General features: G+C 45.2%; 97 protein-coding genes and 1 other RNA gene (2 of these 98 cut by a window edge). 10 read left to right on the top strand and 88 right to left on the bottom strand.

The window, feature by feature from the left end; genetic code table 11:
* The 16 genes from AC58U0_RS17845 to AC58U0_RS17770 all read right to left on the bottom strand — a co-directional run.
* Window positions 1–1260 carry the 5' portion of a stage V sporulation protein D gene (locus AC58U0_RS17845; RefSeq protein ID WP_497380322.1) on the bottom strand. 669 nt of this gene lie to the left of the window's left edge, so the window shows 1260 of its 1929 coding nt (coding positions 1–1260); it begins with the start codon at window positions 1258–1260; its stop codon lies off the left edge, out of view.
* An 85-nt stretch (window positions 1261–1345) separates the two neighbouring features.
* Complete coding sequence (locus AC58U0_RS17840) at window positions 1346–3628, bottom strand: penicillin-binding transpeptidase domain-containing protein (RefSeq protein ID WP_497380321.1); 2283 nt, start codon at window positions 3626–3628, stop codon at window positions 1346–1348.
* A 16-nt stretch (window positions 3629–3644) separates the two neighbouring features.
* The gene (locus AC58U0_RS17835; RefSeq protein ID WP_497380320.1) at window positions 3645–4079 is read right to left on the bottom strand and encodes a septum formation initiator family protein; all 435 of its coding nucleotides are present in this window, start codon (window positions 4077–4079) and stop codon (window positions 3645–3647) included.
* Between the two features lie 20 nt (window positions 4080–4099).
* The gene (rsmH, locus tag AC58U0_RS17830; protein ID WP_497380319.1) at window positions 4100–5050 is read right to left on the bottom strand and encodes a 16S rRNA (cytosine(1402)-N(4))-methyltransferase RsmH; all 951 of its coding nucleotides are present in this window, start codon (window positions 5048–5050) and stop codon (window positions 4100–4102) included.
* Between the two features lie 130 nt (window positions 5051–5180).
* Window positions 5181–5618 (bottom strand): division/cell wall cluster transcriptional repressor MraZ, encoded by a 438-nt coding sequence (mraZ, locus tag AC58U0_RS17825; protein ID WP_029196525.1) that lies wholly within the window; start codon window positions 5616–5618, stop codon window positions 5181–5183.
* Between the two features lie 124 nt (window positions 5619–5742).
* Window positions 5743–6912 (bottom strand): DUF4349 domain-containing protein, encoded by a 1170-nt coding sequence (locus tag AC58U0_RS17820; RefSeq protein WP_497380318.1) that lies wholly within the window; start codon window positions 6910–6912, stop codon window positions 5743–5745.
* A 227-nt stretch (window positions 6913–7139) separates the two neighbouring features.
* Window positions 7140–8402: an adenosylhomocysteinase gene (locus tag AC58U0_RS17815; protein WP_497380317.1), complete on the bottom strand. Its 1263-nt coding sequence runs from the start codon at window positions 8400–8402 to the stop codon at window positions 7140–7142.
* A 12-nt stretch (window positions 8403–8414) separates the two neighbouring features.
* Window positions 8415–10049: a bacillithiol biosynthesis cysteine-adding enzyme BshC gene (gene bshC / locus AC58U0_RS17810; protein ID WP_497380316.1), complete on the bottom strand. Its 1635-nt coding sequence runs from the start codon at window positions 10047–10049 to the stop codon at window positions 8415–8417.
* 144 nt (window positions 10050–10193) lie between these two features.
* The gene (locus tag AC58U0_RS17805; RefSeq protein WP_057303059.1) at window positions 10194–11156 is read right to left on the bottom strand and encodes an ABC transporter ATP-binding protein; all 963 of its coding nucleotides are present in this window, start codon (window positions 11154–11156) and stop codon (window positions 10194–10196) included.
* Window positions 11149–12183: an ABC transporter ATP-binding protein gene (locus AC58U0_RS17800; RefSeq protein ID WP_497380315.1), complete on the bottom strand. Its 1035-nt coding sequence runs from the start codon at window positions 12181–12183 to the stop codon at window positions 11149–11151. Before AC58U0_RS17800 ends, AC58U0_RS17805 begins: the two co-directional genes overlap by 8 nt.
* A 16-nt stretch (window positions 12184–12199) precedes the next feature.
* Window positions 12200–13132: an ABC transporter permease gene (locus tag AC58U0_RS17795; protein WP_057303061.1), complete on the bottom strand. Its 933-nt coding sequence runs from the start codon at window positions 13130–13132 to the stop codon at window positions 12200–12202.
* A 3-nt stretch (window positions 13133–13135) separates the two neighbouring features.
* Window positions 13136–14068, bottom strand: coding sequence for an ABC transporter permease (locus tag AC58U0_RS17790; RefSeq protein ID WP_057303062.1), 933 nt, complete (start codon window positions 14066–14068; stop codon window positions 13136–13138).
* Between the two features lie 108 nt (window positions 14069–14176).
* Complete coding sequence (locus AC58U0_RS17785) at window positions 14177–15859, bottom strand: peptide ABC transporter substrate-binding protein (protein WP_497380314.1); 1683 nt, start codon at window positions 15857–15859, stop codon at window positions 14177–14179.
* A 416-nt stretch (window positions 15860–16275) separates the two neighbouring features.
* Window positions 16276–16677 (bottom strand): DUF3397 domain-containing protein, encoded by a 402-nt coding sequence (locus AC58U0_RS17780; RefSeq protein WP_497380313.1) that lies wholly within the window; start codon window positions 16675–16677, stop codon window positions 16276–16278.
* A 15-nt stretch (window positions 16678–16692) separates the two neighbouring features.
* Entirely contained in the window at window positions 16693–17640 is a 948-nt protein-coding gene (locus tag AC58U0_RS17775; RefSeq protein WP_497380312.1) for a ketopantoate reductase family protein, read from the bottom strand.
* 104 nt (window positions 17641–17744) lie between these two features.
* Window positions 17745–18398 carry an RsfA family transcriptional regulator gene (locus AC58U0_RS17770; protein WP_047672335.1) on the bottom strand — a complete coding sequence of 218 codons (654 nt, stop codon included), beginning with the start codon at window positions 18396–18398 and terminating at the stop codon, window positions 17745–17747.
* A 388-nt stretch (window positions 18399–18786) separates the two neighbouring features.
* Here AC58U0_RS17770 and AC58U0_RS17765 point away from each other — a divergent pair, with 388 nt between their 5' ends.
* A complete protein-coding gene (locus AC58U0_RS17765; protein ID WP_029196536.1) occupies window positions 18787–19017 on the top strand; it encodes a DUF2626 domain-containing protein in 231 nt (76 codons plus the stop codon).
* Between the two features lie 45 nt (window positions 19018–19062).
* Here the strand turns inward: AC58U0_RS17765 and AC58U0_RS17760 are convergent, their stop codons facing one another.
* Window positions 19063–20214, bottom strand: coding sequence for a class I SAM-dependent methyltransferase (locus AC58U0_RS17760; protein WP_497380311.1), 1152 nt, complete (start codon window positions 20212–20214; stop codon window positions 19063–19065).
* Between the two features lie 89 nt (window positions 20215–20303).
* Between AC58U0_RS17760 and AC58U0_RS17755 the strand changes: the two genes are divergently transcribed.
* The 3 genes from AC58U0_RS17755 to AC58U0_RS17745 all read left to right on the top strand — a co-directional run bounded on the left by AC58U0_RS17755 (window position 20304) and on the right by AC58U0_RS17745 (window position 22991).
* A complete protein-coding gene (locus AC58U0_RS17755; RefSeq protein ID WP_497380310.1) occupies window positions 20304–21269 on the top strand; it encodes a hypothetical protein in 966 nt (321 codons plus the stop codon).
* Between the two features lie 101 nt (window positions 21270–21370).
* The gene (locus AC58U0_RS17750; RefSeq protein WP_497380309.1) at window positions 21371–22465 is read left to right on the top strand and encodes a coiled-coil domain-containing protein; all 1095 of its coding nucleotides are present in this window, start codon (window positions 21371–21373) and stop codon (window positions 22463–22465) included.
* A 37-nt stretch (window positions 22466–22502) separates the two neighbouring features.
* Window positions 22503–22991, top strand: a complete 489-nt coding sequence (locus AC58U0_RS17745; protein ID WP_497380308.1) for a hypothetical protein — start codon at window positions 22503–22505, stop codon at window positions 22989–22991.
* Between the two features lie 54 nt (window positions 22992–23045).
* On the opposite strand, the gene AC58U0_RS17740 is transcribed toward AC58U0_RS17745, so the two are convergent.
* Complete coding sequence (locus AC58U0_RS17740; protein ID WP_057303070.1) at window positions 23046–24377, bottom strand: PhoH family protein; 1332 nt, start codon at window positions 24375–24377, stop codon at window positions 23046–23048.
* Between the two features lie 113 nt (window positions 24378–24490).
* Between AC58U0_RS17740 and AC58U0_RS17735 the strand changes: the two genes are divergently transcribed.
* Window positions 24491–25036 carry a YhcN/YlaJ family sporulation lipoprotein gene (locus AC58U0_RS17735; protein ID WP_497380307.1) on the top strand — a complete coding sequence of 182 codons (546 nt, stop codon included), beginning with the start codon at window positions 24491–24493 and terminating at the stop codon, window positions 25034–25036.
* A 40-nt stretch (window positions 25037–25076) separates the two neighbouring features.
* Here AC58U0_RS17735 and AC58U0_RS17730 read toward each other — a convergent pair whose 3' ends face one another.
* The 6 genes from AC58U0_RS17730 to AC58U0_RS17705 all read right to left on the bottom strand — a co-directional run bounded on the left by AC58U0_RS17730 (window position 25077) and on the right by AC58U0_RS17705 (window position 29174).
* Window positions 25077–25220: a hypothetical protein gene (locus AC58U0_RS17730; RefSeq protein ID WP_497380306.1), complete on the bottom strand. Its 144-nt coding sequence runs from the start codon at window positions 25218–25220 to the stop codon at window positions 25077–25079.
* Window positions 25221–25399: 179 nt separating this feature from the next.
* On the bottom strand, window positions 25400–25681 hold the full coding sequence (locus AC58U0_RS17725) for a hypothetical protein (RefSeq protein WP_497380305.1): 282 nt from the start codon (window positions 25679–25681) through the stop codon (window positions 25400–25402).
* Between the two features lies 1 nt (window position 25682).
* Entirely contained in the window at window positions 25683–26114 is a 432-nt protein-coding gene (locus AC58U0_RS17720) for a hypothetical protein (protein ID WP_497380304.1), read from the bottom strand.
* A 49-nt stretch (window positions 26115–26163) separates the two neighbouring features.
* Window positions 26164–26439, bottom strand: a complete 276-nt coding sequence (locus tag AC58U0_RS17715; RefSeq protein WP_307556102.1) for a YlaH-like family protein — start codon at window positions 26437–26439, stop codon at window positions 26164–26166.
* 246 nt (window positions 26440–26685) lie between these two features.
* The gene (typA, locus tag AC58U0_RS17710) at window positions 26686–28527 is read right to left on the bottom strand and encodes a translational GTPase TypA (protein WP_464652757.1); all 1842 of its coding nucleotides are present in this window, start codon (window positions 28525–28527) and stop codon (window positions 26686–26688) included.
* Between the two features lie 164 nt (window positions 28528–28691).
* Window positions 28692–29174, bottom strand: a complete 483-nt coding sequence (locus AC58U0_RS17705; protein ID WP_497380303.1) for a hypothetical protein — start codon at window positions 29172–29174, stop codon at window positions 28692–28694.
* Window positions 29175–29777: 603 nt separating this feature from the next.
* Between AC58U0_RS17705 and AC58U0_RS17700 the strand changes: the two genes are divergently transcribed.
* Window positions 29778–30983: an MFS transporter gene (locus tag AC58U0_RS17700; protein WP_497380302.1), complete on the top strand. Its 1206-nt coding sequence runs from the start codon at window positions 29778–29780 to the stop codon at window positions 30981–30983.
* Between the two features lie 102 nt (window positions 30984–31085).
* On the opposite strand, the gene AC58U0_RS17695 is transcribed toward AC58U0_RS17700, so the two are convergent.
* The 9 genes from AC58U0_RS17695 to AC58U0_RS17655 all read right to left on the bottom strand — a co-directional run bounded on the left by AC58U0_RS17695 (window position 31086) and on the right by AC58U0_RS17655 (window position 39263).
* Window positions 31086–31766, bottom strand: a complete 681-nt coding sequence (locus AC58U0_RS17695; protein ID WP_060645265.1) for a TerC family protein — start codon at window positions 31764–31766, stop codon at window positions 31086–31088.
* Window positions 31767–31871: 105 nt separating this feature from the next.
* Window positions 31872–33074, bottom strand: a complete 1203-nt coding sequence (thiI, locus tag AC58U0_RS17690; protein ID WP_497380301.1) for a tRNA uracil 4-sulfurtransferase ThiI — start codon at window positions 33072–33074, stop codon at window positions 31872–31874.
* Window positions 33071–34249: a cysteine desulfurase family protein gene (locus AC58U0_RS17685; protein WP_497380300.1), complete on the bottom strand. Its 1179-nt coding sequence runs from the start codon at window positions 34247–34249 to the stop codon at window positions 33071–33073. Before AC58U0_RS17685 ends, thiI begins: the two co-directional genes overlap by 4 nt.
* Window positions 34250–34409: 160 nt before the next feature.
* On the bottom strand, window positions 34410–35117 hold the full coding sequence (locus AC58U0_RS17680) for a lytic transglycosylase domain-containing protein (protein ID WP_497380299.1): 708 nt from the start codon (window positions 35115–35117) through the stop codon (window positions 34410–34412).
* A gap of 128 nt (window positions 35118–35245) precedes the next feature.
* The gene (locus tag AC58U0_RS17675) at window positions 35246–36538 is read right to left on the bottom strand and encodes a hemolysin family protein (RefSeq protein ID WP_497380424.1); all 1293 of its coding nucleotides are present in this window, start codon (window positions 36536–36538) and stop codon (window positions 35246–35248) included.
* A 336-nt stretch (window positions 36539–36874) separates the two neighbouring features.
* Window positions 36875–37306, bottom strand: coding sequence for a hypothetical protein (locus tag AC58U0_RS17670; protein WP_497380298.1), 432 nt, complete (start codon window positions 37304–37306; stop codon window positions 36875–36877).
* Between the two features lie 21 nt (window positions 37307–37327).
* The gene (locus AC58U0_RS17665) at window positions 37328–37543 is read right to left on the bottom strand and encodes a DUF1540 domain-containing protein (RefSeq protein ID WP_029195901.1); all 216 of its coding nucleotides are present in this window, start codon (window positions 37541–37543) and stop codon (window positions 37328–37330) included.
* A 47-nt stretch (window positions 37544–37590) separates the two neighbouring features.
* Complete coding sequence (locus AC58U0_RS17660; protein WP_497380297.1) at window positions 37591–38685, bottom strand: glycoside hydrolase family 15 protein; 1095 nt, start codon at window positions 38683–38685, stop codon at window positions 37591–37593.
* Between the two features lie 77 nt (window positions 38686–38762).
* The gene (locus AC58U0_RS17655; RefSeq protein WP_029195899.1) at window positions 38763–39263 is read right to left on the bottom strand and encodes a YpuI family protein; all 501 of its coding nucleotides are present in this window, start codon (window positions 39261–39263) and stop codon (window positions 38763–38765) included.
* 173 nt (window positions 39264–39436) lie between these two features.
* Here AC58U0_RS17655 and AC58U0_RS17650 point away from each other — a divergent pair, with 173 nt between their 5' ends.
* Entirely contained in the window at window positions 39437–41353 is a 1917-nt protein-coding gene (locus tag AC58U0_RS17650) for a S8 family peptidase (protein WP_497380296.1), read from the top strand.
* Between the two features lie 795 nt (window positions 41354–42148).
* On the opposite strand, the gene rnpB is transcribed toward AC58U0_RS17650, so the two are convergent.
* The 26 genes from rnpB to rsgA form a co-directional block, all read right to left on the bottom strand.
* Window positions 42149–42566: RNase P RNA component class A (gene rnpB / locus AC58U0_RS17645), an RNA gene on the bottom strand.
* A 134-nt stretch (window positions 42567–42700) separates the two neighbouring features.
* Entirely contained in the window at window positions 42701–43810 is a 1110-nt protein-coding gene (locus AC58U0_RS17640; protein WP_497380295.1) for a Nif3-like dinuclear metal center hexameric protein, read from the bottom strand.
* Window positions 43786–44550, bottom strand: coding sequence for a tRNA (adenine(22)-N(1))-methyltransferase (locus AC58U0_RS17635; RefSeq protein ID WP_497380293.1), 765 nt, complete (start codon window positions 44548–44550; stop codon window positions 43786–43788). The genes AC58U0_RS17640 and AC58U0_RS17635 overlap by 25 nt, the downstream gene beginning before the upstream one ends.
* A 3-nt stretch (window positions 44551–44553) precedes the next feature.
* Window positions 44554–45384 carry a hypothetical protein gene (locus tag AC58U0_RS17630; protein WP_497380292.1) on the bottom strand — a complete coding sequence of 277 codons (831 nt, stop codon included), beginning with the start codon at window positions 45382–45384 and terminating at the stop codon, window positions 44554–44556.
* A gap of 114 nt (window positions 45385–45498) precedes the next feature.
* A complete protein-coding gene (gene rpoD, locus AC58U0_RS17625) occupies window positions 45499–46614 on the bottom strand; it encodes an RNA polymerase sigma factor RpoD (protein WP_028558036.1) in 1116 nt (371 codons plus the stop codon).
* A 37-nt stretch (window positions 46615–46651) separates the two neighbouring features.
* Window positions 46652–48499 carry a DNA primase gene (dnaG, locus tag AC58U0_RS17620; RefSeq protein ID WP_497380291.1) on the bottom strand — a complete coding sequence of 616 codons (1848 nt, stop codon included), beginning with the start codon at window positions 48497–48499 and terminating at the stop codon, window positions 46652–46654.
* A 49-nt stretch (window positions 48500–48548) separates the two neighbouring features.
* Window positions 48549–49013: a YaiI/YqxD family protein gene (locus AC58U0_RS17615; RefSeq protein ID WP_497380290.1), complete on the bottom strand. Its 465-nt coding sequence runs from the start codon at window positions 49011–49013 to the stop codon at window positions 48549–48551.
* A gap of 91 nt (window positions 49014–49104) precedes the next feature.
* Complete coding sequence (locus AC58U0_RS17610; protein ID WP_057303089.1) at window positions 49105–49920, bottom strand: pyruvate, water dikinase regulatory protein; 816 nt, start codon at window positions 49918–49920, stop codon at window positions 49105–49107.
* A gap of 178 nt (window positions 49921–50098) precedes the next feature.
* Window positions 50099–50848, bottom strand: coding sequence for a DNA repair protein RecO (gene recO / locus AC58U0_RS17605; RefSeq protein ID WP_497380289.1), 750 nt, complete (start codon window positions 50846–50848; stop codon window positions 50099–50101).
* 54 nt (window positions 50849–50902) lie between these two features.
* Window positions 50903–51055, bottom strand: a complete 153-nt coding sequence (locus AC58U0_RS17600) for a YqzL family protein (protein ID WP_082562144.1) — start codon at window positions 51053–51055, stop codon at window positions 50903–50905.
* A gap of 96 nt (window positions 51056–51151) precedes the next feature.
* Window positions 51152–52051, bottom strand: coding sequence for a GTPase Era (gene era / locus AC58U0_RS17595; protein WP_057303091.1), 900 nt, complete (start codon window positions 52049–52051; stop codon window positions 51152–51154).
* Between the two features lie 6 nt (window positions 52052–52057).
* Window positions 52058–52471, bottom strand: a complete 414-nt coding sequence (cdd, locus tag AC58U0_RS17590) for a cytidine deaminase (RefSeq protein ID WP_497380288.1) — start codon at window positions 52469–52471, stop codon at window positions 52058–52060.
* Between the two features lie 32 nt (window positions 52472–52503).
* Window positions 52504–53208: a diacylglycerol kinase gene (locus tag AC58U0_RS17585; protein ID WP_497380287.1), complete on the bottom strand. Its 705-nt coding sequence runs from the start codon at window positions 53206–53208 to the stop codon at window positions 52504–52506.
* The gene (ybeY, locus tag AC58U0_RS17580) at window positions 53208–53735 is read right to left on the bottom strand and encodes an rRNA maturation RNase YbeY (protein WP_497380423.1); all 528 of its coding nucleotides are present in this window, start codon (window positions 53733–53735) and stop codon (window positions 53208–53210) included. Before ybeY ends, AC58U0_RS17585 begins: the two co-directional genes overlap by 1 nt.
* Before the next feature lie 43 nt (window positions 53736–53778).
* The gene (locus AC58U0_RS17575; protein ID WP_497380422.1) at window positions 53779–55989 is read right to left on the bottom strand and encodes an HD family phosphohydrolase; all 2211 of its coding nucleotides are present in this window, start codon (window positions 55987–55989) and stop codon (window positions 53779–53781) included.
* 58 nt (window positions 55990–56047) lie between these two features.
* Entirely contained in the window at window positions 56048–57013 is a 966-nt protein-coding gene (locus tag AC58U0_RS17570; protein ID WP_057303093.1) for a PhoH family protein, read from the bottom strand.
* 6 nt (window positions 57014–57019) lie between these two features.
* Entirely contained in the window at window positions 57020–58213 is a 1194-nt protein-coding gene (gene yqfD, locus AC58U0_RS17565) for a sporulation protein YqfD (protein WP_497380286.1), read from the bottom strand.
* Window positions 58214–58247: 34 nt separating this feature from the next.
* The gene (gene yqfC / locus AC58U0_RS17560; RefSeq protein ID WP_047672305.1) at window positions 58248–58526 is read right to left on the bottom strand and encodes a sporulation protein YqfC; all 279 of its coding nucleotides are present in this window, start codon (window positions 58524–58526) and stop codon (window positions 58248–58250) included.
* A gap of 154 nt (window positions 58527–58680) precedes the next feature.
* Window positions 58681–59142, bottom strand: coding sequence for a YqfB family membrane protein (locus AC58U0_RS17555; RefSeq protein WP_497380284.1), 462 nt, complete (start codon window positions 59140–59142; stop codon window positions 58681–58683).
* A gap of 21 nt (window positions 59143–59163) precedes the next feature.
* On the bottom strand, window positions 59164–60153 hold the full coding sequence (gene floA, locus AC58U0_RS17550; protein WP_216625510.1) for a flotillin-like protein FloA: 990 nt from the start codon (window positions 60151–60153) through the stop codon (window positions 59164–59166).
* Between the two features lie 286 nt (window positions 60154–60439).
* Complete coding sequence (locus AC58U0_RS17545) at window positions 60440–61099, bottom strand: NfeD family protein (RefSeq protein ID WP_497380282.1); 660 nt, start codon at window positions 61097–61099, stop codon at window positions 60440–60442.
* Between the two features lie 136 nt (window positions 61100–61235).
* Complete coding sequence (locus AC58U0_RS17540) at window positions 61236–61679, bottom strand: GatB/YqeY domain-containing protein (RefSeq protein WP_171648274.1); 444 nt, start codon at window positions 61677–61679, stop codon at window positions 61236–61238.
* A gap of 8 nt (window positions 61680–61687) precedes the next feature.
* A complete protein-coding gene (gene rpsU, locus AC58U0_RS17535; RefSeq protein ID WP_029195880.1) occupies window positions 61688–61861 on the bottom strand; it encodes a 30S ribosomal protein S21 in 174 nt (57 codons plus the stop codon).
* A gap of 114 nt (window positions 61862–61975) precedes the next feature.
* Window positions 61976–62326, bottom strand: coding sequence for a histidine triad nucleotide-binding protein (locus AC58U0_RS17530; RefSeq protein WP_497380281.1), 351 nt, complete (start codon window positions 62324–62326; stop codon window positions 61976–61978).
* A 161-nt stretch (window positions 62327–62487) separates the two neighbouring features.
* Window positions 62488–62805 (bottom strand): hypothetical protein, encoded by a 318-nt coding sequence (locus tag AC58U0_RS17525; RefSeq protein WP_497380280.1) that lies wholly within the window; start codon window positions 62803–62805, stop codon window positions 62488–62490.
* A gap of 93 nt (window positions 62806–62898) precedes the next feature.
* Window positions 62899–63960, bottom strand: coding sequence for a ribosome small subunit-dependent GTPase A (gene rsgA / locus AC58U0_RS17520; protein ID WP_497380279.1), 1062 nt, complete (start codon window positions 63958–63960; stop codon window positions 62899–62901).
* A gap of 192 nt (window positions 63961–64152) precedes the next feature.
* On the opposite strand from rsgA, the gene AC58U0_RS17515 reads away from it, so the two are divergent.
* Window positions 64153–66075, top strand: a complete 1923-nt coding sequence (locus tag AC58U0_RS17515; RefSeq protein WP_497380278.1) for an FAD-dependent oxidoreductase — start codon at window positions 64153–64155, stop codon at window positions 66073–66075.
* 77 nt (window positions 66076–66152) lie between these two features.
* Here AC58U0_RS17515 and AC58U0_RS17510 read toward each other — a convergent pair whose 3' ends face one another.
* From AC58U0_RS17510 to AC58U0_RS17410, 21 genes are all read right to left on the bottom strand, one after another.
* Window positions 66153–70007 carry a TIM-barrel domain-containing protein gene (locus AC58U0_RS17510; RefSeq protein WP_497380276.1) on the bottom strand — a complete coding sequence of 1285 codons (3855 nt, stop codon included), beginning with the start codon at window positions 70005–70007 and terminating at the stop codon, window positions 66153–66155.
* A gap of 54 nt (window positions 70008–70061) precedes the next feature.
* Entirely contained in the window at window positions 70062–73343 is a 3282-nt protein-coding gene (locus tag AC58U0_RS17505) for a TIM-barrel domain-containing protein (RefSeq protein WP_497380274.1), read from the bottom strand.
* 154 nt (window positions 73344–73497) lie between these two features.
* On the bottom strand, window positions 73498–74124 hold the full coding sequence (locus tag AC58U0_RS17500) for a thioesterase II family protein (RefSeq protein ID WP_497380273.1): 627 nt from the start codon (window positions 74122–74124) through the stop codon (window positions 73498–73500).
* Window positions 74121–77834 (bottom strand): glycoside hydrolase family 31 protein, encoded by a 3714-nt coding sequence (locus tag AC58U0_RS17495; RefSeq protein ID WP_497380272.1) that lies wholly within the window; start codon window positions 77832–77834, stop codon window positions 74121–74123. Before AC58U0_RS17495 ends, AC58U0_RS17500 begins: the two co-directional genes overlap by 4 nt.
* Before the next feature lie 92 nt (window positions 77835–77926).
* Window positions 77927–79270 carry an ABC transporter substrate-binding protein gene (locus tag AC58U0_RS17490; protein ID WP_497380270.1) on the bottom strand — a complete coding sequence of 448 codons (1344 nt, stop codon included), beginning with the start codon at window positions 79268–79270 and terminating at the stop codon, window positions 77927–77929.
* A 99-nt stretch (window positions 79271–79369) separates the two neighbouring features.
* On the bottom strand, window positions 79370–80200 hold the full coding sequence (locus AC58U0_RS17485; RefSeq protein WP_497380269.1) for a carbohydrate ABC transporter permease: 831 nt from the start codon (window positions 80198–80200) through the stop codon (window positions 79370–79372).
* Entirely contained in the window at window positions 80190–81074 is an 885-nt protein-coding gene (locus tag AC58U0_RS17480; protein ID WP_497380268.1) for a carbohydrate ABC transporter permease, read from the bottom strand. The genes AC58U0_RS17485 and AC58U0_RS17480 overlap by 11 nt, the downstream gene beginning before the upstream one ends.
* Before the next feature lie 41 nt (window positions 81075–81115).
* Complete coding sequence (locus tag AC58U0_RS17475; protein WP_497380266.1) at window positions 81116–82141, bottom strand: LacI family DNA-binding transcriptional regulator; 1026 nt, start codon at window positions 82139–82141, stop codon at window positions 81116–81118.
* A 657-nt stretch (window positions 82142–82798) separates the two neighbouring features.
* Entirely contained in the window at window positions 82799–84745 is a 1947-nt protein-coding gene (locus AC58U0_RS17470; protein ID WP_497380265.1) for a stalk domain-containing protein, read from the bottom strand.
* A gap of 153 nt (window positions 84746–84898) precedes the next feature.
* Complete coding sequence (locus AC58U0_RS17465) at window positions 84899–85996, bottom strand: chymotrypsin family serine protease (RefSeq protein ID WP_497380264.1); 1098 nt, start codon at window positions 85994–85996, stop codon at window positions 84899–84901.
* 404 nt (window positions 85997–86400) lie between these two features.
* Window positions 86401–89889 carry an AAA family ATPase gene (locus AC58U0_RS17460; RefSeq protein ID WP_497380262.1) on the bottom strand — a complete coding sequence of 1163 codons (3489 nt, stop codon included), beginning with the start codon at window positions 89887–89889 and terminating at the stop codon, window positions 86401–86403.
* 893 nt (window positions 89890–90782) lie between these two features.
* The gene (locus tag AC58U0_RS17455; protein ID WP_497380261.1) at window positions 90783–91961 is read right to left on the bottom strand and encodes an exonuclease SbcCD subunit D; all 1179 of its coding nucleotides are present in this window, start codon (window positions 91959–91961) and stop codon (window positions 90783–90785) included.
* Between the two features lie 73 nt (window positions 91962–92034).
* Window positions 92035–95988 carry a helicase-exonuclease AddAB subunit AddA gene (gene addA / locus AC58U0_RS17450; RefSeq protein WP_497380260.1) on the bottom strand — a complete coding sequence of 1318 codons (3954 nt, stop codon included), beginning with the start codon at window positions 95986–95988 and terminating at the stop codon, window positions 92035–92037.
* Window positions 95989–96010: 22 nt separating this feature from the next.
* Window positions 96011–99541: a helicase-exonuclease AddAB subunit AddB gene (gene addB, locus AC58U0_RS17445; protein ID WP_497380259.1), complete on the bottom strand. Its 3531-nt coding sequence runs from the start codon at window positions 99539–99541 to the stop codon at window positions 96011–96013.
* A gap of 195 nt (window positions 99542–99736) precedes the next feature.
* Window positions 99737–100219 carry an SRPBCC family protein gene (locus AC58U0_RS17440; RefSeq protein ID WP_497380258.1) on the bottom strand — a complete coding sequence of 161 codons (483 nt, stop codon included), beginning with the start codon at window positions 100217–100219 and terminating at the stop codon, window positions 99737–99739.
* Between the two features lie 5 nt (window positions 100220–100224).
* Window positions 100225–100548 carry an ArsR/SmtB family transcription factor gene (locus AC58U0_RS17435; RefSeq protein WP_497380257.1) on the bottom strand — a complete coding sequence of 108 codons (324 nt, stop codon included), beginning with the start codon at window positions 100546–100548 and terminating at the stop codon, window positions 100225–100227.
* 187 nt (window positions 100549–100735) lie between these two features.
* Window positions 100736–101851 (bottom strand): citrate/2-methylcitrate synthase, encoded by a 1116-nt coding sequence (locus AC58U0_RS17430; protein ID WP_497380256.1) that lies wholly within the window; start codon window positions 101849–101851, stop codon window positions 100736–100738.
* Window positions 101852–102017: 166 nt separating this feature from the next.
* Window positions 102018–102785, bottom strand: a complete 768-nt coding sequence (locus AC58U0_RS17425; protein WP_497380255.1) for a glucose 1-dehydrogenase — start codon at window positions 102783–102785, stop codon at window positions 102018–102020.
* 116 nt (window positions 102786–102901) lie between these two features.
* The gene (locus AC58U0_RS17420) at window positions 102902–103885 is read right to left on the bottom strand and encodes an aldo/keto reductase (protein WP_497380254.1); all 984 of its coding nucleotides are present in this window, start codon (window positions 103883–103885) and stop codon (window positions 102902–102904) included.
* Between the two features lie 53 nt (window positions 103886–103938).
* Window positions 103939–104826: a TolB family protein gene (locus AC58U0_RS17415; RefSeq protein WP_497380253.1), complete on the bottom strand. Its 888-nt coding sequence runs from the start codon at window positions 104824–104826 to the stop codon at window positions 103939–103941.
* Between the two features lie 671 nt (window positions 104827–105497).
* Window positions 105498–106868 carry a class I SAM-dependent rRNA methyltransferase gene (locus AC58U0_RS17410; RefSeq protein WP_497380252.1) on the bottom strand — a complete coding sequence of 457 codons (1371 nt, stop codon included), beginning with the start codon at window positions 106866–106868 and terminating at the stop codon, window positions 105498–105500.
* Window positions 106869–106994: 126 nt separating this feature from the next.
* Here AC58U0_RS17410 and AC58U0_RS17405 point away from each other — a divergent pair, with 126 nt between their 5' ends.
* Window positions 106995–108026: a Na/Pi cotransporter family protein gene (locus AC58U0_RS17405; protein ID WP_497380251.1), complete on the top strand. Its 1032-nt coding sequence runs from the start codon at window positions 106995–106997 to the stop codon at window positions 108024–108026.
* Here AC58U0_RS17405 and deoC read toward each other — a convergent pair.
* The 5 genes from deoC to prmA all read right to left on the bottom strand — a co-directional run bounded on the left by deoC (window position 107989) and on the right by prmA (window position 112683).
* Window positions 107989–108672: a deoxyribose-phosphate aldolase gene (gene deoC / locus AC58U0_RS17400; RefSeq protein WP_497380250.1), complete on the bottom strand. Its 684-nt coding sequence runs from the start codon at window positions 108670–108672 to the stop codon at window positions 107989–107991. The genes AC58U0_RS17405 and deoC overlap by 38 nt on opposite strands.
* A 132-nt stretch (window positions 108673–108804) precedes the next feature.
* Window positions 108805–110145: a tRNA (N(6)-L-threonylcarbamoyladenosine(37)-C(2))-methylthiotransferase MtaB gene (mtaB, locus tag AC58U0_RS17395; protein WP_497380249.1), complete on the bottom strand. Its 1341-nt coding sequence runs from the start codon at window positions 110143–110145 to the stop codon at window positions 108805–108807.
* Window positions 110146–110150: 5 nt separating this feature from the next.
* Window positions 110151–110918 carry a 16S rRNA (uracil(1498)-N(3))-methyltransferase gene (locus AC58U0_RS17390; protein ID WP_497380248.1) on the bottom strand — a complete coding sequence of 256 codons (768 nt, stop codon included), beginning with the start codon at window positions 110916–110918 and terminating at the stop codon, window positions 110151–110153.
* Between the two features lie 108 nt (window positions 110919–111026).
* Window positions 111027–111698: a site-2 protease family protein gene (locus AC58U0_RS17385; RefSeq protein WP_497380246.1), complete on the bottom strand. Its 672-nt coding sequence runs from the start codon at window positions 111696–111698 to the stop codon at window positions 111027–111029.
* A gap of 10 nt (window positions 111699–111708) precedes the next feature.
* On the bottom strand, window positions 111709–112683 hold the full coding sequence (gene prmA, locus AC58U0_RS17380; protein WP_497380245.1) for a 50S ribosomal protein L11 methyltransferase: 975 nt from the start codon (window positions 112681–112683) through the stop codon (window positions 111709–111711).
* A 237-nt stretch (window positions 112684–112920) separates the two neighbouring features.
* On the opposite strand from prmA, the gene AC58U0_RS17375 reads away from it, so the two are divergent.
* Window positions 112921–113727: a glycerophosphodiester phosphodiesterase gene (locus tag AC58U0_RS17375; protein ID WP_497380244.1), complete on the top strand. Its 807-nt coding sequence runs from the start codon at window positions 112921–112923 to the stop codon at window positions 113725–113727.
* Between the two features lie 69 nt (window positions 113728–113796).
* Here the strand turns inward: AC58U0_RS17375 and AC58U0_RS17370 are convergent, their stop codons facing one another.
* The 3 genes from AC58U0_RS17370 to AC58U0_RS17360 form a co-directional block, all read right to left on the bottom strand.
* On the bottom strand, window positions 113797–114168 hold the full coding sequence (locus tag AC58U0_RS17370) for a hypothetical protein (protein ID WP_497380243.1): 372 nt from the start codon (window positions 114166–114168) through the stop codon (window positions 113797–113799).
* Complete coding sequence (locus AC58U0_RS17365; RefSeq protein WP_497380242.1) at window positions 114168–114323, bottom strand: YfhD family protein; 156 nt, start codon at window positions 114321–114323, stop codon at window positions 114168–114170. The genes AC58U0_RS17370 and AC58U0_RS17365 overlap by 1 nt, the downstream gene beginning before the upstream one ends.
* Window positions 114324–114409: 86 nt before the next feature.
* Window positions 114410–115343, bottom strand: partial view of a multicopper oxidase domain-containing protein gene (locus AC58U0_RS17360; protein ID WP_497380241.1) — the 3' portion only. The gene runs 482 nt beyond the window's last position; 934 of the gene's 1416 nt are visible here — the last part of the coding sequence; its start codon lies beyond the right edge, outside the window — the gene reads right to left on this strand; the stop codon is at window positions 114410–114412.

Raw genomic sequence — 115343 nt, 5'->3', positions numbered from 1 at the left:
TGTAATTTGCTGTATCGGAGTGACCGACACCCCTTGACCGAATGCCGTCGTCGCCAGCTCAACAGGACCCACCTGAGACGGCTTAAACATAATACCATTTTCTTCGCCGCCGAGGTCAATTCCCGTCTTCTTCCCAAAGCCAAACTTTGAAATGTAATCAAACAACTTTTCCTTGCCTAAACGCTGTCCCATAACAACGAATCCGGGGTTACAGGAGTTTTGGACGACTTGCAGCATCGTTTCACTGCCATGACCTCCTCGTTTCCAACAGCGGAGTCTAGCCCCTCCAACCTCAATAAATCCAGGATCGTAAAATTGTTCGTTTTTTAAATCAACCTTTTTTTCCTCTAACGCAGCAGCTAGCGTAATAATTTTGAAAGTAGAACCCGGCTCATACGTTTTCCAAATCGGTAAGTTCCTGTTATAGGTTTCAGCCGGAAAATCCTTATAATTGCCTGGTTCATACGTAGGCCTGCTTCCCATAGCAAGGATTTCTCCATTATTGGGATCCATCATGATGGCAATAACATTTTGCGCCTTATACTGTACCATAGCCTGATCCAATTCTCTTTCCAGCACCGATTGCAAGTGACTGTCAATTGTCAGCTTCATATTGAGGCCATCTTTTGGCTTCGTATAAGTATCCGTTGTCCCCTCCAACGTTCTTCCTGCTGCATCAGTCATATAAGATATGCTTCCGGCTATTCCCGTTAATTGGCTGTTATATTTTGCCTCAATGCCTGTCAGCCCTTTATCTAATCCAGCAAAACCAAGAATATGGGCAGCTAACGAGCCAAAAGGATAATATCTTTTGTTATCTTCTGCTACTACAATACCAGGAAGATTTAGATTTCGTACTTCTTGCGCTTTCTCAATCGTTATTTTGCGTCCAGAAGGCTTGATATCGTTTTGGGATGTTTTCTTTGTAATCTGCTTATAAATGTCATCTTCGTTCCCTTGCAGCACTTCGGCAAGTTTGGCCGCAGTGCTTCTAGCGTCTTGAATTTGAACAGGAATAGCCACTATCGTAGGTGTACTCATACTGTATGTCATTGTAATCCCATTGCGATCTTGAATTTCACCTCGCTTGGGCGCAAAGTCTATTTTTCTCCGCCAACTATCCTCTGCTTTATTTGCCAAGTCTTGTCCAATCCATAGCTGGACATAAGCAAGACGGAGAATAAGTGCTGTAAAGATGACAGTGCCAATGATAAGCGCAGTAAACAATCTGCGACGAACGGTAACGTTAGAAACACGCATGAACGTTCAGTCTCCCTTCCCAATAAGTCAAGATCATTCCTAACATGACTATTCGGGACAAACAGGAGTTAGAACAAGCTCTCCATTAAGGTGTCTTTTTGGCCGTAGACCGCTGTGCTTCTGTTTTCGTATTCGACGTTGGCGTTGGTGTCGGTGCAGGTGTTGATGAACTTGCAGTTGAAGATTTATCACTTAATGGTTTGAGCTGCAACGTCACACTTCTGCCCTCGCCTTCCCCCGTAGTGGCCTGATCCGAGACATATCCTTCACCGGAAGTTTGACAATCTACTTTAAAGAAGGAGCAGGCTTCAACGGCATCTCGAAGTGATCTACCAACCAAGTTAGGCAGCGGCATTTCGTCAACAGTTTGCATCGCAACATATATTCGTTGTGTAGATAAGATTTCTGTACCTGCTTTCGGAAATTGATCGACAACCTTGGCTCCCTTACCGAAAACCTCAAGTGACAAACCGCTCTCTTTTGCTGCAGCCTTGGCGCTTTCTGCTGTCACATCTGTAAAATTAGGCACAGTTAGCTTATTCGCTTCTTTCGCCACCATTTTAGTTTGCTTATTCGAAGCTACGCCCATATATTGCAGCGATTCACCAACAATTTCTTTAAAAGCAGGGGCTAATACCTGCCCTCCTAAGTGATAGTTACCGCCAAGATCAGGTTGATCAGCGATTAGCGTAACTAAGATACGAGGATTTTCAACAGGAGCGTACCCAATAAAGGAAATAACCCACGAATCCGTGGAATAGGTCTTTTCACCGGGAAGGACTAAGTTAGCTGTCCCTGTCTTTCCTGCGACGCGGTAGTCCTCCATAAAAGCAAGTTTACCTGTACCAATTTCTTGGTCAGATACAACTTGTTCTAAATATCCGCTTACTAGTTTAGCTGTCTTTTCACTTACGACTTGCCTAACGACTTGTGGCGCAAAAGACTGAATGCTTTTCCCTGTTTTCGGATCGACAATATCCTTAACAATGTGCGGCCACATCAATTTGCCACCGTTGGCCATAGCTGCATAAGCGGCTGTTTGTTGGATGGCTGTAACAACGACCTTCCCTTGTCCATACGTTGCTGTTGCATACTCTGATGGATATTTCATATCGATTAAACCGGAAACTTCATTTGGCATATCAATATTCGTTTTTTGATCGAACCCAAATTTGTTAATGTATTCTTTCAACTTTGGAGAAGTTAATTTCTCGTAACCCAATTTAACGAAGGCCACGTTACTAGAGCGCTTAAGGCCATCTAAGAAAGATATTTTCCCCCACCCAACGCGGTTATGGTCATGAAGCTCTCTGTCTTCAACCTTAATACTACCGGACTGGTACATCTCATTCGGATTAAATAGACCCTCTTCTACTGCAGCAGCTAACGTCACCAGTTTAAAAGTAGAGCCAGGCTCGTAACGAGAAGCTACCGCATTATTTTTGAAATCACTTTGATCTTTAATCGTCCAATACGTATTGGGGTTAAAGGTAGGCGTATTGGCCATGCCCAGAATTTCCATCGTTTGCGGATCAACAGCAATCGCCGTCAGGCTCTTCGGGTGCCACTTGTCATTTACTTTGGCGAGCGCGTTTTCCAAATAAAACTGAATGTTTTTATCAATGGTGAGTCGCACATTGTTCCCGTCTTGCGCTGGCTTGAAATTGATCTTGGAATCAGGAAGTTCAACACCCTTTCCATCCTTTTCATAGCTTAACATCCCAGGAACACCCTTAAGGGTTTGGTCTAATTTAAGTTCTAATCCTAACGCAGCTTCGCCTTCTTTATTCGTATATCCTAGAATGTGAGAGGCTAGCGTTTCGCCTGGATAATAGCGTTTCTTGTCTTCTAAAATATTAATTCCTACGTTAGCTTTTGCGTTTAACTTGAGTTTTGTTTGAAGCTCTGAAATTAACGCACGAACTTGATCTGCCTTCTCTTTCTCAATCTTCCAACCTTCATTTCTAATCTCTGTATAGACAGCAAAATCCGACCCATCCGGCTTCATTTTCGTTGCCCGCTCACGGATTTTATTGACAAGCGTAGGCTTCGTTACATCCGACTCTTTCAAAATTTCCGCTAATCCTTGCGTAACATTCTCAGCGATATGATAGCCATCAATCATTTTGGGATTAAGTGCAATGGTATACGACGTTGCTTCAACGGCAAGTACTTTGTTATTTCTGTCCAGGATACTTCCTCTAACAGGGGTTATCACCTTATCTGTTTCCCATTTCTTCTCGGCTTCCCCTAGCAACCATGAAGCTTCTACCACTTGAATCCAATAGACTTTAGAAATGAGGACAACAAAAAGAAGGGTGAAGAACCCTCCAATTAGCAAAGATCGCAGCTTAATTTTTTTTGTCATATGAAATACCTGCCCATTACGGTTTAGAAACTACTTTATTATTTTTGCTACTGCTTGTATTTGATTTTGTTTTCTCCGGAGTGACTAAACTTACTTTCTTTTCATCTCCTAAATTAAACCCAAGCCGTATAGCCTCACCCTTCATACGTTCAGGACTTTGCAGTTTCTCTACTTCTTGTTTCAAAGCACTGTTCTGAGCTTGCATCTCACGAATTTCACTTTGCATTTTCAAAATATTGGCATTCATCTGATAAATAGCCGCGTAACGCCAGATAATAACGCCCGCCACAATGACACAAAGGATTACTGTGAATAAATATAACATTTTCTCTTGTGTCGGTAACGTTTTATTGCGATAAACAACCTTTGTTGTTTCTTTAATCTTTACTTTAGGTGCTGGAGCCGAACGTTTTGGATCGAGAGCCAAATTGCCTTGGATGTAAGATGGCATATTTTATTTCCTCCTTTGTGTCAAAGCTTTTCAGCGATTCGCAGCTTCGCGGATCTTGCTCTTTGATTAACTTCAAGCTCATGTTCGCTTGGTACAATTGGTTTTCGTGTTACTAATTTTACAACTCCGGTCTTCTCGCAAACGCAATATGGAAGATCCGAAGGACAGGTACATTTTTCAACGTTTTTCACAAAAAATTGTTTGCATATGCGATCTTCCAGTGAATGGAAGGTAATGACTGCAACTCTGCCTTGTGGGGCAAGACAACGGAGTGATTGCTCCAATGCTTCTTCAAAAGCTCCTAACTCATCGTTCACCGCGATACGCAGCGCTTGGAAACTTCGCTTCGCTGGATGACCGCCGGTCCTTCTCGCTGCAGCGGGAATACCTTCTTTGATCAGCTCGACCAGCTCACCTGTGGTTTCAATGGGCTGTTTGCTCCGTGCTTCTACAATGACGCCTGCGATCCGCCTGGAAAACTTCTCTTCGCCATATTCGAACAAAATTCGTGCGATTTGGTCAGCAGGCCACTCATTAACGATCGTTTTGGCAGTTAATTCCGTCGAACGATCCATCCTCATATCAAGCTCTGCATCATGGTTGTAGCTGAAACCGCGATCCCCCTCATCAAGCTGAGGAGATGACACGCCAAGATCGAAGAGAATCCCATCCACCTGCGGCTTGCCATCACGAAGTGCTCTAGGCTCATTCAGGAGCACCTGCTCCAGCTCTCTGAAATTGCTTTTTACGATTTTCACGCGATCCAGGTAAGGCGCTAGCACAGTTTGAGCATTCGTTAGAGCGACTTCATCTTGGTCTAAAGCAATCAGCAAGCCATTTGGACCTAACTTAGAAGCAATCAGGGAACTATGCCCTGCTCCTCCCATCGTACAATCCACGTAAACGCCATCCGGCTTTATATGTAAACCTTCAACAGATTCTTCCTTAAGTACCGTCACATGATGAAACACTTGGTGTCCTCCTAAGAGCTTTGCTTTAGCAAAGCTTTCTACGTAAGCATTAGCTAAGTTTTGCCTTGGCAAAACTAACTTCGTAAGCATAATCTGAGCTTTGCTTTAGCAAAGCTTTCTACGTAAACCTCTATAAATCAAAATTAAAATCGACGAGTTTCTCAGCTATTTCATTGAATGACTGTTCGGATTCATTGGCATAGCTTTCCCAAATTTGCTTACTCCAAATCTCAACTCGGTTGGAAACACCGATAACCACACAATCCTTTTCAAGTTTGGCATGGTCCACAAGGTTACCTGGAATGTTCGCTCTGCCTTGTTTATCGAGGTCACACTCCGTAGCACCGGAGAAGAAGAACCGGGTGAAGGCACGTGCATCTGATTTCATTAACGGCAGTGCTTTGAGCTTCTGCTCGAGTATCGCCCATTCCGATTGCGGATAAACGAATAAGCACTGATCCAGACCGCGGGTGATGACAAATGAGTCGCCGAGGGCTTCGCGAAACTTAGCCGGGATGATCATTCGGCCTTTCTCGTCGATGCTATGTTGATATTCACCCATGAACATAGCATGGCGCCCCCTTTTCCTCCACTTTGTACCACTTTCCACCACATTTGAATCAATATTCGCTAAAAATAAAAGAAATCCTGCTTTGAGAGCAGGATTTTCAAAATTATTTTCAATTTTAGGTCTATTCTGCGTCTTTTGTTCCTTGTTTCTCATCTTCAAGTGCGTTTAAAGAAGCATTTTGATCTCTGAGCTGTAATCGCATTTCTTGCAGTTGTTTATTTCTTTTGCGCCTGAATACCCAGATCGGTACACCAATCAACAGACCAATAACGAGAATCGGGAATGCAGCTGCCAGGAAAACGAGAATACCTTGCATGACAGCAACTAGTACATTTAGGCTAGAATTCCATGCTTTTTGAATGCGTTCCTCTAATGTTAGCTTATTAGGATCAGATAGCAGCGGCTTATTTCCCGTTTGCTGGTACATACGAAGCTCAATCGTCGAGAATGAGACATTTTGATCCAAATACCTTATCCGACCCTTTATCTGTTCAATCGCTTCTTGTACCTTGGAGAGCTCGTTTGAGAAAGCAAGCAGCTCATCCGTTTTTGAAGCCTTCTCCATAAAGCCCAATAATCTCGTTTCAACCATTTGTTTTGCTTTGAGGCGTGAATTAAGATCCACATACTCCTCTGTGACGTCCTGACCCTGAACATTCCTTTGCAGCGATGGACTCATCTTCTCAAGCCCATCTAGCAAGGAGACAAACCCATTTGCTGCGACTTTGATCGTATATGTCCCGCCTCGTTCCCCCGTATTCGCATTTTCCGAAAACTGCAGAATGTAAGCCCCACTAAGCGCGACCAGGTCGCGGAGGGCAGTCTGAGCCTTGCTGTAGTCATCTACAGGCATGACCAAGTTAGCTCGGTAGATTAACTTACGATTAAATCCCGCTGCTTCATCGCTTCCCGTTGCTGGCATGACCGTGATCGGTGCATTTTTCACGTCAGTAGGCGCTATTTCTGCTGCTCCCTCTTTCCCTTTGGATGAGACATCTGCGCTGCTTGCCTTCCCTCCTGCTGCAGCAGCAGGAGCTGCGGATTTTGCGTCAGCTGACTGTGCAGATTCTGCCTTCAAAGAGTCGCTAGTAGCAGCCATTTTCATTTCTTTTGATGAATTCGCTGACGACTCGTCCTTTGCAGCGCTACAGCCTGATAGTAGACCAATTACTAGCATGCACGTGGCAAGCAGGAAAGAAATTTTCCGACCAAACCTATTCCTTTTTGTTTTATTAGCCGCGACACTGCTGAGCATGAACCTACCGTTTTCTATGCTTTTTAAGACCCCCATCTTGTCATCCCCTCGCTACCAAATATAGGTTATACACCCTATAAACGGGGATTGAGTTGGAAAGGTTGCAAGTCACCGAGTCACTTCAGCAAATAATTGCTGATAAAATAAACCTTAGCCAATCCTTTGTTGCCGTTACACAAAAAAAAGAAAACCTTCCAGCCCACTCCAAAGTGGTCTGAAAGGTTCTCCAAAGCTTTTGAAAGCTCTCCAAAGCTCCCTAGATCTTAATGCTCCGCCCAGCTGTCTAGGTACATCTTCTGCTCTTCTGTCAACGAGTCAATGCTAGTTCCAAGGGATTCTAACTTGAATCGAGCTACTTGCTCATCCAGTATATAAGGTACATTAACAACCGTTTTGCCTAATTTCTTGTACTCATCATTTACATATTTAAGTGACATCGCTTGCAGCGCAAATGTCATATCCATAATTTCAGCCGGATGACCGTCGCCTGCAGCTAAGTTAACTAAACGTCCCTCAGCAAGAATGTATACTTTACGACCGTCCGTCAGTTGGTATTCTTCAATATTGCGTCTTACTGTACGCTTGGAAGAAGACATTGCTTCAAGTTCCGGTTTGTTTACTTCAACGTCAAAGTGGCCTGCATTCGATAGAATCGCGCCATCTTTCATTACTTTGTAGTGTTCTCCACGAATCACATCACGATTACCCGTAACCGTTACGAAGAAATCTCCCAGTTTTGCCGCTTCCAGCATTGGCATTACAGCAAAGCCATCCATGTAGGCCTCGACACCTTTAATTGCATCAATTTCGGTTACAATTACATTCGCGCCCAAACCTTTAGCACGCATTGCCACACCTTTACCACACCAGCCATAACCGACAACAACAACAGTTTTACCAGCTACAACCAAGTTAGTTGTACGGTTGATGCCATCCCAAACGGATTGACCTGTTCCATAACGATTATCGAACAAGTATTTACAGAAGGCATCGTTAACCGCGACCATCGGGAATTCAAGCTTTCCTTCTTTCTCCATCGCTTTCAGACGAAGAATACCTGTTGTTGTTTCTTCAGCTCCGCCGCGAACTTGTACAGCCAAATCTTTACGTTCGGAATGAAGAATAGAAACCAAATCGCCGCCATCATCAATGATCAGGTCAGGTTTCGTTTCAAGCGCTTTAATTAGCAGCTCTTTGTATTCTTCCGGACTCGGGTTATATTTCGCAAAAACGGTAATACCGTCCTCAACAAGCGCTGCACAAACGTCATCTTGTGTAGATAGCGGATTGCTTCCCGTAATCGTTACTTCAGCTCCACCGGCTTTTACTACTTTTGCTAAATAGGCTGTTTTCGCTTCTAAATGCAAAGAAATAGCGACTTTCAATCCTTTAAAAGGCTGTTCCTTCTCAAATTGCTCACGAATACGATTCAAAACAGGCATGTGCGCCTGGACCCAATCAATTTTCAAATGACCTTCAGGTGCTAATGTTATATCTGCCACAATACTTTTTTCTACAGTTGACATGTTAATTTCCTCCTATAAATAATAAATTCGATGCAAACCATCCACAGGAATTGGTGTCTCAAGTAAATCTCGGAGCCATTCATTCCCATACCGATTCATATAAGCACACCCATTATACACTCTTTCTTGCGGCTTGGCGAACGGTAATATCGTTAGTCTAATGCGTTCTAATTGTCGCAACGCCGCATCGAATTGCGCCTTATATGCCTCTCCTGCTTTATTTCGCAAATATTCGATTTGCTCCAAGATTTTCTCCAGATTCGTTTCTCCCAGCTTCTTAACCCCGGGATTGATCGCAGCTAGAGAATCCACAAGCGGTGCGTAGTTCACACTGAAATCTGATTTTACGGCATCGAAGCGCTCATTCAATTGCAATGTATCTTGCGCATCCAGCCATTCTTGCTTCTTGTGCTCAAAGCGCTCAAGCACATCCTCAAACGCAAAACCATATTTGTTCATTTGCTTCTGAACCGTACCCTCGATCAAAGTAAACTCCATACGCGGTGCTATGATCGGCATTTTCATGCCAAACTGTTCGAAAGCATGTTTCGTCAGCGACCAGTAAGCAATCTCACCTGGTCCTAACACAGTAGCCAGAACAGGGAATAAAAATTCCTGCATCAGAGGCCGCGACATCACGTTGTTGCTCAAATTCTCAGGCGTTGTTAATGCTAAATCTTGAAGCTGCTGTCTAGTATAACAATTGTCCTGCTTCTTATCTGTAAATCGTTCACCTTCACGATGCAACAGCAGCCGCTGTCCATCTGCAAATACAAACAAATTTGCTCCGTCTTTGCTTATTTCAGCTTGACTCTCATATCCTGCTTGCCGGGTGGCATCCTGACTCTTCTGTAACGATCCAGAGAATGCTTCATTCTCAAGGATCAACTTCTCAAACATGGGCGCTTCCAAAGCTCGCAGGGAAGGTTCGTCGGAATCTATAAGGACAAGCCCGTATTCGCCAAAGAGGATAGCCATCCAGCGAGCAAAAGCATCAGATAATGTTGCCCCATCCTCTGTTGTTCCCTCCAGCTTAGCGATTAGCGAAGCTTTAAACTCTGTATCCATCAAAGATTGATCTAACGCCGTCAAGGCCTCTTTCCATGCTTCAGGTTCAATAGGCAGCCTACTTACTGATGTGCGGCGCCCTGTCGGATGATCAACCTTGATTTTCTCAATTTGCTGAGCACTCGATAGCGTATACGTATGGTTCACTTCATCGAAATCATGATCCTCACCAGCGATCCAAAAGATCGGCACAACTGGACGTTGTAATTTCCCGCTCCATTCACGCGCCAATTGAACAATGGTTATGGCTTTGTACAAAACAAGCAGCGAACCGCCGAACAATCCGGCTTGCTGGCCACCCACAATGGCAAGAGCATTCTTATCAGCCAATGCTGAGATTTGGTCAAATGCAGCCCGTGCGTTTCCTATTTTCTTATTATATTGCTGCAAAACTTGAACCAAGCGCCCTCGATCAACTTGGAGTGAGGTCTTTGGTTCATCTAACCACTGCACTCGGGACTGCCAGTCTTCCAAGTTTCCAAAGTGGTAAGGATACAAAGCTTTAGCTTTATCCGTTTGAGCTATGTAATCTTCCGCTAACTTCTGATTTTTCTTCCAATGAAAAGTTTCCATTTGCATAAGCGACTAGTGTCTCCTCTTCATACCAAATAAAACGACTATTCTTTGATTGTACACGTAAGGTCAGCAATCGTCAAAACTGTATTTTTAATAATTACAATTGAACGTTAAAAAGCCGCCCCCTGCGGGGACGGCTGGACAATTTTAATACAAATGACAGGCTACGAAGTGATTTGGTTCCACTTCTTTGGATGGCGGCATCGATTCCGCACACTGCGGCATTGCTTGCGGACAGCGTGTACGGAACGGACATCCACTAGGCGGATTAAGCGGACTTGGTACATCACCTTGTAGAATGATGCGCTCACGTGTACGCTCAATTTCCGGATCTGGAATCGGAATCGCAGAAAGCAGCGATTGTGTGTAAGGATGAAGCGGCTTCGCGTAAAGTGCGTCTGACGTCGTCACCTCAACGAGGTTACCAAGGTACATAACGCCGATACGATCGGAAATATGCTTAACCATCGCCAAATCATGCGCGATAAACAAATAAGTCAGGCCCATTTCCTTCTGCAATCTCTTGAACAGATTAACAACCTGAGCCTGTACGGAAACGTCCAATGCAGAGATCGGTTCATCCGCAATAATAAATTTCGGCTCAATCGCAAGCGCACGGGCAATCCCGATACGTTGACGCTGACCGCCGGAAAACTCATGCGGGAAACGATTGGCATGCTCATCGTTCAAACCAACGGCGCGAAGCAATTCCATCACGCGCTCTTTACGTTTAGCGCCTTTGTACAAACCATGAATATCAATACCTTCAGCAATGATATTTCCAACCGTCATACGAGGGTTCAAGGAAGCGTAAGGATCTTGGAATACCATTTGCATATTCCGATTAAAATCTTTCAGCTTCTTGCCCTTCAACTTATGAACATCTTCACCGTCGAAAATAACTTCGCCTTCTGTTGCATCATAAAGCTTGATAATCGTTCTACCCGCAGTCGATTTCCCACATCCGGATTCCCCTACGAGACCAAATGTTTCACCGCGGTTAATTTCTATGGAGAAATTGTCAACAGCTTTCAATATTTTACCGTTGCCAAGATTAAAATGCTTCTTCATGTTACGAATTTGTAAGATAGGTTGATTAGATTTAGACATGTTGATGACCTCCCACTCCTACAGGACGTTCAACCTTCGGTGCATCTGGGTGCAACAGCCAGCAAGCGGCACTGTGTGTCTCAGAAATCGAAGTATGCTCTGGATCTTCTTCCAAACAATGATTCATGGCATATGGACATCTAGCTGCAAATGCACACCCTTTTGGAGGTGCGAATAGATCTGGAGGCGTACCTGGAATCGGCACAAGCTCTTCATTGCTATTCGTATCCAAACGCGGCACCGAACGAAGCAAGCCCCATGTATATGGATGCTGCGGCTCGTAGAAAATTTCATCTACTGTGCCTTGTTCAATAATTTTCCCAGCGTACATAACGACAACACGTTGAGCCATATCAGCTACGACACCAAGGTCATGCGTAATTAAGATAATAGATGAGTCCGTTTTAACAGAGATCGTCTTCATCAAATCAATGATTTGCGCTTGGATCGTTACATCAAGAGCCGTTGTTGGCTCATCCGCGATAAGCAGTTTAGGCGAACAAGCAAGTGCGATAGCAATCATAACACGCTGACGCATACCGCCGGAGAGCTCATGCGGATATTGATGAATACGGCCCTCTGGAGAGTTAATGCCTACAAGCTTGAGAATTTCAATCGCTTTCTCTGTTGCAGCCTTTTTGCTCAAACCTTCATGCTTGATCAAACCTTCAGTGATTTGATCGCCGACTTTCATCGTCGGATTCAAAGAAGTCATTGGATCCTGGAAAATCATGCCCATTTCGGATCCTCGAATTTTCTCCATTTGTTTGTTGGAAAGCTTGGTAATATCCAATTTCCCGTCAAACATGATAGAACCGCTTTTTATATAGCTAGGCGGAGTAGGAATTAAACGCATGAGCGTTTGTGCCGTAACGGACTTACCGCAACCGGATTCACCTACAATCGCCAACACTTCACCTTTTTTCAAAGAAAAAGATACGCCGCGAACAGCTTGAACTTCTCCTGCATACGTCCGGAAAGAAACTCTCAAATCTTTTACTTCAAGTAAATTGTTATTGGTGCTCATCATTATTCACCCCTTCTTACTTGCGCATTTTTGGATCAAGCGCATCACGAAGCCCATCGCCGAGCAAATTGAAGCTTAACAAAATTAAGCTGAAAATAATAGTCGGGAAAATCAGGCGATGCGGATATAACCGAATATAGTTGGCGCCGTCGGACAGCAAGTTACCCAGCGATGCGAGCGGCGGTTTAACACCAAGACCGATGAAGCTAAGGAACGCTTCCGTAAAAATAGCAGCTGGAACAACAAACGTAATTTGCACGATGATGATACCTAACGCATTAGGAATCAAGCTGCGCATAATAATTCTCATTGGTGATGCACCAAGTGTACGAGAGGCAAGCACGAACTCTTGCTCTTTCAACGTTAGCATTTGACCACGCACCAAACGCGCCATTGGAACCCAACCAGTTATGGCCATAGCCAAAATAATAGATGGAATACCAGAACCGATAACCATAATGAGTAGAATGGCGATTAGCAAGAAAGGAATCGCATATACGATTTCAATCGTACGCTGCATCACTTCATCAACTTTCCCGCCATAGTAGGCAGAAATACCGCCATAAATAACACCAATAACCAAATCAATGATAGCTGCGATAATCCCAATAAATAATGAGATACGTGTCCCCCACCATACGCGGGTCCATAAATCGCGGCCGAAGTCGTCAGTACCAAACCAATGTTCTCCGCTTGGTGGCACATTTTTTACTTTTAAGTTTTGAGTCTGATAATCGTAGCTTGAAACAAAAGGAACAATAATCGCAAACACGATTAAAGCAACTAATATAATTAAGCCAGCCATAGCCAGTCTATTTTTCTTAAGTCGTCTCCAAGCGTCCTGCCAATAATTGAGCGATGGTCTAACAATTTTATCGCCAGTTAGAGATTTATTTGAAACGGGAGCAAACTTGTAGTTATTCTCTGTTGATTGATTTGGAGTTTGCATTGTTTATTTCCCGCCTTTCCCAAGACGAATTCTAGGGTCTACAAAGCCATACACTACGTCTGTAATAAAGATTACTAAAATAAGAATGCTTGAGTAGAAAATGGTTAATCCAGAAATCATCGTGTAATCATTGGAATAAACCGATGTTACAAAGTGTTTACCCAAACCTGGCACAGAGAAAATTTGTTCAACAACTAGCGTTCCTGTGATGACGTTTACAAATATTGGACCTATAATTGTGATAACTGGTAAAATGGCATTTCTTATCGTGTGCTTAACAACTACTGTGAAATTGGTTAAACCTTTGGATTTGGCTGTCTTAATGTAATCCTGGTTTAGAACGTCTAACATGGATGTACGCATCAAACGTGCCAAGATGGCAATGGTTCCGAATGAAAGCGCAAGTGATGGTAAAATACGATAGCTTGGACCTTTCCATAATCCTGCAGGGAGAATACCCCATTTAACACCGATATAATAAGAAAGCAATGGACCAAGAACAAATGATGGGATAGATACACCCAGAATCGCAATAAACATCGCTGTGTAATCGCCTGCTTTATTATGCTTCAAGGAAGCAATAATCCCTAAAGCAAGACCTGCAATAATAGCAATAGCGATAGAGATCAACCCAAGTTCTAGTGAAGAAGGAAATGCTTGTTTAATAATATCAGTAACTTTGTGAGCAGGGAATTGATAGGAAGCTCCTAGATCGCCATGGATGATATTGTTCATGAATGTCAAGTACTGTTCCCATAATGGCTTATCTAAACCGTATTGCTTCATCAGCATCTCTTTCGTCGCTTTAGGAATCCGTTCAGAGCCTTCTCCAAGTGGATTACCTGGTAAGTTTTTCATCAATACGAATGTAAATGATGCAATTAGCCATAACGTGATAAGCGCATATAAGAAACGGCGAAGAATGAACTTAACCATATTGCTCCTCCTTTATTAAAATTAACTACTGCTTAGAAATTTAGAAGAGGCCGCTCCACGAGGTGCGAACGGCCCCTTCTTGTAACAACTTAAACATGAAGCTTTGGATTACTTAATACTAGTCCATTTCAGTTCCCATTCTTGACCAAATGATGGAAGAATCAAACCGTTAACTGAAGGTTTTTTCAAGTAAGCGCGTGTACGGAAGTAAAGTGGTGCTACACCTTGATCATCCATCAGGATTTTCTCAGCATCAATCATTGCTTTCGCACGTTTTGAAGGATCAACTTCTGCTTGAGCTTGCTTAATTAGTGCGTCATATTGCGGGTTGCTGTAGTCGCCTTCATCAAACTCTCCGCCAGTTACCCACATATCCAAGAATGTCATTGGATCGTTGTAATCCGCGCCCCATAGGGAAAGAACGATTTCGAAGTCATGCTTCGAGGACAACTCGATACGCAATGCATGCGGAACTGGGTTCGCTTCTGCTTCGTATCCAAGGTTTTGTTTCCATTGTGCAAGGATGAACTCAAGTGATTTTTTCGCAGTTTCTGTATCATCCGCGTTCACTTTCATTTTAGGAAGAGCTGTTAAACCAGCTTCTTTCAAACCTTCAGCAAGCAATTGTTTTGCTTTAGCTGCATCGAACTTAGGTTGAGTTTCGCCAGCAGATTTACGGAAGTCGCCGCCTGCACCGTCAGAAGTACCACCAGGCACTAGACCCGTGGATGCTACAGAACCGTTAGCAAGAACTGTATCAACATAAGCTTGACGATCGATCGCCATACCTAGAGCTTGACGAATTTTCTTGTTAGCCAAGGCAGGAACTTTTTTCGTTTGGTACATCAAGTAAGAGTTAGTCAACTCAGGTTTAGGCAAGTTATCTGGTTTACCTGCATAAAGTTTAAGTTGATCGCGGTTGATTTCAGCCAAATCAGCTGCATCTGTTTCATATAGGTTAAGTCCTGTATTTGTATCTTTTACGATATTGACAGTTGCTTTCGTAAGTTTAACGTTAGCAGCGTCCCAATATTTCTCGTTTTTAACAAGTTCAAGTGTTTGGCCATGATCCCATTTGCTCAAAATAAATGGACCTGCACCAATTACTTTATCAGCTTCTGCTCCATATTTATCGCCAGCTTTTGTAACGAAATCTTCTCTTTGTGGCAAGAAAGTTCCGAACGCAAGCATTTGTGTAAAGAAGGTAACTGGTTTCTCAAGTTTAATTTCAAGTTGTTTGTCGCTAATTGCTTTTACACCAAGTGCATCTTGAGCTTTTTTAACATCTTCAGGTGTTTTCGCTTTCGTTACAGCTTCTCCACCTTTAATCCAAGCTACTACGAAGCTATATTGACCTTTTGTCGCTGGATCTAATGTACGTTTGAAAGAATAAACGAAATCTTGTGCTTTTACTGGTTGACCATCTGACCAATTCGCATTGTCGCGAATGTCGATTGTGTAAGTTAGACCATCAGCAGAAATTTTAGGGAAATCTTTTGCAAGTCCAGGAGTTGCTTTGCCGTCTTTGTCAGTACGATAAAGACCTTCGTTAAATGCGCTAATGAATGTGAAAGCAGCATTAGCTGTTGCTTTGGAGCTATCCATAACAGGTGGCTCTGCAGTAAAGTTGATTTTAATTTCTTGCGGTTTGTTAGATGCCGCAGGAGCTGCTGTACCTTTAGTATCCCCAGTCGGAGAAGCAGATGGTTCCTCTTTTTTGGCACAACCAATTGCCACACTACCCATAAGCGTTAATGCTACTGCTGTAGAAACCCATTTCGTCGCTTTCATAAAACTCCTCCTTTAAAATATGTATCTAAACATCTATGGTTAGGTGTTTTGATAGTTTTATTCACATAAACCTTACACCATAAACCCAAAAACAAATGAAATCGCTTCACACGTGTCAGTATATCTGACTTAAACCTCTGGTAAAAAAATTTACTAGACTCTACGCAAGGAATTATAACATATTACTATGCTTTGTCCAGAACTAATTTTCACCTTCATTCACCTTAGATAAAATTTTAATTCACCTTTGTTAAAATAATATGAAGAAAAAGGTCCTATACGGTTTCTAATTATACAACCATCGGTCAATAAAATCTAGACGGATTTCATTGTTATTTTCTACAATTCTTAAATAAATATTACAAACATACACTAAAAATTGATTTATTCACATTATTTCCACAAAATCGTCTTGCTTAGGTCGAAAATATATAATTTTTCCCGATATGCAGGAAAAATAGCAGGATGTAAAGTGCTGATAGACCCAGAAAACTAAGCCTCCAAACTACCCTGCTGACCTTTAATAATTCGGTTTTTCCTTTCAAATGCGTCTGATAACCACCAATGATCCCAAAAGCGATGAGCAGCACGAGCGCAATTAGCCAGAAACCAAAATTCGTATGAAACAATTGATTCCACATCAATGAAACAGAGCCTAACAGAAATAACGTCGTCACGTCCATGGTAAGTCTCGTTGTCATCTTCTTATCTCTAAGAAAAACAAAAACTAGAAACCACAAAAGGATAAACGTAATAAACGGTGCCACTGCTAAGACCGCATATATCGTAGAAATCCAACTGGCTAACACATTCATCATCAAGAATTCACCTACTTATTCTAGGGCTTTCACTAATTGGAACACGGTTTGGTGAGTCGGAATCTCAAGATTTAATTCTTTTGCCATTTTTACTAGGCTTCCGTTAATATGATCGATCTCAGTTCGTCTGGACTGTTCAATATCCTGAAGCATAGATGAATGATTTAAGCTAGTGGCTTCACAGACGCTAAGCAGCGTGTCCCATAGCTCATCAGGTAGTAAAATCCCCTTGGCAGTCGCCACCAGTCGAGTTTCTTGGTAAAGGTTATTCATGAGTGCGCGCGTCCAGGGTGAAAGCAGCAGATCTCCGTTTTTCACTCGTAAAATGGCCGTAAGCGGATTAATTACTGCATTTATCGCCAGCTTGCTCCAAATCCTTACATCCATGTTCTTCGACATCATTGTATGAAATCCTGCCTTCTCAAGCATCTCAACTAACAAAATATGTGTTGAATTTACAAAATGATCTGAATCTTCCGATGTCCCTATATAACTGATGCCATGTCCGGTGTGAGTAACTGCCGTCAAGCCCTCTCGTCTAGCCCCTTCCGTCGTCACAGCGAGCAGCAAGCGATCCCGCCCAAGTTCTTCTCCTAACCTCTCTTCATGCCCTATTCCGTTCTGAAAACTAATTAGGTAGGTGTCTTTAGACATATGGGACTTCAAATTGTTGATTAGTTCTTGTGTAATCGCAGGCTGTTTAACCATGAGAAATATGTAATCAAAATGATGTATAGACGATTTAACCGTTTCTGCCTCTTCTATATAATAACGAAAATCTATGACCCCATTACGAGTGGTCTTAATTGTTTCTGCAGTTCCAACCAACTCGATCCCCTTCTGATCTAGCTTATCTGCTTGTTCTATCGTTCTTGCAATGACTGTCATATGTTCACAAAAAGCAGACAACTTGGCAGCGAATAGCAGTCCTAAGGAGCCTGCACCAATAATCATAATGCGCATCTCATGTCCCCCTTTACATACAATTCCCATTATACAACAAAAAAGCCCCAGTCCAAGGGCTCTCCTTGTTCTGAAGCTTCTATATGTAAGGACGGGCGGCAAACTCAATCTACTCTTTCTAGGTTACCATTCGCATCCATCTTGAACCGCGGCTTCTCTTCTTCCTCTTCTTCAACAAGGAAGGCCATTTTCCTAGCACGATCCATAATTTGAATCAATGCTTTATAATCATCATTCACAACACGATAATCGGTCTCAACTTCATTAACTTGCTTATTCAGCTTGTTGTTTTCTCTGCCCAATCTATCTAGTTCGTCCTCTTTGTCTTGCAGCTCTTTTTCCAAATTTTTAATATGACGATTCATATCTTGGTATGTGTTTCTCCATTGTCTTAGAAACCGGATCACAGCGTCAATAGATAAAGTTTCTTCCGTGAATGTCTCTACTTTGCCTGTAGACAACTCAGGTCCATCCAGCAGTCCAATAGAAGAAGAACCGGAAATCGAGACGGCAGCATGCTTTTTGAGTTGTGTTCTTTTTTGACGTTGTGCTTTGGCAATCTGAATAGCCGCTTCATATTTTTTCCTTACAAAACTGTTCCAACGGAATCCACATGCTGCCGCTGTACGCCCAATGCGCTCTCCAACCTCTTCGAATGCAGATAATTGTGTGCTTCCCTCTCGTATGTGACGCAGTGTCACTTCCGCTAAGATTAAGTCGTCTTCATCGCTCCAAGCATCTTGTCTAATTGCTGACATATGGTCGAACCTCCTAACATAATATAGGGATCTTTGGTCGGAGATCAAAGTCTCTCCTCTGCGGGATCTTTGGTCAAAAATCAAAGACTCGCCTATTGGGGATGCATCATAATAAAGAATCAATTCGTAGAGAGCAGGATAAATTGATTCGTGCCATTATTATTATTTCTATGCCCGTACTAGAGTTCATAGAATCTATTTGATACTAAATGGTATTGCCAAATTTTTTATCACTCATACATGGGATCCCGATAAAAAGACATACTACTACTATCTGATGAAATGTTTTCAATTTCGTCACCGTTTGACGGTTTACACCGCTCATTTCAAACGGTATAATGTGTTGTAGTTAAAGTGCAACGTGGTATGAGAGGGGGATGTTACGAGAATGGATCGCATGTTTCGGGTTCTAGGTTTTTGGACACTTGTTATCGCACTAATGAGCTTAGCTGGCGATATGATACCTATGTCTCTGATTTTCTTTTTTCAAACTGCCGTATTCGTCATTCTAGGCTATATGCGCTTGTCAGAACGAACTTACATATTGTTGTTCTGGGGATATATGATTATTTCCTTCAGCGGATTTACGTATTGGTCATTTTTCAAAATGTCTGTCTAAACCCCACAACAATAACAACAAGCAAAAAGGTGAACCGACTGTTACTCAGCGGCTCACCTTTTTTTCATTGATAACTGAATGTTTACTTGCGATGAACACTTTGAATAACTCACTCATTTGATCACTTAGCAGCAGCTGCCTAATTGACCGATTCCGCTTAGACACTTCACTAAAAGGGTTCGGATCAAAGTGGTCTTGAAGTCTTTGCAGTATCCCTTGCTCCACCAGAAACTCCCGTTGCGTCTGAAGTTTGCAGTGAGTAAAGCCACTCTGTTTTGCAACTAATTGACAAGAACTGAAATTAACATGTGATGTCATATCTTGCTCACCCTGGTGAATGAATGGGTTATCTTGAGCTTGATGTTTGCGATAGCACATTAATGTTCCATTATAACGGTGAGGAGCGAATAGTTCTTCTGCTGTATCCCCATAATCAATGATGATGCAGCTGCCGCTTTGGATCCGTTCAGCCACACGTGAGACCCAACTCTCAGCTTCAAGGTTTATCTCCCCTATTTGACCATCCAACCATTGAACTTTGGAACGTTCTAGGAAGTCTAATATATGTCGGGAGCTGATAGTAAGCCAAATTTCTTGAAAAATCTGCTCCTCCTCTTGCCATTTCACATAGGACTCTTGGAAAAGCATATCTTTATAGCGTAGTCGGTGGATCGGGAAAGCATCCAATAACTCATTCGCAAGCACATAAACCTGATCTTGCGGCGTCTGAGCCAACCATTCTGTTTCACTCGCGAATTGAATAACTTGTGCGTGTTCTTCAAGCATTGTTCGCTGCTGCTGACGGTGATATGTACTAGATTCAATGATTGTATAGGTTAATCGAGCATAAACGGCGGGATCAGTTCGCTTTATTTCGCCCATGATGTGAAGGGCCATTCGCCCGTTGCCTCCCCCCCATTCAACGATATGAACGGGTTCAATATGAGGACTCTCACTATTCAGCTGCTTACAAATAAATGATGCCACTATTTCCCCCATAACTGAACCAATAGAGGAACTTGTATAGAAATCTCCCTGTTTACCAATTTTTGGCCTCTCATTTCGATAATACCCATATGGTTCGCTGTATAGACAAATTTCCATATAGTCTCTGAATGTGATGGCTTGCAATTCCGCTGACTGAATGGCCTCTTTTAAGGCTGTCACAACACTTGGGTGTCCGAGCTGATGATTCAATGAAGAACCCTCCAATTCTTTACTTAAAGACAAAACATAAGGAAACCATTATAATGAAGAAGGATTTATGGAAGGAGAGACAGAAAAGCATGTCAAAGAAGTGGATTACCTTAACAGCGGTATCGGCAATCAGCCTAATATCGTTAACAGCTTGTACAGACAACACGAAGGTCAAAGAAGCACTCGAACAATCACTAACTAAACAAAAAGAAATGAAATCTTACACCTTTGATGGGAGTACTACATTAGCCATAAGCGATGGATTGATGAAATCATCCAACCCTTTAACTAACGGGCTGTTATCTTTGGTCAGAGAAAGCACAATCGATTGGAAGGGCATCAGCAATGTGGAGCCACTCCAGTTCCAAACGGACTTGAAAATAACGCCTAAGGGCTCTACATCCCCTTTTGAGATTCCAATTCTCATTAAAGATAGCAAATTGTATTTTAATATGCCAGCATTAAATAAAACACCTGACGAGTACTACGCAATTGATCTACAAAAAATGAGTCAGAACAGTACTAGTCCCTTAACTGTAGACACTTTGAAAAATACTTCTCAATTGTCAACGACTCTTGGTAATCTTATATTTAGCGGGATTGATCCAAAATGGTATAAAGAAGCTAAGGAACCAGTTAAGCTGAAAGACGGATCTTCAGCCAAATCCATCAGCGTTGAACTTACCACTAAAAATGAAAAAGAATTGAATGCGCTGCTGCAAACAAAGCTTCCAGAGTTTATTGGGTCCTTACAGAACAATGGATTCCTTACAGCTGATAAAGCCGAGCAACTCAAAAAAAATCAAGCAAATGCTTTACAACTCAAAGCTCCGGGTAAAATGGTTGTCGCTATTGATGACACTGGCTTTATTCGTGACCAAACTATTGATGTAGGCTTCACCCTAACTGTTGATGGCAAAACGCAGGATAATCATATCCTTCTTCACCAAACCTACGACGCTATCAATCAAGCTGCTCCATTAACGAAAGAAATACCGAAAAACGTTAAAAGCTTCGATGAGATCCTTAAATTAATTACACCGGCAAAAAAATAGATGTAGAGCAAAATACTTACCTCTTCCCCAGAGGTAAGTATTTTTTTGTGCTTCATTTAATAGAAATATGATAATCTGTTCTTAGGGGGAGAATTCGTTCAATGACATATAAATTCGTAGCTATGATGTTATCTATTCTATTACTTACTCAAATAACACTACCGCTTCATACAATCTCAGCCGAAGAAAAGACACCTACACAAGACGAAACCAAAGATCTCGTCCAAAAAGGGCTTACCATTTTCGAAATTGACAAAGAAGTGGCCCGATTAAACGAACAAGATGCAAGCATCGTTACTCAAATCAAGCAAAATGAACAAGATCTCATCAAGCAGAACAGCAATGTGGATAGCACCCGAAAACATGCCGGAAAAGTGCTGAGAGCTTACTATACAGGCGATCGAGATTCGATCTGGATGCTGCTGTTTACCGTTAGTTCCTTTACGGATGCATTGCGAATGTTCGAGTATTTACAAATGATTATTAGTAATGATCATCGCGCTTTATCAGCTTTCACAGAATCGTTTAAGAAATTGAAAAGCCTGCGAACCGAACTTGATTCTTCTCGCGTCGAGCTTCAAAAAACGAAAGAGAAATTCCTCACACAGCGTGAGAGACTCGTAAAGCTTCAAGAAGAGCTGGACAAACAACTAGCCGTCAGTGCACAAGCACAAGTCATAGAAGCCCAAATAAAAAGCTTAAATGACCAATGGAAACAAGAAGGCATCCCTTTATTTCGCGAGTACTTGAATAGTTTATCATCAGCTTTCCGAGAACTGCCACAGTATGTAACGAAAGAAAATAAATTCATGGACTTATCTTCCATCAAAAATCCGGTCATAACGATTAGTGATACGGATTTCAACGCTTACCTTCATTCAAAAAATGAGCTTTTACAGAATTTGAATTTTGAATTTGCTGATGGGTCGATCATTGCAAAAGGTAAAAAAGATCATGTACAAATCGCGTTGGAAGGAATGTTTTTGTTGAAGGAACATCCCGACATGAATGAAGTCCGCTTTGTTGTGGATAAACTTGAATTCAATGGCTTCCAACTGCCTGATACCACTATTGAAGACTTTATGAAAGAATTCCAGCTTGGTTTCATCCCGAAAAAAATTGTCAATTATCTCGATGTCGTTAGTGTTGAGACGAAAAATGGCATCGCAGTTGTAAAACTCAAATTATCCCTGTAGAGTAGCAGAGGACAATGAAGTAAAGTGAGGACTACGAATGGAACCGAAACTTGGTCTGATGATGGATCTGCCCGAAGGAAAAATACCTGGATTTTACGCGCAAATCGTTAAAGCTCTCGCTGGTAAAGTTGAATTATTTGACCGCGACAAAGAAATGCTTATTGTCAGCAATGAAGAACAACAGCTCGCAGCGCTCGATGTTATGGCTCATTTCAATATCGAGACGAACTTAATGAAGCTTCGGCTGCTGCCGGATGATGCTGAATTGACTGATCTATTCAGCGATTATGGCTTTACTAGCCGCGCAGAGCACAATTATTTATACGATAAGCTTGTTGTACAATTCCGCTTTACAGCAGATAGCCCCCAAGCCGAAATCGACCAAGCAGCCCTTCAGATCGAAGAACACCTACTTGCTCAGTACCAGGCTCAGGATCACACTGTGTACGTCGTCGATCGGCAGCTCGAAGAGCTCATGCAGGGTATTGCCAAAGCTTATCGATGCCGCATCGAGATGCTGCCTTAGAACACACCAAAAAGCCCACATCCCCTTATCGGGGTGTGGGCTTTTTGAATTTTATCAGAGCAGATCGGCTGCTAATTGCGCAAGATGCGAACGTTCACCACGTTCAAGAGTGATATGCCCACTAATACCTTCCTGTTTGAACCTTTCAACCACATAAGTTAATCCATTACTCGAGGCATCGAGATATGGATGATCGATTTGGTCTGGGTCACCCAGAAGAACAATTTTACTGCCTTCTCCCACGCGGGAAACGATCGTTTTCACCTCGTGCTTGGATAAGTTTTGCGCCTCATCAATAATGATGAATTGGCCGGGAATCGAGCGCCCGCGAATGTACGTCAGAGCTTCCACTTGAATACTACCAAGACCTGCTAGTATTTTTTCAATGTCTCCCGGCTTTTTGGTATCGAATAAATACTCCAAATTATCATAGATCGGCTGCATCCAGGGACGCAGCTTTTCATCTTTTTCACCAGGCAGATAACCAATATCCTTGCCCATTGGAACAACAGGTCGAGCAATTAGCAATTTTTTATATTTACGATCATCCTCAATCTTCATAAGGCCCGCAGCTAACGTGAGCAGCGTTTTACCTGTACCCGCTTTCCCAGTCAGGGTGACGAGCGGGATTTCGTCATTGAGCAGGAGCTCAAGAGCCATTCGTTGCTGCGCGTTACGCGCGGCAATCCCCCAAATGGGATCGTTACTCATGAAGAGTGGCTCCAGCTTTTTGGCATCGGGCGTCACTTTCAATAAAGCTGATTTGGAGGAACCCAGCTCATCCCGCAAAATGACAAATTCGTGAGGATGCAGCATATAGCCCAAATTAAGTGATGTCACAGTCAAGAAACGATAAGAATAAAACTCATCAATGATAGAAGGATGCACGTATAACGTTATATATCCTGTATACATATCCGTTTGCGCAACAATGCGATCAGTTAAATAATCCTGTGCAGGTATACCGAGGACATCCGCTTTAATACGAACTAATGTATCTTTACTCACGATAACGACTGGTCTCGGGTATTCATTTCCCTGCTCTTCTAGATGATAGTTGAGCGCGACCGCAAGAATTCGGTTATCATTCGTTAATTCAGCAAATGTTTCCTGCAGCTTCGCGAAGCTGCGATGGTTGAGTTCCACTTTAATGCTGCCGCCATGTTCGAGCGTAATGCCATCGGACAAGTTGCCTTTGGTTCTTAATCCATCCAGCAATCTCGAAACATGTCTCGCATTACGGCCTATTTCGTCCGCATTTCGTTTCTTAGAATCGATTTCCTCCAACACCACGGCGGGTATGACTACTTCATTATCTTCGAACGCGAATAAAGCATTAGGGTCCTGAAGCAGAACATTGGTATCCAACACGTAAATTTTTTTCATTGGTGTGTCCCCTCCCAGATTTGGCGTTAGATCATTGGTTATATGAAATACATACAACCTAGCTGTGCCGGACAAACTAAACGCGAGATTCAGGAAAGAAAGGAACGATTCAAGTGAGACTATTGTGCGTATTTATAGTAATACTGACCCTCGCGGTTGGCTGTAGTCAAGCGCCGAAAAGTGGTGCCCCCTCTCAAAATCCGAATCAAAATCAAGTAAAAGTTCAACAAATCGCCCCACAAAAGCTCGAGATAAAAGATTCTAAGGCTGTTGCAGAACGTTTGGAAAACCTAGCCACCAGCATCCCTCAGGTTGAAAGCGCGCACTGCGTTGTCTTCGGCAATACCGCCGTTGTCGGCATTAACATTAAGAAAGATTTGGATCGAGCCAGAGTCGGCACCGTCAAGTATTCGGTAGCTGAAGCGCTTAAGAAAGATCCATACGGAGTTAATGCTATTGTTACCGCAGATTTGGACTTAGATCAACGCTTGCGCAACATCCGGGATAACGTTCGAGCAGGAAGACCAATTACTGGATTCGCAGAGCAAATGGCAGATATCATGGGCCGTGCAATGCCTCAGCTGCCGCGTGATATTCGCAATATGCCAAACAATGCGGGACCTAACGGTACGAATCAGGCGGAAATGCCGAACCCGTAATCCACCGAAGATAACAAAAAGCCTGACTGCATACGCAGATCTAGGCTTTTTTTATCGCATCAAAAACTCGGCCGGCTGGATTCTCAGTTACTCGGCTTACACAAGTTTTCTCATATTCAGGCTCGGTCATCATTTGGGCGCGATCTATCCATTGCTTCGGTAAAGCTGTGTTGTGTTCAGCCATTTCGTTGCGCCTCCTACTAGGTGGTTGAAAACGCTCCTTACACTTACAGTATAGCATAGCCGGTGGCAAGCGTTCCACCATAATGTATCTATTTTCGGTTCATGCGAACACTCCTTTTTCAGCCACTTATACCCTAGTGTACGTCGGTTTAAAAAAGTTATGTCGTCAAACATGAACGTCTATTGATTATTGTAAATCGGATTCGAATTAATATCATCAAGCAGCTTTTCCGCCGATTCACGATCAAAACTTTGTTTACTCTTAATACTTTCTTGTTCATAGGCGATGTGAATTTTCATCCGATCCGATTCGTCCACAATTTCCATATAACTGACCCCATGATCTTCTCGCAAAATAAGCGCAAAAAAATCAAGCGTTTCTTTGGCCGCTTCGTCATCCGGTCTTGCTTGACTTACAATATGCATTTGCAACCAATTAAAAAAGGCGTCTTGCAGTTTCATTTTAACGCCCGTCCTCTCTAAGTAAAATAACATCGCAGCCTAATTCCAGCCAACGAAGCCATTGATTTTTCCAAATGATTTGATCGGCATCTAAAGCGCTATCATCTAATGATGACACGAAGCCCCAAACTTCCTCTCGCTTCAGGAGACGATCTAGAAAGGCTTCTGCACAATGAGATAAATGAAAAGGATCACCATCAAACACAACAGCCTCAGAATGCGATAAATCAAGTTCTACGAGCTCTGAACCACATATCTCTTCATCGTCACTTAACAACAGACTAGCTTTAAACATAGATAGCAATCTGGGGTGTCTCACATTCGCCAATTCACGGAAAGCTTCCAGCTTTGAGAGTGGAGAGCAGTGCAAACGATCAGACCCCAACACCAGAGGAGAATAGCCTGCAATCGGAGTTAACCAGTATCGAGTCATTCGCCCCTCCTTAGAGTTTTGCTTTAGCAAAAGTAATTATAAATCCTTATTAAGTCGGTCTATTACCGCTTCTTTTCTCGATAAAATAACGAATCCGAACCAGAAACATTAACGATATGGCAACAGCCAGGCAGAGCACGATAGGTAGTCCTACAATTTGAAAAACAAGCAGCATAACCGATCCAATGGCCAGCAGCACATAGATGACAGCAGTCTTGAGAACCGGTAATTTACGCGTCCGGAAAACTTTGTTATACACATAAGACATAAATATAAAGATTAGCAGATAAGTGATGTACAGGTGATTTCCAAACCACTCGTTCAAGGCAGTCAAAACATACACTCCATTTCATTCAAAAAGTAAAGTCAATTATCATTATCCCTCAAAATTACAAATAAATGAGAAAACCTCTATCGGAGTCATTCATGGATGAGCGACCGCGTTTAGAGGTAGGTTTTATCGCCAAGTAGAAAGCATGCTTCGGCATTACCGAAACGAACACTTTCTACTGTGGAAAAGGGAAATGCGGCACGGAAGCCCACATTTCCCATATTTAGAACACTTTGTGAATTACACGTTAGCTTCAGCTGTTTTGCGGTGTTTCTCCGCACGCTCGCGCTCGCTTTTGTTCAAAATCTTTTTGCGAATACGAACGGATTTTGGTGTGATTTCACAATATTCATCATCGTTCAAATACTCAAGCGCTTGCTCCAAAGAGTACATGCGAGGAGTTTTCATTTTTACAGTTTCTTCTTTGTTCGCGGAACGGATGTTGTTTACCGCTTTTTCCTTACAGATGTTAACGATGATATCATTGTCGCGCGTATGCTCACCAACGACCATGCCTTCGTAAACTTCCGTTTGTGGATGAACGAACAAGATACCGCGATCTTCAACGGAAAGGATTCCGTATAAAGTAGATACGCCAGATTCGCTGGAAACAAGTACGCCTTCGTGACGTCCACCAACACCAGCTCCTTGGTATGGACCATAGCTGTCAAAAGCATGGTTCATGATCCCGTAGCCGCGAGTCAACGTTAAGAAGTTCGTTCTGTAACCGATCAAACCACGTGCAGGGATTAAGAACTCAAGACGAACATTACCGCTGCCGTTGTTGATCATGTTGACCATCTCGGCTTTACGGGAACCTAAGCTCTCCATAACGGAACCCATGCTGTCTTCTGGAACGTCGATGATTAAACGCTCAATCGGCTCCATTTTTTGACCGTCGATTTGACGAATGATAACTTCTGGTTTGGAAACTTGCAATTCAAAGCCTTCACGGCGCATGTTTTCAATCAAAATACCTAAGTGAAGCTCACCGCGGCCTGATACAACGAAAGCATCCGGGCTATCCGTATCTTCAACGCGTAAACTTACATCTGTTTCAAGTTCTTTGTAAAGACGCTCGCGAATTTTACGGGAAGTTACCCATTTCCCTTCACGCCCTGCGAATGGTGAGTTATTTACGATAAACGTCATTTGCAGCGTTGGCTCATCAATTTTCAAGACTGGCAATGCTTCCGGATTAGCAGGATCTGCTACCGTTTCACCAATATTGATATCTTTGATCCCTGCAATGGCAATAATGTCCCCTGCAGCTGCTTCTTCGATCTCAATACGTTTCAAGCCTGTGAAACCGAAAAGTTTCTCGATTCTAGCTTGTTTTTGTCCGCCTTCACGCGTCATAACAGCAACGGTTTGACCTTGACGAATTTTACCACGGTTCACACGGCCTACGCCGATACGACCCAAGTACTCATTGTAATCCATCAAAGTAACAAGGAACTGAAGCGGTTGGTCAACATCTTCCGTTGGAGCTGGAATGTGGCTGACAACTGTTTCATAAATAGCTTCCATGTTCGCATCTTGTTTCTCAGGATCAAGACTTGAAGTACCTTGCAATGCGGAAGCATATACAACGTGGAAATCAAGCTGCTCATCCGTAGCACCTAGCTCAATGAAAAGATCAAGAACTTCGTCAACAACTTCTTGAGGACGAGCATTCGGACGGTCAATTTTGTTGACAACTACAACTGGAGAAAGATTGCTTTCTAATGCTTTACGTAGAACGAACTTCGTTTGCGGCATGGTGCCTTCGAAAGCATCAACAACCAGCAAAACGCCGTCTACCATTTTCATGATACGCTCTACTTCACCACCGAAATCGGCATGTCCAGGTGTATCCACAATGTTAATCAGGTAGTCTTTATAATTAATTGCTGTATTTTTTGCAAGAATGGTAATACCGCGTTCTCTCTCGAGATCGTTGGAGTCCATCGCTCTCTCTTGAACAGCCTCGTTCTCGCGGAATGTACCGGATTGTTGAAGTAATTTATCTACTAGTGTCGTTTTACCGTGGTCAACGTGAGCGATAATTGCAATATTGCGAATTTTGTCTCTTGCGTGCATGAATGTCAAACCCTCTCTACCCTATAATTTTCGTCTCTGTTCATAAAACAAGCGTCGGACGAAAGCGCCGACGCTTGACATTTACACTTATTATACGCAGTTTCTCGACATTATGCAAGGTAAATGCCGTTCAACATAAAACTTTTACAAGTATATGCCTGAAATTACCACACATTTCGCTTGCGGAAAATCATGACAAGTCCAGCTACCACAAGGATCAAAGCGATTACATAGATCCCTAAATGAATTAGTAGAGATAACCCGAAACATACAGCTGAAATGATTCCCAGCACCATAGCACCTATCAAAACACCGCGATCACTTCCACGATCGAACAGATGCATCTCATATAATCCGATGGCTACACCAAGAATGAATCCCGGCCATAGATAGCTCATTGAACCCCAACCAAATATATTGCAGTAAAAGAACATTAGTGCATAAGTCGTTAATATACCTCCAGGTATAAGAACGCCTGCGGGCAGTGACCGATTAAAAAAGAATACGTGGAACAGCAGCCCAGGAATGAGTAAAACAAGCGGCCAGAAAAACGAAAGAAGAACATGGAAAAAACCTAATTTACCGAGAAGCAATAGGGCGGCCAGGCCAATTAACAGGATACCAATGGAGTAGCTATTTCTAGCCATTCAAATCCCCTCCTAATTCACTTGTCAATAAGGGATCAACTTCGACACCCTTCAACAAATAGTTTATCGTACCTGGCTAGAAATTGCTAGGTGTTTGGCGCTATTTTCGGCCTCGCCGTTTGGCTTCGAGCAATCGGCTCATGCTGTCCGGCGGCGCAGTATTCGCCGCTGTTGGTGAGGGTGGAGCGCTTCTGCCCGGCAGAAGCCTGTAAGCTCAGCAAGCAGCTGGAGCTTGCTGAGGCCTTGTCCATCCTTGATCTGATACTCCGTTGAATAAGGGATCACGAAGCCGGAAGTTGAACTGCCGATACCCGCTTCTCGGTTCCCTCTTCGCTGCCGGCTGCGAGCAGTTCAGTCATGGCTATATAAATGTGAGACTTATCCACAGATAGCTTTGCTGAATATTTATACTAAGGATAAAGTGAATTAGAAAGCGAGAACCACAGCCCGCCTAACGATGCGAATTGCTTAAGCACTCACCTTTCCAAGAGCGATGGATATCGCTTTAACTTGCGTTCAAATTCTTTAGCATGGGCATACTACGCGTGCAGCCCGTTTTTCCCCTGTCAAACAGGTTTGCTTATGGACAACATGGGAGGTAACATGGAACCGTTATTTGTAGATAATAAAAAGAAAAAACCGCTTTGGACCAAAGCTTTTCTGATTACATCTTTATCCAATTTACTGCTTTTCTTTAGTTTTCAAATGCTCATTCCAACGATTCCTACACATGTGTCGCAATTAGGCGGAAATGATATTCAAGTCGGTCTCGTCATTGGTATTTTCACAATTTCTTCACTGCTAACCCGCCCTTTTGCTGGGCGAGCGCTAGATTTGTTTGGAAGAAAACATGTGCTTTTGGTTGGACTCGCGATTTGTGCGCTAACTATTGCCGGATACTCCTATATGGCTGCTGTTACGCTTATTCTTACTGCACGCTTTGTTCATGGGATCGGTTGGGGGATGTCCACAACCTCCTTAGGCACTGTTATAGCCGACATTATTCCAGCTGAGCGCCGCGGAGAAGGTATGGGCTATTACGGGTTGTCCAATACATTCGCTATGGCACTTGCACCGCTTACAGGCTTATGGTTGATGCAAACCTATGGCTTCCCCCGCGTACTTTTAATCTCAACATTGTTAGCACTGCTTTCTTTATTAAGTTCTCTTTTTATTACCTATACCAAACCGTTGCCTCTCGAAAAGTCGGCCCAAAGACCGAAGCTAATGGATCGTTTATGGGAACGAAGCGCAATGCTTCCCTCCGGTTTATTGCTATGTACAGCAATTTGTTATGGAGGAATTGTAACCTTTATTACGCTGTTCGGCCACGAAGCCGGCATTTCGAATGTCGGTTGGTTCTTCCTTTGTAATGCCTCCATGGTGCTAATTGTTAGACCTCTAACCGGCATGCTGTTTGATCGAAAAGGACCCGAATGGGTGCTCCTGCCCGGCGCTCTATTTACCCTTGCAGGACTCCTGCTTCTTTCTTATGCTCACTCAGAAGCTAGCTTGGCCGCAGCAGCGATATGCTATGGCATAGGTTTCGGATCCTTGCAGCCGGCGCTGCAAGCCTGGACCATTGCACGTGCTGCTCCGAATCGCCGCGGTGCAGCCAACGGAACCTTCTTCTCCGCCAATGATCTCGGTATTGGGTTAGGAGCGATGGTTTTGGGAGCTCTCGCAAACTTAAGCGGGAGTTATGCACTGATGTACCGTTATTCAACAGTGCTTATTCTTGTTTTCATCCTTATTTATGGATGGTGCTTTTGGCAAGCTCGACGAGGCGTTCAGATGGCACAGCACTAACTTGGATTTCGTACTTCATCGGACAATTGAAAAAGTTTCAATTTCTAACAAAAAAACAAACCGCTTCGCTGATAACTTCAGCTTGGCGGTTTTCCAAATCCTCTATTCATTTCTTGCATTGAATTGCAGCAATCGTACCCATTTCACGGTTAAGCCGATCATAATAACGAGAGAAGCCGCCACTATAGGGATCCATACATGCAGCGATTCATAATCATGCAGCAGCCAATCAATCATTTTCTCATCTTTAACAAACATTTCCCCCGCTGTATATCCGAGAATGCCTGCCCCCATAAAAACGAGAATTGGAAATTTATGCAGCAGATCCATGACTAGTGAACTTCCCCAAATAATGATGGGAATACTTAGTCCTATACCAAGAATGATAACTGTATTGTTCCCATTCCCTTTAGCTGCAATCGCAAGAACATTATCCAAACTCATAACGAAATCCGCTACAACAATCGTCCATATCGCTTTACCAAGCGTAGAGGCTTCCTTCACATTTGCATGGCTGTCATCATCCGTAAGCAGTTTTATGGCAATCCAGAATAGCAGAATAGATCCCCCTGCTTGTATATATGGGATATCGAGCAGGCTTACTGCAACTAAAGTCAGGACCAACCGCAATGCAATAGCCCCGAAAGCTCCCCACCATATCGCAAGCTTACGCTGGGCAATCGGCAAATTTTTGCTCGCTAACGCAATGACGACGGCATTGTCACCGCTAAGCACAATATTGATCAACATAATTTGTAAAAACAAAATGAGCGCATCAATCATGCTTTACAACCTCCCAAGATACATGGCAAGCAGGTGGCGATGTCTGCGATCTTAGCGGCGAATAGAGTTAGAAGCGGAGAGACTTTGAGTTACACTCAAAGATCCCTATATTAAGTCCGACACCTTCTTCATTTGTCCATGAACGATTTCAATGGTTTCTGTCTGTAAGACAGCTTTCTCAATTAATTCAGATAAGAAGTCCATACTGTTCTCGATTTTCTCAACCATACGAAGGTTAGGATTGGTACTTGGGGATGGAGGAAGAAATAAGGAACAGCAATCCTCATAAGGCAAAATTGAGATCGGGAAAGTACCTATGGATTCGGCTATTCGAATAATCTTTTGCTTGTCCATCATCATGAGCGGCTGTAGAAGCGGCAGCGTTACAACGCGCCCTATGACGTTTAGGCTTGGCAGCGTTTGACTAGCCACCTGACCTAAGCTTTCACCGGTCACTAACGCACTTAGACCTTCTCGGTCTGCAATTTGTTCGGCAATACGATACATCGCCCTTCGTATAAGCGTTACTAATAAATTATCTTGATATTCGCGGTGGATGGATGTCTGTACTTCCGTAAATGGAACCAAATGAAGCTTCAAGGAATCCGTGTAAGCAGACAGCTGATGCGCTAGTTCAATCACTTTATCCTTCGCACGTTCGCTTGTGTAAGGATAACTATGAAAGTGAATAGCCTCGATGGAAAGTCCCTTACGCATCGCTAACCAACCGGCAACCGGGCTATCAATACCTCCAGATAGCATCAGCAGCGCTTTACCACTCGTTCCAGACGGGAATCCTCCTGCCCCCTCAATGACCTCTACATACATGAGTACTTGCTCTTCACGAATCTCTACCCGCAGTTCAACCTCTGGATGATGAACATCCACTTGAAGACCCGGTGAAGCTTGGAGTACATAACCTCCAACCAAATAATTCATTCGCTGTGAATCAAGTGGAAATGATTTGTTCACTCTGCGAACGGTCACTTTAAAGGTTGCTGGTTGTTTAGGCAAAGCCTGCATCATACGCAGCGCCATCTCTTGAATGGCTTCGACTTCCATAGGAGCATGATAGGCAGGACTAAACGACGCAAGTCCAAAAACGCGCTGCAAAGCTGCTGAAGCTTCTTCATAAGCTGCTCCCCCTAGCTCCACATATACGCGTCCAAACTCGGGAATATACCTTAAATCAGGAAATGAACCTAAAACTTTACGAATTTGAGTCATGACGCTTCTCTCAAAACGCTTCCGATTTTTCCCTTTGAGCATCATCTCGCCAAAACGCAAAATTAAACAATCCGGTTTCATCTTCGATTCCCCCTTCTGACTGATGTTTTGCTGAGCATGGGAGCAAGTTCCTTCACGACCTCTCGCAATGCGGCAATGAATAGCTGTGCATCTTTCTCTTGATGTTCGTCAGAAAAGCTAACTCTTAGTCCGCTAACAGCTCTCTCACGACTGCAGCCTAGAGCTAGCATCACCTTACTTGGATCTGATTCCTCTGAAGCACAGGCTGATTTCGTAGAAATGTATATTTGCCGCTGCTCGAGAGCGTGAACGACAACCTCAGCCTTCATTCCAACGAAGGCAAAGTGAACAATATGGGGAGCCATCTCCTCTTCCTGTTCGGATCCTGTAAGGGTAAGTTCAGGGATTGATGAGATACCATCCACAATCAAGCGTCTTAACAGATACTTATGCTCCGTTTTGGCTGTAAGGTTATCTACGGAAAGACGCAGTGCTTTGGCCATTCCTACAATGAGTGGGACGTTCTCCGTACCGGAGCGAATACCATGTTCTTGACCGCCCCCTAATAGCAGCGGCTTAAGCTGCACGCCCTCTCTGCGGTATAGAAATCCAACTCCTTTAGGTCCTCTGAATTTATGAGCAGATGCACTACATAAGTCAACGCCCCACTCTTTAGGTTGAAAAGGAAGCTTTGCAATGCCTTGAACGGCATCAACATGAAATAACACCTTTGGATATTGAGCTAACCATCGGCCGATTTCTTGGATAGGCTGAATTGTACCCACTTCATTATTGACATACATTACGCTAACAAGGATGGTATCTTCTGTTATTGCTGCTTGAAGGCTCTCTAGCTCAACACACCCCTTGCTATTCACAGGTAAATAAGTAACTCGAAAACCCTCACGTTCCAGTTCGAGAAAAACTTCTTTCACCGAAGAGTGTTCGATTTGCGTAGTAATGAGATGCTTTCCGCGGCTTTGATAGCTGTAAACAGCACCTTTAATCGCCAAATTATTACTTTCCGTCCCGCCAGACGTACATATAATTTCAGCAGGCAGCACACCTAATGCTCCTGCAATCACCTCTTTGGAGCTGTTTAGCAGCTTTTCCGCTTGTATGCCTAATCGATGAATTGAAGATGGATTTCCATAATGTTCCTTCATCACTTTGGCTATCGTATCAATGACTTCCTCATAAAGCGGCGTTGTCGCCGCGTAGTCCAAATAAAGCATTTTGCTGATTCCCCTTTTTCACGCACTTGCTTCCGTGCACAATCAATTTCAATTCCTTTCATCATTAAAGCCTAAAATAGGGCATAACTCAAGCATTCTCGGATAACACAAAAAGCCGACCTCCGCATAAACATGCGAAAATCAGCTTATTAGCTAATGATTATAACGAAAAATTTTGCTTGTGTCCCATCACTTTAGAGATGTAGCCTTGCGTTTCCCTTGGCAGTAAATGGAGTTTGTTTGCGAGATCCTGATCGGTCTTGATGCCTAATCGGTCAACACGTCCAGGCCCGGCATTATAAGCTGCAAGAGCAACCCCTTCATTTCCGTTGTACTTCTTAATTAGGTTGCTAAGGAAATGAGTACCCGCATCTACATTTTGCTTAGGATCAAATGGGTTTGTTACTCCGAAGCCGCTGCCTGTCCCGTCCATAAGCTGCATTAAACCTTTGGCACCTGCCGGCGATACGGCCTGGTGATTGAATTCTGATTCTTGTTGAATAACCGCCTTGACTAGCGATGTATCCACACCGTATTTATGACTTGCCTCTTGGATTAAACCGTCAAACTGTGAGACCGAGGATGCTTTGCTCACTGATTGTAGCGGTGTATAAGCTCTATTCAAAGCCCCTAAAGAACTTGGCATACTGTTTGTCGTGTTACCTAGCATGGAAGATAAAGTGTCTTGACTTGTAACGCTAGTTCCGTTAGATTGCCCCATAATCGTGTCGAGCAATGCACTAAAATCGCCTGACTCATCTGTACTTGATGCCGCGGTTTCACCGGATAGTAAACTCATTTTACTCATCAACTGAAGTTGGAGCAGTTCTTTCATTACTCTAGGATCAATGCTGTTCGTGCTATTCATCCGTCAGACCTCGTTTCTATCCATTCATCGTTGTCTTCATTGTACACGTTTTGTGCCCTGACGACCATCCCCAATTTATTAAGAATCATCAAAAAAAGAGACCGTCATTTGACAGTCTCTCTTCTATCTCAAGAAATGTTTTGCTGTAGTAACTCACTCTCATCCGACAATTTTCTTACCATGACACGAGAAATCCGCAGATGATCTGTCTCTTCAACAATAAATATAAACTCATCGTTGTAACTTACTTGCTGGTTCTTGCTTGGCGGTATCTCTGTTTTCGAGTAAATCCATCCACCGATTGTATCATAATCATCCGACTCAATTTCAAGTCCGAAATACTCATTCACTTCATCAATTAGAAGCAATCCGTCAATGGAAAAGGTGTTTTCATCCTTGATTTCGATTGTAGGACGCTCTTCATCGAACTCATCTTGAATTTCTCCAACAATTTCTTCCATAATGTCTTCCAGTGTCACAAGACCTGATGTTCCACCGTATTCATCAATGAGCAGTGCCATCTGGCTTTTTCGTTTCTGCATCATTTTTAACAAATCACTAATAAGAATCGAATCTGGAACCGTCGTTATCGGTCGGATAATTTTCTTGATCCCTTTCAGGTTCGCATCCGGCTTGAGTAAATCCTTGATGTGGACGAAGCCAATAATATTGTCTTTGTCCGGATCACATACCGGGTAGCGCGTACGCATTTCTTTAATGGCGATCGCAAGATTCTCAGAATAGGTAAGTCCGGCATACAAACATTCCATTTCTGTTCTTGGGATCATAATTTCCCTGGCAGTCGTCTCTGCAAATCCAAATATATTATCAACAAGCGTGAGCTCTGTATTATCTATAAGTCCGTTTTTGTGACTTTCTTTCATAAGGACACGAATTTCATCCTCCGTATGCGCCGATTCATGTTCAGTTGCAGGCTCGATTCCCGCACGTCGTAACATCCAGTTCGATATACCATTCAATAACCAAATAAACGGATACATCACTTTGTAGAAAAAAACCATGGGCCCTGCAGATAGCAGAGTTATTTGTTCAGCTTTACGAATCGCATACGTCTTAGGGAACTGTTCGCCTAATGTAATATGCAATGTGGTCATTAAGGAGAAAGCTATAATGAAGGTAATCGTATGGAACACCGATTCTGGCAAATTCAGAGGAGCGAATAACGGTTCCAGAATTTTGGCGAACGTCGGTTCCCCGACATAACCAAGTCCCAACGAAGTGAGTGTAATCCCGAGCTGACAAGCACCTAAGTAAGCGTCGAGATTATTCATGATTCCTTGTGCAAATTTCGCATTGCGGCGGCCTTCTCCAACAAGTGAATCAATGCGACTACCTCTTACCTTGACCATCGCGAATTCAGCTGCGACAAAAAAACCATTTAATATGACCAGTCCAAACATTAACAGAAAACTGATTAACGTTCCGGGCAAAGGATCTTCCAATACCTTACCTATCCCCTATCAAGCACGTTTACCGCACCAAGGAGAATAGGTACACCTCCCTTAATTTCGATTTGAATTTGAATTATCACTTTTCATTATATAATAATACTGTAATCATTCAAAGGTGCGAATATGACTCTTGAAGCCAAATAGTACGAGCAAATGGGAGTATACGCATTAAAACGATGCCATAATGAGTCTCTACCCGCTATTTGTCCCTTTGAAACGCGAATTTACGCGATTTTTTTCAAAAAAAACAAAAACAAGCCGATCTCTCGGCTTGCTTGTAATCGGTCATGCATAAAAGGGTACTAACAAAAAATAGGCGGCGACGGCAATAAAACCAAGCGCGATTGACCAAGACCCTAATCTTTTATTCCCCATAAGGAAAGCAATAACGCCAAGCACTATACCCGAAATACCTAGCAACACAGGCCATACAAAAAGGGAAGCCAAGGCAACGAACAAAGCGACATAGCCTACTGCTTTATTACGCGTGACAGCCTCTACCAATTCTGCAACTTCTTCATCAGACACATCAGAGTGGGTTTCAAGCCTCTCTGACTTGTTGGCCTTATATTGCTCGGCATAGTTAATTCTTCGCGTAGGTGCTGTAATTTCAGCTGCGTATTCTTCCTTATGGTTCAATCCGCTTTCAACGCGGAGCTGATCTTTTTGGAACCGCTCCTTGGTGGCATGATCCAGAGGGACATCGTCTTTATTCATGCTGCCTCCATGTTACGCACCTTAATGTTTATTCTTAGCTTTGAAAGTGTGGCAGCAAGTATTAGCTACTTTGTTTGCTGCATCTTGATGATCCGTATCAAATGATTCCCCTGCAAACTCTTCATTATAATTGGCGGCAGCATGCTGATCGACTTCAATCATAATCGTTCCTGCACTACAGTTGTTGCCTTGCGCCCAATATTCGCAATTGGCAACTGCACATTTTACATCCGGCATAATCATCACCCCTTTAACAATTTGCCCGCTATCAGGGTGAACTATGCTTATTTTAAGCTGTCAGAAAGCACCAAGAACATCGCTTGAGACCAAAGAAGCGGCAGCGCTGGCTCTCCCCATTTGGCTATCCATTCCGGGTGAGAGGAGGGATCTCTAAGGCTTTCCGCGACTTGCTCCGGCAATCGACCAAGCTTATCTGCTTTACTCATTACCCAATCTAAGCATCGCTGAGCCTCTTCACGATTACCCAGCTCCGCCTGGTACCATCCATACCATGCGGTAAGCAGCAGCCACTCTCCGCCCCCATAATAGCGATCCTCGACATATCTTTGGATACCTTCATGCTTGAGGTCAGCTTCAATAGCTTGTACCGTCTTCAACATAATAGGATCATTAACTTCACAGACGCCGAAAGGAACGGTCAGCCACAACAGACTTGCATCCACGCCGTTTAAAGCAGGCTGCCATACTTCTTCCAAGCAATGAATGGATTTAACGAAACGCCCCTCATAGACTGCATAATCCATGATAAACTTTTTTATCAACGCCGCTTTTTCTAGTAGTGGAGGACGATTCTCTAATTCACCAAGTGCCTTTAAACCGCCATAAACACATGCTAATGTTGCTGGATGAACGTAATCAGGAAACTCTTCCCAACAATCAAAATTCGGAAAATGCCAGAACGTCATCAAATAATCAACAGTTATCTCAATACTCTCTCGCAACTCATTTAAGAGCTCGGAATGACCTGTTATACGAATATGTTCCGTAAGACCCCATAGCCATGCTCCATAACCATCCAGTTGAAAATGTCCCCACTCTGATACATCATCCCGGCCATCTAAATGATAACGTGTTCCAAAAAATTCGGAGCGGTCTATCCATTCTTTGGCTTCCTGTTTACGAATTAACGCATCCACACGCGGACGCTTGTCCTTCAAAACATGATGTACCCAGCGATAGAATAGCTCAGCACTTTCGGTTTCCATAGAGCGATCCATCGCATTCGCGATAAAAGTCCCATCCCTGAGCCAACTGTAAGAGTACGGCGGAAATAACGGTGAAGCTACATAACCCCCGCTAGGATGCTGGTTCAGCTTAATAATCGAGATACTGCTGTTGATTAATTGTTCACGCTCCATGCATCATGTCTCCTTTTAAAAGAAAAAGGATGCGCTTATAGTCGCATCCCTTCTTGTATTTGCCAATTCAATTAAAATTATACTTTTTCGCCTTGCATACGACGTTGAGTGATGTAATCTGTTTCATAGTAAGACAAATCTTCACGAAGCTCCTCGAATACTTTGGACAGCTCAATCGTCAGATCGCGCACTTCACGTGATGGCTTTTTGCGGAAACGAATAGCATCTTGTCCTGTATAAGCATAACGACCATCTTCAGAGTAGCATTCATTTTTAGGGTAGAAAAATGTATTGACGCATGTATGATAAACCTCATACAGTACTTTTTCCGAAAAATCCACATTAAAAGTAGGACGTCTCAAGCTAACGCCCAATTTCTCGTATGCCACTTCACAAAACACTAATAGATGGCGAGTATCCTGCAAATAACCGCGGTAAAACTCATCCATAGCAGGATCATTCTCCACATTTAACTGTGCGAGCGAATTTTGATTCAGAAACAGCTCCATTTTGGCAGTCGTTTCTTTTAACTTCGTACGCGTTGAATCACAAATATTTTTCACATTAAAAACAGCCATTTATGAAGACCTCCTATAATTGCGCTATTCCTATCCTACCATAAATTAACCCGAAGTGGTATATGTAAAACTCCAGTTTCCATGTATAAAACAATCCTCCGCTCCTCACCCTAGTCAAAGGTAATTCGTTTCGTCAGCGGAATACTAAGCACGTTTAGAAGGAGGAGCTGTTTATGTGGCGTTATCTGTCATCTATGACTTTAGTTCTTGGTTTAGGCATTATCCTTTTCCCACACCATTCAAATAACGAGAACAAACCTGGACCCGAAGTCTACAGTACAAAGTACGAAACAACTGCAAAGTTATCTCTTCTGGAACAAGACGTTAAGTTAACTGATGATCTATGCAGAAGCCAATGTTCCATCGATTATTCGCGAATGCTTAGCAAAATTGAAAGCGGAGAGCCAACTTTAACAGTGCTAAGCGAAATGAAAAAAGAACATGAAAAAATGGATGTGCTTATTTGGTCGAAGCAAAGCCAACCTTTGGAAAAAGGGATTACAGTAGGTGAAGTACCAAGTTCTTATAAAGAACAGGCCCTCTCCTATTTAAAGGAAGCTAAAATAGCCGTCGATGAAGGAAAACATTATCAATCACCTAAATTCGGTGCGGCGCAGCAAATTTATTTCGTTCAGGGCACTCCTTCAACTAATAGAGACAGCTCCTTAGTAGGTGTTATTCATCAGGATATTCTTCATCAAGTAACTGATCACCAGTTGAAAAACTTGCGCCTAGAGCCTTATCCTAACGAAAATCGTTGGAAAGTCGAGTCTGTGGATACGGACACTTTACAAGATAAAGTCGTCGATCATCCTGAGGATAATCAAGGAACAAGCCACTATCATCAAAATGAAGTAGTGGTCCGCTTCAAGCAGGATCCAACAGAGACTCAGCTGACACAAATCAAAAATGAAATAAAAGCCATTTCCGCCCAAAAACTCGGTTATACGTATGTATTCCGCACACAAAGCATGGAAGCCAAAGCATTAATGGCTTATTTCAAAAAATGGGATGTCGTCTATGTAGAGCCTCATTTCCTCTACTTAACAAATGATTATTATGACGATCAAGAAGAAGCTGCGAATAAAGATGACTCCAGTCAGACAGATTCAGGAGCCTCAACTTCGACCTCAACCGATATAACGGCTAATTTTATGCCAAATGATAATTTATACAGTAAGTATCAATGGAACTTGCCTCTTATCGAGACTCTTCAGGGCTGGCAATTAACGCGAGGTTCGAAAGATGTAATCGTCGCTGTTGTCGACACAGGAGTTGACTTGAAGCACCCTGATCTGACTTCTAAACTTTTGCCTGGCTATAATGTCATTAGTGATAATGATAACCCGCAGGATGATGTTGGACATGGTACACATGTTACAGGTGTCATTTCTGCATTAGTTAACAACAATCTAGGTGTAGCAGGTATGACATGGTATAACAAAGTATTACCAGTCAAAGTTTTAGACCAAACAGGAGCAGGCAGCACCTATTCTGTCGCTCAAGGTATCATTTGGGCTGCTGACCACGGCGCTAAAGTCATGAATCTTAGCCTTGGCAATTACGCGGATTCAAGCTTTCTCCACGACGCCATCCGATATGCCTACAATAAAGATGTGGCACTCATCGCGGCGAGCGGCAACGACAATACAGAAAGACCTGGTTTTCCAGCCGCTTATCCGGAAGTGTTAGCTGTAGCCGCGAGTGATTCTCAAAATAACAAGGCACCCTTTTCGAATTATGGCGACTATATTGCTGTAACGGCCCCCGGTGTCAGTATCGCAAGTACGTATCCAAATAATCAATACGCCGCGTTATCGGGTACATCAATGGCTAGCCCTCATGTCACTGCTTTGGCAGCCTTGGTTCGATCTACGAATCCTAGTTTGAAAAACACGGAGGTTTACGAAATCATTAAACAATCCGCACAAGACCTTGGTACAAAAGGCAGAGACAAATACTTTGGCTTCGGATTAATAGATGTTGTGAAAGCTGTAAAAATGGCCGAGCAAAGCTCACAGCAGGTTTCTTACTTTCCGCAAAGCCTATCTCGTCAAATGCATCTCATAACGAAAAAGTATGCCTACTAAAGTAAAAGGGGCTGTCCCAAAAGTCAATTTATGATTTTTGAGCCCCCACTTAGAATCAGATTCATATGTAAAAAGAACCTCCATCACCACTGAAGTGGAATTGGAGGTTCTTTTGTTAAATTTGGACATGCTCAATCATGCGAGCACTTTTGGGACAGCCCCTTTTTTATGTTTAATGATACAAGTAGTGTGAAACACATAAGGACAATTCTACGGTTCCGCGGGATCAGTGAGCCTCTCCAGATAACCGGCTTGCTCAAGGGCATCCACGAGATGCGTTGCTCAGGCCGGTGTCAATTTGAGGGCTCGGCTAAGCTCAGAAATCTTATGCCAGTAGAATGAGCATTCGTGTAGTAAGAGACAAGGTAATTTCACTTTGACACAGACATTTGAATGATTTACTTTTACTGCTTAAACGTTCTATTTGACCAATTGTAATTGTAGGGAATCGCTCATCGGTGGATGCCTCTGAGCTAATTTTGCTTCGTTTCAAGATCTCCCTTTAATCTTTGCCGCTTTGTAAAACATGAACTATTCTCTAAAGTAAAATAAGAGTCTCTAGGGGCTCTTATTTCTCTTCATTAGCCACTTTTTGTGAAAATAGAAGCTTCTGGAGGCTCTTATTCGGATAAATTTATCTAAAACACTGATCTAAGTAATCAAATAGAAGCCTTTAGGGACTCTTATTCCGCTTCTTTACTCACTTCTTGTGAAAATAGAAGCTTCTAGAGGCTCTTATTCTTCTTCTGAAAAATTAAATACCCGCAAGGCCTAAGCCTTGCGGTAACCGACAGTATGGAAAGTTTGCCGTAAGCCGGGTTCTGTACTTCCAGTGGTCATAGCGGGCGTCTGTCCCCTGCCACCATTGAAGTGACAATCATCTATCTAGGCCATACATTGCTGCACAGCTCAAGCGACCAACCCGAACGCGTCTCAGGCTAAGACTGCCACCTCGAAAGCGGCTTGCGTTCCTCTAGGTCTTGCTCCAAGTGGGGTTTACCAGGATCTATGTCACCATAGAACCTCGTGGTCTCTTACACCACGGTTCCACCCTTGCCTGTGAATCCCATGCGGGAAACCATCGGCGGTCCATTTCTGTGGCCCTATCCTTCAACTCGCGTTGACTGGACGTTATCCAGCACCCTGCCTTATGGAGCCCGGACTTTCCTCTCGCTGTGGCTTACCCACAGCCAGCGATTGTCTGTCAAACTTTCCGGTGCATTTGCTAGTATACTAAGAATGCCTTCGAAATACAACTGCTGATCGTTTCCTCAAATACCATTTGAAACTCAGCAGGTAAATAAGGCATGCCAAGAAATAGCCTTGTGAGCAAGCTAGCCCTTATCCCTACAGGAACTGGAATGGCTCTGTGTCGACCTCGGATGCCAGCACCTGCGTGTCCGTCTTGACCAACTGCGCGGCGAGATAATCCGCTACGCCGCGCTTCATAATCTTCTCGACGTTATGTCCAACGTCGATCAAAGCCAAACCCGCCGCAAGCGCATCGTGCGCGGTGTGGTAGTCGATGTCGCCGGTGACCAGCACATCGGCGCCGGCGAACAAGGCGTGCCGCATGTAGCGGCCGCCAGAGCCCCCCAGAACGGCCACCTTACGGATGGGCCGTTCCAAGTCGCCAACGACGCGCACCACCGGCACGTCGAACACCTGCTTCGCGAGCTCCGTCAGTTCGCGAAGAGTCTTAGCCGCGGGCAGTTTGCCTACGCGGCCTAAACCGAACACTCTACCCTTGAGGTCCATCGGGTAGAGGTCATAGGCCACCTCTTCATAGGGGTGGGCCTTCAATAGAGCCTGAACCGCCTTGCGCTGGACGCTGGCGGTTACGATGGTCTCTACGCGTACTTCCTGTACGCGTTCAAGCTTGCCTGCTTCCCCGATAAACGGGTCCGTCCCTTCCTGCGGCAGGAACGTCCCCGTTCCGGGGATGTTAAAGCTGCAGTGGCTGTACTGCCCGATTCCACCCGCTCCCGCGGTGAAAAGGGCATCCAGTACAGCCTGGTGATGCGTCTCAGGGACGAAAACAACTAGCTTCTGCAGCTTCTCCGTATGCACATCCTCCAAATGAGTAAGCTCCGTCAAACCGAGCTTATCAGCCATCATATCGTTGATGCCGCCTTCAGCTACATCCAAATTCGTATGAGCGATATAGACAGCGATGTCATGCTTAATTAATTTTTCATATAAACGACCGGCAGGCGTATCCGTTTGCAGATGAGCGAGCGGTCTGAAAATAATCGCATGATGAGCAATGATAAGATTAGCGCCTTGCTGAATGGCTTCTTCAACCACTTCATCGGTGACATCCAAGGCTACGAGAACCTTTTGGATTTCCTTCTGCAAAGACCCTAGCTGTAAGCCTATTTTATCATCAGGCATCGCATAATGCTTCGGCGCCAGCTGTTCAAACAGCTGGATTACGGTTTGACCTTTTGCAAACAAGCGAGTACCTCCTTTATTTCCTTCATTTCTTGACCGACCTGCTCTGCCTTAGCAACAGACGCTTCTGCTGAGGATAGCTGGAGCTGCCCTTTAATCATGGCCAACTTTTTCAGTTCGCTTTCCCACTTGGTAAACCATACTTCTGGAGCCTCGCTGACGAAGTATGGCCCCATTTGAAGCAAGCGTTCCTTCGAAACTCTAATCCCACCTGGCAGTTGACGTTCAGCGTAAAGAACATCCAATGTATGCTTTTCCGCATCCGACACAGCTATGGCTGTCAATATCTCATAAATCTTACCGTCTTCCTCTAGAATCGTTTCGGATTCTAGTTTCCAGCCCTGCTGCAGCAACCAACGCCGCACATGATCTTCACCGACATTGGGCTGCAAAATGAGATGAGTGACGCCTTGCAGCTTATGCTTTCCAGCTTCCAAAATACTCGCCATCAAACTTCCGCCCATTCCGGCGATCGTAATAACATTCACTTCTCCAGCCTCAATAACGGCGAGTCCATCACCGGATCTTACACTGATTTTCTTGGACAATCCGCTTTCTAGAACTTGCCTTGTTGCCGCTTCAAAAGGCCCTGGATTCACCTCGCCAGCCACAGCAAACAAAATAATACCCTTTTGTGCCAAATACGTTGGCAATAGGGCATGATCGGAACCAATGTCCGCTACCTTTGAACCTAATGGAACTCGGTCTGCAATCATTTGCAGTCTTTTCGATAATTTCACCATATGTTACATTACCCACTCTACCCATTTTTTACGCAGCAAAAATAATGCCACGCCTGCAGAAACTAACTTGCCTGTAAACGATAATTGAATGAGACGAGAGCTCATATTGACATCTGTCAGAAAGGTCATCGCTTCAGGAGCAAACCAAACGATACTCCCGACTAACAGAAGCACGCTAGCTGCTTGCTTATTCGTATGATGCGCAAGCCAAGCCATCCATATAAGTACAATACTAACCGGAATCCAACTAATTTCAAGTGAGAACCACCCAGGACTGTCAAGCTTGTGCAGCAATAGCCACCCATATGTACCGACTAGCCCCAGCCAGCCGCATATCTGGAAAATGGCCATACGGCCTACTAACCCATTAAACAGCCAGACACTACTACAAAAAGCTAAATAACCAACATAGGCAAAAGATGAACTCACTTCATACAAATCTAATAAATACAAACCGAGAAAAAGCAAAGCAATCGAAGAAACACCACAGAGCAAATAAGAAATGACTGGTGCTTTCTGATACTGCCGATATGCAAATGCGTAACAAACGATGACAAAAAGCGTGGAAATTCCAATTTGCATTGGCAATCCAAAAGAGTTAAAATTAAGAGCAGATAAGGCAAGAGCGGCAATCACCGCCATAATGGCCAACCATATTTTCCAATTACTGTTCGCTACCGAGGATGCGGATACCCCCATTAATGAAGCAGGTTTAGGCGTTGATTCATCCACATACAAATTCATTAGGAAATCGCAGTAATGCTCAGGAAGCAATTTGCTTCTGCGCCAATGATGGATTTCCCTGACAATCACTTTTCGTTTCTCTGCATCCATTTATTCGCTCACCTTCCTAGCTACTTTATCGGTGAATTCTTCCTCTGGCTTTAGTAGTAGTTTTTAAAATAAAAAAAGACCCCGCCGAATTGGCAGGGCCCTCTCACAGCGTCTTTATTCCAAGAAATCCTTTAACCGTTTGCTACGGCTTGGGTGTCTCAACTTCCGCAAAGCTTTAGCTTCGATCTGACGAATCCGTTCACGTGTAACACCGAAAACTTTACCTACTTCTTCAAGCGTACGTGTACGTCCATCATCTAGTCCAAAACGTAAGCGAAGTACATTCTCTTCTCTTTCCGTCAACGTATCCAGAACGTCCTCAAGCTGTTCCTTCAGAAGCTCATACGCGGCAGCATCAGCTGGTGCCAACGCTTCTTGATCCTCAATGAAATCTCCCAAGTGGGAATCGTCTTCCTCACCAATCGGTGTTTCTAACGACACAGGCTCTTGTGCAATCTTCATGATTTCACGTACTTTATCTGTGCTCAAATCCATCTCTTTGGCAATCTCTTCCGGTGTAGGTTCACGCCCCAATTCTTGCAGCAATTGACGGGAAACTCGGATAAGTTTATTAATCGTTTCGACCATATGTACCGGAATACGTATCGTTCTCGCTTGGTCCGCAATGGCACGGGTAATCGCTTGACGAATCCACCATGTCGCATACGTACTAAACTTATATCCTTTGGTATGGTCAAACTTTTCCACAGCTTTAATAAGCCCCATATTACCTTCTTGAATCAAATCTAGGAACAGCATGCCTCGACCTACATATCTTTTGGCGATACTGACAACGAGTCTAAGGTTAGCTTCTGCTAAACGTCTCTTCGCTTCTTCGTCCCCATTTTCAATCCGTTTGGCTAACCCTACTTCATCTTCCGCGGAAAGAAGCGGTACTCGACCAATTTCCTTCAAATACATCCGAACTGGATCATTAATCTTAATCCCTGGCGGTAAGGCCAGATCATCATCGAAGTTAAACTCATCGCGCTCATTTTCTTCTGGATTCATGGAATCCTCATCGGATTCGTTCCCTACATCGATCCCTTGCTCCGAAAGCTGTTCGAAAAACTCATCGATTTGTTCAGGATCCTGATCAAAGGGAGCTAATTTCTCCATAATATCCTTGTAAGTTAGTGAGGACCGCTTTTTCCCCTGCTCAATTAGCTGGTCTTTCACCTGGTCCAGGGTCAATTCTGTCTCTAGTTCTGTACGCTGATCATTCGCCATGGTACGGACTCCCTCCTCCCTAGTCATTGCAGTAATACTAAGTTGACTTCAATCGTTTTTCTAGGGCAATAATTTCAATAGCAATTTGTGCAGCTTTAAGATGGTCGCCCGCGCGTTCTGCACGAACTCGTTCTTCTTTCTTGCGTTCAACTTCTTCTTGCATTGGAACTTTGCGAATTTGGCGAATATAGTCGTCAATCACTTGTTCGTTAATTCCATGACCAGCACCCATCATTACAATGGAACTAGCCAAGCTCTCCAGCTGTTCGTCTTGCAGCATGGCAATGTATCGGCTTGCATCCGGCTCAGCATTCTGAGCGTAGTAAGCATATAAATAAGCAGCTAAGACTGCGTGAGCTTCAACATTGAATTGATCACCTAATTGTGCTTCCACTTGTGAGCAGACGTCACGATCATGCATCATTACCGCCAATATTAACCGTTCTGCATTATGATAAGCGGGCAAAAGTGATGGTGATTTCTTGAGTGTTCGTTCCACTGTTCTCCCATTATTCATAACATTATTCCACAGAATTGGTTTATTATCCCCTTCTGGTCGGTTTTTTTCCGATTGCAGCAAGATTTCGTGAAGGTCTAACTTCATCGCCTCATACGAAGATTCCGGGAATTCAGAAGCCAATTGTTTCAAATAATGTTCACGTTCCATCGGAGATTGAAGATGACTGATTAATTTCACAGCAGATTGCAGATAACGAAGTCTGTCACCGTCCTCATGCAACTTAAAATTTTTGCGGATGTATAATAGCTTATATTTCATCGATGGTACGGCAGGTTCAATAATCTCCCGTACAAATCGGTCAAAACCATAGTTTCTTACATAATCATCTGGATCCTTGCCGTCTGGCAGCATGGCTACTGTGACTCGGCTGCCTGTCTCTTCTAGAATAGGAATACTTTTGAAAGCTGCTGATTGTCCCGCGTTATCCCCGTCATAACAAATGACGATTTGGTCAGCGTTACGGTTCAGCAGAGCCGCATGTTCCTTCGTTAATGCTGTCCCCATCGTGGCGACACCATTACTAATTCCCGCTTCCCACGCTTTAATGACATCCACATAGCCTTCAAAGAGAACTGCTTGTTGAAGCTTACGCATATTAGGTCTAGCCAGATGAAGGTTATACATTGTCCGGCTTTTATTAAAAAGAATGGTTTCCGGACTATTTAAATATTTGGGCTGCGCATCGCCCATCGATCTGCCTCCGAATGCGATAACTTTGCCAGTAGAGTCGCAAATAGGGAACATGATGCGTTCCCGGAATTTATCCACATAGCCGTTACCTTCATGTTTGGCGGAGATTAAACCGCCCTTCTCCATCAGGGCTAAGTCGAACTCTCGTTTAACTAGCTGTTGAACGAGTGTGTCCCACATGGCCGGTGCATAACCAATTTGGAAGGTATCGATCAGCTTATCCGAAATTCCTCTTGAGGCCAAATAACCTTTTGCCACTTTGCCTTGTTCTGTGTTCCCAAGTATATAATTGTACAATTTCGCTGTAAAATCATAAGCTTTTAACAAGGTTGCTTTCTCTTGCTGCTGCTCATTTTGCTCCTCTGTCGCTTCTTCCCAAGTGATTGGGATGTCCGCTTCTTCAGCCAGCTTACTTACGGCCTCTGCGAAGCTAAGTCCTTCGATTTCCATTACGAATCGAATCAGATTCCCACCCACATTACAACCAAAACAACGATAAATTTGTTTTTCCGGTGTGACAGTGAATGAAGGACTTTTCTCAGAATGGAACGGGCATAGCCCCTTCATATAATGCCCTTGCTTGCTCAAATGTACGTGCCTACCAATGACATCAACAATGTCATGGCGCTTAAGTACAGCCTCAATGACCTCTTCAGGTATGCGTCCGTACCTCATTTTTGTTCCACCTACAATTCAGGTCGCTTTTCCGACTAATTACTATTCGCTACTTGTTTTCGATTTCCTGCAAATATTTTAAAAGTTTTGTCAAACCATGTAGAAAATTTTGACGATCTGCCTCCGTAAAAGGTTTTGGTCCCTTCGAGTGCTTTCCGCTTCTGCGCATTTTGGCCGATGCGTGACGACGATCCAATAGGAAATCAATCGAACTATCGGTATATTCCTGCCCTCGATTCGTTAAGCAAATAGATCCCTTAGCCAATCCTAAGGCGGCGAGTCCAAAATCTTGTGTCACCAAAATATCACCTTGCTGAATCTGATTGGCAATATATAAATCGACAGATTGATCAGAACGGTCCACTTGAACGACCTTCACGCCTGGGTTCTCCTTCATCCGATGATCGAAAGAAGCAACTAGCACAACTTGTACACCAAACTGCCTACCTGCTTGCTCAATTTCAGATTTTACTGGACAAGCATCGGCATCAACGATAATATTTCTCGCTCGCATACAGTTCAGCCCCTGCTCTCTAGACGAAATCTCACCGTACTATTATATACGATGGACTTACAAAAAATCCTGCAAGGGAAAACATAAAACCTTACTGGACTCGTTCGATATGGTCCATGATTAAACTTGCTGTCTCTTCAACGGCACGGTTGGAAACATCAAAGATGACGCAACCGATTTTGCTCATTATTTTGTCAGCAAAAGCCAGTTCTATTTTAATACGTTCTACATTGGCGTAGGTTGCATTTTCTGCTAGCCCTAATGTTCGCAGCCGTTCTTGGCGTATGACATTCAATTTATCCGGGTCAATCCGCAGTCCAATGATCTTATCCTTTGGAACCGTATAAATCGCAGCAGGCGGCTGCATTTCGGGTACCAATGGAACATTGGCGACTTTAAATCTTTTGTGCGCCAAATACATCGATAAGGGTGTTTTGGACGTCCGAGAAACACCTAATAAGATGATGTCCGCTTTTTGTATGCCGCTAAAATCCCGACCGTCATCATATTTGACTGCGAATTCAACCGCTTCAACTTTTTTGAAATAATCCTCATCGAGCGGATGAATCATACCCGGTTGTCTGCGAGGCTCTTGGTGTAATGCTTGCCCTAAGGTAGCAACAACAGGCCCAAGCAAGTCAATATGCGGGATATCGTACTCCTTCGCCTTGGCTATCAGATCGTCTCGCAATTCAGGAATAACCAATGTAAACACGACAATTCCGCCATGTATCCTAATCGCATTGATGACTTTATCTATTCCTTCGAAATCATGGATAAATGGAGCTCTCATAATTTCAACGGGTACAGGATGAAACTGCATCGCAGCGGCACGCACGACTGACTCTCCTGTTTCCCCAACTGAATCAGAAACTACATATACGCGAGTAGGTAGTGGGTGATCCATTTCCCTAAGCCCCTTTCAGCAGGGACGAGGCCCTACATTAGTCATTTGTATGTAAAGTAGATGCAAACAGAACGAAAGCATGAGAAAAACCTCACCGATATGCGGACAGCACAAGGGCGAGGTGATTTCCACCACATCATATCAAAGCCGAAATCACATGTCAAATTAGACATCAACACTATATATTGTATTTTTCCATTTGTTCAATAAAGCCTCTTGATTTCCACTGAACACCAATATGGATATCCATATAAGCTCGCATACAAGTCTTCAGCTGCGCTTTCGTTTCATCCTTTACCTGAACGGCACCAAGTCTCCGCATATCCATACGAGGAAATATTTTCAGAAGCTTAAGCGCTCCTTCACCGACAGGAATAGCTGCAGCATCTTTGTATCGACAGCGAGCACATAAAGTCCCGCCCATTGCAGGACTAAAGGTCGTAATCCCCGACGTTTCTCCACAGGAGACACAAGCATTTGTCACTGGAAGATAACCGGCAAGATCAAACATCTTCATTTCATAGAGGTGAACGATGATCTGCATGTCCTTGCCCTCTTCAATCGCCATTAATCCAGCTTTCAGCTGCTCAAATATATAAGTGCTGCCTTCTTCGTCACCAAGCATTCGGTCTGTCATCTCCACCAAATACGAAGCATGCGCAGACATATGTAAATCTTCCCGCAAAGCATGATGGGCTTCGATAATCTCAGCGCTATTCAGAGACCCCATCTGACCCCTTTGTTTGAAAAAAACAAAATCGCCGTACGTAAAAAGCTGCGTAACGGCGGCATGTCGACTTTTCACTTTCTTAGCACCCCGAGCCATGACACCAACCTTACCCAGCTCGGGGGTAAATAAACTAATAATCTTATTTCCCTCTCCATAGTCCATACTACGGAGTACAATCCCCTGTACGCTGCGCAGCAAATGACTTCCCCCATGAATGCCGCTCTGAAATTTACGAGCCTAATGAATATGAATTTACATATTCAGACCTTCGAGCGGTTCTTCGTTACTTTGATCCTCTTCCTGTACATCGGTGTCCATACCTGGTTCTCCGGAAACTTGTTTGTACAGCAGATAGGCATCTACATCACCGGTCTTTGAAAAATACGTCCACGAAAAATCTTTCATGTTCAGCATCCTCCCCATTGAACGTGATGTTCTTAGGATGCGCAGAGGAAGCTTCTCTATGCGAAATAAAAACTGGAACTGTTAGGGAAAAATCTGTTAGTCGTGACGGAAGCCAAGATCACGCAGGACTCTGTCTTGATTTCTCCAGTCTTTTTTCACTTTAACCCATAGTTCTAAGAAAGTTTTGGAACCAAGCAGCGTTTCGATATCACGGCGTGCCTGCCTTCCAATTTCTTTGAGTAAACTTCCTTGTTTGCCGATGACGATACCTTTTTGCGAATCTCGCTCAACAAATATGACCGCCGAAATATGGACTACACCATTGGGCTCGACACGCATGTCTTCAATCTGGACGGCAATGGAATGCGGAATTTCTTCCCGCGTCAAATGTAAGATTTTCTCACGTACGAGTTCAGCGCATACGAATTGTTCTGGGTGATCCGTAATTTGGTCGGCTGGGTAGTACTGCGGACCTTCCGGTAAATAGCGAACAATTTGTTCCAACAGTGTTGTTACATTGTTACCCTTGAGAGCAGAAACCGGCACGATTTCAGCAAAATTATACAAATCTTTGTAATTTGTAATAATCGCCAGCAGCGCTTCAGGCTGAACAAGGTCAATTTTGTTTAACACCAAAATAACAGGCGTTTCAACATGCTTTAGCTGCTCGATAATATATCGGTCGCCGCCGCCAATCCCTTCGGCAACATCAACCAAGAACAGGACCGCATCCACTTCTCCAAGTGTTCCATGCGCCACTTTACTCATGTAATCGCCTAACTTGGAAGTCGGTTTATGAATACCTGGCGTATCCAGGAAAACAATTTGGCCGTTATTGGATGTATAAACCCCATGGATTTTGTTTCTTGTTGTCTGAGGCTTATCTGACATGATAGCAATTTTTTGCCCGATGATTTGGTTCATCAGCGTTGATTTCCCAACATTCGGACGTCCGATGATAGCGACAAAGCCTGATTTAAATTCTTTTTTAGCCACTTCTAGTTATCCTCCATTTATATGCAAATCTTTCGTTGTGAAAGCACCCGGCAATAAGGCAGACACGGTCGTTTCTGCAAAATCACCTTTCATATTGCCAAGGTAAACTGGCATATCCGGTTCACATAGTTCCACCAATACCTGGCGGCACACACCACATGGGGAAATAGGACCTTCTGTGTCCCCCATAACCGCTATAGCTTGAAAGGAACCTGCCTTATGACCATCCGCAATTGCACGGAATAACGCAGTCCGCTCAGCACAGTTGGTCGGTCCGTAAGCGGCATTTTCAACGTTACAGCCATAATGCACATGACCGTTCGCATCCAGAAGCGCCGCGCCAACTTGAAAATTCGAATAAGGCGTATAGGCTCTTTTCATCGCTTCTTTGGCGTGTTGAATGAGTTCTTGTTGATTCATAGCCATCAACCTACTTTCATTTTATATTAAGGTTATAGCATGTTAAGGCAGGAAAAAGCGAGGATTGTGACCATAATGCCAATGAGTGCTCCAAGAATTAGTGCTGGAAACGGTCGCTTTCTTTTGTCATACAGCATAATAAAAATAAGGGCAGAGAGCGTGTATGCAAGTAGTGCAACTATCGTTTGCGAGACGAAAATCGTAATAACAGTAGCAATTGCGAAGGCAATAGCCGTCAACAAGCTGGGGCGCACCAATTTCCCTTTATCTGAGAAACGAGTCTCAATCACGATAACCGTCAAAACAACAAGAGCAATAAGAACCCATATCGTTCCCGCGGATATTGGAGCATCTTGCATTCTGGCATTTCGCAGCAAGTGATCGATAGGCTCATAAAATACAATCATGCCTACAATCACCGCAAAACCTGCGGACACCAATACGGACGCCGCGGCGACGTCCTTCGCAATTTTGGCTAACGGATGGCGATCTGGCATAGCCAGATCCACCGTTTTCTCCACAGCCGTATTGATGAGCTCAGTAACAATCATTAAAGTTACCGCCAGCAGAATAAACAGAATGTCCGTTTTGGGCAGATGGATAAATAGCGCTGCCAGTAAAACAAGAAAAGCAACGCAAAAATGGAATTTCATATTGCGCTGCGTATCTAATGCATATTTGATTCCCTCATAGGCATACCGGAAGCTCCTGCGCCATTTACGGAAGCCGTCCGACATTAGCGGGTCAAACCTGCCTTCTGCAAAATGTCCTCCTGCTTAGCAAACATAATCTTCTCTTCCTCTTCACTTTGGTGATCATAGCCGATCAAGTGCAGGAACCCATGAACGAATAGAAATCCGAGCTCACGCTCAACGGAATGTCCATAATCTTCGGCCTGAGCGATGGCACGGGGAACCGAAATGATAATATCCCCTAAAGGCTCAATAAACCCTTCAGACACCGTCTCACCGTCTTGAAGTTCATCTGGGTCGCCTTCACCATCATCTTCGTAGTTGATACGAATTTCATCCTCTCCGAACTCGCTCATTGCAAACGAGAGAACATCGGTCGGTTTATCTAAGTCACGGTACTGTTTGTTAAGCTCTTGAATCGCTTCATCGTCTACGAATGTAAGGGCAACTTCACCCGCCGTAACGCCTTCAAGATCGCCTGCTAAACGCAGCAGCTCTTCAAGCTTTTCAATAAAAGCAGGCGTGATTTCTTTCACTTCTTGCTCACTGTTCCACTCTAATGTTAAATCCATACTTGCCATTATGTGTCCCTCCTTTAATTTGTCGTCGATATCATCAAGCCCCTGACTTCTTTGGAGCTAGCTCACTTGGATATTCAATCCTTGAGTGAAAGATCCCTAACAAGGTTTCGTTTAATGTTTTGGCAATCTTATCGAGTTCTTTGAGCGTGAGATCACACTCATTAAATTGACCGTCATCCAAACGAGACTTTATAATTTTGTGCACCATCGAATCAATTTGCTCTAGCGTCGGATTACGCAGTGATCGAACTGCAGCCTCCACGCTATCCGCAATACCCACAATTGCTGCTTCTTTGGATTGCGCTTTGGGACCAGGGTAACGAAAATCCTCTTCGCGGATTTTTTTCTCACTGCCCTCTTCTTCGGCTTGTTTCACCGCTTTATGATAGAAATAGTGCAGAAGCGTCGTCCCATGATGCTGTTCGGCAATGTCTCGTATCGGCTTTGGCATTTTGAAATCCTTAAGCATTTCAACGCCATCACGAGGGTGTGCTATGATGATGGACTTGCTTAAATTGGGATCAATTCGATCATGCGGATTCTCAATATTCGTTTGATTTTCAATAAAGTAGCTTGGGCGCTTTGTTTTGCCGATATCATGATAATAAGAGCCAACCCGGCACAGCAGCCCGTCGGCTCCGATGGATTCAGCTGCGGCCTCCGACAAATTACCCACCATAACACTGTGATGATAGGTCCCCGGTGTCTCCGTAAGCAGCTTGCGCAGTAAAGGATGATTCGGATTAGAGAGCTCCACCAATTTGAGCGGAGATAGAATACCGAATGCAACTTCGAAAAAGGGCAGCAGCCCAATAACGAACACAACCGTTAATAATCCGCCTGCAGCCGCGAAAGAAAGCGACAGAAGGGCTTCTCTCTTCTGAAAATGATCTTCCATCAACAGCATCGATGTAATCGTTAACATGGAGAAGAAAGCAATCATGAGACCAGCTTTCAGAATGGTAGCCCGTTGGCTTGCCCTTTGAATCGTAAACACGGCACTGAAACAAATAGCTAAGCTAACTAATCCGAAACGGTAGTCAAAAAGCAACACATGCTCCGTGTTAAAGATAATACTTGCCATTAAGGAGAATAAGACCGATGCAATGAACGCTAGCGGAGCATCCAGTAAAATGGCAATCAGGATACTTCCTAACGCAGTCGGAGCCAGATAACCAATATAAGGATAATCTAGATTTTGCACGAGAGAAATCAGTTTCATTCCGATGACATTGATAAGAAAAATAAGAATGAGCATGACGAGCTGAGAGTTATTGTACTTGATCGGCAATGTGCTTTGTCGGACAAACATATAGACGGCGAATGACAAGAGAGCCGAAAGAATACTGAGCCCTAATTGCGGCAAGTAATTCGCTTTGTCCTTCAAAAGCTCTAGTTTATCCAACCTAGCGTATATCTCTTCCGTAATGACATCCCCCACTTTAACGAGAACATCATTCTTATTGATGTATACCGGCTTCACGCTCTCTCTAGCTTGTCCTTTGGCATCCTCAGTGCCCTTTTGATCAAAAAATTTATTCGGCGTTATGAGGGCTCTGGCGATTTCGGTAACCATTTCACGGGATGTATTCTTCGTCAGGTTCGATGTATTGACAAGCTCAGCAACTTTAGCTCGGGCTGTCTGCGCATCCAAGATTTGATCATTCATCAATTTGTAAATGATGTCTTTCGTCACTGGACGCATGGCCGCTAAATCATCTTTGGTCAACCTTGGAAGCTTAAAATAAGTTTCTTCCGGCAGCGGGTACTGCTGTTCGGCAAGCCCCTGCTGGATTTGTTCAAGCAATAAATCGTTATATTGACCGCTGATACGAAGTGATTTAATAGATTGATTTTGCGTATCGCTGATTAGCTGTGGAATAACCCGGCGATAAATGCTGACTTTATCGTCGAATTTCACTTCTTCATCCGCATTGATTTGCAATAATTTATCGTAAATAACATCAATAAGCGTATCATTTTTGAGATTCACAATTCGATAAACGGGTTGGACGCGCTTGGCAGCGTCTTCTTTCGCTTGTTCAGTAGCAATTGCGTTTTCAATTTGTCTAGGAGCATAGATGGTTTTTTCACTCGTCGTTCCTAACACAATATCATAAACTTGGGGCACAAGCTTAACGTAAAGGGACATATAAAAAATTAACGCCAGCAAGAGAAACAACAGTACCCGTATACCTGTACTGTATTTCCATCCGTTCAGCTGGTAATGAAATTTGCCTTTCATTTGCACTTCATTTTTCTTCACGGAAGGTCATTCCTCTCTACCTAACAACCCTGCTCAGTTACTTATCATTTTCAGCATTGTACGCAACAATGATTTTCTGAACAAGTGAATGTCGAACCACATCCTGCTCATCAAAATAAATAAAGCCGAGTTCCTCGATATTACCGAGAATGCGGTTTGCTTCTACGAGACCGGACGATTTGCCACGCGGCAAATCAATTTGTGTAACGTCCCCGGTAATCACCATTTTGGAACCGAATCCAAGCCTTGTCAGAAACATTTTCATCTGTTCAGGCGTAGTATTTTGCGCCTCATCCAGAATGATGAAAGAATCATCTAACGTTCTCCCGCGCATATAAGCCAGTGGTGCAATCTCAATAAGTCCTCGTTCTAATGACTTGGCTACTTGCTCAGGTCCCAGGACATCATTAAGAGCATCATACAATGGGCGTAAATAGGGGTCAACTTTTTCCTGCAAGTCCCCCGGCAGAAAGCCCAGACTTTCCCCAGCCTCAACAGCAGGGCGCGTTAATACAATCCTTTTGACAGCCCCTTCTTTAAGCCTCGTCACGGCAAGTACAACAGCTAAATAGGTTTTACCTGTTCCTGCGGGTCCAATTCCGAAAACGATATCCTTCTTCTTAATCGTCTCGACATACTTCCGTTGTCCGATCGTTTTGACACGTATAGGTTTACCCTTGTGCGTTGTTGTAATTTCACCTTTGAACAAATCAAGCAATTGGTCGGTTTTCATCTGCTTCGCAAGTTCAACCGCGTATAAAACATCCCGCTCTGTCAGCGTATAATTATTACGGATGAGCTGTAGAAGAACCTCAAAAAGCTGCTGAAGTGAGTTCACTTCCGCAGCATTCCCCTGAATCGTTATTTCAGCTTCACGCGTATAGATTTGTGCAGGAATCTCCCGCTCGATGACATGCAGAAATTTATCCTGCGGTCCGAACAAGGCTAGTCCTTCAACCGGATTTTTCAATGTTATTTTCACAGATTGCGCGTATTCTACCAACAGGCCTCATTCTCCTCGTATCACAATTGGTTGTTCTTCGGCGATATTTTCTTCGACTTCAAAATGCACGTCTATATAAATTTTACCATTCTCTGTTTTTTCATGCAAAATTTTTTCGCCGACAATTCTAGCATCTGCTCCTTCGGCTCCAAGTAATTTGGCTTTTGCCTGCTCTAAGCCCGCCTTTTTAGCATTCGCTGGATCAATAGGTTCCTCTACAATTTGAACCTCCATCACCTTTTCATGAAGCCAACCGATAGGAAGCGAAAAACTCCGCCAAGCCAGTGTTTTACGCTCTGGAATCGTTTCGAAATGCTCGAATTTCTGCTTGCCATATCCGCTTACTTGCAGTGCTCTTGTCCCAAATACAAGATAATTGCGAGTCGTAGCTTCACCTGAATATACGCTATATGTTTTTGTTAGCGGAGTTTCGATTCGGGAGGTATACCAAACGATCCCCTTTACTTTACCACTTGCAACCACCACTTGACTATTTTGTTCATCACCAATCGTTCCCGAGATAAGCACGTCCCCTTTTCGCACATACGTATTCGGCTTCACCATAGGTTTGCCTTTAACTGATAAAATCTCGGTAACGAGCGCGTTTTTGGCAGCAACTAAATTCCGAGGATTCATAAGCGGTCCCTTATCGGGAATAGTTGCCTCGACAACCTTGATCGTGATATGTGTACCTCGAATTTCGACACCAACCCAAGCCGCATTCGGCAGCATTCCTTGAATCGCGCGCGATAACTCCTCTGCTTTCTTCAACTTAAACTTCCATTGAAACGTATGTATGCCCTGTTTGGAAGCAGCTTGCAGAATTTCCGACTCAGAGATACGATCATTCCCTTCCACACTAACTTGCCATACGAGCGAAGTCAATAAGTAGAGACCTATGATGAAAGCAGCCATTCCTGCAAAAAAAACCTTTCTACGGCCCAGTCTGTCCATAAAAAAAGGCAGCCCGTGCCTTTCCGTAACATGCACCCGGCAGCCTGTCCGTTTCAGGAGCGGTTTTAGTCTGAAAAAGTCTTTGATCAGAATAAATAGCTCAAGCTTCCCCCCATCTCCAGCTTGAATATCCCATATGGAGAAGCCCTTCTCCATCATGGGATTGATTAATCTTTCACAACCTTCACCTCGTATTTGAATGCGCACATAGCCTCGCAAACGAGCAATGAAAAGGGATTGTTTCATGACTCAGCCTCCTGTTCTCAGTCCATACTTTCATCTATGGTTCATATTTCACATTATCGATCAAGCCCTCAATAAACACTTCTTCTGAAAGAATAGCTCGAATGACTAATTGCTTTCCGAACACTTCTAGCGTCCCTTTCGTTAATTCGAGCTTCAAGTTTTCACTTGAAAAATGAAGTACACCCCGATGATTCTCTACATAAAGCTGTACGTTGCCGATCATCGTAATTCGCGGCAAGTCCTGTACCACATCCTGAGGAAGATCAAGGATTTTGGCCGTGAACTGGTTCCATTTGCGGGTCAAGCGACGCATAGCTGGGAGTACCCCCTCTAACTAGATGATCATGAATACAGAAAAAGCGCAGAGACTTTCTACCAAATTATGCGGAGAGAGCCAGTTTTATGTGAAAAACCTGTATAGCAAAGAACGCCCACTCGATCGATCGAGTGGGCGTTCTTACATCCTATTATTTGCGATAAGGCTTCTTCGACCTGGGCGGGCCGAGAATTTCAGCCCACACAACTCCTTGCAGGAGTTGTTCTTGGCTCGGTTGTTCAGGAAAGGGACTTGGCGTAGAGATAGCATCTGCGTAAATAGATGAGCTTTCATTAACAATCTGCGTAGGCGAGCTGAATGGAGAAGCCTTTTGATTGGGCATTGTCGAGACCGCCTTAGCTTTGTTAGAACGACCATACTCGTCTTGTACGCGTCCCGATTGCAAAGTCGATCCTGACCCCTTCTGGTCTGATTTCTTCGCTTCTACTGGTCGCGTAGAGCCATGAGGGGCATCACCAAAGGATGGCATTCCTGGCCTCGCATTAGTCCCCTGATTCGCTCGTCGGCTCTTACTTCGAATTTGATAAAAAAAGGCGAATGCAATAATAACCAGATACCAGTTCTTCAACACAATTCCAATGAGCTGTTCCATCTGATCACCTCTTCAAAACTACTATTCTTTCTCACTCTTACCATCATTTATTTTGCCGAGTGAAGAACGCATTTGTGTATCTGCATCGATATTTTTAAGATTCATATAGTCCATGACACCTAATTTACCATTTCGAAGTGCTTCAGCCATCGCAAGCGGTACCTGTGACTCTGATTCGACCACCTTCGCACGCATTTCTACAACTCTGGCTTTCATTTCTTGCTCGGCAGCAACGGCCATAGCACGTCTTTCCTCAGCTTTAGCCTGAGCGATTCGCTTATCGGCTTCTGCTTGCTCCGTTTGCAAATGGGCGCCAATGTTTTTACCTACATCCACATCCGCGATATCAATCGATAATATTTCAAAAGCCGTTCCGGCGTCTAACCCTTTACCCAGAACCGTTCGAGAAATCAAATCCGGATTCTCTAGGACATCTTTGTGAGAGTCGCTGGAACCAACTGTAGTTACAATCCCCTCACCTACACGAGCGATAATCGTTTCCTCGCCCGCGCCCCCTACAAGGCGGTCAATGTTCGCTCGAACCGTAACCCTGGCTATAACCTTTACTTCAATTCCGTTCTTTGCCACTGCTGATACATTAGGCGTTTCAATGACACGAGGATTTACACTCATTTGAACGGCTAACAAGACATCCCGCCCTGCGAGATCGATAGCCGCTGCGCGTTCAAACTCCAAGTGAATCTTCGCTCGGTGAGCAGCAATTAACGCATTGACAACCCGATCAACGTTACCGCCTGCAAGAAAATGGCTTTCTAGCTGATTGACACTTAAATCAATACCCGCTTTCGTAGCCTTAATCATCGGATTGACGATCCTACTCGGAGTCACGCGGCGAAGCCTCATGGCAATTAAAGTAATGATGCTAATTCTTACTCCGGAAGCAAGTGCTGAAATCCAAAGCATGACAGGTACAATGCTCAGCAATACCGAAAGTGCAATAATAACAATGGCCGCAACCAACACCAAATATAATCCTGGTTCTATGTTCATTTTTTCCTCCTAATATAGGGATCTTTGAGTGTAACTCAAAGTCTCTCCGCTTTGGGATCTTTGAGTGGAGCTCAAAGTCTCTCCGCTTTGGGATCTTTGAGTATAGCTCAAAGTCTCTTCGCTTTGGGATCTTTGAGTGGAGCTCAAAGTCTCTCCGCTTTGGGATCTTTGAGTGTAACTCAAAGTCTCTCCGCTTTGGGATCTTTGAGTGTAACTCAAAGTCTCTCCGCTTTGGGATCTTTGAGTATAGCTCAAAGTCTCTTCTCTTTGGGATCTTTGAGCCAACTCAAAGTCTCTCCGCTTCTCGTACTACAACGCGAACTCCTTCTACTTCCACAACAACTATATTCCTTCCCGTGGGAATAAAGCTGCCATTCGTCACCACATCTACGCGCTCACCATGAATAATTGCAGTCCCGGCCGGTCGGAGCGGAGTAATCGCTTCTCCCGTCATACCAATCAAATAGGATCGATCTGGGTTGGATGTAAATCCTTTGTTCGTCGTTAGCTGCTCCTTTAGAATAAAACGGTTCCAAATACCGCGGTGCTTAAAAGTTTTGATTGCGAAGGAGATCGATACGATTGCCAATAACAAGGCGATACCCAGCATTATCGCTGCTTGTGTGGGATCTGAAGATGCCATCAGAACCCCGCCAAAGAGGCATATTGCACCTAATACACCTAGAATCCCAAAACTCGGAACGACCAATTCCAGGATAAGAAGAAGTAACCCGATTCCGAAGATAGCCAAGTCACCGAAACCAGCAAAACCAGCTAAATAAAAACCGAGAAAATAGAGTGCAAAACCAGCTACCCCCGCTAAGGCGAGCAATCCACTGCTGAAAAAAAGCAGCTCCAATGCAATTCCAATGATCCCAACCACTAATAATACCGTCGCTGTAACGGGATGAGTCAGAAAGGCAGATAAGTTTTCTACAAACATCATCTTTCACTCCTTTCCCTGAATCTTCCTTATCATTACTATGTACGTTCCAACACGCAAACTGTTTCGTTTTTTCCCAAGAGAATGACAAAAGACCGAGAGGACTTGGTCCACTCGGTCTTTTCTAACATATTTTGTATTAACCTAATAATTGTTGAACTAACTGATTGATAAGTTTACCATCAGCGCGTCCTTTAACCTGAGGCATCAATGCCGTCATCACTTTGCCCATATCCGCTTTGGAAGAAGCACCAATTTGCTGGATGGTCTGCTGTACAATGGCTTTCACTTCTTCCTCAGAAAGCTGTTGCGGCATGTACTCAGCTAGAATAACAAGTTCTGCCTTCAGGCTCTCGGCCAAATCATCTCTGCCGGCCTTCGTAAATTCATGGAGGGAATCCTTACGCTGTTTGATTTCACGAGTTAGAACGTCAAGCACTTCATTGTCATCTAAGGCTCTTTTCAGTTCAATCTCTGAATTCTTAATGGTAGATCTTACCATTCGAATTACAGAGAGTTTAAACTTGTCCTGACTCTTCATCGCTTGCTTCATATCTTCGTTCAATCGATCGCTTAAGCTCATGTTGCCTCCTAGAACTTTCTCTTACGAGCAGCCTCAGATTTAAGCTTACGCTTAACGCTAGGCTTGTCATAATGTTTACGTTTTTTAACTTCTGCAAGAATGCCATCCTTAGCGATGGAACGCTTAAAGCGACGAAGTGCAGCATCTATAGTTTCGTTCTTACGAACTCGAGTTTCTGACAACAGTTTTCCCTCCCTCCGAACAGACCATCTAAGACAAAACGGTTCATCAAATCTCATTATAGGTCATAGTAATTAGGGTGTCAATCGCAAACCTTTCGATTCGTGAAAGGAAGCTTAATTATGCACGCCTAGAGGCGATAAACGTGCCCCAGCCATAAGATGATAATGAAGATGGTGAACAATTTGCCCCGCGTTAGCTCCAATATTCGTTATAACTCGATAACCCGATTCTTCTACTTCTAGTTCTCTAGCAATTTGCGCAGCCGCACGCTGAATTTGCCCGATCATGTTCCAATCCTCTTCTCCCGCATCCGCTAGTGAAGCAATATGCTTCTTAGGAATGATAAGGACATGAATCGGCGAAGCTGGCTGAATATCATGGAAAGCAACAATCTGGTCATCCTCATACACTTTCTTAGAGGGAAGTTCCCCCGCAATAATTTTACAGAAAATACAATCACTCATTGTTCGGCTTGTCCCCCACTTTCGTGAAACTACTACTTTTAATTTTATCGGAAAAGAGCTAAAAAATCCAATCCAATCTATAATTTAAAATGGAATAATTGCAAAAAAAGAAACACCTTATTAATTGTAAGATGTTTCTAGATTGAACTAGTTTCATTCCATTAATAATAGGGAAGTAAGGATAAGGCTAGTAATCCAGCTAGCGGTAGGATTTGTCTTGCAAAGCGGCGCCTTGGAAATCCGTAACCGTAACCCGGAAATCCATAACCTGGATATCCGTATGGGTAGCCAAAACCCGGATAAGGTAAGAAAGCTCTCATTTGTTCCTGATCCATTCCACCAATCGGAACGGCTAGGTACAGATTGTCGTCATCCACATTTTCCACAATACCGTCATAAACCGCACCACTAGTCATTGTTACACTCACGTAACGATACATATGCTTCTTACAAATGGCATGAACTTCTTGATGATTCATAGGCTTATGCCTCCTTTTTACCAACAGCATATTCAGCTATAGGCAAAAGGCTACTCAGTGAATATATTTGGGCTTATCTCATCACGAAAAAACCTAACGGTTATGCTGGTTTTTATGAGCCTGATGAATCTTTTTCCACTTTGCTTTCTCGGCTGCTTGAAGCCCTTTATCTTCTTTGCGCGCCAAATAAGCGAGCTCCTTTTGTAATTTTAAGTAGTTATTAAATCGTTCAACTTTCAAAGTCCCTTCATCTAGTGCTCTTTTAACAGCGCATTTCGGTTCATTTTCATGCTTACAATCCTGAAAGAAGCACATTCCTGCAAACTCTTCGATATCTTGAAAAGACGTGCTTAATCCATCCGAAACGTCCCAAAGCTGGAGTTCACGCATCCCTGGTGTATCAATCAATATGCCTCCTCCAGGCAGCGTGATAAGCTCCCGGTGAGTCGTCGTATGCTTCCCTTTGTCATCCCCCGAACGAATATCTCCCGTATCCAGAATATCCATCCCATAGATACGATTCACCAAGGTTGATTTACCCACACCGGACGAGCCAAGAAGCGCGACTGTTTGACCTGGAGAAATATAAGCGGCAAGCTCATCTAGTCCGCGATTTTCTGCTGAGCTAATAATATGAATCGGTACACCTACTGCAACAGCCGCGACCTCTGCAGCCAGTGCCTCCGGATCTTCGCATAAATCCGCTTTACTTAGAACAATTACCGGATTTGCTCCGCTCTCCCAAGCTAATACCATATAACGCTCAATACGGCGTACATTAAAATCTAGATTAAGCGCTGTGAACAGAAACACGGTATCAACATTCGTAGCAACAATTTGTTCTTCGGTGACTTGGCCAGCTACTTTACGGGAAAACTTACTTTTGCGCGGCAATACAGCATGGATCGTTGCTCGCTGTTCTTCTCCCCTTATGGAAAGTACGACCCAATCGCCTACAGCGGGGTAGTCTTCACGACGTAGAGCTAGATGCCGCATTTTACCAGACACCTCGGCTAGCGCTTCCCCGACTTCCGTCTGAACGCGATACATATGTTTATGTTCCAAGGACACCCGTCCAACCTGGTATCCCTCATTTAGGTAAGGTTCGAAAGCTTTTTCAAAAAAGGAATTCCATCCTAAATCTTCATTTTTCAAGTGTGTATTTCATCCTCTCATGTGGTTCTATTCTGAAGTATAGACCGCAGGTATCGACATCACACGGGAAATAATGATTTAGATTGTTTTTTCCTTCTTCAAATTTTATACGGTTGGTCAATTAAATTGTAGACTGAAAGTCTATTTTTGCATATAATAGGAGTAAATCGATGGTTGGAATGGAGTGAGCGGATGAGCCAATTCATGAGAGCCTCCACCCGCAAAAAGCGTGATGTGATGATGGAAGTCGCCTTAACCATGTTTATGGAAAAAGGCTATGAGAATGTGTCCGTTGACGATATCATCGCGGCGACTGGATCATCAAAGGGAACGTTTTATCATTATTTTAAAAGCAAAGATGCCATCATTTCAGCGCTTTACAGTAAACAAATTCAATTCATTCAAGAATGGGTGAAGCAACCTCCCTCCAAGGTCCAATCCCTTGAAGGACACATTAATCGCTTATTTTTAGACTTAGCGTCCAACATTCATTCCTCACCACGACTTGTCCGAAGCTTACAAGCTTTATCCTTGCAAAATGAAACCGTAAAAACGGAAGAACAGCAGCAATTAAACGTATTATCTGAAAGTTTATTGCATTGGCTCCCTGAACCTAGAAAAATTGAACTGCTCGTTTGTATCTATACGGGAACTGTCCGTACTTGGTGCAATCAAGATGATGCCGATTTGCTCTCCATGATGAAAAACAACTTAGCCTGGCTGTGGGTAGGTTTGCGATCCAGCGAACCCTACGCACCTTTGCAGGTAGAACCAGTCCCCAAGGAGGAAAACAAAATGAAAGTAGCTATTATTGGCGGTGGCCTGGCAGGATTAACAGCGGCCGCTTATTTATCTGAGAATCCGCATGTCGAAGGTATCCTTTTCGAGCGCAGCCCGCAGCTTGGAGGACGTGCTTTTACTTACGAAAAAGCAGGGTTTACACTCAACTATGGCGCACATGCCATCTATGGGATTGATCGACATACATTAACAAACATGGAACGTGAACTTGGACTATCTTTCTCTTCCAAACAAGTAGATAAACGCAAAGTTTTTTATGCGAAACATAATCAACTTACAGCAGCACCACTCGATGCTATTAATCTCCTAAGAACTGATCTGCTCAGCACGATGCAAAAAGTAAGATTCGTCGGTGAAATTACCGCTATTATCGCGAATATTCACAACCTAAAAAACTACGCAACTCTTGCTGATTATTTGGCAGAGTCCAATGCGGACGAAGATGTTAAAGAGTTATGGGAACATCTGGTTTGCTCCAACTTCTTCATTACGCCTGAGGATGCTCGCAACGTATCCGGCGCGGTAATTAGTGAGTACTATCACAACTTGTTCCTTTCCTCGAAGCCCGTCAATTATATATTGGGAAGCTGGGCCGTTATTACGAATCAACTTAAGCAAAAGCTAACAACGTCTGGCAAATGGGAGATTGCCCTTCAAGAAGGCGTTGAAAGCCTCCGTTACGCAGATCGTAAATTTGTACTGCATACCAAAAACCGTGAAGTTGCCTTTGACAAAGTGATCTTCGCTATGCCAGTTCAGCAAGTCGTCAAGCTTCTAAAGGGTACAGCATGGGAGCCATTCCTATCTCCGTATGAATCCAATACCGCAACCGAAGTTATGGTATATGACGTTGGGTTAAGCCGTGTTGTCGCGAGACCATTCAGCTATATCAGTGACATGGATAACAAGCTGTTCATCAGCGATGTTTCTGCGACAGATCACACATTGGTACCAGAAGGCGGTCAGCTGCTGCAAGGTATCGCATATTTAAGCGACCGCTTTGATAACGAAGAGCAGCGCAAAGCGTATCTTGAAGAAAAGAACCTCCAAATGGAAGCCCTATTTGATAAACATTATCCAGGCTGGCGCGATGTTACAGCCGTGAAACGGGTTTCAAAAAAAGCGATGGTATCCAGCGTGAAAAACATTGCTTCCAATAATCTATTACCGATACGTGTGGAAAACGTGCCTTTCTACTTCTGCGGAGACGGCTGTACAGGTAAGGGTGAGCTTGCAGAACGCGCATTCTCTAGTGCCCGCGCCGCGGCGTTATCCATTGTGCAAGAAGTGGAGCAAGCACTTCAAAATGTATAATTCGTCCAACATGGATGGATGATCCTAACAAACAAAAACCAGCTCTCCCATTCGAGTGAGAGCTGGTTTTTATTTGGTTATTGTTTGGTCACACGCACATCATCAAAGTGAAGCGTAGTTCCGCCAGGTGAATCCACATAGAATCCAACATCGATCTGTCCATTGGTCACCATAATATCACTTACACTGATGTATTTCCAAACACCGCTGTTACTGATGTTCGTATAAATGGCTGACCCGCCATAGTTTTGAATCTCAGCTCTGGCAGTCGTCGGTGTCGTGTTCTTCATGCGGACCCAGGCTTCAAATTTGTATTTTACATTATTAACAGGAACACTAATAGTTTGATGGATGCTTTGTTGATAGGCGCCTGCTGCAAAGAAGTAAGCCCGCTTATCGCCCGTCCATGGGGATTCCGGTGGATTAGTTGTGGAGCCGCTATCCACGCCATACGCAACAGCTTGCGTACCTGGATGCCACTCAATCCAGTTATTACTTTGACTCGTGTCTCGCTCGAAACCAGGATTGTCTAGCAGATTCTGCTCAGAAACTGGCGTTCCCGCTGCCGAAGTTGAAAGAAGCAGACGATCCAAGTTGATGTTCCCACTGTCAGCGGCGTCGTATTTAAACGCAATCATGTTTGCCCCTGCATTTAACGTCACCGTTTGCACATTATCCTGCCAGACATTCCAATTGGTACTAGGACTCGTGAAACTAGTCTGTCCTAGCTTGGATCCATTGATATAAGTACTCAATGTTTTCGTCGCTGCACTGCCATTCGCATATCGCAGCGCTACCTGATAACTTCCAGCGCTAGGGACATTTACATTGTATTTCACCTGCGAACCTGCCGCAGTCAATCCGTCCACAAAAGCTGTACCACTATAGTACCAATGGTTCGTGTTCAATGCGCTGCCACCAGAAAGCTCAGCACTCTCTGCTTCATATTTACCGACGACAGGAGTAAAAGGTACCGTGATGTTGTCGATGTTGACATTGCCCGTATCTCCCCCATCAGAGTAATATTTATAGGTCACAACATTCACACCTGCCGTCAGCGGCAGTGTCTCGGATTGGGCAGACCATGTGTCCCAATTCGCAAGATTAGCGAGCGAGGTGGACTTCACTCTTTTTCCATTAACAAAAATACTGACAGACTTGGCTGAGCCCGAAGCATTCGCATAACGCAGGGAGACATTATAGTCACCGCCTGTTTTCACCTTTGGATAGAAAGTAACACCAGCGCCGTCATTGCCCAAACCATCCACAAATCCACTTCCCGTATATCCCGTATGATTGGTGTTAGTTGAAGCCTTTGTAGCAACTGTATTACCAGAAAGTGATGCTTCCTCAGCTTCCAATTGCGTAGCAGTTGCGCTCACTGCAGCAACACCTGCAATAGCAATAGATTTAGAAGAAGCTGTACCTGCCGCGACTTTCACATAGGTCACATCCCCATAGATGTCCTTCCCAGTTGCCCAGCCTTCCCCAGCCGCAGCTTTTAATGCTTGAAGGCTTGCATAAGACGTCATAGCTGTGCTGTTATTCGTTACGGAAGTTCCTGCAGAACCATGCAGCTTAACAATATAGGATTGTAGAGCTGGCGTGTAGCTGCCGCTCTTTGCCCCTAATGTAAAACTTAGCGAGCCCGCACCATTATCCTGCGCAGTCATATTTTGCTTAAAATAAGTACCGCTTTCATAGTTATAACTGGAGCCATCATCATCATAGTACGTGAAACTCGACTGTGTCGTATCCGGAAACACATCTACATCAACGGAAGTTACTGAAGCCTGCCCAACGTAATCCTGCACTTTCTGCGTCGGGATAATGGCACCTTTTTTTATAAAGAGAGGGATATCTGTCAACGTATCCGGATTAACTGAATATCGGATGGTTTGACCGCCAGTTATTGTATTACCTCTTGCATAGTCAATCCATGAACCAGACGGCAAATAGATATCCTTACTCGTCTGCTGTTTATCTACCACAGGCGCGGCTAGCAGCCAATCACCGAACATCCAAGCATCCGTATAGTTTTTGACTGCCGCATCTGTCGGATATGCTTGCATCAATGGGCGAACGAGTCCATTCCCATTCTCGTAAGCACTTCTCTCATAGGCATACATATAAGGGATCAAGGAGTACCGCAGCTGAATAGCCTCTTTGGAGGCCTCTTCCGCCGTCGATCCGAAATACCAAGGCTGGCGCTGTTGATGATTGTTCCCATGTACGCGGAAAACAGGTGTTAATGCGCTGAACTGCATCCACCGTGCGTATAAATCGGGATTCGGATTGTTCGTCGTGCCATCCTGCTGATTGAATCCCCCGGTATCCATGCCCCATTTCACCTGGCCATTGTTCACGGAGGATAGCATAACTGCCCTTTGTTCCTGCATCCCAGCAGCCCAGTTGATCCGTTCACCTTTATTGTATTGAATGCCAATATCACCAGACCAAAGCGTAGTCGCATACCGCTGGGCACCTGGGTAGAAAGTTCTAGCTGTTTGCCAAACACGCTGTGCTCCACTCGTATAAGCCCGCTCCCCTTCGTACATGGTCTGAGACATATGGCCTGTTGTGAAATTGCCAAACCAATACGATGCTCCACCTGAAGATACTTTATCCGTCTCGTCATTCCACCAACCCACGATCCCTTTATTGAGCGCATCTATGGAATGATTCCAGAACCAGGTACGTTCACTAGCATTATAAGGGTCAATACTGCGTACAGTTACAGGGATGAAATAATCCTGATACTCGTTATGGCCCGGATAAAAATAACCGCCGTTTGTCGCGTCTGTCCCCTGGGTCGTCACACTCGCAGAAGCATCCCTCGTAACGATGCGGGGTTTCGTAATTCCGATCATTTTGATGCCTTTAGCATCCATTGTTGTCTTTAGAGAAGTCGTGGAAGCAGAAGGGAAATTCGTCGTATTCCACGCGAATTCACCGTAGTTGGTTTCCCCGTACTTTTTCCAGTCATAGTCAAAGGCGTAAGCATCTATAGGGATATTTTTGGCACGATACGTATCCACATTATTCGTAACTTCCGTTTGATTCGTATCCCACTCAAAGTTCATGAATCCAAGCGACCACTTAGGAAGCATCGGTGGTTTGCCCGTGATTTCCCCTACACTGGTCATGATTTCCTTCGGGGTACCGAGCATAATATAATACTCCACATTTTGTTTCACATAACGTCGTCCCTCAGGAGGGGTCCCGCCATAATAAAACTCCATCTGACCGGTTGTACCATCTGTATAGGGGTAACCGCCATCGCTATCGACTAATAATCCATAACCCGCTGTACTCCAAATAAGGGGACCACCCGAATCTCCCTGTTCACCCGCATGGGCGGCATGACTGGACGAATTCCGCAGCAGGTCACCCCCGCTATCAAAAGCATTGAAGCTCCGTATGCCATACATATTGTCACCAGTGCCATGAACGAAGCGAACACCGTCTGAGAATACACCACCGCCGGATGGTTCCCAGAATAACGTAGTACCATCCGCCTTTTTGACTGTCATACGAACCGGGTTCTTGGTAATCTCAATCTTCATACTGGCGGTTGTGATGGTCATTGGATTGGCTGCCGTGTTAATCGTAGCTCCTACAGCTGACCACGTTTTGTTCGGATCCAGTATCGGCGTTTTCGCGCTTGACGCTATGCCATTCGGTCGATAATCCACCTTCAAGATACCGTTTTGCACCGCTTGTACAACCAAGAGGTCATCATTCGGCTCCGCACCATTATCAACAGTTAGCGTCAAGGTATCTCCGGATACACTTGAAGTAATGAGGTTGCCTAGACTGCTGACATAAGCATGTGCAGGAGAAGCAGGAAGCAAGGTAAGCGTTGAACCAAACAACGTAAATGCTGTTAAAATAGCAAGGATACGTGGAACTTCTTTGCTTGGTAAACTCATCAATGTTACTCCCTTTCGATTAGGAAATGAGGGAGGGACATGCCCTCCCTGCTTTTATTGCTCTACGATCGCGATGTTATCGAGATTAATACCTAGTGAACTAGTACCATCGTAGCTGACTTTCACCGTGTTGAGACCTGCACTGAGCGAGACGCTAACCGTAGCTGTTCCCCATGTATCCCAGTTCGTTGTTTGCGGTAAGGCAAGATCCGTCACTTTGGTGTTATTCACATAAATAGCTCTTGAGCCATTGCCTGCACCGGATGAATACCGAACCTTCATCGTATAGGTACCTGCTGCTTTGACAGAAACATCGAAGGTAACATTATCTCCGAGAGTCTCAAATCCATCTACAAACCCTGTACCTGTATAACCCGTATGGTTTGTGTTCGTAGTTACGCCGCTTTGCGTGCCGAACTCCGCTTCATATTCCACCTTATTAACGCCACCCAGCACGACAGATTGAGCAGATGCACTCGAGCCAAGCTTAACGTAAGCGAATTTCTGTACCGTGTCGTAGTACCAGCCTGTCGATGCTCCGGTTAGGGCTGTTAATGTACTGTACTCTGTCATCGTAGAACCACCCACCGTTACAGAGGAAGGCTTAGTCGTAAATACTTGTAATGTCTTCGTAGAATTAATGGCTGGTACAGTGACTGTTTCTTTATTCAACCCATATTGCTCTGTAGACGTTATGGTTTTCACCGAACCGCCGATATCATCATTCCAATCATACGTTGTTGTGCCAAGCGGATAAATGCGAAATGCGAGATTGGTGTAGCTCGTCAAGCTGTTGCCAATAGTCCCACCCACTTGATATTGCGCGTTCAAATTCAACGGAAGAATGCTGCCTGACTTCACAAAAACCGGTAGATCATCTATGCTGGCATTGTAGCTGATTGTTCGACCGCCAGGACGCTGAGCACCGAACCAGAAATCGATCCAATCCCCCTGTGGAAGATAAATACTCTTGTTTGTTTCTCCCTGATTCATGACAGGAGCAACAAGCAAATTACCCCCGAACATATATTGCTGCGTCAAACCGTACGTGTTCGTGTCGGTCGGATATTCAAGCGCCATGGCGCGCATCATCGGAACGCCGGTATCACTTGATTTCTTTGCCTCGCTATAAATATACGGAAGCAAATTCATGCGTGTATTCGTAAATTTGGCAAAATGGCTGATAATCGTATTATCGCCTGTACGCGCTTGTGCGTTCCATGGCGAACGTTCCTCATTAATACCGGAGCTGCCGTTAGACTCGGAATGAAACTGCATAATAGGTGCAAAAGCAGCCATTTCGGTAGCACGTTTGTACAACTCAGCCGTTGGATAAGTGCCTGTGAAGCCTGCCATATCCCAACTCCAATAAGGAACGCCGGACATACTTGCCGTAAGCCCTGCATTTACAGCCTGTTGAAAAGCACCAAACGTCGACTCTTGGTCGCCGGACCAGAAAATCTGATTCGCCTGTGCGCCTTGCGTGCCAGAACGACTAAAGGAGACCGCATCGGCTTTCTTCGAGCGTGCGTACTCGTTATATGCCTTCACATACTCATTTGGGTATTGATTGCGCATTTCATCGCCCTTTTTACCGTTTGCGAAGGTATTTGAACGACCCCACACCATTTCACCGCCATCTGTTTTGAAGCCATCGATACCCACACCATCAAACAGATACGCGCGTTTAGACATCCACCAGTTTTTGGCAGTCGCATTTGTAAAATCAAGCAACAAGCTGTTCTCGAACCATTGTCCTGCTGGTATCCGGTACTGACCTCCACTGCCGTTGCCCACGGCATAATTCTGAGCAATCATATAGGCTTCGTCATTATCTTTCTGGGTATAAGGCGTCGAAGTCCATTTCTGAATAGGAACCTGCCAGAGCACCAGCTTCATCCCATTGTTATGCACATTGTCCGCCATAGCCTTTGGATTCGTCCATTTCCCCGATGTCGGGAAAGTGAAATCGGTATAGGCATGCGCAGCGCTGCCCGTTTTTGGGGTATAGGTGGCGTCATTGAATATGTAAAACGTGTTCTCATCACTCCACTGTTCAAGCACAACGGCAGTTGCCGGAATATTGTTAGTGTTCGCGTTATTAATGGCTGTAGTCACTTTGGTTTGACGATCCCACTCGTTAGCTGACATCCATAACCCGAAAGCCCATTTCGGCAGTGCTGTTGGCTTACCCGTAATGTTAGCGTAGTTACCCACAACATTCTTCAAATCATTGCCGTAAATGAAATAATAATCCAGTGTCGAGGCAGCACTACCCCCTGTATCAGCCGTAAAGCTGAACATATCGGTGCGTTCGGTTGCCAACCGGAATTTGGAATAATACGTTGAATTTACGAAGATGCCATATCCGCTGCTGTTAAGCATAAAAGGAATTGCCATGTAGGTGCGGTCATTTTGATTCTTATACTGATTGAAAACGTAAGTGTCCACATCATTTCCGCGTTTACGGAAGTTGTTATAATGCTCACCAAAGCCAAAAAACTCCTCTGAAGCCGGCGAATAAAAATGATCTTCTACCTTGTTGATGATGGTGCTGCCGTTGGTTAACCAAGCTATATTACGATTCGTAGTACTGTCATATTGACGGGCAATCAGCGTCGTCCCATCAGGCTTATACACACTAAGTTTGAAAGGATTCTTATCCACCTTCACCTTCAGCTTGGAGGTTGTAAGCCAAGTGGTTGATGGGGTATCCGAAACCGTGTAATTACTTAGTCCACTGCTTAACGTTCCTGTCCCCGTTGGAGAAGCCTGTACACGAAGTACATCATCTGCTGAAAAAGACAGGTTGATCTTCGGTGTCAAAGTGCCTGTATTCGGCACCGCATTCAGCACAACACGGTTCGTGTTATTCGTGATGGAGCTGACACTGCTAACGGATTCCCATCCAGTTACCGTAAAAGTAAAAGGTCCGCTTGTCTTCTCATTCGCGCCATCCTTGTTGCCATGAACGGTATAACTGATCACATCCCCTTTAGCAAAAGTGCCAAGGTTAGCTTCCCAGTAAGTGTTGTTGCCGCTGTTGTATTTGTAAGCTGCTCCGACAGCTGCTTGATTGACACCATTTTTCGTCCAGGTCACCCAAGCCGTTTGTCCTGATTCAATAGGCCACGTTGTTATTTTGATATACACAGTATCGCCTGCAACAGGATCTCTTGGACTCCGTTCCGTCGCCTGAATCTCGTACAGATCATCGATGCCGTATGGCCCATGATAGACTCCATCAATGGCATAAATAGGGGGGACGAAGAGACAGAAACAGAGCAAAAAAGAGAGAGAAAATCGGAATGGTACTGATAATTTCCTTACATACATAAACGTTTCCCCTTTCGTACTGAAATTTGTTTGCCAAACACGAAGGACTAGAGGCTCACAACCGTTATTCCTCGCCATGTATGCACTGTTCCAAGCATCCCCCCTTTCAATATTGGGCGGTCGCGAGTCCAATTCAATCACGACCGCCGTTTGATTACATCAGATATTCCCTTTCTACAATCGTCTGTGCGAGCTGCAGCCATTTGTTTGAATCCGATTGCCAGTAGTGATGATCGCCCTCGCAAATGTGCACATCGCAGATTTTCGCCGTATATCGGCTCCACTCCGACAAATGGTCAACAAGCGCATGTTCATCCTTTTTACCTGTAAAAACACTGAATCTAGCACGAAGCGGCTCTAGATTCACCTGACCACGATATTCCTCCAAAGGCAGGCAGTCATTCTCAGATGCATCCCCCTGTATGCCATACGAAGCACCGCGAGGCCGAAGAAGGTGCGGAGCGCTGCAGCCAGATAGAAATAAGTGCCGTGGCTCAGTAATGCCTTCTGCTTTCAAGCGATGACTGGCCTCAAAGGCAAGCAAGCTGCCCCAGCAGTGGCCGATAAACACATATTCTTCACCAGGCATCAGCTGCTGTTTGACGTATTGACAGGTCTCGTGCAGAGCTTGCTCCCACAGTACAGAGGAAACCTCGCGCATGGATAATCGGGCTTGACTCAGTTCAATAGGTTGGAACCTAACACGAGCGGGTAATCCTCTGCTCCAAGTAAGGTACGACTTTGAGTGATCTCCACAGTGAGGGAACCCGAACAAAATCACTGCGCTATCACCAGACTTCCTGCCGATTCCGGGACAGTAATGAGCAGATTCTTTTGGCTAATCAAATAATGACCAGGAAGCAGGTGTTCCATATGATCGACTGGTGACAGTTCCGTTTCTGAACTTGACACGGTGGATACACCATCCGGTTGATGTAAAATAAAGGTTATTGCTTGATTATGACTAAGACTGCTTGACCAGTGCAAACGAATCTGACCACTGACTCTTTTTGCTGAAATGTTGACACGATTGCCTAGGTCATCCTCAAACTCTGCCTGCAGTTCACCCACAACATAAGCTCGGAAACATAAATGCTCATAGCGGTTTACGCTATTGCCCACATGATCGCCAAGTGAATAATTCTCAGCCAGATTTAGCGCGATGACACTATCCTGTTTCTGATAAACAGGGATCGTTTCCAAAGGTGCAGCAACCTTCATTAGGCAAGGACCTTGGACCTCTTCCTGATCGAACAAAGATAACCAGGACCCTTCCGGGAAATAAATCTCTTTAGCACCATGACCCTCCTCCGTAACGGGAGCGACCAGCAAGCTTTCTCCGAACATGTACTCACTAATCATTTCGGTGCAACGTGGATCAGCTGGGAATTGAAGGGACATTGCACGCATCATAGGCAACCCTGTTCGGCTGGTACGAATCGCTTGATCATAGATGTAAGGTAATAAGTTCATCCGAATGTCCGCGTACCTTTTGTATAAATCAATAACAAGCGGCTGATTTGTTCGTTCAGCGATGTTCCACGGCGTTCGGTCCTGATTGAACTCCCCTTTTGTTTCGGCATGATACTGCATCACTGGGCAAAAAGCAGCCATTTGTGTGGATCTTATAAACAACTCCGCTGTTGGAATGTCACCATGAAAGCCGCCCAGATCCCAACCCCAAAACGGAATACCCGACATACTGCTGGATAACCCGGCAATCATCGAGGAGCGGAAGGCCTGGAAGGTCGAACGCTCATCGCCAGCCCAGTGCATCGGGTACCGCTGCGCTCCCGTGTAGCCCGCCCGGCTAAAGGTAATGCCTCCATCTTTGGCATACTGCCCTATGAAATCGTAGTAACTGCCTACATATAAATTGGGATACAAATTACGCATTTCGCGGCCTGTAGAGCCGTCATAAAACTGCAGATCGTGACCGAAAACGAATTCGCCGCCATCCGTTTTAAAGCCATCTACACCGATTTCATCTGCGAGGTATTGGCGCTTATTAAACCACCATTTCGCCGCTTCAGGGTTCGTAAAGTCAAGAATATGACAATCCTTAAACCAGTTATAAGGCAATGTATACGGCTCCCCATCCGCCGTTTTCACACAGTAACCTTGCTCCAGCAATGTAATTTCATCCTGATCGCGCTGACCGTGAGCAACGCCATACATATGTTTATGAATAGGTATTTGCCATAACAGCACCTTCAAACCCTGCTCATGCAGCTCTTCGACCATCCCCTTCGGATTCGGCCAGCGGCCCCACTCCGGGAACTGAAATTCATCATAGCGAAACGGTTGGTTACCGTCTTTGACATTGTACTGCGCATCGTTAAAAATATAGAACGTCGCTTCATCACTCCATTGCTCAATAACTAGCACAGTGGATGGGATCTGATACTTCGCCGTTAGCTCAGCCTGTTTCAAAACCTCTGCCTGGGAATCCCAGTTATTGCTGGACATCCATGGTCCAAACGACCACTTCGGCGGCAATACAGGTTTGCCCGAAAGATGGGTGAACTGTCCGACTATCGCAAGCGGCTCCTCCGCAAATAAATACGCAACCAGCTGTTGATTTGCCTGCGACACATCCGCTTCCACTTCAACAAGATCAGATAATCGTGTATGAAAACGGAAGGTCGAATAAAGCGCCGAATCCACGAAGATCGCATATCCTCCGGAGGATATGGCAAAAGGAACCGGCATGTAAGTCTTCAGTCCTTGATCCCGGTACTGATTGTACACATATTGATCGACTTCATGACCCGAATATTCATAATGGGAAAAGCGCTCCCCCATGCCGAACCAACGATGCTCCGGCCTCGTTTTCAAGTTTAAGCGAAGCTTGTGCAGGCATCCCGAGGCATCGGTTAAAGCCTCGATAAGCGGCTTCCCTTCGGCGGCGAAGCCTTCCATCAGCACGCCTTCCGTGCTGCGCAGCGCGAGCGCAAGCTTGCCCCCGCGCACCTCGGCTTCCAGCCGTGCGCGTCCAACAGCCAGCGCCGCCCGCTGCGGCGGCGCGACCTGCGAGCGTTCGCCCTCTGCGGCGAACGTCAGCTTCACCGCGCCGCTCGCGTCGGCGAGGAAAGACAGCTGTGCGGTGCGAGTGCCCTCCGCACCGTAACCCAATTCGACGACGAAGCCATCCGTCGTCTCATACAAGGCATGGACGCGCTCCAGCGCCGTCCATGTCCGCACTTTAAAGCTGTAAGTCGCTGAACTGAGCGACTTACTCCCGCTCTGAAGCGCAAAAGCATAGCTGACCTCGTCACCTGCGAGGCAAGGGCCAAGCTGTGCTTCCCAGACCTTTTCCCCGCCGTCCGTCACTTTCATAACGGCGGTCACGGCTTCGGCCGCCGGAATGCCATTAACGGCGGCCTGCACGGTCACAACTTGACTCGCCTGAAAAGGCTGAGTCAAGAGGCGTACAAGCACCGAATCCCCTGCTTCGGGATGGCGGGGAAACCGCTCGTAAGGCAGGATGACGTAAGGGTCATCGTAACCCGTCGGTTGATGCACCAGAGTGACGGTGTCTAAGCTGCCACTACGGACATCACCTGAAACAAGTGCAGCCTGTGCAAGCTCCAACAGAACGCCCCCCCATGTACTGACGGGTGGTTCCCCCGCTTGTTCACGCCAATAAGTAAGCAGTAATGGCTCCTTGGCTGTAGAGGCGTCTACCTCATACAGCTGTGAATCTTCCTCCTGAAGCGACTCCACATGAGCGAGCAGCTCTTTCGCCCGTACTGTGTCCCCTTTATTAGCGTAGTACCACGCCAACAGGCAGGTAAGATCCGCTCGCTCACAACCTCCATAAAAGGTGTCGCCAGCTTTAAATCTTACACCTTTATTAACAAGTGATTCTTCCAGTTTATACAACGCCTCGATCAGAATACGGTCTTCAATACCCAGCATACCGAATGGAATCGCCGCTGTGATGATATCCCCATGAATCGCTGTATCACCCAATTCGCTAACAACTCGGCCCTCTTTAATGAAGCTGGCAAAGACAAGCTCACGGATCGCCTTCAGTAAACGCACACCCGGCTCGCCAACACCGTTCTGGATATTGGCTTGAACCGCAGCGAAGTATATCGCCAAATGACTCAAATAAATGCCTACGTTCCCACTCTGCAGCCAATGAGGCTGTGGTTTCTGCCAATTGGCATCTAGAAGCAAGGTGGTTTGCTCGATCATCCCTTCTATTTCCAACCTAAAATCCTGATCATCCGTTACCTTCAGATATTCGCCGAAAGCCCATATCCGAAGCGCCGCATCCGTCAGTCCCAACTGCCCCTTAAATTGATCGCTGCTCATCAAACGCAGTACAGGTAATGCACGCTCCGACTCATCTCGCTGGATAAGCGCGTAACTCAAAAAAGCAATATCTCTAAGAGTGGCAAGCTGCCCCGAGATCGTAATCTGACCTGTATGTTCATCTAGCGAGAATTTAACATTCTGATTTGAATCTAGTGTTTGCACCATAAATCCTCCTACTCCATCCTATGTGTATGAATGAGAAAGGGGCCGTTGCCGCAACAATGCCCCTTCCCTGCCGACACTATGTCCGCACTACGCTATTTAGTTACTAATTTTTCAATTTTAGCTTGTGCTTCATTGAGCGCTTTTTCCGCTGTATAATCGGATTTCAATTTCGCTTTATCCAGCTCGTCGCCAATCGCTTTAGTCAAATCGTTCCATTTGTCCGGAATTGGACCTACTGGCGTCAGTACAAGCGAATTCAATGCATCAAGTACGATTTTCTTCGAAGCTGGCGGCGTTTGTTTGAAATAAGCCTCCATAACTTTTTCATCAGAAACAGCCGGTACACTCCAGCCCTTCTCAATCCGTTTGCTGACAACAGAAGGATCGGAGGACATGAATTTGATAAACTTCCAAGCCGCTTCGGCATTTTTCGTTTTTTCTGAAACAACAAGGCCATCCGCAAAGAAATGATGTGCTTTCTTCGTATTACCAGGCTCCAAAGCAATATCCCATTTGAACGGGGCATCCGCAAAGCGGCCAAAGTTCCAAATTCCGCCACGCAGCATAGCAAGCTTACCCGCTTTAAATGCATTTAAGTCAGCATCCGGTTGGTTAAAGGTATCGTCGTTCAGCGCTGGAGACACTTTATACTTTTTCGCTTTATCCAGCATCCAGTTCAAGGCTTCTATATTTTCTTTACTGTTTACAGTAGGCTTGCCATCTGCACTCCAGATACCTCCGCCGTTCTGAGCAATCGTTTTGTAAAACTCATAGAACTGAATTGGCGAGTAGGTTCCCCATACGCCGCTTTTGGCATCGGTGAGCTTTTGAGCCGCTTCCAGCTCTTGCTTCCACGTCCAATCTGCCTTCGGATACTCAACTTGCTTTTTGTCGAACAAGTCCTTATTATAGAAAAGAACTACGTCTGAAAATGACTCTACGACTCCGTATTGCTTACCGCTATACTTGAAAGAGTCATAGGCAAGACCTTTGTAGATTTCTGGCTTGAACGTCGTGTCCTTCGCAATGATCGGCGTCAAGTCTTTTAGTGTATTTTTGGCTGCATAAGAGACGAAGTTTTCGTAACCGACCTCAAATACGTCAGGCGCATCCCCCGATGCGAGCTGTGTATTGAGCTTCGTGTAGTAGTTGTTGTAATCGACGATATCCACTTTGACTTTCACGTCAGGATTGGCCGACTCGAACGCTTTCACCATATCGCCGAGCGTCTGTTCTTGAGAACCGCTTGCGGTGTACTGCATGAACTTGAGGGTAACAGGTTCTTTCTTTGTCTCTGGTGTTGCCGTTGCAGCTGCCGTTGGCTCTTGTTTTGGCGTTGACGCAGGTTCTTTTTTCGTATCCGCTCCACACCCCGTTGCTGCAAGAGAAACAACCACACTTAACGCTACGACCCAACCCGTTTTTTTAGTAACCATCTTTAAACCCTCTCTTCTTTTGAATTTTCTTCAGCTAACTCACTATTGTCATTTTCATTTCAACACTTACGTCTCAAACGACTTTCATCACCCCTCTCATTATCCTTTAACGCCACTCATGGTCATTCCCTTAATGAAGTATTTCGATGCGAACAAAAACACAATGAAAATCGGTATAAAGCTGATCACATTCCCCGCCATCAAAATGTTCCACTCCGTCGCCCATCTGCCCTGAAGCTTGCTCAGTCCAATCGGAAGTGTCATCAACTCCTTATCGCTCGTAATAATAAGCGGCCATAAAAAATTGTTCCACGAAGCCATGAAAGCAAAAATGGCTAACGTTGCAAGAGCTGGTTTGCTAAGCGGAAGAATGATACTCACAAACACCCTCACATAGGATGCTCCGTCCATTCTCGCCGCCTCAATCAACGGATCAGGAATGGTCATGATGTGTTGTCGAAGCAGGAAAGTCCCGTAAGCACTGAAGATTCCTGGCAAAATGAGACCGAGATACGTATTCGTCAGGTGCAGTTTTTGAAATACGATAAAGAGTGGCGTCATCGTTACTTGCATGGGAATCATCATCGTGATCAAATAAAGAACGAATAGCGTTTCCCTGCCTCGGAACGGTATTTTAGCAAAAACAAATGCAGCCATCGCACACACCACCATCTGTGCTGCTGTCGTAACTAAGGACACGCCGACACTGTTGCCCAAAAAGCGATAGATCGGGAAGTATTTCGTAATCTCGACGTAGTTGCTGAATTTAAATGTATCGGGTATTAAATTCGGCGGCATTCTGACGACTTCCAAGTTATCCTTAAAGGAACCCGACAGCATCCAGACGAAAGGAAACATGAGAACAACAGCCGCCACAATCAAAATAAGGTGTGAAAGCAAGTTCCGATACGGCATATATTTATCTGTCATAGGTAACCCACCTTTTCTGAAGCTGCTGCTGAACGATGGTGACGGCGAAAATAATGACGAATAAGATCCATGACTGCGCAGAGGCAAAGCCCATTTTATAGCTTTGAAAAGCATTCCCGTATATTTGCTGCACAAGCGTGCTCGTTTGCCCTGCCGGACCGCCACCTGTCATAACTAACACCTGATCAAAGAGTTGGAACCCATTAATGAGGGATATGACAAGTACGAAAAAGATGCTAGGCGTGAGCAGCGGCAGCGTTACTCGGAAAAATTGTTGAAATCCACCCGCGCCATCAATCGTCGCCGCTTCGTAATAATCCTCTGAAATATCCTGCAGCCCTGCAAGAAGTATGACGGTCACATAGCCGATATCCTTCCAAACACTTACCGCAATAATTGAGGGCATTGCCCATACAAAGTCTTGCAGCCATACAGGTCCTTGAATTCCGATTAGCGACAGCAGGTAGTTAATGAGCCCGCTCTGTCCATTCAGCAGCCAACGCCATACGATGGAAACAGCTACCCACGAGGTGATGACAGGTACAAAGATGAAAATTCGATATAGCTTAATACCCCTTAGCTTCCTATTTAGTAAAACGGCGAACAATAAACCAAAAACAAGAACAGATGGCAAATAACCAAGGATGTACTGAAGTATGTTCATTAATGACGTAAGCGTTTTCTCGTCCTGTAAAGCTTCGGTGTAATTATCCACCGCAACGAACTTCGCCGGGGTTAACAAATCCCAATTCGTAAAAGAGATGACCGCGGATGAGAGCATCGGGATGAGTTGGAATAGAAACAAACCCGCTAAACTTGGCAATAAAAATCCGATAATGACAACTGCTTTGGAAAATCTCTTTTGTCCGACCATGACGTTCTCCTTTTCCGGTTCCAGATAATAATTAATGCTAATTATTCCTTGGCTCTAACTGTTGCTCTCTCCACAATCGTTAGCGGCAGCATAATTTCAATCGCTTCTTGCTCCACGCCGCCTTGAATCATGTTGATGAGATGCTCGGCCGCAATAGCGCCTTTTTCAGTTATATTTTGCCGGATTGTTGTTAGTGGCGGGATAAACATCTTCGACATCGTGATATCATCAAAGCCAATGACGGAGATGTCTTCCGGGACTTTTTTACCCATGTCCATCAAGCTCCGAATCGCTCCGAATGCAACCATGTCCCCTGTAGCAAATACTGCTGTGATTTCAGGAAACTTGTTAGCGATGAGCTGACCTGCAGCCACACCATGCTCATAACTCATGGATTCTTCAAACACATAGTCTGGGTTATAAAAGAAATTCGCTTCACGAATCGCACGTTTGTACCCGAGGAAACGCTTCTCGACGACACCGTCTTTACGAATCGCACCAGTCACGAGTCCAATGTTGGAATGGCCTTTGTCAATCAGATACTTCGTCGCCAAATATCCGCCGTATTCGTCATCAATGCCGATTCGCTTGAAATAACTGTCGTTAATGTAACTGTCGATCAGGACAATCGGAATATTAATCTTCTTAAAACCGTCATAAAACTGTTCCGGATAAATACCCATCATAATGGCACCATCCAGATTACGCTGAATGGATAAATCCAGATAACTTTCCCCTTGGTTAACACCAGATAACAAGAGGTGGTACCCATACTCGCGAAGCTTGCCCTCAATGCCGCTTATCATTTCGCTGTAGAAAGGGTTTTCAAGTATAAGCTGCTTGTGCGATTCTGTCTGTGGAATCACGATGCCAATCAGCTTAGATTGGTTCTTAACTAGACTTCTTGCCGAGAAATCCGGTATGTAGTTTAAGGTTTCAATAATTTTCTTAATGCGCTCGATCGTCTCATTGGAGACTTTATCCGTTCTGCCGTTTAATGCATAGGACACTGCGGCTGCTGAAACACCTGCGACTTTGGCCACATCTTTAATTGTTGGTTTCTTCATTCCTCAACCCTCTTTAGTTAGTTACACGTTTAACTAGATTATAAGACACAAATGTCTATATTACAATATGATAGCGCTATCTTTTTACCATTAAATTGATTTATCAGTTACGCGTTTAACTAAATTATTTTTAATGTCTATTTGAAATGGGCGAATTCGGTGCAACTTCACATAGTGCTGTGAATGAACATTTGCTGAGGGTGATTTTCGCATGAAGGTCAATCGAAGTTTAAGGTTTACGCTGGGATCATCATTGCAAAAGGAATTCTCTTGCTTATTCTGAACATAACACTGCATCCTTCCCCATCGCCATCGAATCCTGCAGCTAACCTGCCTAGTACAACGATGAGTGAATCCAAATTTCGCAGTTGAATGATGTTGTAAAAAGTGCAACAATTGCGGCCTAAACTCATCTCTCTCTCTTTGTTGTTCCAGAATTTACAACAATTTGGTCCTATTCAGGCCATTACGTGATAAATGGGCTCAAACTGTTGTACAAACTGCAACTTCAAGTTGCGAAATAGCATTTAGGCGTGTGAATTGTTGTATAAAGTACAATAATGACTGATACCATAGCCTAATTTATAGAAAAAAGCTGCTCCAAAGCTCTGACTATCTTGTCAGGCGATGGAACAGCTTTTTTTTGAAGATATTCTTCTATTTGGTTGTAATCGCAACCGTTCTGCTTGTGCCATCCCAAGCGACTTTGCCGCCAAAGGTTTCCCCGACGAAGCGAGCAGGCGCAAGTGTATAACCGTTCACCAGCTGAGCTGGCTCATCTAATTGAACAGCTTGGCCGTTCACATACACCGTTTTCTGATCAAGAGTAAGGCGTAAAGTTGTACTTCCTTTTTTGGCTGTAACTGTTCTAGTAGCGGCCTCATAATCCACCGTTGCACCCATCGCTTCGAAAATCGCACGCAGTGGCGTGAATGTAGATCCTTTTACAATGACAGGTGCCTGCTCAAATTTCTGCTCTTTCCCATCAATTTCAACAGATACTTGTGATGATAAACCGAAGGTACGCAAAGCTGTTTGTTTACCAGCTTTATTATAAACCCTGATCTGAATGACGGAACCCTCCGGAACATCACCGGCTCGCAGCTCCAGACCGTAAGGCAGATCTGTTTGAGAAGCAATCACTTGTCCGTTTAAGATATACTCTACTTTGCCAATGTAAACGTCAGGTATTTTGACAAAGGGAATTAACTTGGTTTGTTTCGTAAAAGCCTGATGATTCGCATCTACGGGTACATAGCCCACACGATCAGTAGGTTTAGCTGCGTCTGTTACCTTGGAAAGCAAATAAGGATTAGTAATTAACTTGCTGTAGTAATTTTGGATCTCAGACGAAGTGGAAAGTGAATAGTCGTTTTTTGCGTTCTCCATCTTTTGATCGACATTAAAGTAAGTGATCGCCTTCAATCTCGGATATTTATAAGGCATAATCTCATATAAACGCTGCAGATTAAGCTTCGCCCATTCCGTGAAATCTTCGCCTGCCGAGTGCGCGTAATGCGGGACACCCGTTTCACTTAACATTAACGGTTTACGGTCCGCATAGGTGTTGTAAAGCCTCGTTAACCTCTCTACACTGCTTGTAGAAATCATGGAAGGCAGAGACGGATCCCCATTTTCATAAGGCTCAATATATAAGCTAACTCCAACCCAATCTACATAAGCATCCCCCGGATAATAAGGGTCAATATCATTCGCTGGTACATCGCCAGGACTCCAAACCATCGCGACATTCGGTGCTTCAGCAGCGAATACATCGTGCAGCATTCGGAATTTAGCAATATATTGGGCAGGGTTTCCGTGCCATTTGACCCAAGCTCCATTCATTTCCCCAGCAAAACGCAAGAAGATCGGGATTCCTGCCGCTTTGGCATCTTGTGCCCATTTACGCAAATAGGTGCCGTCAGTAACCGGATCTAAGCCATCGTCAGGTTCCCATGCAATTTGTAAAGCACCACCTGCATCTTTAGCTCTTTTCGCATACGAAGCAGGGAATCCTTGGCCCCAGTGTGCGTAAGCCAAATAAATCGCGTGCTTTTTACCATAAACCGTTTCCATCTTCGTAAAAATATTACCTACCTTGGGATCCTGTTCGGAGTACACCCCCAGATAAGTGCCATATGTAGGTTCAAACTTGGCCAATTGACTGCTCTTAGGCAGGGCTAATTGTTGTACCGTCGTCTCATTACGATCCTGTCTATACAATTCAATCGTTGTTCGAATTTGATCGGCACGCTGCAGCTTTACAGCCCCCCAATCCTTCCCGGCTTTCACCCAATATTCATTTTCGGATTCGTAAAAGCTAATCGCTTGATCGTAATCACCGATTGCATCGTAATAGGCGGCCAAGTTTCCATTGAATAAAGCTGCATTCTCCCATTCTCCCGTGCTCGCGTAGTGATTAGCAAGGAATTTCCAATGCGGCACAGCCTCATCTTTATTCCCACTTGCACGAAGTGATTCTGCTTTCTGCCAGTGATCCCATACGATGTCTGCACGAGCAGGCGACGGCGCACTTGCTAGGCTAGCTGCGATAATTCCTACAGCCAACGTCATAATTCCGATTCTTTTTTTAGTGATTTTCAAGATACAATGACTCCCTTCGACCCTGTTGTAAGTTTTTATGTCCATAACTAATACGTTTTGAATGGAATAAAGTAGCATTTTGTCGATAAATAAATAAAAAAGCAAAAAACCAATGTGACTGGGCCCATTGGTTTTTGGATGAAATGATAGTATTTACTTAGAAGATCTAACTAGTACAGCGCGAGTGCGTTTACGTTGTTCATCTGTTAATTGCTGAACGTAGGAATAGTTGCCTCGCGGAGCAATCCCTTTAATCGCGCCTGCTTTAAAAGTTCCGCCTGCTGCCGGAATGGCGATGCGTAACCCGTACGTGGACATTACTGTACCAATTGGATTACTAATCGAACGGAGGCCATCCGCTGTACCTGCGAAATTGAGCGCCGCTGCAAAGCGATCTGATGCGCGAAGCCATACAGAACCGGAATCACCAGGGAGCGAAACAGCACCCGTATTCCCGCGAATTACCGATTGATTTCGGAACAATAATGTCCCTAAAGTTCCTCCATAAGAAACACGTACATCCACATTATTGGCTTCTACTGTTCCTCTGACAAACCCAGTTGTACGACCCGATTTAAACACTTGAAGACCGACAGGGTAGCTTAACAAGTGACCAGGAACTGTAACCAGCTGCCCCGATGCACTGACTAAGTATCTTGGATTCAATAAGCTATTTGAAAACGGCAGGGCTATCGCTGAATCTTGGAAATTGACTTCACCCGGGCGCAATCTTACGAATTGGAAGGCTCTCCCTATGGTATTACCGGCAATCGCTGCATCCGCCGGCCCTGGTTGCACGGTTGCTGAGAAGGCTGTGGAGTTGTTTTTAATGAGAACATGGTTGTTGCTCAGTATATAAAGCTGGTTGTTTCTAATCACTATGACGCCTGCTGTTCCTGTGGAGAATGGATCCGGTTTACCAATACTTACTCCCCCAGGGACAGGACGAATTCTATTGCGAAACAATGTTGGCCGGATGGCTTTTGGTTTAGAAGATGAGACACTCGTTTTAAACATCCCTGAAGGGACAAACCGAACGGGAACTGCCTTGCCTGCTTTAGCAACCATTCCTTTAAGGCTACTCAAACTGGAGGGGACGGTTTTTTGATGCGTGTAAACAATCACGCCTGCTCCAAGTGACGGTTTACTGGGATCAGCATAGCCAACACCCACTGCCATGACCTCGGATCTTTTTAGTAAAACGGGGGAAATTCTGTTCTTGTGTTTTAGCGCCTCATGAAATGTAGCCATTCACATTCTCCTCTTCCTTAAAGATGTTGCAGTGTATGCCAACTTGTACGAGTCGGTTTGATGACTTCACCTAAAGATGATTTGGAGAATGCAAAAAAGGCTAACGAAGTGGAGCGTCGTTAGCCTTGGTAAGGATATTGATTTGTGAATAAAATGCTAGATTCTCTGTGGCTTATGATTCAATTCATTTGTCACTTCATGCTTTATAATCTCAGAAGTCAATAGGCCATGTATATCTCTTTTGATAAATTCGGGGTACACCTCAATTTGATCTAATTCATCAAATGGAAACCACCTAAAAATCAACCTGCCACCGTCTTCAATCCCATAAAATTCAGATTCCTTATTCATGATCACGTTATTCTCTGGTAATGAAATCAAATAATAAAATCCGAGCTCATGAGCTACAGTTCCTCAACGACAATGCGGCTCCCGCGCCCAGATGGCTCTGCTGGGAGGACGATTAATTTACGAGCTAGACGAGCACGGAGCTCTGGAACGTGGGAAATGACGCCCACGGCTAGACTATCCATATGAAGCTTCTCTAGCGCACCAATGACCATGTCCAGCAGCTCTTGGTCGAGCGTACCGAAGCCCTCATCGAGGAAGAAGAATTCCAGCGGATATTCCCCCTTCAGCTGGATCTGTGCCGAAAGCGCGAGCGCTAACGCCAGCGAGGTAAGGAACGTTTCACCGCCCGATAGTGTGCTTACCGGGCGCTTCACCCCGCCGTTGGCATCATCACGGATGACGAAGCCTCCTCCGGAGTCGACCTCAATCGCATAGCGTCGACGCGTCAATTCACCTAGCCGCTCTGAAGCAGCGCGGCTAACTTGCATGAGCTGCTCTTCGGCGAGGTATTCGACGAAGGCATTAGCCTTTAGCACGGCTTGCAGCTTGCCAAGCCGTTCCAGCTGCGTTGCCTGTTCGGCACGACGCGCCTCAAGCTCGCACCACCGCGCATGCCGCGTAGCGAGCTCGCTCGCGCCCTGCGCCGCCTTGGCCCGCGTCTCGAGCGCGGCCTCGGCGGCCGCTTTCGCGGCGCTCAGCTGCGCCTGCGACTGCGCCCACTCGTCCGCGCTCAGCACGCGGCCCTGCAGCTTCGCTGCCAGCTGCGCCAGCTGGGCGCGCAGCGCCTGCTCGCGCTCGCGGTGCTCCGCCGCGAGCAGCGCCCACTGGCGGCGCTGCTCGGGCGCCAGCGCCGCGGCTTCTGCGGCTTCGCGCGACGCGAAGCCGTTATCCGTGAGCGCGCCGTGCAGCGCGCGCTCGGTTTGCGCCAGCTGCCGCGCGGCGGCGGCAGCAGCTTCGGCGGCGGCGCTGTAGCGCTGCGCCGCCAGGAGCTGCTCGCGCTGCGCAGCAGCATGCGCGAGCTTGGTCATCTGCGCGAGCTGCCGCAGCTGCTCTAGCGCGGAGGTCGCCTCCGCGATGAGCTGCGGCACAGCCGCGCCAGGCGCGCGCAAAGCGAGCTGCCGCGACTTGTCGGCGGCGAGCTGCGCCAAGCCCTGCAGCCGTTCATGCAGCTGCAGGGCAGTACGATCTTGCTCCAGTGCGACGCGCTGGAGCTCGTCGATCTTCCCGTTTAGCTCATCAAGAAACGGGATGCTCTTCTCAATTCGGCCGCGGAGCTCCTCGGCTAATCGCTCATTGGCAAGAAGCTGTTCAAGCTGCTGGTCCACATCTATCCAAGAAAGCTCCGCATAACGCTCCTGCCAACCTTTTAACTGCTCACCTAGCATTGTTGTTATTGAAGCTAACCTGCTATCCGATTCTGATAACAAGCTCCCGGCCGCTTGCATCTGAGCATCTGCTTGCACGAATTGTTGTGCGAGAAGTGCATGCTCTTTTTGTAGACTTTGGAAAGAATGCTCAAGTTCTTCAGACTGGGAAATACAGGTAGACAGGCTTGCTCCCATAACTTTCCATTCCTCATGAAAAGCCTCAAAACTTATATCTTCATGAAGCTCCCCGAGATTGACATTAGCTTCTTCTTCTTTCCCAACAGCTGCCTCACCCCAAGCCATAGAGGATTGTTCACTGGTCAATTCAGCTTGTTCCTGACCGGATGCAGCTAGAGCCGCCGCCAAATCAACGGCCTGCCGATGAACAGCAGACAATCTGCGCAGCAACTGCTGCCCCGTGAATTGATGCTCTTTTGCAAGCTGGATCAGCTCTTCTACTTGCCGAAGCCCTTCTTCATTTGCCTCCAGATTATAGGCAGTTTCAGCTGGTACTTCACTATGTGCCTTTAACGGATGCTCTGTTGCACCGCATACAGGACAGTGATCTCCATCCACAAGCTCACTGGCAAGTATCGTTGCCAAAGCATGACGCTCTTGTATTTTCCAACTCAACTTCTGTCTCTCTTTGTAAGCTTGCAAAGCAGGAACGAACTTGGTGATTGCTGCACTTTGCAAGCTAACCTCATTACCAGTTTCCTGCAGTTTATTCAGCCATCCTGACAATTTAACCTGATAGGCTTGCTGCTTGGCTGCCAATTGCAATTGACTTTGTTCCACTACCGAGTAAGCGCCAGCTTTATCTTCTCTAGCCTTCTTAGCTTCAAGCTCTTGGGCTTGGAGTTGTTCAATTGCCTTCTTTTCTTGAGAAGCAGATTGTAATAGCTGTCTGGAAACAGATGTGGTTTCCACCATTTTCAGCTGATCTTTAAGCTCGGTTTGTTTAAGGATTGCTTTTTGTTTTGTTTCTATGTTTTTACTCACTTCAGCCTGCAAATGCGTTAAAGTTGCCTTGATTTCAACTTCTTGATTCTGAGTGGTTTGGATTTGACTTTGAACTTGTTCAAGCTCCTGCTGAATGACTAGAGCCTGCTGCAGTTGGTCCAACCGCAATAAAAGCGGCCCTTCCTGTAAAGCCAGCTCTTGCTGCGCATGTTCAAATTTGTGAACAGCTTGCTGATACGATGTTTCAGCTGTCTGCTTTGAAGCTTCTGCAATCTCAAGCTGCGTTTTCCCTGTCAACACATCTTTGGAAGCCAAAGCATGCTGTTCCAGATAGGGCCTCACCTTTTCAGCCTGATCTGCTTTTTGAAGAAGGAGCTCCTTCTCGAGGATTAACGGCTCTTGTTCCTGCTGCTTTTGCTTTTCTTGTTCCAGCGTTTTTTTCTCCATCTGCCACTGAAACACCTGCTTATGCTCGTCATAAGACTTCTCCTGCTGCTCCAAATGATGACGACTTCGAACCGCCTCTTGTTCTGCTTCCAGAAGTTTGGCATTGGCCTCTTCTAGCGCTCTCTCTGAAGCATCACCAAGCCCCTGCTGCTCTGCAGCAAGCTGCTTTACTGTGCTGTCCGTTTCTTTCACTTTGGAACTAACCTTCGCGCTCAAATGATCCCCATACTGTTCAAGGTGAAATAGCCTCTGCAGCATTTGCCTGCGATCCTTGCCGGTCAACGTCAGAAATTCTGCGAATTTCCCTTGCGGGAGCACGACAGCTCTCGTAAAGTCCTGCATAGACAGACCCAGAATATGCTGTACCTGCTGATTCACCTCACCCGCTTTATCCGCAAGTACAATGGTCTCAGTCCCGTTGATATGTAAAAGCCGAGTAATGGTCCCGTTTATGGACATCTCCGCTCCGCGCTTGAATTGCCGCTCGACACGATAACGCTCAGTGCCAGCCGCATTCGTCAGCTCAAACGTAAAAGAAACGAACAGCGTCTGCTCCGCATGATTCATAATCGCTTGCGTGCCACCGCTTGCTCTTTCCACTTTGCCATATAACGATAGCGTGATCGCATCAAGAATGGACGATTTCCCACTGCCCGTTGGCCCAAAAATGCCAAACACGCCCGCATCTACCAATTGGCTAAAATCGATCGTCTGCATTTCCCGATAACTCTGAAGTCCGGACATTTGCAACTGAATTGGACGCATACGCTTGTCCTCCTTTCGTAAAAGCACTAGAATCGCTTGCTATATATTCCTTCTGTTTATTTCTTCGTTAACATAAAAATCAACTTCGATTCTCCCAGTTATCCACAAGCACTTCTCGGGCATAAAACACTGATTCCCCTATTACCAATCCGCAGTTACTTCTTCATCTGAAAGCAATTCTTCAAATTTGTATTAAGTTCTTTCACTCCGTGCTAAAAATACTGCAAAAACTGCAGCAAATTTTCAGGCAGAAGCCAGTTTCGAGGAACTTAGCTGCAAAAGCTACATCAAATTCCTCTTAACTGAAGCTATTTGCGTATTTTTGACGATATTAGCTGCACTTTTTGCATCAAAACTCGAATCTATTGCCATTTCGGTTGAAATAGATGCACTAAATGCAGCTACTTCTCCCAACAAATGGAGGCAAGAACAGAAGAGTAAATGAGAAAGTTGAGATAATGCTGAGTGTTTCAGTGACTGTTGGATGTTACCGTGAGTACTAAGCGTTTTAGTTACTACTGGGGGTTTCCATGAGTACTAATGCGTTTTTAGTTACTACTGGGGGTTTTCGTGAGTACTAAATGCGTTTTAGTTACTATTGATTGTTTCCGTGAGTACTAAGCGTTTTTTAGTTACTACTGGATGTTTCCGTGAGTACTAAGCGTTTTAGTTACTACTGGGGGTTTCCATGAGTACTAATGCGTTTTAGTTACTATTGGGTGTTTCCATGAGTACTAATGCGTTTTAGTTACTATTGGGTGTTTCCGTGACCACCCAGTGCTTCAGTTGTTCTTAGTGTGTGTCAGTGACTATTGAGTGTTTCTGCGAGTACTCTGTGTGTTCCCACGTGCACTTAGGTTGTTCCAACGACTACCAAGGTTTTCCTCCCAAATTCACTCCCCAGCAGCATCTGCCAAATCCTTCTCCTGCAGCAGCTCCAAAAACAACCGAACCAATTCTGGTTCTGGCTGAGCGCCGCCTGTTTGACGAGAGTAGAAACGCGTGAAGTGCTCCTCCATCGACAGATCAGATCTGGACACCACGGCTCGGACAGCCTCCATCTCCGGGTAAATTGGCCGAATATGTATAAATCCTTCGTATGCTTTGCGCAGCGATTGAATCTGTTCAATGGACATTGCTTCTGTCATTGTGACTTCCAAATCGATCCAAGCGGAAGCATCGCGTTGTTCATCCAGCCATTGATGTACTTGCCCAATTCCTTCTTTGGCTTTCCAACTCACAAGAGGGCGGCCCGAAGTAAGAAATATTTCCTTAGGCTCGGCAGCTTGTCCCGGAGCTAGATCGAGCACTGTGACCGACTTCGCTTGGCCTGCTTCCGAGAAGCTGTAGGCGATAGGGGAACCACAGTAACGGATAGGAGACGCTGCTTTCACATTTTGCGGTCTATGCAAATGGCCAAGCGCAACATATTGCGCTCCTGCCATCAGAGCATTCGTATCTACCGTGTAGGCGCCTCCTACTTGAATAGGGCGTTCCGATTCCGTTTCATGACCGCCGAGAACGTACAAATGGCTCATGATCAGATTCACCGTGCCGGCTTCAAAAGAAGCCGCTTGCTTACGAATAAGTGCACCCACGCGTTCGGAATATTTGCTACGTAGTACTTCCTCTTCGGCAACATCCGAAAGCAGCTCCTTGAGTCGTGATTCCGACGGGTACGGCAGTGCAATCAGACGTGCCAACTCACCTGTTCTTGCAATACCAATCGACTGAATGTCAGGTACCGGTAAGCCAATAATCGTGATTCCTTGTTTAGCCGCAAGCGGACCTGATGCTGCAAGCCGATCCGGATGATCATGGTTGCCGGAGATTATGGCCACTTGACGCTTACCGCCATCAGCCAATCTGGCAATGCCTTCATAGAAAAGCTGCTCCGCAGCAGCGGGAGGATTTACGCTATCATAGATGTCTCCTGCGATCATAACCAAATCGATGTCTTGATCTTGAACAATCTGCACAAGCTCATCCATGAAAGCCGTCTGTTCCTCTAACCGGCTGCGCCCTTCAAGTGTTCGACCGAAGTGCCAATCGGCTGTGTGTAAAATTCGCATAACTCAACTCCTTCCTAAACATGTCATATGCTCCGTATCTATCTATCTATCTATCTATCTATCTATCTCCATTTTACATCTCCAACAATTTCGCCCCGTCAAAGAAATACAAGAACTTCCCTTTCACAGGTCGCTTCCAAATATGTTCCACGGCTCGGGAATACAGTGTTATTTGCTTCTCATAACGCAACATCAGTTCTGCGTCACTGTTTCCCTTTACCGCATCCGTTTTATAATCAACCAACACGAGTCCTAGCTCGTCTTCGAATAAACAATCGATAACCCCTTGAATTAACACGGTCTCACCTATCGTGGAGCGGTCAGTTCCCATGTAAACCTCATCCGCAGGCAGTCCGTAGCTAAAAGGCACTTCACGCTGCACGTTCGCAGCTTGTACCATTCTCTTACCAACTTCTGTTTCGAAAAACTTCAATACAACCGGAATATCTACAACATCACATTGCTCCTGAGTAAGCGTTTGTTTGTTTAGCATCTCCTCAAGAGTTGCCTGGATGCTTGATTCCGTCGGCGATTCCTGCAGAGAAAGATTTTGCATGACAGCATGAACAACAGTACCTTTTTCAGCTGCAGTTAGCTTTTTCTCTTCCATGAATCTAGGCCTGCGCCATACCGCAGTCTTTGGCTTCACCTGAGACTCATCCAAAACAGCAGCTTCTGCTCCAGACGGGAATTCCATTTCTCCCGCTATGCGATTCCGTTCAGACAAACGCTTCATTTCCGATACAGTGGTCTTAGCAAAATGCATTGGCGCATCCGGATATTCGTATGTCCACGAGAGCCGATCCTCCAACCAATCCTTCCATCTACCCGACGTAGGTACAGAATGACTTTGATGAACGGCTGACATTCGTTCTGCGTCGGGTAACACACTTTCAGCTTCCAACTGTTCTTCCATTTGCAAGCTCTCGGGCTGGATAACCGTCAACTTCCACTTTGAAGGATCTTGCAACAGACGCACGCCAGAAGAGGCCTCACTAATGCCGAGGCGCTCTCTCCACAGAGCCGCATCTGGATGACGAAGCAGGGCAGGTCCGACCCAATCGAGATAGCTCCTTGCTTTCGCCAATTCAAAGTCCGGCAAATACCAATCTGTCCTAGACAGATGACGGCCCCACCCACGCAGCAGCTTATCGAGTGATTTCACAGTGCCAAGTAAATACAGCTTTTCTCTCGCCCTTGTGAGAGCAACATACAAGACGCGCATTTCCTCTGCAAGCAGCTCTAACTTCATTCTTCTTTTGATAGCTAAGGAAGGCAGTGTCGGATAGCTTACACGCAAATTCGTATCCACAAAACGAGGTCCAAAGCCGAGCTCTTTATGCAGTAAGAACGCGTCATTCAAATCACGTTGATTGAACATTTTGGCCATTCCTGCCACGAATACAACAGGGAACTCAAGCCCCTTACTTTTATGAATGGACATGATGCGAACCACATCTTCTTGTTCACCGAGCGCACGCGCTGTGCCTAGATCTCCGCCACTCTCTTTCATTCGTTCGATAAAACGCAGGAAGCGGAATAATCCACGTAGAGATGTGCTTTCATATTGTCTTGCACGATCGTATAACGCTCTTAAATTTGCTTGTCTTTGCAAGCCACCAGGTAATCCCCCGGCGAAATCGTAATAACCCGTTTGTCTGTAGATGCTCCAAATTAAATCGGCAAGTGAGCCTTGTCTAGCGTCATTCCGCCACTTTTCCAGAAGCCCAAGAAAATGGTTGAGCTTTTGTAAAAGAACTTCCTTATCATTTGACTCTGCACTTTTAACTACCTGTAAGACAGACTCGTAAAAAGGCACTGATTTATCCGCGACCCTGATTTGTGCTAAATCCTCTGCGGTTAGCTGCACAACCGGTGAACGCAGTACGGCCGCTAATGGCACATCCTGATACGGATTGTCGATGACTTTCAACAAGGAAAGCATCACTTCTACTTCTGTTGCAGAAAAATATCCGGTGCTCAGCTCCGCATAGGCCGGTATGCCCTGTTTTTTGAGTTCTTCAATGATGACAGGAGACCACGCCTGCGTCGCCCGCAGCAAAATCACGATATCGCGATAGGTTACAGGACGATCCCCGCCCGTTCTTTTATCAAAAACCTGAAAAGCTTCCTGTCCTCCAGCACCGAGTAATCCTCGGATTTGGCGAGCAATCGTGCGCGCTTCCAGCTGCGCTGTTTCCAGTTCTTGCGCTTCTATTACAGGATCAGAGGCTCCATCGGCCCCCTCTCCAAAAGCTTCTGACTCTTGATCATCGGTATCTTCAGTGAACGATTCACTTTTGTCTGGCACTTCCGTCCCACGATCGACAAGCAGCATTTCTACTGAACAATCAGAAGCTGATGGCGGATAGCCCGCTCCGTATACAAGTTCTGCGCGCTCATCATAGGCGATTTCACCAACAGTTTCGTTCATCATTTGTTTAAAAAGAAAATTGACCGCATCGACAACCTGAATGCGACTGCGGAAATTACGCGCCAAATCGATTCTTCCACCCTCGGAAGACGTTTCTGTCGATTCATCCTTATTGGAACGGTACGCCTTATACTTTTCCAGGAAGAGACCTGGCTCAGCAAGACGGAACCGATATATACTCTGTTTCACGTCCCCTACCATAAATCGATTGCCAGGCTTCGTATTCGAGATCAGTTCAACAATAGCTTCCTGTACGCGGTTCGTATCCTGATATTCATCCAGAAGTACTTCCACGAATTGTCTGCGATAAGCCTGAGCAGCCTCGGATGGAATCAGTTCCCCGGGAATAGAGCCCTCTGCGCTAAGAATTTGTAAACAATAGTGCTCCAAATCAGCAAAATCGATCAAACCCTTAGCTTGTTTGGCTTCTTGATACCGCTGTCCGAAGTCAACAACCAGATCCACTAACGTGTGAAGCAAAGGTGCCATTTCGGCAATTTCTTGATGGAATTGTTCAGGTGTACGCCCGAACAGCTCTTCTTTCATTTTGTTAATTTGTTCCTTGGCTTTATTTCGCAGTTCTTTGACTTCCTCTTGCAGCTCTTTATCGTAGTCATCGCCCTTGCATGCTTTGAGCTTTCCGAACTCGACCGTCTGGAAACCAAGATACAAGACGGACCACGGATAGGTGGTCGTTTCACGCAAATTGTTTACGAGCAGCAAATCTTCTCGCAGATTGTCCAAATACGGGGCCGGACCGCCAGGCGATTCAGCGATTTGCTGCGCTTGCCGCAGCAGATCAGCGGCTCCTTCCAGCTCTAAAGACAGGTCGCGTATCAAACTCTGCTCCCAGATCGAATAGTCCGCTGGCGCAGTCGCAGCAGCAACGTAAGGCAGCGCCTCCTGCATGACGGAGGCTGCCTCATCCGGCACGTCCTGCGGTATCTGCGGCGCCGGCGGTCCAAACATCGAAGCCGTCGCTCTGAGCCAGTACTCCGGCCACGGATGACTGCGCGACACATCATACAGCTTCTGTATAAGCTGCATGATCGCGTCGTCGTTGCGCTCGCCGCTGAACGAATCGACCAGCCGCCAGAAGGCGCTGTTCTCTCCGCTTACGGCGTAGTACTGCTCAAGCATTTCGCCTAACAGGTCTTGGCGAAGCAGGTCAGCCTCCGTCTCGTTTGCGATACGGAAGCCCGGGTCTAACCGAATAAGGCTGAAGTAACGTTGAACGACTTCCAGACAGAAGGAATGCAGCGTAGTAATCGATGCGCGTCCCATCAGTGCGAGCTGCTTGCGCAAATGCTGCGAATGCGGCTGCTTCATCAACTCTTTTTCCAGCGCTTCACGAATACGATGCTTCATCTCGGATGCCGCTGCTTTGGTAAACGTCGCGACAAGCAAGCGGTCAACATCAATCGGCTCCCACTCATTGGATATCCGGCGTATAATCCGCTCGACGAGTACGGCTGTTTTGCCTGAACCAGCAGCGGCGGCAACCAGCATATTTTGACCCTTGAGTGTAATCGCATCCCATTGATCATCCGTCCATGTGCTGCCGGGTGGCTTAGGATGTTGTTGTTTATTCACGTATGTACGCTCCTTTCTGCCTTTAGGATTGGCTCACATTTTGCTCCAGATCGGACCAAAGCTGATCTTTGCCCCGTTGTTTGAGCTGATGAACCTCATTGCCTTCAAATAACGGATCAAATTGACAAATCGATTTATACGAACAATGCAGACAGGCAGTTTTTTTACCCAAACGGTACGGAGCAATATCTACATGTCCATCCGTGATACCCGTTCCGATCTGTTTGACCTGTTTTCGCACATATTTACGAAGTGTATCCCACTGTTCATCCGTTGCTACTGAAGAGGTTGAATAGAAGGTTCCGTCCTTCTTCAAGGCAACGGGGATAAGCTGGGAGTGACCGGCACTCTTCACCAGCTCATCGTCCATCATACCCGCTACTTCCGCATCAGCTGTGATTAGGCCTTTCATTTTATACCGTTTGCGCAGCTCTTTCTCCACTTCAGAGGGATCGAGGGCATTTTTTTGTTGAAGCATTGGATTGTGCACATGGAAATAAAGCACGCCTGCCGGCCTTGCTGCAATGCCCAGCCACTGCTCCGCATGCGTAATAATGACATCCAAATACGTCAGCATCTGCAGGGAAAGACCATAATACACCTCAGATAACTGTAAGGAGGTTTGACTCGATTTATAGTCAATAACGCGCAAAAGAACGCCTTGCTCGCCATCCGCTCGATCCACTCGGTCAATCCGACCGATAATTTCCATGGTGCAGCCATTATCCAACTCGAAGGTCAGTGACGGCAATTCTTTGCCAGGTCCAAAATCAATCTCCAGCCCCAGCGGCTGGAACTGTCCATGCTTGGCATGCTCACCGAGCACAACTGCTGCTCTGCCTACAACTTGCTTCAGTTTTCTTGCTATGTAAGCATAACGGCTTGAACTTAACAGAATTTCTCCCTGGAGCCTTGGCGCGAGCTCGTCCACGACCTGAGCGGAACGCTCCATGCATTGCTCAGCTGTAAGCGAGCCCCAGTCGAGCTGATCCTGCTGGAGCTTTTGGACAAACTGATTTAGCGCTGCGTGAAACAATTGCCCAATGTCCGGAGCATCTAGTCGGTAAACCCGTCTTTCCTGCAGTCTTAAGCCATGGGACACGAAATGAGAGAAAGGACAAGCCACATACTTCTCCATTCTCGATACACTTGCACGTAAATTTTGCCCATATAGAAGCTTGCTTGTCTTCAAACTGAGGCCATTCTCTTTATTCGTATATTGCAGCGCCTGAACTAATGATTGCAGCTTCAGCTGCCATGCAGGCTGCTCGGCATACCAATTGTACGTTTCCCACCAAAACTCAGCCATTCGTCCACCTAGCATCCAATGCTTCATGCGGACAGCTAAATAGGAGATAGCTTGAATAGGGTGTGAAATATAAGCCGCCTGTTCGCCTTCTGGCGATTCAGCTGCTGGTTCAGCAAGTAAAAGAGGGGCTTCTGTCCCCGGAAAAAGCTGACGCATCTGCTTGATTAGCTCCGAAGGCAGAAGGGATTTCCCTTCCTCATCGGCAAGCGGATAGCTCATCCAAAGTCTTTTACCAGGCACGGTTAACGATGTATACACAATAAACTGCTCGTCCAGCAGCTTGCGGCGACTTCCATCGGCCATTGGCAAGCCTGACTCTGTCAGTACACTTCTTTCCGCTTCCGTAAGGACGCCTTTTTCATCCATTTGAGCAGGGATAACCCCATCGTTGACGCCCAAAATGTAAGCATATCGAATCCCGCTGGAACGTGTCCGATCCATGCTTCCGATCAATAACTGATCCATCGAAGGCGGGACTAAGCCTAGCTTCATACTCTCCATACCGGTCTCAATAAGCCCATTAAAAAGCTCCAGACTTAAGGAGTCTTCACCCATCGTCTCCACCAATTGATCGAGCATATCCATGACGCTATCCCACATTTGACCATGCTCTCGCGCTTTTTCTGGCTTCCCATCTTGGATCGCTTGCTCACTCCATGCCTCTAATTTCTCAGGAGCCTGAACAGTGACCAGAAGCTCATATAGCGCTTCAACCTGATCTTTAACGGAGCTTGCTTGCTGTAAACGTTTCGAAAAGGCAAGGAGCGGTCTTACTACCCACGCTTTGCTCGTATTTAAGGACTGCAGCTCTGCTGTTTGCTCCTGTACACCATCGTCCGCTTGCTCCAAATTAGCTCGGAATTTAAAGGTCCATGGCTTGCCGTCCGTCCATCTGTACCCTTGAATGCCGAAGGCAAGCACATAATTTTCTAATTTATCCAGCTCCGTCCGCTGGGAAGCCGCTTCGATCGGCAGCAGCAGATCCGTTTTGACACACCGAAATACGGCATCGTAATGCCAATTGTGCTGCACAACCTCCAAGGCTGAGCGAATGAATTCAACGAGTGGATGATGAAGGACTGACCGCTTTTGGTCAAAAAAGTGAGGAATGTCATAATCGGTCAAAACTGCTTTTAACAAATCCTGATAGCCATCCATGTTCCGTACCATGACCGCAATTTCCCGCCATCGAACTCCTTGTTCACGAACCAGCAGCAGCATATCCCGCACGGCACCCTCAACCTCAGCACGGCGATGGACAGCCTCCCTAATAACAAGCTGGTCGCTTAATTTCTCGTTTGGTGCAGACTTATATTGCCCAGCACCGCCGCCTATACGTCGATCAAACTTCCGCTCTAAATAGCCTAGAGCCGGACTATCTTCATAGCGCGGCGAAGTTTCAGGAGCCAAGAGATGAACGTCAGCTGCCGGTAAACCAAGCTTCCATATGAGATCTTGCATCCGTACCATCGTCGTCGCTGTCGGGTGAAACAAATCCAGCTCATCGGGCGTATCTCCGGCCTGCAGCTCACGATCAAGACAAAGTGTAACGGTCACCTGTTTGCACGCAGCGAATAGCGCGCCAAGCACCGCAAACTCTTGCGGCGTAAAGCCGTGAAAACCATCGATCCATACCGATGCCGACCGCAAATAAGCGGAATTCGGTATTTGCTCTGCCAGCAGCGTTAAATAATCCTCGCCGTCCAAATATTGACGGGAAAGCTCAGATTCAAATTGCCGATAGACCAGCCCTATGTCATGCATTTTATCGCGCAGCAAACCACTCTCTCCGAGCGTAACTACACGTCTATTCTCATGTTCTTCCAGCTGCTTAGCGGTTACACAATACCGTTTCATTTCGGTGAAAAGCTGATTCAGCCTGTCGACGAACCCCATTTGCTCCGCCGAATGACCAAATAGGTGAAGCTTGTCTTTATATTTATGTAAAATGCTGGTTAACAGCAATTTCTTGCCTGTATCATCAATGGGCAGCCTCGCTGTGCCGCCTTCTTCTTGCATGACACGCCATGCCAAACGGTGAAAACTTAACACCTGAGCGCGGATCATGCCACGTATGCTAGGATCAGAAACAAGCGCATGCTCCGCCTGAAATGTTGCTTGCTCAGGTACGAGCAAAATAAGCGGATGACCTTCCGGCTCTGCCGCCAAATGCTGCTTCATCTCTGTGAGGCAGCGTTCGCTTTTGCCACTTCCAGCTCTGCCGATTAGGAATCGAATAGACATATACAGGGCCTCCTTAGTGCTTTCCTTGGAAAACTTGCTTCGTAAGCATATACTTTGTTCTCATATCTCTCCTATTCTATCATACTTTTGGTAGAAAAGAGGTGTGGGAGATGATGGGCTTTCGCTAGAACAAATAAGCTGTTCCCTCGCCATTAGGAACGAGAGATCAGCTTATATGTAACAGATGGTTTTTTTCTAAACAATACTGCTGACTGCTATTTTGTACTTTTCATACCACTGTTCCCATTCGCCTTTTGGAAAGTCCATGAAGTGTCCATCCAATAAAGCGTGCATCATATCTAGGCAAATGTGCCATCCCGATAAATCTTTGGGTGTATGATCGGTTATTGCGCTAATAAACTCATTTAATACGAGTAGACAGCCTTCCGGCTTTGGGTACAATTCGAAGCGAACTCGATCCTTACCCCACTCGAATTCCAGCACGGAGTATGGCTTGAAATCTGTAATTTTCATATTGATAAATGTCCCAGATTTGTCCTTCATATCAAATTTGATATTTCCCCCAATGCGAAGATCCTCAACTTGGAGATTAGACATCCATCTGGCAAGCTTATCATTCTCCGTTAAAGCAGCCCAAACTTTTTCAACGGAATGTTTGAGTGGACGATCGAAGCGAGCGATATAGCCACCTTCAACTTTTTGTATGGAAGCTAACATATTCTTTAATCCTCCTCATCTAAAAACTGTTCAAGCGCATCCAGCCTGTTCGACCAAACTTGACGATAAGGCTCTAGCCAATTATCAATTTCTACTAACGGTTCTGCACGTAAATGGTAAATATGCTTCTGTGAATCCTTGCTAATCGTTACTAAGCCTGCTTCCCGCAATATGCGAAGATGCTTGGATACGCCTGGTTGACTCAATTGAGAACGTTCGACTAGTTCGCCAACAGATCTAGGACGAGTTCTTAGAAGGTCAATGATGTTTCTTCGGTTTGATTCAGCTATTATCTCGAAAAGGTTTATGGCTTTATTCTGATTTCGCATGATAATAACCGTCCTGTTTTTATTGTATAACCACACGGTTATATTACCATGCAGTTATATAAATCTCAATTCTTAAACACAAAAAAGGCTGAATATTAAGAAATAGAGCATTGACGTTCTGCTAAATAATGAAACCCACATTGGGGCACAAAAAAAGCAAGGCTTAGTTGCCTCACTTAATTCGATATTATGGCTGTTGCAAGGCAGCAGGCATCTCGCCGATATAAACCGATTGCGGACGAAAAATGCGATTACAGCTTGCCTGTTCTAACAAATGAGCCGTCCATCCGACCATACGGCTAGCTGTAAAGCTAGGAGTAAATAAAGATTTCGGCAAAGCGATAGCCCGCATAACAGCTGCTGCATAAAACTCTACATTCACATACAATTTCCGTCCAGGTTTATAGACAGCCAACAAATCAACGGCCAACTTTTCAACGTGAATAGCAAGTTCGAACCATGGATCCTCTGAAGCTAATTCCGTCATGATTTGCCTTAGCGCTTCCGCTCGAGGATCGCTCGTTTTATATATTCGATGTCCAAAACCCATCAGTCGATTACCTGTTTCCAGCTGTTCAGTCAACCAGGATTCCGCACGATCTTTGGTTCCTATTTCATCCAGCATATGAAGGACTTCAGATGGTGCTCCGCCATGAAGCGGCCCTTTCATCGCGCCAATCGATGCGCAGAGAGCTGAAGCAATATCAGATTGTGTAGACAGCACTACACGTCCTGCAAACGTAGAAGCATTCATTCCATGTTCCATAGCTAATATGAAATAAGCCGTTAACACTTTAACATGTACAGGCTGCGGTACTGTGCCAGTTAGCATGTACAAATAATTGGCTACGTGATCCAGCTCTGGATTAGGTTCAATGGGCTGAAGTCCCAATGACTGTCGATATTTATAAGCAATAATGGTTGGCAGCAAAGCTGTGTAAGCCAAGACTGATTCATATTGGGGAGGCCAAGCAGCTTCCTTTACGGACTCTGTTCCTAGAAACGAGATCGCTGTACGCAGCACACTCATCAGATCACTTTCCAGTGGCAGCAAATTTAAAGCCGCTTTCAATGTTTCGGGCAAATGCCGATGCGCCGACCATTGGGCTCTGAAATGGACAAGTACCTCCTCTGTAGGCAGCTCACCATGCCAGAGTAAATAAGCCACTTCTTCGAAACTCTTATCCAAGGCTAACTTCTTAGCCTCATAGCCGCGATATACAAGATATCCTTTCTCCCCATCCACCAAGGATAATTCTGTTTCTGCTGCAATAATGCCTTCTAAACCAGTTACGGATGCCATACTGTCATCTTCCTTTCGATGAGAAGTGAAATTGTTCTTCTCTCATCTTAGTCGGTAATGACAATTTCATCCAATCGGATATTTCTTTCATCTCGATAAATAAAATTCAATAAAATAAATGTATCGATCATATAATTTTATCGATATGTCTTCATTTATGATACCGCTATTCTTCTTCGTAAATCATTTTAACGGTCATTCCACCGTCAATAATTAGATTCTGACCGGTGATGAATCCAGCCTTTTCATTGGATACATACAGACAAGCAGCCGCGATATCCTCCGGTTTCCCCACCCGGCCTACTGGGTGCTGCTTTCGATCTGTTTCCGAATGGACAACGATTTCCTTCCGAGAAGAGAGCTGCCATTCTCTTACTTCGATCCAGCCTGGAGATATCGAATTCACACGTATTCCATAGCCTCCTAAACTGACGGCCATTGCATGTGTTAGTGCTGCAATACCGCCTTTGGAAGCGGAATATGCCTCTGTATTGGGTTCTGACATGAACGCCCTCGTAGATGCTATGTTAATGATTGAACCACCCTTACCGTTCTGCTTCATGATTCTGGCGGCGGCTTGCGAACAGAGAAATGCCCCTCCCAAATTAACGGAGATCACTCGTTGAAACTGCTGTATCGTGAGCTCTAAGACATCAGCATTGTGCATAATCGCTGCATTATTAACCAGAACATCGAGACCACCCAAATCATTAGCTGTAAGATCAATCCAGTGTTGTACTTCTTCTTCCTCCGATACGTCCAATTTCATAAACATCGCATCATCCGTGTATGGACGCAGGAGCTCAATCGTTTCCAAGCCAGCATCCTTATCGACATCCGCAATTGAGATACCATATCCTTCCTGAGCGAAAGCCATGGCAATTGCGCGTCCTATGCCTTGGCCTCCTCCAGTAATTGCTGCAATTTTCCTCATTGAGTACCTCCCCTCTAGTAGGTTATTAAGCCTTTTTCCATGACTTTACCATGCCCAAAAAATCGGATAGCAATATTACCTTGCCAATCTTTTTAGGACTGAGACCTCGTGATCCCTCAGTAAGGCCCCCGAATATGATCTTTCACCTTATCTTGATAAAAGCTATGGATACGTTCAAGTTCCTCTGGCGTGAACGAAGGAACATGAACCGTACCGAGGTTATCCTCTACCTGACGTTCATTTTTAAACCCTGGAATTACGCAAGTAATGTCCGGATTGTCCAGAATCCAGCGCATAGATGCTCGGGCCATATTTTCACGGCCTTCCGCAATCCAAGCTAGCTCTCTCGCCAGCTCAACTCCTTTATTGAATGGCAGTCCTGCAAACGTTTCACCTACGTTGAACTGCGCACCGTCTGCATTAAAGCTCCGATGGTCGTCTGCAGTAAATGTGCTGGTTTCTGTAAATTTTCCGGTCAGTAGTCCGCTTGCTAGCGGTAATCTTACGAGAATCCCTACACCAGCAGCTTTCGCTTGTGGAAATAATTCTTCGGCAGGTTTTTGGCGGAACAAGTTATAAATGACTTGAAGCGCCTTCACGCCAGGAATCCCGATAGAGAATAAGCCTTCCTCAACCGTCTCTACGCTCACCCCGTAATGGCGGATTTTGCCTTCCGTTTTTAGCTTGTCCAGTACTTCGAACACATGTCCATCCTTCAAAATAGAAAGTGGCGGACAGTGAATTTGATACAGATCGATTCTTTCACGTTTCAATCTTTTCAAGCTGCTCTCACAATAGTGACGCACCGATTCCTCGGAATACGTACTAAGATCGTGAATATCGCCGGCGCGGCAAAACTTCGTAGCAACATAAATGTCATCTTCTTTTCCTTTGGTGGCTTTAGCTAAAAGTTCTTCCGCATGGCCAGAGCCATAAACATCGGCCGTATCAAAAAAGTTTACCCCCGCATCCATTGCGTGATGTAGACCTTTCAGCGCCTCATCATCATTTGAATATCCCCATCCACCCCCAATTCCCCATGTACCGAAGCTAACTTCACTAACTTGAAGCTCTGTATCTCCCAGTTGACGATATCTCATACGCCTCTCCTCCTTCATGTTATTACAATTTGTGTGATGATTATTCAACATATCTAATCTGTTTCCTTTGGCTGATAGCTAACAAAAGCCAGATGCCTGCTGTCGGGCGACCAAGAATTGACGTTGATTGTACCCTGGCCTCCGAAAAGCTTAACCAGCGTACGAAATTCTCCACCAGCACTAGACATCAGTCGAAGTTCTACATGCTTATTCGCTGGATGGTCTCCAGGGGCGACATCATCCTTGTAGTAGGAAATATAGGCTACGGATTCTCCATTGGGAGAGATATGCGGGAACCAACTGTTGCTTTCATCAAATGTCATTTGTGTCTGTTCACTGCCGTCAGCATTCATTCGCCATACCTGCATAAGGCCAGTACGGACTGAGTTGAACCAAATGTGCATGCCATCCGGCGAGTATTCGGGCCCGTCGTCAAGACCAGGAGAATCAGTCAGCTGCGCTTCAACACCGCCGGTAACAGGAATGGTATAAATATCATACTGGCCGTTCCGTTCGGCACAATAAGCTAAAGTGCTGCCGTCTGGTGACCAGCCATGCAAATAGCTGGGTGCCATTGGTGTGATGAGGACCGGATTGCCGCCCTTTAAGGGCAAAACATAAATGCGCGAGTGACCGTCCTCCTGAGTATGATGACTTACCGCAATGTGAGTATTGTCAGGTGACAGCACATGGTCGTTGTTACATTGCGTGGCATATCCCGTATCGATAATCGTACTTTCTAGCGTGGCAATGTCGAAGGAATAGAGGCGACCTAGGCTGTTATAAATGAGCCGCTTACCGTCAGCCGTCCAGTTAGGCGCTTCGATTAGGTCATCGAATTGGGCCAATACCTTTCGTTCGCCAGTCTGAATATCCACGGTTTCGAGGGTACTAATCACATTTCGACCTAAGATTTTGTTAGGTTGCTTTAAAGTATTCATTTGTTGTTTACTCCTTTGCCATTTCATTGTTTGAAGTGGGATTTTACTCTGAGGAGATCATAAATTTCATTGGGTATGTATGTATTCAAGTGTTTCTTCTCTATTACCTTCTTTCCATCCTTTACAAATTTGGTTAGAGACAAAAAGACCTTAACCTGAAAAGGTTAGGCACTTTTGCTGCAATGATGTATTTCATCGTTAGATTCATGTTGAGGTAGCATTGCGATTGCTGGAACGATGTTTTACATCGTTAGGAGAGCCATTGGAGGTATAACGGCTCATAAAACATTGCTGGAACGATGTTTTACATCGTTGCAAGGGGGCTGAATCATCGTTTTAATGCTGTAACGATACTTTTCATCATTGCGTTACAGGTCGGTAAACTTTGCGTGTACGGCCTATCTCTCAGACATCTTCGACTACATTTAGGAAAGCCACCATTTAACAAAGGGGCTGTCCAAAAAGTCATATTTGGGAAAACCAGCTCCCAATAGAATCATGAATTTCAAAGCCTGAGCGTAGATTCCATTGAAAAAATTTAATGGAAGAATGAATTTCGTTCTGCATACCGATTCGAATGTCCCAAGAGGTAATACGGCTTAAGGGGCTGTCCCCAAGTAGATTTCTACTTTTGGGACAGCCCCTTACAAAGTCCAATCTATTCGAATTTCCTACTTGCTCTGTACCTCAAAGATGGCAAACTTCAAGTAATGTCCCTCGTCTACACCGAGGATGCGAGGATGGTCCATGCCCGCTTCGCGGAACTCGATTAAACGCAGAATTTTCCCTGCATCTGTCGCCGCCGCGTGAATAGTCTCTAGGAATAACTCAGGGTGCATGTGATACGAACAACTCGCTGTTACCAAGTATCCGCCTTCGTTCACTAGCTTCATACCGTGCAAGTTAATATCTTTGTAGCCGCGGCAGGCGCCTTCCACGGCGCTCTTTGTTTTTGCGAAAGCAGGAGGATCAAGAATGACCACATCCCAAGTCCGTCCACCCTCTGCAACCGGCTTCGATGTATCCACTTTAGCTTTACCGCTGCCAGCATTGGCACGAACCTTGCGCTCATCCAAGCCTTTGACTTGTGTACGCAAGTATTCGAAAGCATCTGCGACCACAAACTCTACGCGTTCTTCAAAACCGTTCAAAGCAACGTTCGTCCGCGCGCTTTCAATCGCATGCTCCGAAATATCGAGGCAGGTTACTTTTTTTGCACCAAATTTACAGGCATTTAGTGTAAAGCTGCCTGTATGCGAGAAACATTCCAACACCGACGCGCCATCCCAATATGGAAAGGAAACGACTTTGCCATTCGCATTCACTGGGAGTGTTTGGCTCACGCCATCCTCCTCAACCTCTTTCAGTTCAATTCCGCTTCGATGGCCCCACCCTGTCATTAGTGGAGCGATGGCTGCGCGATTCTCTCTTTGGTCAAAGAAGTAACCGGTTTTCTGACCTTCTTCAATATCAACGCGAATGCGCAGGCCATTTTCCAAAATATCAACATGCTTGGGACACTCGCCATACAGTAAGCCCTTGGTCTGTTTCAACCCTTCCAGCTCACGTATCGAAACATCACTGCGTTCAAATATGCCTGTTGGCTTCACAACCTGAACCAAAGCGGCAACAATTTGCTCTCTGCAGCGATCCATCCCCATGGTAAGAAGCTGCACAACCAGCGTATCTTCAAATTTATCCACTATGAGACCCGGCAAAAAGTCGGCTTCACCATAAACCAAGCGATAAGATTGCGCATCTTTCACAAAGCGCTTGCGATGCTGTAAACAGCGCGTAAACCGCTCAACAAAAAATTCCGTTGTCATCGCTTCAAGCGGTTTATAAGATACGATCCGGACCGTAATTTGGGAAGCCTCGTTGTAATAACCCGTTGCTAGGTATTGGCCGAGATGCGTTTGAACAGGAACTAGCTGTCCTGGTTCGATCTCACCATCTACACGATCGATTTCACTTTTGTATACCCATGGGTGTCCTTGCTCCAAACGAGGTTTACGTTTCTTATGTAAAAATACTGCTGCCATTATGCTTTTAGCCGTCCTTTTTTGTGAAACCGTTCACTCTCATCAGCTTGCTTGTCATGCTTGTCTGTACGGTCACATATATTGGTTGAAAAATGATTAGCAAGCTCGCGAAGGAGATCTGCTGCAATGATAACTACCATCGTACTGCCTGTATTAACAGGCTTAGCTCTATTTCTGTTCGGTATGAAACTGATGGAAACCGCGCTTCAGCGGTGGGCAGGCCCCCGCCTCCAGCTGTGGCTGGAGCGGTTTACCCGCACGCCGGTACGCGGCCTCGCCACCGGTACTGTACTCACGGCGGCGCTCCAAAGCAGCACCGCCATTACCGTAATCGCCATCGGCCTCGTCGGCGCTGGCGTACTAACCTTCCCGAGAACGCTAGGCGTCATTCTCGGCACGAACATCGGCACGTGCCTCACCACCGAGCTAATCGGGCTCAGCCTCGGGGGCATCGGCGTGCCGATGCTGCTCGCGAGCGCCGCCGTCTGGCTGGCGAGCTGGTTTGCCGGGCCGCTGCCGCAGGGCGGGGCCCCTGCTGCTACCGCCGCGCATTCGCAGGCGTCGACAACCGGCTCGCCAGCCACCATCGGCGGGCGCAGCTGGCTGCGCAGCGTCCGCTACGGGTCGCTTGCGGTCAGCGGCTTCTCTCTCGTGCTGCTCGGCATCGAGATCATGCAAACCATCGGGCCGGCGCTGCAGTCCCGAGGTCTCTTCGCCTGGTTCGTGCTCCAGGCGCAGCATAGTCTGCTGTGGGGCGTTATCGCCGGTGCCGCGGTCACCGCGCTTGTCCACAGCAGTGCAGCTGTCATAGCGATGGCGATGGGCCTCGCAGCCGTTCAAGGCATTCCCGTCGAGCTGGGCGTAGCGATAACGATCGGTGCCAATGTTGGCACCTGTGTGACCGCACTGATCGCCGGGATGAGCAGTTCCCGCGCCGGGCGTTACGTCGCCTGGTCGCATATCCTCCTCAACGTAGGAGGCGCAGTCCTATTCTATCCCTTCATTCACCAGCTCGTGAGCCTTTCAGCTCTTCTTGCGAACGATGCTTCCGAGCAAATCGCCCGTTCCCAAACGATATTCAATATCGTTTGTTCCTTGCTCGCCTTGCCTCTATGCTATCTTAATATGTGGAAGCGTCTTGAGTTCCGCTCACAATAGCAACACCTGAACTTGTCCCTAATCTTGTTGCCCCTGCTTCAATCATGGCAATCGCAGTTTGCAAGTCTCTAACACCGCCCGATGCTTTCACACCAATCGTATCGGATACGTTTTGGCGCATTAAACGTACGTCTTCCACCGTCGCCCCGCCAGGACCAAAGCCTGTAGATGTTTTAACAAAATGAGCGCCTGCTTCTTCGGAAAGTCGGCAAGCTGCTGCTTTTTGCTCATCATTTAGGAAACCCGTTTCCATAATTACTTTAACGATCGCTTTGCCTTTTACAGCGTCCACAACTTGTTTAATGTCCGAACGAACAGCGTCATACTGCCCTTCAAGCAATAAACCGATCGGCAGTACTGTATCAATTTCAGCAGCCCCATTCTCTACAGCCTTAGCCGCTTCAAAAGCTTTCACTTCGCTCAAGCTGGCGCCAAGCGGGAAGCCAACAACTGCAGCAACCTTTACACCTGTTCCTTCTAGTGCTTTACTTGCTATTCCAACAAACTGAGAGTTTACACAAACACTAAAAAACTGGTGCTGCGCAGCTTCCTCACACAATTTGTGGATCGCGGATGTGCTCGCATCTTGTTTTAATAACGTATGGTCAATGTATTTAGCAATTTCCTTAGCGCTCAAAGTAGTCATTTGATGCACCTCATCTTTTTATTTTTGTAACCTTTCCCTATTTAAACCCTTTAATGAGAAAACCTCTAGCATAGTCATTCAAGATGAGCGACTACGTATAGAGGCAGGTTTTATAGCCTTAAGAGAAACGCATTACAAATTCACGACTTTAGCCGCTTCTAAAACGCGTACCAACTGTCCCTTGCTTTCATTAACACCGGCTTCCGTTACCTTAACGCGGCAAACTTGGCCAATCATGTCTTCGGAGCCTTGGAACACAAGCTGCACATAATTATCGGAATAACCCATGTACAATCCGCTGTCAGGAGCGCCTTTGTAAGCACGTTCCGGAATGACTTCAAGCACTTCACCTACAAATTTGTGCGCATAAGCAAGCTGCATTTTCTCGGAAAGATCGATGAGCTCGTGTACGCGGGCATTTTTGATTTCTTCATCCACTTGATCTTCCATTCTCGCAGCAGGAGTACCTGTCCGTTTGGAGTAAGGGAATACGTGCATCTCAGAGAACTTCATTTGCTCCATAAATTTGTAGCCGTCACGGAACATTTCCTCGGTTTCACCTGGGAAACCAACAATGACATCCGTCGTAATCGCGACATCTGGCATGATTTCATGAAGACGTTCGATTTTACGAGCGAATTCCGCTGTTGTATATTTTCTGCGCATCCGTGCGAGAACTTGATCATCGCCAGCTTGCAGCGGGATATGCAGATGACGGCACATTTTGTCCGAGGACTTCAGAACTTCAATGACTTCATCTGTAATTTGGCTTGCTTCGATCGAGGAGATACGAATTCGTTTCAGTCCTTCTACCTTGTCCAAATCCCAAAGCAGCTTCGCTAAGCTGTAGTCCTCAATATCTTCACCATATCCACCAGTGTGAATACCCGTCAATACGATTTCTTGATAACCTGCAGCCACAAGCTGCTCAGCTTGTGCTATAACGCTTTGCGGTTCACGGCTGCGCATCAAACCGCGTGACCACGGAATAATGCAGAAGGTGCAGAAGTTATTGCAGCCTTCTTGAATTTTAAGAAAAGCTCTTGTCCGATCGGCAAAATCAGGCACATCAAGTTCCTCGAACTGACGTGTTTTCATTATGTTGCGCACGGCATTGATCGGCTGACGATCCTGCTCAAATTGTTTCACAAGCGGAATAATTTTCTCCCGATCCTGTGTCCCGATCACCATATCCACGCCTGGAATCGCCATAATTTCTGCGGGTGACGTCTGCGCGTAACAACCAGTTACAGCAACAATTGCTTCAGGATTACGACGAATCGCACGACGAATCATTTGACGGCTCTTCTTATCCCCTGTATTCGTAACGGTACATGTATTAATAACATACACATCTGCCGTATTCTCGAAATCAACCTGCTCGTAACCCTCATTTTTGAATAGCTGCCAAATGGCCTCTGTATCATAGAAATTTACTTTACAACCTAGTGTATGAAACGCTACCGTTGCCATAACGCTTATCCTCCCATCTCTCCGGTTTCATAGAAAAGACACGTAAGACCTACCATTGCGGCAGTCTCCGTGCGTAAAATGCGTGCGCCCAGCGATACGGAAGCGAAGCCAGCCTCTTCAGCCTGCTTAATTTCCTGTTCCGTAAAACCACCTTCAGGGCCTACCGCAATCAGCACTTGTTTCCCTGGTCCCAACTTACCGGCAGCTTGTGCTGCCTGAATAGCAGGCTTTATTTGCTGACCGTCTTCCTTCTCATAGCAAATCCAAGCGACATCCGCTTCCTTCGCACGCTGCAGCAGCTGCTTCCAAGAATAAACGGAATCTACATGCGGCACACGATTTCGGTGAGCTTGCTCCGCCGCTTCCTTGGCAATCTTCTGCCAACGCTCGGTTCGTTTTGCTTCTTTCTTTGCATCGTACTGCACAATCGTGCGCTCTGATAAAAAAGGAAGAAACCGGGCTGCCCCGATCTCGGTCCCTTTTTGAATAATGAGTTCCATCTTATCGCCTTTGGGCAAGCTCTGTGCAATCCACACCTGAACAGCCGCTTCAGCATCCATAGGCAGCTCTTCCACGATTTCCGCGGTCGCTTGCCCTTTATCCAGTTCCGAAATTCGAGCTAGCACTTCACGGTCTACGCCATTACTGCAAATAATCTGGTCTCCAATATCTGCTCGCATGACTCGAATCAGATGATGTGCGTCGTCTCCCTCAATGGTGACTGTATGTGTAGCTTCGTGAAACTGTCCAGGCGGGAGAAAATAACGCTGCATAGTCAAAGCCTCTCTATCTTCGTTCATTTCGTTATTGAAGTGAAACTTCCACTCACCATCATACCTTTTTTGGTCGCGGAAATCTACAATGGGTTGAATTTGGAATGCTTACATCCCCAAAATCCAAGCAATCGGCGTTGAGAAAATACGGATGATGTCATTCCCCAAACTTAAGTAAGGATCTAAAGTCACTTGTCGTAAAGGTCTTACAAATACAACTAACAAGAAAATGACCGATGCCCATTGTTCAAACTTCTGAAGCGACTCCGTGTATCTCAGATCCACTAAATCTTGAATAATTCGATAACCATCTAATGGCGGAATCGGGATTAAATTGAATAGGAATAAGGTTAGATTCGTATTGATCATTAATTTCAAGAAGATAAGGATCGCGCTTGCGCTTCCCTTAGACATACCTTCTAACCAACCGTATTTCTGGAATAAAGCAAATATAAATAAACTGATAAAGGCAAGAATCAAGTTGCTTAGCGGCCCTGCTGCGGTCACAATGATCCCCATCAAGCGTGGGCTTTTAAAATTCCCGCGGTTCACAGGAACAGGCTTCGCCCAACCAAAGCCAGCAATCAGCAGCATAATCGTACCGAACAGATCAAGGTGAACCATTGGATTTAAAGAAACTCTGCCAAACTGATAAGCCGTAGAATCTCCTAATTTATAGGCGCTATACGCATGAGCAAATTCATGAATGGTAAAAGAAAGAACGAGGACTAGAATAACAAACGGCAATGTACTCCAGTCATAAAACAGTAATCCTCCCATGTTTGGACACCTACAGCTTTCTAGCTACAATCACAACCCAATTCGAATCATAGTTTTTCTCTACGATCGTAAATTTGGCTGCAATTAGTGCTTTTTCGACATCAGCTTCTTTGTTTGTAATAATCCCTGAGGTGATATAGTAACCACCCTGCTGCAAGACTTCATACACATCATCTACGAACATTACAATGACTTCAGCCAAAATATTTGCAACGACTAGCTGTACAGGAATCGAAACACCCAACTGCGCAGCGCCTTCAGTCTCGCTCTCTTTCAATACTCCCAGTAAATCACTAAGTTTGACAGTAATCTTATCTTCGAGCTGATTTTGTTTTGTATTATCAAGCGCACTTGTCACAGCTACGGGATCCAAGTCAACGGCTAGCACATGTTTCGCGCCAAGCTTTGCAGCAGCGATGGATAGAATACCGGAACCCGTTCCAACATCAATGACATCGTCCCCAGGCTGGAGCACCTTCTCCAGAGTTTTCAAACAAAGAGACGTTGTCGCATGCGTACCTGTACCAAAAGCCATCCCCGGATCAAGCTCCAAGATCAATTCATCAGGCGAAGCCGTATACTCTTCCCATGTTGGTTTAATCGTCAAACGGTCAGACACACGAATAGGTTTGAAATATTGCTTCCAAGCATGCGCCCAATCCTCATCGTCTACTTCTACTAATTCAAATGTTGGATTTCCAGTATCGATATCGAATTCTTTAAGCTGCTCAACAGATTCCTTCAGGTTAGCCATAATGGGCTCCATATCAGTGCCATGATAGAAGTAACCTTTAATGACGGCTCTTCCCTCTGGGATATCGTTAAAAGGAGTTTCGTACAATTGACCAAACGAGGTATCTCTCTCTTTGTTTAAGGTCCCTGATTCTTCAATGGAAACGCCCCCGGCGCCCAGTTCATGAACAAAGTTCGTAATCATTTCTATTGCTTCTTCTGTCGTATGTACAGTTAATTCCTGCCAAAGCATCGGTATTGCTCCTCCTGTCGGTTATCACTTACAAATAAACCAAGCCTCAATCGGCTGTTTGGGCTATTTTCACATTGATTATTGTACTACACTTCGCTTCTTGGGTAAAATGGCGCCTAACATGTAAGCGCTCTAAAATGTTTTATTTCCTAACAACTTCCTAATACCTTCATGATAAATTGAAAAAGTAGACAGCATCAAGTCAGCCATAATTCATACGTAGAACGGAGTTTTCCTATGCTCAAAACACTTTTTTTCTTACTTGTTTTCCTATCGATTGAGTTGGTAGCCCCATTCACAACAACACCTCTGCTTGCGGATAACTATAGCCAAGTTACGGCACATCGCGGCAGTTCCGCTGTCACGCCCGAGAATACGCTCCGTTCCTTTCGTCAAGCCATCATCGATCGAGCAGGCATTGCTGAGCTAGATGTCCAAGAGACAGCCGACGGAGTCGTCATGGTTATGCACGATGACAATGCTCTCCGTACAACGGGAATTAATAAAAACATGTGGGAAGTCACCTCGTCGATGCTAATAGAGGCAAGCGCAGGCAGTTGGTTTAGCCCGGAATTCCAGAATGAGCGCGTGCCAACACTGGATGAAGTCATAGGATTAGCCAAAGGCCATTTAAAGCTAAATATAGAAATGAAAAATAACGGCCACGGCAAGCAGCTCGCAGAAAAAACAGTCGATCTAATTCAATCACACGGTTTTGAGAAGGAATGCACGGTGACTTCATTTGATGAGAAGCTGCTTCATACCGTGAAAAAGCTTAATCCCCAGATCAAGACTGGCCTTATCGTGGGGCAAAAAACGGAAACCATTGAAACCATCATGGAGAATTCTGATTTCGATGTTATTTCTGCAGCCTATCCCCTCGTAACTGAATCATTCATGAATCTTGCCGAGACACATCAGAAGGAAGTCTATGTATGGACGGTCAATCAACCGACGATCATGAAGCAGATGCTTGCACTCGGTGTCTCCAGCATTATAACGGATCATCCGGACCAACTTGTTGAAATCATGAGTGGGCCATAAGCACTTTCCTATATAAAAAAAGCATCTGTACATAAAGGCATTAGCCTTTTGATCAGATGCTTTTTATGCTTACATAGTTCCGCCAGCGCTTTGAATGACACGTACAGCCTGCTCATATACAGCATCATCGATGACGGCAGCTAGTATAATGTCAATTCCAGTTACACCGCCACCTCCACCGTCACTTAAACCGCTTGCCGCTGGATCTGCTGCAATCAAAATCCCTTCATCCGGTGTAGACACATGTGCCGCCTGGGTTAACGAAGCCAAGCTTCCAAAATCTCCTGCATAAGGATTCATCACGGATTGCAGCCCGCTGCCTGCATATCTGCCGAATCGATCTACCTGAACATCTATAGCACGCAGTGCTTTCAGCTTGGAAGCTGCTCCCTCTGCTTGCTCCGGTGAATGAAAATAGGCGAGAATATTTTTCTCCACCATTACTGTTCTTCCTGTCTGTAATCCGCCGATTGCGCTCTCTCCGCCGCTTCGAAATCATCGGCATCAGCTACTTCAGCTGCAAACTCAACATCCTCATTTTTGACAATAGGAAGCTGGTTGGCATCTTGCTTCTTCCGCTTGTTGTTCTCGCTCATGTCTGAACCTCCCTGAATCGGTATAAGTAAAAACCAATTTTATTATCCCAAAGAGATTCATTTTTATACAAAGAAAGACTTAACTGTTACTCCGTCACTTTCAAAATTGTAATTAAACCACCCATTTCACCATTCGCCATCTCACTGGCATTCATCGTGTGGTCCAAAATATGGCAATGGAACATCCAACTGCCTATTGTATCGGCCGTCAATGCGATATCATAGGTCTCACCAGGACCAATAAGCACCGTATTCATCGTTTGCGGCTCCTTAACAGGATGACCATCCTTGGCAATCACTTTAAAATCCATGCCATGAAGATGCATCGTATGGACCTCCATGGTATCAATATTTGCCATACGGATACGGACCGTTTCTCCCTTTTTCACCACAATTGGCGGTGTATCGGGATAACTTCGACCATTAATCGTGTAATAGTCCTGATCTTCCTCATCCGAAGTATTCACATGGAAGCCGCTAATCATCATCATATAATCATGGTCGTATTTGGTTTCCGATGAGCTAATCTTAGGGTCAATAATAAATGCGCCATAAAGACCGTTCCCTATCTGTTTCATATCATCATAGTGGGAATGGTACATGAAAGTACCTGGATGACTTGCAATGAACTCATATGTATAGTTACTTCCTACTTGTACGGTATCCTGCGTTAAGCCTGGAACACCATCCATCCCATTTGGCAGATGTAGACCATGCCAGTGTATAGCCGTCGGTTCAGGTAGTTTGTTGTCCAGCTTAATCCGAACACGATCACCTTCTGTAACACGTATTACGGGACCAGGTGCTTGTCCATTAAACATCCATGCGTTCGTGACAACCCCTTTGACTGGCGACCAAGGACCGATTTCAGCCGTCAAATGAAATTCCTTCGCACCGTCTGCTGCAATTACGGGTACCATACCAACCCCATGAAAAGCGTTATCTACTTGTTCTTGTTCTTTTTCAAACTGTGACGTCGCAGAAGAAACGATCTGCACCTTATTAAGCGCCTTATTCCAT

The sequence above is a fragment of the Paenibacillus sp. J31P190 genome (assembly GCF_059692075.1).
This window is presented reverse-complemented; position numbering and strand designations above follow the sequence as displayed.

Bases quoted from the DNA above. Each gene is read 5' to 3' on its own strand.
- AC58U0_RS17840 (WP_497380321.1), bottom strand. From the start codon at position 3,628: ATGACAAAAAAAATTAAGCTGCGATCTTTGCTAATTGGAGGGTTCTTC.
- AC58U0_RS17835 (WP_497380320.1), bottom strand. From the start codon at position 4,079: ATGCCATCTTACATCCAAGGCAATTTGGCTCTCGATCCAAAACGTTCG.
- mraZ (WP_029196525.1), bottom strand. From the start codon at position 5,618: ATGTTCATGGGTGAATATCAACATAGCATCGACGAGAAAGGCCGAATG.
- AC58U0_RS17820 (WP_497380318.1), bottom strand. From the start codon at position 6,912: ATGGGGGTCTTAAAAAGCATAGAAAACGGTAGGTTCATGCTCAGCAGT.
- AC58U0_RS17815 (WP_497380317.1), bottom strand. From the start codon at position 8,402: ATGTCAACTGTAGAAAAAAGTATTGTGGCAGATATAACATTAGCACCT.
- bshC (WP_497380316.1), bottom strand. From the start codon at position 10,049: ATGCAAATGGAAACTTTTCATTGGAAGAAAAATCAGAAGTTAGCGGAA.
- AC58U0_RS17805 (WP_057303059.1), bottom strand. From the start codon at position 11,156: ATGTCTAAATCTAATCAACCTATCTTACAAATTCGTAACATGAAGAAG.
- AC58U0_RS17800 (WP_497380315.1), bottom strand. From the start codon at position 12,183: ATGAGCACCAATAACAATTTACTTGAAGTAAAAGATTTGAGAGTTTCT.
- AC58U0_RS17795 (WP_057303061.1), bottom strand. From the start codon at position 13,132: ATGCAAACTCCAAATCAATCAACAGAGAATAACTACAAGTTTGCTCCC.
- AC58U0_RS17790 (WP_057303062.1), bottom strand. From the start codon at position 14,068: ATGGTTAAGTTCATTCTTCGCCGTTTCTTATATGCGCTTATCACGTTA.
- AC58U0_RS17785 (WP_497380314.1), bottom strand. From the start codon at position 15,859: ATGAAAGCGACGAAATGGGTTTCTACAGCAGTAGCATTAACGCTTATG.
- AC58U0_RS17780 (WP_497380313.1), bottom strand. From the start codon at position 16,677: ATGATGAATGTGTTAGCCAGTTGGATTTCTACGATATATGCGGTCTTA.
- AC58U0_RS17775 (WP_497380312.1), bottom strand. From the start codon at position 17,640: ATGCGCATTATGATTATTGGTGCAGGCTCCTTAGGACTGCTATTCGCT.
- AC58U0_RS17770 (WP_047672335.1), bottom strand. From the start codon at position 18,398: ATGTCAGCAATTAGACAAGATGCTTGGAGCGATGAAGACGACTTAATC.
- AC58U0_RS17765 (WP_029196536.1), top strand. From the start codon at position 18,787: ATGGATCGCATGTTTCGGGTTCTAGGTTTTTGGACACTTGTTATCGCA.
- AC58U0_RS17755 (WP_497380310.1), top strand. From the start codon at position 20,304: ATGTCAAAGAAGTGGATTACCTTAACAGCGGTATCGGCAATCAGCCTA.
- AC58U0_RS17750 (WP_497380309.1), top strand. From the start codon at position 21,371: ATGACATATAAATTCGTAGCTATGATGTTATCTATTCTATTACTTACT.
- AC58U0_RS17745 (WP_497380308.1), top strand. From the start codon at position 22,503: ATGGAACCGAAACTTGGTCTGATGATGGATCTGCCCGAAGGAAAAATA.
- AC58U0_RS17740 (WP_057303070.1), bottom strand. From the start codon at position 24,377: ATGAAAAAAATTTACGTGTTGGATACCAATGTTCTGCTTCAGGACCCT.
- AC58U0_RS17730 (WP_497380306.1), bottom strand. From the start codon at position 25,220: ATGGCTGAACACAACACAGCTTTACCGAAGCAATGGATAGATCGCGCC.
- AC58U0_RS17725 (WP_497380305.1), bottom strand. From the start codon at position 25,681: ATGAAACTGCAAGACGCCTTTTTTAATTGGTTGCAAATGCATATTGTA.
- AC58U0_RS17720 (WP_497380304.1), bottom strand. From the start codon at position 26,114: ATGACTCGATACTGGTTAACTCCGATTGCAGGCTATTCTCCTCTGGTG.
- typA (WP_464652757.1), bottom strand. From the start codon at position 28,527: ATGCACGCAAGAGACAAAATTCGCAATATTGCAATTATCGCTCACGTT.
- AC58U0_RS17705 (WP_497380303.1), bottom strand. From the start codon at position 29,174: ATGGCTAGAAATAGCTACTCCATTGGTATCCTGTTAATTGGCCTGGCC.
- AC58U0_RS17700 (WP_497380302.1), top strand. From the start codon at position 29,778: ATGGAACCGTTATTTGTAGATAATAAAAAGAAAAAACCGCTTTGGACC.
- AC58U0_RS17695 (WP_060645265.1), bottom strand. From the start codon at position 31,766: ATGATTGATGCGCTCATTTTGTTTTTACAAATTATGTTGATCAATATT.
- thiI (WP_497380301.1), bottom strand. From the start codon at position 33,074: ATGAAACCGGATTGTTTAATTTTGCGTTTTGGCGAGATGATGCTCAAA.
- AC58U0_RS17685 (WP_497380300.1), bottom strand. From the start codon at position 34,249: ATGCTTTATTTGGACTACGCGGCGACAACGCCGCTTTATGAGGAAGTC.
- AC58U0_RS17680 (WP_497380299.1), bottom strand. From the start codon at position 35,117: ATGAATAGCACGAACAGCATTGATCCTAGAGTAATGAAAGAACTGCTC.
- AC58U0_RS17675 (WP_497380424.1), bottom strand. From the start codon at position 36,538: ATGTTTGGACTGGTCATATTAAATGGTTTTTTTGTCGCAGCTGAATTC.
- AC58U0_RS17670 (WP_497380298.1), bottom strand. From the start codon at position 37,306: ATGAATAAAGACGATGTCCCTCTGGATCATGCCACCAAGGAGCGGTTC.
- AC58U0_RS17665 (WP_029195901.1), bottom strand. From the start codon at position 37,543: ATGCCGGATGTAAAATGTGCAGTTGCCAATTGCGAATATTGGGCGCAA.
- AC58U0_RS17660 (WP_497380297.1), bottom strand. From the start codon at position 38,685: ATGGAGCGTGAACAATTAATCAACAGCAGTATCTCGATTATTAAGCTG.
- AC58U0_RS17655 (WP_029195899.1), bottom strand. From the start codon at position 39,263: ATGGCTGTTTTTAATGTGAAAAATATTTGTGATTCAACGCGTACGAAG.
- AC58U0_RS17650 (WP_497380296.1), top strand. From the start codon at position 39,437: ATGTGGCGTTATCTGTCATCTATGACTTTAGTTCTTGGTTTAGGCATT.
- AC58U0_RS17635 (WP_497380293.1), bottom strand. From the start codon at position 44,550: ATGGTGAAATTATCGAAAAGACTGCAAATGATTGCAGACCGAGTTCCA.
- AC58U0_RS17630 (WP_497380292.1), bottom strand. From the start codon at position 45,384: ATGGATGCAGAGAAACGAAAAGTGATTGTCAGGGAAATCCATCATTGG.
- rpoD (WP_028558036.1), bottom strand. From the start codon at position 46,614: ATGGCGAATGATCAGCGTACAGAACTAGAGACAGAATTGACCCTGGAC.
- dnaG (WP_497380291.1), bottom strand. From the start codon at position 48,499: ATGAGGTACGGACGCATACCTGAAGAGGTCATTGAGGCTGTACTTAAG.
- AC58U0_RS17615 (WP_497380290.1), bottom strand. From the start codon at position 49,013: ATGCGAGCGAGAAATATTATCGTTGATGCCGATGCTTGTCCAGTAAAA.
- AC58U0_RS17610 (WP_057303089.1), bottom strand. From the start codon at position 49,920: ATGGATCACCCACTACCTACTCGCGTATATGTAGTTTCTGATTCAGTT.
- AC58U0_RS17600 (WP_082562144.1), bottom strand. From the start codon at position 51,055: ATGAAAGATTTTTCGTGGACGTATTTTTCAAAGACCGGTGATGTAGAT.
- cdd (WP_497380288.1), bottom strand. From the start codon at position 52,471: ATGAATCAACAAGAACTCATTCAACACGCCAAAGAAGCGATGAAAAGA.
- AC58U0_RS17585 (WP_497380287.1), bottom strand. From the start codon at position 53,208: ATGTCGGACGGCTTCCGTAAATGGCGCAGGAGCTTCCGGTATGCCTAT.
- ybeY (WP_497380423.1), bottom strand. From the start codon at position 53,735: ATGGATTTAACATTAGAGTGGAACAGTGAGCAAGAAGTGAAAGAAATC.
- AC58U0_RS17575 (WP_497380422.1), bottom strand. From the start codon at position 55,989: ATGAAAGGCAAATTTCATTACCAGCTGAACGGATGGAAATACAGTACA.
- yqfD (WP_497380286.1), bottom strand. From the start codon at position 58,213: ATGAAACAATCCCTTTTCATTGCTCGTTTGCGAGGCTATGTGCGCATT.
- yqfC (WP_047672305.1), bottom strand. From the start codon at position 58,526: ATGCGTCGCTTGACCCGCAAATGGAACCAGTTCACGGCCAAAATCCTT.
- AC58U0_RS17555 (WP_497380284.1), bottom strand. From the start codon at position 59,142: ATGGAACAGCTCATTGGAATTGTGTTGAAGAACTGGTATCTGGTTATT.
- floA (WP_216625510.1), bottom strand. From the start codon at position 60,153: ATGAACATAGAACCAGGATTATATTTGGTGTTGGTTGCGGCCATTGTT.
- AC58U0_RS17545 (WP_497380282.1), bottom strand. From the start codon at position 61,099: ATGATGTTTGTAGAAAACTTATCTGCCTTTCTGACTCATCCCGTTACA.
- AC58U0_RS17540 (WP_171648274.1), bottom strand. From the start codon at position 61,679: ATGAGCTTAAGCGATCGATTGAACGAAGATATGAAGCAAGCGATGAAG.
- AC58U0_RS17530 (WP_497380281.1), bottom strand. From the start codon at position 62,326: ATGAGTGATTGTATTTTCTGTAAAATTATTGCGGGGGAACTTCCCTCT.
- AC58U0_RS17525 (WP_497380280.1), bottom strand. From the start codon at position 62,805: ATGAATCATCAAGAAGTTCATGCCATTTGTAAGAAGCATATGTATCGT.
- AC58U0_RS17515 (WP_497380278.1), top strand. From the start codon at position 64,153: ATGAGCCAATTCATGAGAGCCTCCACCCGCAAAAAGCGTGATGTGATG.
- AC58U0_RS17510 (WP_497380276.1), bottom strand. From the start codon at position 70,007: ATGAGTTTACCAAGCAAAGAAGTTCCACGTATCCTTGCTATTTTAACA.
- AC58U0_RS17505 (WP_497380274.1), bottom strand. From the start codon at position 73,343: ATGTATGTAAGGAAATTATCAGTACCATTCCGATTTTCTCTCTCTTTT.
- AC58U0_RS17495 (WP_497380272.1), bottom strand. From the start codon at position 77,834: ATGGTGCAAACACTAGATTCAAATCAGAATGTTAAATTCTCGCTAGAT.
- AC58U0_RS17490 (WP_497380270.1), bottom strand. From the start codon at position 79,270: ATGGTTACTAAAAAAACGGGTTGGGTCGTAGCGTTAAGTGTGGTTGTT.
- AC58U0_RS17485 (WP_497380269.1), bottom strand. From the start codon at position 80,200: ATGACAGATAAATATATGCCGTATCGGAACTTGCTTTCACACCTTATT.
- AC58U0_RS17480 (WP_497380268.1), bottom strand. From the start codon at position 81,074: ATGGTCGGACAAAAGAGATTTTCCAAAGCAGTTGTCATTATCGGATTT.
- AC58U0_RS17475 (WP_497380266.1), bottom strand. From the start codon at position 82,141: ATGAAGAAACCAACAATTAAAGATGTGGCCAAAGTCGCAGGTGTTTCA.
- AC58U0_RS17465 (WP_497380264.1), bottom strand. From the start codon at position 85,996: ATGGCTACATTTCATGAGGCGCTAAAACACAAGAACAGAATTTCCCCC.
- AC58U0_RS17460 (WP_497380262.1), bottom strand. From the start codon at position 89,889: ATGCGTCCAATTCAGTTGCAAATGTCCGGACTTCAGAGTTATCGGGAA.
- AC58U0_RS17455 (WP_497380261.1), bottom strand. From the start codon at position 91,961: ATGCGAATTTTACACACAGCCGATTGGCACTTCGGTCGAACACTTGAA.
- addB (WP_497380259.1), bottom strand. From the start codon at position 99,541: ATGTCTATTCGATTCCTAATCGGCAGAGCTGGAAGTGGCAAAAGCGAA.
- AC58U0_RS17440 (WP_497380258.1), bottom strand. From the start codon at position 100,219: ATGTTAGCTTCCATACAAAAAGTTGAAGGTGGCTATATCGCTCGCTTC.
- AC58U0_RS17435 (WP_497380257.1), bottom strand. From the start codon at position 100,548: ATGCGAAATCAGAATAAAGCCATAAACCTTTTCGAGATAATAGCTGAA.
- AC58U0_RS17430 (WP_497380256.1), bottom strand. From the start codon at position 101,851: ATGGCATCCGTAACTGGTTTAGAAGGCATTATTGCAGCAGAAACAGAA.
- AC58U0_RS17425 (WP_497380255.1), bottom strand. From the start codon at position 102,785: ATGAGGAAAATTGCAGCAATTACTGGAGGAGGCCAAGGCATAGGACGC.
- AC58U0_RS17420 (WP_497380254.1), bottom strand. From the start codon at position 103,885: ATGAGATATCGTCAACTGGGAGATACAGAGCTTCAAGTTAGTGAAGTT.
- AC58U0_RS17415 (WP_497380253.1), bottom strand. From the start codon at position 104,826: ATGAATACTTTAAAGCAACCTAACAAAATCTTAGGTCGAAATGTGATT.
- AC58U0_RS17410 (WP_497380252.1), bottom strand. From the start codon at position 106,868: ATGGCAGCAGTATTTTTACATAAGAAACGTAAACCTCGTTTGGAGCAA.
- AC58U0_RS17405 (WP_497380251.1), top strand. From the start codon at position 106,995: ATGATAACTACCATCGTACTGCCTGTATTAACAGGCTTAGCTCTATTT.
- deoC (WP_497380250.1), bottom strand. From the start codon at position 108,672: ATGACTACTTTGAGCGCTAAGGAAATTGCTAAATACATTGACCATACG.
- mtaB (WP_497380249.1), bottom strand. From the start codon at position 110,145: ATGGCAACGGTAGCGTTTCATACACTAGGTTGTAAAGTAAATTTCTAT.
- AC58U0_RS17390 (WP_497380248.1), bottom strand. From the start codon at position 110,918: ATGCAGCGTTATTTTCTCCCGCCTGGACAGTTTCACGAAGCTACACAT.
- AC58U0_RS17385 (WP_497380246.1), bottom strand. From the start codon at position 111,698: ATGGGAGGATTACTGTTTTATGACTGGAGTACATTGCCGTTTGTTATT.
- prmA (WP_497380245.1), bottom strand. From the start codon at position 112,683: ATGCTTTGGCAGGAATTAACTGTACATACGACAGAAGAAGCAATAGAA.
- AC58U0_RS17375 (WP_497380244.1), top strand. From the start codon at position 112,921: ATGCTCAAAACACTTTTTTTCTTACTTGTTTTCCTATCGATTGAGTTG.
- AC58U0_RS17370 (WP_497380243.1), bottom strand. From the start codon at position 114,168: ATGGTGGAGAAAAATATTCTCGCCTATTTTCATTCACCGGAGCAAGCA.
- AC58U0_RS17365 (WP_497380242.1), bottom strand. From the start codon at position 114,323: ATGAGCGAGAACAACAAGCGGAAGAAGCAAGATGCCAACCAGCTTCCT.